This window comes from Anaerolineales bacterium, from assembly GCA_015075725.1.
Classification (GTDB): Bacteria; Chloroflexota; Anaerolineae; order Anaerolineales; family Villigracilaceae; genus Villigracilis.
The window spans coordinates 3456468-3571810 of sequence record JABTTV010000001.1 but is presented as its reverse complement, the minus strand read 5'-3'; the positions used below and the strand labels follow the sequence as shown (position 1 = coordinate 3571810).

98 protein-coding genes and 1 pseudogene (2 of these 99 cut by a window edge) are annotated in these 115343 nt (G+C 50.7%); 75 read left to right on the top strand and 24 right to left on the bottom strand.

Annotated elements, in window-relative coordinates:
* The 10 genes from HS100_17255 to HS100_17210 form a co-directional block, all read left to right on the top strand.
* Window positions 1–2077, top strand: partial view of a GAF domain-containing protein gene (locus HS100_17255; GenBank protein MBE7435667.1) — the 3' portion only. The gene continues 254 nt to the left of window position 1, outside the view; 2077 of the gene's 2331 nt are visible here — the last part of the coding sequence; the start codon falls outside the window, past its left edge; the stop codon is at window positions 2075–2077.
* The gene (locus HS100_17250) at window positions 2070–3782 is read left to right on the top strand and encodes a GAF domain-containing protein (GenBank protein ID MBE7435666.1); all 1713 of its coding nucleotides are present in this window, start codon (window positions 2070–2072) and stop codon (window positions 3780–3782) included. The genes HS100_17255 and HS100_17250 overlap by 8 nt, the downstream gene beginning before the upstream one ends.
* A gap of 16 nt (window positions 3783–3798) precedes the next feature.
* Window positions 3799–6732, top strand: a complete 2934-nt coding sequence (locus HS100_17245; GenBank protein MBE7435665.1) for a GAF domain-containing protein — start codon at window positions 3799–3801, stop codon at window positions 6730–6732.
* Window positions 6733–6751: 19 nt separating this feature from the next.
* Window positions 6752–8476: a GAF domain-containing protein gene (locus HS100_17240; protein ID MBE7435664.1), complete on the top strand. Its 1725-nt coding sequence runs from the start codon at window positions 6752–6754 to the stop codon at window positions 8474–8476.
* Window positions 8477–8498: 22 nt separating this feature from the next.
* Window positions 8499–10799, top strand: a complete 2301-nt coding sequence (locus tag HS100_17235) for a GAF domain-containing protein (protein MBE7435663.1) — start codon at window positions 8499–8501, stop codon at window positions 10797–10799.
* Between the two features lie 9 nt (window positions 10800–10808).
* The gene (locus HS100_17230) at window positions 10809–13286 is read left to right on the top strand and encodes a GAF domain-containing protein (protein MBE7435662.1); all 2478 of its coding nucleotides are present in this window, start codon (window positions 10809–10811) and stop codon (window positions 13284–13286) included.
* A 27-nt stretch (window positions 13287–13313) separates the two neighbouring features.
* Window positions 13314–14102, top strand: a complete 789-nt coding sequence (locus HS100_17225; GenBank protein MBE7435661.1) for a ParA family protein — start codon at window positions 13314–13316, stop codon at window positions 14100–14102.
* A complete protein-coding gene (locus tag HS100_17220; protein ID MBE7435660.1) occupies window positions 14068–17430 on the top strand; it encodes a GAF domain-containing protein in 3363 nt (1120 codons plus the stop codon). The genes HS100_17225 and HS100_17220 overlap by 35 nt, the downstream gene beginning before the upstream one ends.
* A gap of 74 nt (window positions 17431–17504) precedes the next feature.
* Complete coding sequence (locus tag HS100_17215) at window positions 17505–19160, top strand: pyridoxal-phosphate dependent enzyme (GenBank protein MBE7435659.1); 1656 nt, start codon at window positions 17505–17507, stop codon at window positions 19158–19160.
* A 29-nt stretch (window positions 19161–19189) separates the two neighbouring features.
* Window positions 19190–20137 (top strand): DMT family transporter, encoded by a 948-nt coding sequence (locus tag HS100_17210; GenBank protein MBE7435658.1) that lies wholly within the window; start codon window positions 19190–19192, stop codon window positions 20135–20137.
* A gap of 343 nt (window positions 20138–20480) precedes the next feature.
* On the opposite strand, the gene HS100_17205 is transcribed toward HS100_17210, so the two are convergent.
* Window positions 20481–21422, bottom strand: a complete 942-nt coding sequence (locus tag HS100_17205) for a response regulator (GenBank protein ID MBE7435657.1) — start codon at window positions 21420–21422, stop codon at window positions 20481–20483.
* Between the two features lie 56 nt (window positions 21423–21478).
* Here HS100_17205 and yqeC point away from each other — a divergent pair, with 56 nt between their 5' ends.
* From yqeC to HS100_17180, 5 genes and pseudogenes are all read left to right on the top strand, one after another.
* Window positions 21479–22834, top strand: coding sequence for a putative selenium-dependent hydroxylase accessory protein YqeC (gene yqeC / locus HS100_17200; protein MBE7435656.1), 1356 nt, complete (start codon window positions 21479–21481; stop codon window positions 22832–22834).
* Between the two features lie 21 nt (window positions 22835–22855).
* On the top strand, window positions 22856–23428 hold the full coding sequence (locus HS100_17195; GenBank protein MBE7435655.1) for a nucleotidyltransferase family protein: 573 nt from the start codon (window positions 22856–22858) through the stop codon (window positions 23426–23428).
* 73 nt (window positions 23429–23501) lie between these two features.
* Window positions 23502–24422, top strand: a complete 921-nt coding sequence (locus HS100_17190) for a diacylglycerol kinase family lipid kinase (GenBank protein MBE7435654.1) — start codon at window positions 23502–23504, stop codon at window positions 24420–24422.
* Between the two features lie 7 nt (window positions 24423–24429).
* A complete protein-coding gene (locus HS100_17185) occupies window positions 24430–25107 on the top strand; it encodes a 1-acyl-sn-glycerol-3-phosphate acyltransferase (GenBank protein ID MBE7435653.1) in 678 nt (225 codons plus the stop codon).
* 805 nt (window positions 25108–25912) lie between these two features.
* Window positions 25913–26110 (top strand): annotated as a pseudogene (locus HS100_17180) (hypothetical protein).
* A gap of 48 nt (window positions 26111–26158) precedes the next feature.
* Here HS100_17180 and HS100_17175 read toward each other — a convergent pair.
* From HS100_17175 to ftcD, 6 genes are all read right to left on the bottom strand, one after another.
* Entirely contained in the window at window positions 26159–26587 is a 429-nt protein-coding gene (locus HS100_17175) for a GNAT family N-acetyltransferase (GenBank protein MBE7435652.1), read from the bottom strand.
* Window positions 26577–27314 (bottom strand): CDP-alcohol phosphatidyltransferase family protein, encoded by a 738-nt coding sequence (locus tag HS100_17170; GenBank protein ID MBE7435651.1) that lies wholly within the window; start codon window positions 27312–27314, stop codon window positions 26577–26579. The genes HS100_17175 and HS100_17170 overlap by 11 nt, the downstream gene beginning before the upstream one ends.
* 94 nt (window positions 27315–27408) lie before the next feature.
* Window positions 27409–30552 carry an isoleucine--tRNA ligase gene (locus tag HS100_17165; protein MBE7435650.1) on the bottom strand — a complete coding sequence of 1048 codons (3144 nt, stop codon included), beginning with the start codon at window positions 30550–30552 and terminating at the stop codon, window positions 27409–27411.
* A 418-nt stretch (window positions 30553–30970) separates the two neighbouring features.
* Window positions 30971–32125: a diguanylate cyclase gene (locus HS100_17160; GenBank protein MBE7435649.1), complete on the bottom strand. Its 1155-nt coding sequence runs from the start codon at window positions 32123–32125 to the stop codon at window positions 30971–30973.
* 8 nt (window positions 32126–32133) lie between these two features.
* Window positions 32134–32529: a hypothetical protein gene (locus HS100_17155; GenBank protein ID MBE7435648.1), complete on the bottom strand. Its 396-nt coding sequence runs from the start codon at window positions 32527–32529 to the stop codon at window positions 32134–32136.
* 37 nt (window positions 32530–32566) lie between these two features.
* Window positions 32567–34102: a glutamate formimidoyltransferase gene (ftcD, locus tag HS100_17150; GenBank protein ID MBE7435647.1), complete on the bottom strand. Its 1536-nt coding sequence runs from the start codon at window positions 34100–34102 to the stop codon at window positions 32567–32569.
* 101 nt (window positions 34103–34203) lie between these two features.
* Here ftcD and HS100_17145 point away from each other — a divergent pair, with 101 nt between their 5' ends.
* The 8 genes from HS100_17145 to HS100_17110 all read left to right on the top strand — a co-directional run bounded on the left by HS100_17145 (window position 34204) and on the right by HS100_17110 (window position 41218).
* The gene (locus HS100_17145; GenBank protein ID MBE7435646.1) at window positions 34204–35193 is read left to right on the top strand and encodes an aldo/keto reductase; all 990 of its coding nucleotides are present in this window, start codon (window positions 34204–34206) and stop codon (window positions 35191–35193) included.
* A 36-nt stretch (window positions 35194–35229) separates the two neighbouring features.
* The gene (locus tag HS100_17140) at window positions 35230–35808 is read left to right on the top strand and encodes a DUF1211 domain-containing protein (protein MBE7435645.1); all 579 of its coding nucleotides are present in this window, start codon (window positions 35230–35232) and stop codon (window positions 35806–35808) included.
* Between the two features lie 227 nt (window positions 35809–36035).
* Window positions 36036–37439, top strand: coding sequence for a hypothetical protein (locus tag HS100_17135; protein MBE7435644.1), 1404 nt, complete (start codon window positions 36036–36038; stop codon window positions 37437–37439).
* Between the two features lie 243 nt (window positions 37440–37682).
* Window positions 37683–38027, top strand: coding sequence for an RNA-binding protein (locus tag HS100_17130; protein MBE7435643.1), 345 nt, complete (start codon window positions 37683–37685; stop codon window positions 38025–38027).
* Window positions 38028–38265: 238 nt separating this feature from the next.
* Window positions 38266–39939: an aldehyde dehydrogenase family protein gene (locus HS100_17125; protein MBE7435642.1), complete on the top strand. Its 1674-nt coding sequence runs from the start codon at window positions 38266–38268 to the stop codon at window positions 39937–39939.
* Between the two features lie 112 nt (window positions 39940–40051).
* The gene (locus tag HS100_17120) at window positions 40052–40390 is read left to right on the top strand and encodes a hypothetical protein (protein ID MBE7435641.1); all 339 of its coding nucleotides are present in this window, start codon (window positions 40052–40054) and stop codon (window positions 40388–40390) included.
* Window positions 40387–40731 carry a hypothetical protein gene (locus HS100_17115; protein MBE7435640.1) on the top strand — a complete coding sequence of 115 codons (345 nt, stop codon included), beginning with the start codon at window positions 40387–40389 and terminating at the stop codon, window positions 40729–40731. Before HS100_17120 ends, HS100_17115 begins: the two co-directional genes overlap by 4 nt.
* Window positions 40732–41059: 328 nt before the next feature.
* Window positions 41060–41218, top strand: coding sequence for a hypothetical protein (locus HS100_17110; protein ID MBE7435639.1), 159 nt, complete (start codon window positions 41060–41062; stop codon window positions 41216–41218).
* Window positions 41219–41279: 61 nt separating this feature from the next.
* Here the strand turns inward: HS100_17110 and HS100_17105 are convergent, their stop codons facing one another.
* Entirely contained in the window at window positions 41280–41699 is a 420-nt protein-coding gene (locus HS100_17105) for a VTT domain-containing protein (protein MBE7435638.1), read from the bottom strand.
* A gap of 102 nt (window positions 41700–41801) precedes the next feature.
* Window positions 41802–42164: a VanZ family protein gene (vanZ, locus tag HS100_17100; GenBank protein ID MBE7435637.1), complete on the bottom strand. Its 363-nt coding sequence runs from the start codon at window positions 42162–42164 to the stop codon at window positions 41802–41804.
* A 32-nt stretch (window positions 42165–42196) separates the two neighbouring features.
* Here vanZ and pabB point away from each other — a divergent pair, with 32 nt between their 5' ends.
* From pabB to HS100_17075, 5 genes are all read left to right on the top strand, one after another.
* Complete coding sequence (gene pabB / locus HS100_17095; protein ID MBE7435636.1) at window positions 42197–43906, top strand: aminodeoxychorismate synthase component I; 1710 nt, start codon at window positions 42197–42199, stop codon at window positions 43904–43906.
* Window positions 43907–43940: 34 nt separating this feature from the next.
* Window positions 43941–44123, top strand: coding sequence for a hypothetical protein (locus HS100_17090; protein ID MBE7435635.1), 183 nt, complete (start codon window positions 43941–43943; stop codon window positions 44121–44123).
* Between the two features lie 63 nt (window positions 44124–44186).
* On the top strand, window positions 44187–46016 hold the full coding sequence (locus HS100_17085; GenBank protein ID MBE7435634.1) for an alkaline phosphatase family protein: 1830 nt from the start codon (window positions 44187–44189) through the stop codon (window positions 46014–46016).
* Window positions 46003–46575: a hypothetical protein gene (locus HS100_17080; GenBank protein MBE7435633.1), complete on the top strand. Its 573-nt coding sequence runs from the start codon at window positions 46003–46005 to the stop codon at window positions 46573–46575. Before HS100_17085 ends, HS100_17080 begins: the two co-directional genes overlap by 14 nt.
* Before the next feature lie 7 nt (window positions 46576–46582).
* Complete coding sequence (locus tag HS100_17075) at window positions 46583–48106, top strand: sulfatase-like hydrolase/transferase (protein ID MBE7435632.1); 1524 nt, start codon at window positions 46583–46585, stop codon at window positions 48104–48106.
* A 19-nt stretch (window positions 48107–48125) separates the two neighbouring features.
* On the opposite strand, the gene HS100_17070 is transcribed toward HS100_17075, so the two are convergent.
* Window positions 48126–48704, bottom strand: coding sequence for a sulfotransferase domain-containing protein (locus HS100_17070; protein MBE7435631.1), 579 nt, complete (start codon window positions 48702–48704; stop codon window positions 48126–48128).
* A 113-nt stretch (window positions 48705–48817) separates the two neighbouring features.
* Between HS100_17070 and HS100_17065 the strand changes: the two genes are divergently transcribed.
* Window positions 48818–49615 (top strand): thioredoxin domain-containing protein, encoded by a 798-nt coding sequence (locus HS100_17065; GenBank protein ID MBE7435630.1) that lies wholly within the window; start codon window positions 48818–48820, stop codon window positions 49613–49615.
* Here HS100_17065 and HS100_17060 read toward each other — a convergent pair.
* Together HS100_17060 and HS100_17055 are read right to left on the bottom strand one after the other, a co-directional pair.
* The gene (locus HS100_17060) at window positions 49515–51215 is read right to left on the bottom strand and encodes a recombinase family protein (protein ID MBE7435629.1); all 1701 of its coding nucleotides are present in this window, start codon (window positions 51213–51215) and stop codon (window positions 49515–49517) included. The two genes, HS100_17065 and HS100_17060, sit on opposite strands and share 101 nt — an antisense overlap.
* A gap of 76 nt (window positions 51216–51291) precedes the next feature.
* On the bottom strand, window positions 51292–51531 hold the full coding sequence (locus HS100_17055; protein ID MBE7435628.1) for a hypothetical protein: 240 nt from the start codon (window positions 51529–51531) through the stop codon (window positions 51292–51294).
* Between the two features lie 654 nt (window positions 51532–52185).
* Between HS100_17055 and HS100_17050 the strand changes: the two genes are divergently transcribed.
* From HS100_17050 to HS100_17010, 9 genes are all read left to right on the top strand, one after another.
* Complete coding sequence (locus HS100_17050) at window positions 52186–52818, top strand: hypothetical protein (GenBank protein ID MBE7435627.1); 633 nt, start codon at window positions 52186–52188, stop codon at window positions 52816–52818.
* Between the two features lie 703 nt (window positions 52819–53521).
* Window positions 53522–53695 carry a hypothetical protein gene (locus HS100_17045; GenBank protein MBE7435626.1) on the top strand — a complete coding sequence of 58 codons (174 nt, stop codon included), beginning with the start codon at window positions 53522–53524 and terminating at the stop codon, window positions 53693–53695.
* Window positions 53689–53892: a hypothetical protein gene (locus tag HS100_17040; protein ID MBE7435625.1), complete on the top strand. Its 204-nt coding sequence runs from the start codon at window positions 53689–53691 to the stop codon at window positions 53890–53892. The genes HS100_17045 and HS100_17040 overlap by 7 nt, the downstream gene beginning before the upstream one ends.
* 136 nt (window positions 53893–54028) lie before the next feature.
* Window positions 54029–54799, top strand: coding sequence for a ParA family protein (locus HS100_17035; GenBank protein MBE7435624.1), 771 nt, complete (start codon window positions 54029–54031; stop codon window positions 54797–54799).
* 9 nt (window positions 54800–54808) lie between these two features.
* Window positions 54809–55411 carry a hypothetical protein gene (locus HS100_17030; GenBank protein ID MBE7435623.1) on the top strand — a complete coding sequence of 201 codons (603 nt, stop codon included), beginning with the start codon at window positions 54809–54811 and terminating at the stop codon, window positions 55409–55411.
* 220 nt (window positions 55412–55631) lie between these two features.
* The gene (locus tag HS100_17025) at window positions 55632–57596 is read left to right on the top strand and encodes a hypothetical protein (GenBank protein ID MBE7435622.1); all 1965 of its coding nucleotides are present in this window, start codon (window positions 55632–55634) and stop codon (window positions 57594–57596) included.
* 1 nt (window position 57597) lies between these two features.
* A complete protein-coding gene (locus HS100_17020) occupies window positions 57598–58728 on the top strand; it encodes a hypothetical protein (GenBank protein ID MBE7435621.1) in 1131 nt (376 codons plus the stop codon).
* Window positions 58725–59606, top strand: a complete 882-nt coding sequence (locus HS100_17015) for a hypothetical protein (GenBank protein MBE7435620.1) — start codon at window positions 58725–58727, stop codon at window positions 59604–59606. Before HS100_17020 ends, HS100_17015 begins: the two co-directional genes overlap by 4 nt.
* Entirely contained in the window at window positions 59606–61054 is a 1449-nt protein-coding gene (locus HS100_17010) for an LCP family protein (protein ID MBE7435619.1), read from the top strand. The genes HS100_17015 and HS100_17010 overlap by 1 nt, the downstream gene beginning before the upstream one ends.
* A gap of 55 nt (window positions 61055–61109) precedes the next feature.
* Here HS100_17010 and HS100_17005 read toward each other — a convergent pair whose 3' ends face one another.
* The 4 genes from HS100_17005 to HS100_16990 are packed head-to-tail and all read right to left on the bottom strand — an operon-like array spanning window position 61110 to window position 64339.
* Window positions 61110–62555 (bottom strand): HAMP domain-containing protein, encoded by a 1446-nt coding sequence (locus HS100_17005; protein MBE7435618.1) that lies wholly within the window; start codon window positions 62553–62555, stop codon window positions 61110–61112.
* Window positions 62545–63246: a response regulator transcription factor gene (locus HS100_17000; GenBank protein ID MBE7435617.1), complete on the bottom strand. Its 702-nt coding sequence runs from the start codon at window positions 63244–63246 to the stop codon at window positions 62545–62547. The genes HS100_17005 and HS100_17000 overlap by 11 nt, the downstream gene beginning before the upstream one ends.
* Before the next feature lie 33 nt (window positions 63247–63279).
* Window positions 63280–63591: a hypothetical protein gene (locus HS100_16995; protein ID MBE7435616.1), complete on the bottom strand. Its 312-nt coding sequence runs from the start codon at window positions 63589–63591 to the stop codon at window positions 63280–63282.
* Window positions 63592–63616: 25 nt separating this feature from the next.
* Complete coding sequence (locus HS100_16990; GenBank protein ID MBE7435615.1) at window positions 63617–64339, bottom strand: hypothetical protein; 723 nt, start codon at window positions 64337–64339, stop codon at window positions 63617–63619.
* A gap of 149 nt (window positions 64340–64488) precedes the next feature.
* Between HS100_16990 and HS100_16985 the strand changes: the two genes are divergently transcribed.
* The 8 genes from HS100_16985 (at window position 64489) to HS100_16950 (ending at window position 70698) form a co-directional block, all read left to right on the top strand.
* Window positions 64489–64839, top strand: a complete 351-nt coding sequence (locus HS100_16985) for a helix-turn-helix transcriptional regulator (protein MBE7435614.1) — start codon at window positions 64489–64491, stop codon at window positions 64837–64839.
* Window positions 64832–66919 (top strand): cadmium-translocating P-type ATPase, encoded by a 2088-nt coding sequence (gene cadA / locus HS100_16980; GenBank protein MBE7435613.1) that lies wholly within the window; start codon window positions 64832–64834, stop codon window positions 66917–66919. The genes HS100_16985 and cadA overlap by 8 nt, the downstream gene beginning before the upstream one ends.
* Window positions 66920–67056: 137 nt before the next feature.
* On the top strand, window positions 67057–67236 hold the full coding sequence (locus tag HS100_16975) for a Flp family type IVb pilin (GenBank protein ID MBE7435612.1): 180 nt from the start codon (window positions 67057–67059) through the stop codon (window positions 67234–67236).
* Complete coding sequence (locus tag HS100_16970; GenBank protein MBE7435611.1) at window positions 67237–67629, top strand: pilus assembly protein; 393 nt, start codon at window positions 67237–67239, stop codon at window positions 67627–67629.
* Window positions 67626–68054, top strand: a complete 429-nt coding sequence (locus HS100_16965; GenBank protein MBE7435610.1) for a hypothetical protein — start codon at window positions 67626–67628, stop codon at window positions 68052–68054. Before HS100_16970 ends, HS100_16965 begins: the two co-directional genes overlap by 4 nt.
* Window positions 68051–68467, top strand: a complete 417-nt coding sequence (locus HS100_16960; GenBank protein ID MBE7435609.1) for a hypothetical protein — start codon at window positions 68051–68053, stop codon at window positions 68465–68467. Before HS100_16965 ends, HS100_16960 begins: the two co-directional genes overlap by 4 nt.
* Window positions 68468–68482: 15 nt before the next feature.
* A complete protein-coding gene (locus HS100_16955) occupies window positions 68483–69499 on the top strand; it encodes a hypothetical protein (protein MBE7435608.1) in 1017 nt (338 codons plus the stop codon).
* A complete protein-coding gene (locus tag HS100_16950) occupies window positions 69496–70698 on the top strand; it encodes a hypothetical protein (GenBank protein ID MBE7435607.1) in 1203 nt (400 codons plus the stop codon). Before HS100_16955 ends, HS100_16950 begins: the two co-directional genes overlap by 4 nt.
* A 147-nt stretch (window positions 70699–70845) precedes the next feature.
* Here HS100_16950 and HS100_16945 read toward each other — a convergent pair whose 3' ends face one another.
* From HS100_16945 to HS100_16910, 8 genes are all read right to left on the bottom strand, one after another.
* Window positions 70846–71124, bottom strand: a complete 279-nt coding sequence (locus HS100_16945) for a hypothetical protein (protein MBE7435606.1) — start codon at window positions 71122–71124, stop codon at window positions 70846–70848.
* Window positions 71125–71181: 57 nt separating this feature from the next.
* Entirely contained in the window at window positions 71182–71997 is an 816-nt protein-coding gene (locus HS100_16940; protein ID MBE7435605.1) for a hypothetical protein, read from the bottom strand.
* Between the two features lie 119 nt (window positions 71998–72116).
* Complete coding sequence (locus HS100_16935) at window positions 72117–72977, bottom strand: hypothetical protein (GenBank protein ID MBE7435604.1); 861 nt, start codon at window positions 72975–72977, stop codon at window positions 72117–72119.
* Window positions 72978–73151: 174 nt separating this feature from the next.
* Window positions 73152–73724, bottom strand: coding sequence for an HNH endonuclease (locus tag HS100_16930; GenBank protein MBE7435603.1), 573 nt, complete (start codon window positions 73722–73724; stop codon window positions 73152–73154).
* Window positions 73725–73812: 88 nt separating this feature from the next.
* Window positions 73813–75993, bottom strand: coding sequence for a hypothetical protein (locus tag HS100_16925; GenBank protein MBE7435602.1), 2181 nt, complete (start codon window positions 75991–75993; stop codon window positions 73813–73815).
* 21 nt (window positions 75994–76014) lie between these two features.
* Window positions 76015–76281, bottom strand: a complete 267-nt coding sequence (locus HS100_16920; protein ID MBE7435601.1) for a hypothetical protein — start codon at window positions 76279–76281, stop codon at window positions 76015–76017.
* Window positions 76282–76290: 9 nt separating this feature from the next.
* Window positions 76291–76821, bottom strand: a complete 531-nt coding sequence (locus HS100_16915) for a hypothetical protein (protein ID MBE7435600.1) — start codon at window positions 76819–76821, stop codon at window positions 76291–76293.
* A gap of 106 nt (window positions 76822–76927) precedes the next feature.
* Window positions 76928–77347 carry a helix-turn-helix transcriptional regulator gene (locus tag HS100_16910; protein ID MBE7435599.1) on the bottom strand — a complete coding sequence of 140 codons (420 nt, stop codon included), beginning with the start codon at window positions 77345–77347 and terminating at the stop codon, window positions 76928–76930.
* A gap of 378 nt (window positions 77348–77725) precedes the next feature.
* Between HS100_16910 and HS100_16905 the strand changes: the two genes are divergently transcribed.
* The 29 genes from HS100_16905 to HS100_16765 all read left to right on the top strand — a co-directional run.
* On the top strand, window positions 77726–78583 hold the full coding sequence (locus HS100_16905; GenBank protein ID MBE7435598.1) for a hypothetical protein: 858 nt from the start codon (window positions 77726–77728) through the stop codon (window positions 78581–78583).
* Window positions 78580–79095 carry a hypothetical protein gene (locus HS100_16900; protein ID MBE7435597.1) on the top strand — a complete coding sequence of 172 codons (516 nt, stop codon included), beginning with the start codon at window positions 78580–78582 and terminating at the stop codon, window positions 79093–79095. The genes HS100_16905 and HS100_16900 overlap by 4 nt, the downstream gene beginning before the upstream one ends.
* Before the next feature lie 22 nt (window positions 79096–79117).
* Entirely contained in the window at window positions 79118–79978 is an 861-nt protein-coding gene (locus tag HS100_16895; GenBank protein MBE7435596.1) for a carbohydrate kinase family protein, read from the top strand.
* Window positions 79968–81128: a nucleoside 2-deoxyribosyltransferase gene (locus HS100_16890; GenBank protein ID MBE7435595.1), complete on the top strand. Its 1161-nt coding sequence runs from the start codon at window positions 79968–79970 to the stop codon at window positions 81126–81128. Before HS100_16895 ends, HS100_16890 begins: the two co-directional genes overlap by 11 nt.
* A gap of 14 nt (window positions 81129–81142) precedes the next feature.
* Window positions 81143–81946: a basic amino acid ABC transporter substrate-binding protein gene (locus tag HS100_16885; GenBank protein ID MBE7435594.1), complete on the top strand. Its 804-nt coding sequence runs from the start codon at window positions 81143–81145 to the stop codon at window positions 81944–81946.
* A 30-nt stretch (window positions 81947–81976) separates the two neighbouring features.
* Window positions 81977–82642 (top strand): amino acid ABC transporter permease, encoded by a 666-nt coding sequence (locus HS100_16880; protein MBE7435593.1) that lies wholly within the window; start codon window positions 81977–81979, stop codon window positions 82640–82642.
* Between the two features lie 519 nt (window positions 82643–83161).
* Complete coding sequence (locus tag HS100_16875; protein MBE7435592.1) at window positions 83162–83557, top strand: prepilin peptidase; 396 nt, start codon at window positions 83162–83164, stop codon at window positions 83555–83557.
* Window positions 83547–84452: a hypothetical protein gene (locus tag HS100_16870; protein MBE7435591.1), complete on the top strand. Its 906-nt coding sequence runs from the start codon at window positions 83547–83549 to the stop codon at window positions 84450–84452. The genes HS100_16875 and HS100_16870 overlap by 11 nt, the downstream gene beginning before the upstream one ends.
* Window positions 84449–86155 (top strand): hypothetical protein, encoded by a 1707-nt coding sequence (locus HS100_16865; protein ID MBE7435590.1) that lies wholly within the window; start codon window positions 84449–84451, stop codon window positions 86153–86155. Before HS100_16870 ends, HS100_16865 begins: the two co-directional genes overlap by 4 nt.
* The gene (locus tag HS100_16860; GenBank protein MBE7435589.1) at window positions 86152–86622 is read left to right on the top strand and encodes a hypothetical protein; all 471 of its coding nucleotides are present in this window, start codon (window positions 86152–86154) and stop codon (window positions 86620–86622) included. The genes HS100_16865 and HS100_16860 overlap by 4 nt, the downstream gene beginning before the upstream one ends.
* A 46-nt stretch (window positions 86623–86668) precedes the next feature.
* Window positions 86669–87478, top strand: a complete 810-nt coding sequence (locus HS100_16855; GenBank protein ID MBE7435588.1) for a hypothetical protein — start codon at window positions 86669–86671, stop codon at window positions 87476–87478.
* Window positions 87475–87957 carry a hypothetical protein gene (locus HS100_16850; protein ID MBE7435587.1) on the top strand — a complete coding sequence of 161 codons (483 nt, stop codon included), beginning with the start codon at window positions 87475–87477 and terminating at the stop codon, window positions 87955–87957. Before HS100_16855 ends, HS100_16850 begins: the two co-directional genes overlap by 4 nt.
* A gap of 22 nt (window positions 87958–87979) precedes the next feature.
* On the top strand, window positions 87980–88246 hold the full coding sequence (locus HS100_16845; protein MBE7435586.1) for a hypothetical protein: 267 nt from the start codon (window positions 87980–87982) through the stop codon (window positions 88244–88246).
* Window positions 88247–88253: 7 nt separating this feature from the next.
* The gene (locus tag HS100_16840; protein ID MBE7435585.1) at window positions 88254–88745 is read left to right on the top strand and encodes a PrgI family protein; all 492 of its coding nucleotides are present in this window, start codon (window positions 88254–88256) and stop codon (window positions 88743–88745) included.
* Window position 88746: 1 nt separating this feature from the next.
* A complete protein-coding gene (locus tag HS100_16835) occupies window positions 88747–89679 on the top strand; it encodes a hypothetical protein (protein ID MBE7435584.1) in 933 nt (310 codons plus the stop codon).
* Complete coding sequence (locus HS100_16830; protein MBE7435583.1) at window positions 89679–90380, top strand: M23 family metallopeptidase; 702 nt, start codon at window positions 89679–89681, stop codon at window positions 90378–90380. The genes HS100_16835 and HS100_16830 overlap by 1 nt, the downstream gene beginning before the upstream one ends.
* 3 nt (window positions 90381–90383) lie before the next feature.
* Window positions 90384–91493, top strand: a complete 1110-nt coding sequence (locus HS100_16825; protein MBE7435582.1) for a hypothetical protein — start codon at window positions 90384–90386, stop codon at window positions 91491–91493.
* A 134-nt stretch (window positions 91494–91627) separates the two neighbouring features.
* Window positions 91628–94660 (top strand): exodeoxyribonuclease V subunit gamma, encoded by a 3033-nt coding sequence (locus tag HS100_16820; protein ID MBE7435581.1) that lies wholly within the window; start codon window positions 91628–91630, stop codon window positions 94658–94660.
* A complete protein-coding gene (locus HS100_16815) occupies window positions 94660–97947 on the top strand; it encodes a UvrD-helicase domain-containing protein (GenBank protein MBE7435580.1) in 3288 nt (1095 codons plus the stop codon). The genes HS100_16820 and HS100_16815 overlap by 1 nt, the downstream gene beginning before the upstream one ends.
* Before the next feature lie 171 nt (window positions 97948–98118).
* Window positions 98119–99987, top strand: a complete 1869-nt coding sequence (locus tag HS100_16810) for a TerB N-terminal domain-containing protein (protein ID MBE7435579.1) — start codon at window positions 98119–98121, stop codon at window positions 99985–99987.
* 1 nt (window position 99988) lies between these two features.
* A complete protein-coding gene (locus HS100_16805) occupies window positions 99989–101323 on the top strand; it encodes an ATP-binding protein (GenBank protein ID MBE7435578.1) in 1335 nt (444 codons plus the stop codon).
* A 1-nt stretch (window position 101324) separates the two neighbouring features.
* A complete protein-coding gene (locus tag HS100_16800; GenBank protein ID MBE7435577.1) occupies window positions 101325–103544 on the top strand; it encodes a DEAD/DEAH box helicase in 2220 nt (739 codons plus the stop codon).
* Window positions 103545–103597: 53 nt separating this feature from the next.
* Window positions 103598–104482 (top strand): hypothetical protein, encoded by an 885-nt coding sequence (locus HS100_16795; protein ID MBE7435576.1) that lies wholly within the window; start codon window positions 103598–103600, stop codon window positions 104480–104482.
* A 115-nt stretch (window positions 104483–104597) separates the two neighbouring features.
* Entirely contained in the window at window positions 104598–105194 is a 597-nt protein-coding gene (locus HS100_16790) for a winged helix-turn-helix transcriptional regulator (GenBank protein MBE7435575.1), read from the top strand.
* Window positions 105187–106269: a hypothetical protein gene (locus HS100_16785; protein ID MBE7435574.1), complete on the top strand. Its 1083-nt coding sequence runs from the start codon at window positions 105187–105189 to the stop codon at window positions 106267–106269. The genes HS100_16790 and HS100_16785 overlap by 8 nt, the downstream gene beginning before the upstream one ends.
* On the top strand, window positions 106262–109714 hold the full coding sequence (locus HS100_16780) for a hypothetical protein (GenBank protein ID MBE7435573.1): 3453 nt from the start codon (window positions 106262–106264) through the stop codon (window positions 109712–109714). The genes HS100_16785 and HS100_16780 overlap by 8 nt, the downstream gene beginning before the upstream one ends.
* A gap of 8 nt (window positions 109715–109722) precedes the next feature.
* The gene (locus tag HS100_16775) at window positions 109723–112494 is read left to right on the top strand and encodes a DUF3962 domain-containing protein (protein MBE7435572.1); all 2772 of its coding nucleotides are present in this window, start codon (window positions 109723–109725) and stop codon (window positions 112492–112494) included.
* A gap of 252 nt (window positions 112495–112746) precedes the next feature.
* Window positions 112747–112920 carry a hypothetical protein gene (locus HS100_16770; protein ID MBE7435571.1) on the top strand — a complete coding sequence of 58 codons (174 nt, stop codon included), beginning with the start codon at window positions 112747–112749 and terminating at the stop codon, window positions 112918–112920.
* Window positions 112907–115343, top strand: the 5' portion of a protein-coding gene (locus HS100_16765) for an AAA family ATPase (protein ID MBE7435570.1). Its footprint extends 62 nt past the window's final position; 2437 of the gene's 2499 nt are visible here — the first part of the coding sequence; the start codon lies at window positions 112907–112909; the stop codon falls past the right edge of the window. Before HS100_16770 ends, HS100_16765 begins: the two co-directional genes overlap by 14 nt.

The following is a 115343-nucleotide window of genomic DNA, read 5'->3' as shown; positions in this document are numbered from 1 at the left end:
GGCTGTGGCGCTGGAATTGGCTGCCTTTGCCGAATCCGAAACCATCGAAGAGGCTCAGTTGATCCGGATGCTGCGGACCACGCTGGCGCGAAACGAAGACGTCTTTGGTTCGACCATTGCCTACGAACCGGATCAATTCATACCAGGAGTCACCTTTTACGCTCCGTATTTCAACCGCCAACCGGACGATACTCTTGTTTTCTCCGATCTTGGCACGCCGGAAAACAATTACTTCAACAGGGGATGGTACACGATTCCAAAGAAAAACCTGACCACGGTCATTTCGCCGCCTTACTTCAATTACGGGGGTGGCGAGATCTGGATGGTGACATGGAGCGCGCCTTTTTTCAATGAGAATGGCGGTTTCAAAGGTGTTGCCACGGCGGATATTGCATTCGCGCAAACACAAGAGACCGTAAACTCCATTGAGGTTGGCAGACAAGGATATGCATTTCTTATCGATTCGAACGGCATCATTTTAGGGATCGGTTCGAACGGCGGCGAGTACAAAACCATGTCCGATTCGATGATCATCGCCGCTTTTTCTGAAAAGACCAGGGGCTGGATCGAGCTTATTACGCAAATGCGGTCGGGAAACTCAGGCTTCCTAGAGGCAACTGACCCGCGCGGCGAACGAATGTTGGTCGCCTTTGCGCCGATCGGTCTGGAGACAGGCTGGTCTCTTGCGCTTGCCTACTCTAGAAGCGAATTGGTGTCGAGCACAACGCAACTGAGAAACACCCTGATCGGGTACACTTTCGTCGTCGTTCTATTTTTCGGGATCCTCCTGTTTTTATTTACAAGGACCATCACTGAACCGTTACAAAAGCTCAGGGACTTTGCAAACCGGGTTGCTGGCGGTGAGTATGAGGCGGAAGATCGGATCAAGATCCAGACTCGGGACGAATTGGAAGATCTCGGAAATGCCTTCAACCAAATGTCTGCCAATCTAAAGCAGGCTTTCGGGACTCTTGAAGAGAGCGTCGAGACCAGAACAAAAGACCTCTCACGGCTTGCGAATGAGTTACGGACAATCGCAGAGGTCACCCGCGAACTATCCGTTATTCGCGATCAGGGTACGCTTCTAAACGTATCAGCAAATCTTATTCGGGAACGGCTGGAGTACTACCATGTGGGAATTTTTCTGGTGGACGACAAGGGTGAATATGCCATCCTGCGAGCCGCAAGCAGTGTGGCGGCGGAACAAATGCTGGCACGCAATCATAAATTGAAAGTCGGCGAAGCGGGGTTGGTGGGTACGGTTACCCGCACCGGCCAGGCGTATATCGCACAGGATGTCGATCTGGACTCCACCCACATGGATAATCCGTACCTCCCCGATACCCGATCAGAGATTACACTTCCGCTTCGCAGCTACAACGTGACCATCGGCGCGTTGGACATCCAATCCACCTCTCGCAAGGCCTTTGCTGAAAGCGATATCCAGACCTTGCAGATTCTGGCTGACCAGTTGGCGGCTGCCATCGAAAACTCTCTGCTCGTGCAACGTCTCGAAAATGCATTATCCGAACTCTCGAAATCAACCCGAAATCAGACTCGCGAGGTCTGGCAATCCTTCCTGGATGGCATGGGAGCATCGGGCTATGAATATGATGGCTTGCAAATTCGCCCGATTCCAACTGACCTGCCGCCTGATGTTTCCGATTTGCTGCACAAGGGCAGCCCGGTCGTTTTGAACTCAGAGGACGAGGGATCGAAGAACATACTTCTGGTTCCGATAATGATATTTGGGCAGGCCATCGGCGTCATCGGCCTGGAGCAGGATGACCCCTCCAAGGCCTGGGGATCTGAGCAGATCGCGATTGTCCAGGCAGCCGCGAATCGCGCCGCCCTCACATTGGAAAACGCCCGGTTGCTGGAAGTGAGCAACCGTCGCGCTGCAAAGGAGCGAGCCATCCTCGATGCGACAAGTCGAATTGGAGCCGCATACAGCACAGAGAACATTCTCCATACGGCGGCGGAGGAAATCGAAAAGGTGTTGAGCGGGTCTGAGATCGTCATCCAATTTTCGGATGTTCAAGTTCCGGATGCAGAAGGCGGGGAAAGCCATGAATAATTTCCTCCGTGAAGTCTTCGCGCCCCCGTTCTTCGAGGACGGGGAAAAAACCAGAATCGCCGCCTTATTGAACAGCATTCTGTGGGCGATGATCATGATCTGCGCGCTTTACAGCATTTTCGCGTTGATCTCGCTCGGCCAGCCTTTCTCCGCCCTGTTAACGATGGCTCTGGTGATCGCAGGATTTTTCCTCCGTGCGCTGCTTGCGCGCGGATGGATCAAATTTACCTCGATAAGTTTGTTGACGATCATCAACTTGATCTTGATCCTGTCGATCGCAATATCCGGCGGCATTACCGGAGCAAGTTATTTCTCCCTGATCACCACCATCGTCCTTGCAGGATTATTGCTGGGCGGCCGCGGCGCGTTTCTTATGGCGGTAATAAACACCTTGATCGGGCTTGTTTTCCTCTTCTACCAGGATTCTCTCCCCTCCCCCGTCATACCACAAAACCTCATTACATATTTTTCATCACTGGTCGTGTATCTTTTCTTCATCGCAATTCTGCTTCAAGCATCGGCAAACGGCGTATCGAAACTTCTCGAGCGTCTCAACATGACGACGGCGGAACTTACCGCCAAAAACCAGGAAATTCAGATCATTGCCGATACGCTCGAAAGCACAGTCGCAGCGCGCACTTCGGAACTGGATGCGGCAAATCTGCGCAACGACCGCCGCGCGCGTCAGTTCGAGGCGATCACAAAGATTTCCCGGGTCATTACCCAGACTCAAAACCTGGACACGCTTCTTACTCAGGTTACGGAATTGATCAGCGGGCAATTCGGCTACTATCATACAGGCGTCTTTCTTCTGGACTCCAATAATGAATTCGCGGTTCTGATCGCCGCCAACAGCGCAGGCGGAAAAAGGATGCTCCAACGCAACCATAAACTAAAAATTGGCCAGACAGGCATTGTCGGCTATGTGGCGGGAGCCGGACTTCCACGGATTGCGCTAGACACAGGCGCGGATGCGATCTATTTCAATAATCCCGACCTGCCGGAAACCCGTTCGGAGATGGCTCTTCCTCTGATACGAAAAGGGAACGAGATCATCGGCGTCCTCGATGTGCAAAGCCGCGAGCCGAACGCGTTCAGCCAGGAGGATGTCCGCATATTATCCACCCTTGCCGACCAGGTGGCTGTTGCCATCGAAAATTCCCGGTTGTTCGAAGTTCAGGAAAGGATTTTGAATGAAGCCCAGGCGATCTACAGCCGAGATCTCCGCGAAAGCTGGCTGCGCTTCACCAAGTCGAAAAATATTGTAGGTGTCCAACGCCGCAACCTCAAAACCAAAACCCTTCCCGAGCCTGTCGACCTTCCGGGCGCGGATGACGCCCTCAGTTCCGGAAGAGTTGTTCAAAAGACCGAGGCGGATGGAGCGTCGTCATTAACGATTCCCATCAAATTACGTGATCAGACGGTGGGCGTCGTTTACGTGAAAGTCGGTAAAGAGCGGGTTTGGTCTGACGACGAGCTCGATATCATCAACGCCATTGTGGAAAGAGCAGCTCTGTCAATCGAAAATGCGCGCCTGCTGGAGGAAAGCAGGCGGACTGCCGAGAGGGAACATATTATCGGCGAGATATCGACGAAGATCAGTGCTGGAACGCAGATCGATGAAATTTTGAAGACCGCTGTCCGGGAACTGGGAAGCCACATTATCGGCGCACAGGTTACAGTCGAGATCGGAGGCGGCGGGTAATCCCGCAAGGACTGACATGCAAAACACCTCCAAACAATCCCTGGAAACCAGACTCGCCCGTAACGGCTATATCATCACGGTTGTATTGATGATATCCGCCTTCTTTACTTCGGTTTTGTTCTTCATCCTCGGGTATCTCTACGGATCACCGAATTTATTCCTGCCGGCAGGGCTTTTACTCGCAACCGTGTTCTTCGATTTGCTGGTTCCTCTTCGGTTGCTCAGGCTGGACAGGCGCGATCTCGCAATGGCTGTCCTGGGTATCGCCTTCATCATTAATGTGATGGCTGTGTTGCCCATCGTTCAGGGTTTGGGACTCATCGTAGCGAGTTCCATCGCCCTTGTAGTGTTCTTCATTGCCGGACTGGCAATGTCCTCCCAATTCACGACGCTGGGCGTTATCACGGCATCCTTTTTTAGTGTCGCAGCCTTTGTTTTGGATTCGAGATTAGGCGAAACCCGCCTGAGCGTCCCGGGTCTTGAGCAGTACACCTTCTACATCGTTGCATTCATTTCGATTCCAATCGTTTTCGTCTTCATCCGGGAATTCAATCGGTTCAACCTTCAGGCGAAGATCACGCTGGGCATCATCGTAACAGGCGGAGCCGCAGTCATCACCATCTCCTACTTCGCGCTGGACGAAATGAGACAAATCACCAACCTGCTGGCGGGCAGGCTGGAAGGCAGTGTTCGCCGCGCCGCCGAAGAGCAGCTATTAAACACCGCCGCACTGAGCGCGGAAAACGCAAATGAATTCTTTGCCGAATTCGCGTATAAAGTGGAAGACCTTGCAGGCTATCGCGTCACCCTCCAGGATAAATATGGAATTCTCAATCAGGGCAGTTATTGGAATGCTGCTGAAAAGATGGTCCAACTCGAAGGAGGGCAGTACGGGAACTCGGCACAGGACACCTCGTCTGTTTTCATCCCATCCACCCTGCCAATGGATGAATCTGCGATCCTTGGTTTGAATACCTCCGCCTATCTTGATTTTGCCGTTCCATATCATCTTGAAGACAATCCCAGCATCCTCGCCATCTATTCGATCGACTCGCGCGGCATCGTCAGGTATTACCCGAATGTCAATCTGGCCTCCTTGATTCCGCCGGATTTCGATGCGACCCAGCGAAGCTACTACAAGATCACCGCGCCTCTATTCAATCCCGAACGGAAGACTCGTTGGTCGATCCCTTATGTGGATGCAGCGGGAGGCGGGTTGGTGGTGACCGTTGCAGCCCCCGTCTACTATCGAAATATTTTCGATGGAATTGTGGCCGCCGATATCCAAATCGCGGTGATCACGGAACAACTTTCAGCACTTTCCGTGGGCCAGACCGGATACGCCTTCATGGTGGATGACGCCGGCCGTCTCATCTACATGCCCCCCGATGGATATGAAATGTTCGGCATCGATCCGGATCAACTGGTGGCGGACGATTTCTATAAATACACCATACTGGGCGAAGGCTCGCCCGAATTGCAAAATTTTACAAACCGCATGGTTGCAGGCGGAAACGGATTGGGCGTCATCGAAGTGAATGGTGTCGAAACGTATATCGCTTTCGCTCCCGTACCCTCCAATGGGTACAGCGTCGCTCTGGTGGTTCCCACGTCGGAAATGCTGACGTCCATACCGGCCTCACGCCAGGAAACCTCCGCCCAACTCGAGGCAGCCACCCAAACAGCGATCATAATTCTGTTCGCAACATTCATCGGGGCGCTTCTGATCAGTATCATGCTTGGTCAATTGATCTCGTTTCCAATCCAATCGCTTACAAAAATCGCCGATAAAATTTCAGGCGGTGACCTTACTGCGCGCACAGAAGTAACCACGTCAGATGAGACGGGTGTGCTCGCCAGATCTTTCAATACGATGGCAGATAGGCTAACGGACACCCTTCAAGGACTGGAGGACAGGATCGAGGAGCGCACGCGAGAATTGGAAACGGTCAGCAAAAGCAACGCCTATCGCGCCTCCCTTTTCGAATCGATTGCCCGCATCTCCCGTATCATCAGTTCCACCCGCCAAATGGACAGGCTTCTCCCGCAAATCACCGAGACAATCTCGAGTCAGTTGGGTTATTACCATGTCGGCATTTTCCTTGTTGATGCGCACAAGGAGTACGCAGTCCTGGCAGCGGCAAACAGCGAAGGCGGGCAGATCATGCTGGCGAGAAATCACCGCCTGCGGATTGGCGAAACGGGTATTGTCGGTTATGTGACCCAGACAGGAACCCCCCGCATCGCGCTCGATGTAGGGAAAGATGCGGCCTACTTCAACAATCCTGACCTGCCTGAGACCCACTCTGAGATCGCGCTTCCACTGAGAAGCGGTGCGGATATCATGGGCGCCCTCGACGTCCAGAGCAAGGTAATTAATGCCTTCAACGAGGAGGATATCAATATTCTGTCCGTTCTTGCCGACCAGGTTAGTATCGCTATTCAAAATGCGCGTTCCTTCAACGAAAGCCAGGAAGCCAGGGAACAGGCGGAACGCTCAGCCGCCCAATTGAGCGAACAGCAATGGAATCGATTCTTGAAAAAAGATGCGACTCCCGGATTCCATTTTGACGGTGTAACGATCAGACAAGTCGGTCCGGCCTTGAACCCACAACCGGCTCAGATGGCGATTCCCATCATCCTGCGCGGTGTCCAAATTGGAACTCTTAAATTGAGCGCATCTGACCCGAACCGAAAATGGGATGCGCATGAGATCGCCATTGCCGAAGCGACTGCCGACCGTGCCGCCCTGGCCATCGAAGCCGCGCGATTATTGCAAGATGCGCAAAAGCGCGCGGCAAAGGAACGCACCATTGGTAATATTTCCGCGAGGATCGGAAATTTGGTCAATATAGACAATATCGTTCAAACCACGATGCAAGAGCTGGGTGATACACTCCCCGGAACCGACGTGGTCATTCAGTTCATGTCAGGTCAGATCAGGGATTGAACGATTCCCGGGAGCGTTAATGTTAACCAAATTTCTTGATAGTTTCAGAAACAGGGAAGATTCAGACCCCAACTTCATCCGCTTAACACGGAATATTTTGTTCTTCACGATGGCGGCAAACCTGGCAATTCTGCCCATTGTCGGCGGGATTATCGGAGAGGGCACCGAGACGGTCGAAGCATTTCTTGCCCTTGCGGCTACTTTCGCAATCGAAATTCTCGCATTCCTTCGGCTGCGCCGGGGTGATATTCTCATCGCGAAACTTGTGGTCCCGATTGCGCTCGTTATTGCCGTGGCTGCGATCGCCTACAGTATCAATGGCATCCGGGACACGTCGTTGATCGCCATGCCCCTCATTCTGGTCATTTCCGCAATCCTGCTTGGAGAGCGCTCCCTGACACTTATCACACCTCTGGCAGTGATCGCAGCCGTGGCGATTGCGGTTCGGGATCTTTACATTGTGAAGGTTCCGGAACCCATCGAAATCGACGATGCCATTATCGTCCCAATCCTGCTTGCCACCACTGCCATTATCACGCACCTGTTGATCCGAAGGCTGAACGAAAGTATCCTCCGTGCTCAGGCCAGCGAACAAATGCAGCGCCAGGAAAACGCGGAACTCAACCGGCTGCGCGCAGGCCTTGAGGAAAGAGTTCGCGACCGGACTGCGGAATTGGAAAAGGCAAATCAAATCACTGAACAACAGGCACGCCAATTCAAGGCAGTGGCGCAGGTAATGAGCGCAGTATCTTCCGTTCAATCACTTGATGAACTTCTGCCGCTGATCACCAGGGTCATCAGTCAGCAATTCGGCGTCTACCACGTGGGCATTTTCCTTCTGGACGATAAAAAGGAATCGGCGGTGCTGCGCGCCACGAACAGCGATGGCGGACAAAGGATGCTCGCCAGAAAACACAGCCTCCCTGTCGGGCAGGCAGGCCTCGTGGGATTTGTGACCGCCACCGGGCTTCCTCGCATCGCCTCGAATGTCGGGGAGGATTCTGCGTATTTTAACAATCCCGATCTCCCATCCACCCGTTCGGAAATTACCCTTCCGCTTCGATACGGAAATCTGATTATCGGCGCTCTGGATGTGCAAAGCACAGAACCGAACGCCTTCCTGCCAAGTGACGTCGATGTATTGACCACGCTGGCTGACCAGGTTGCGGTCGCGATAAACAATGCGCAAAACCTGGCAGAATCACAGCGTGCCCTGGCAGAGGCGGAAAGTGCGGTCGGCCGATATGCGCAGGAATCCTGGCAGGTGCTTCGCCCGACCGAGCTCGGAATTGGGTTTTCCTATTCTGAATCGGGAATCAAATCCCTTCAACATCCAGTGGAAAATCCTCAAGTAAATGAAGCAATAGCCAGGGGTGAGGCGGTTTTGACGACCGGACCCGGCAATTGGTCTCGGCTTGCGATCCCGATCCGCCTGCGGGGCAAGGTGATTGGCGTGATGCAGTTGACTTCGCGAGGCGACTCCATGCTTACAAGTGACGATGCCGAGATCGCTCAAGGCGTGGCGGAGCGCCTCTCTCTCGCGATCGAGACGGCCACCCTGCTCCAATCCAGCCAGCACCGCGCCGACCTTGAAAAGGTTACCGCAAATATCACCAGCAAAATCAGCTCATCCACCCGGTTCGATACCATCCTCCAGACTGCCGCCCGCGAATTGAGCATTGCGCTCGGCGGGTCGGATGTCATCGTTCAAATCGAGCCGGCTTCATTGAAAATGGATGTTTAGGATCGAGTAGAAGAGTTGCTTCATGGAATTTGACCGCCAACCATCTCAGGAAATATCAGAAAGTCGTCCCATAGAGACAAGCCTCGGTCTCAAATTGACCCTGGTAGCTGTGGGTCTGCTGCTGTTTGGCTTTATTGTCTATTCTGTCATCACAATTCGCATCAGCCAGGGGGATCTTGTGGCGAATCTCGAATCCGATCTTACAAAAGAGACCGCCGATACGGTTGCCCTCATCCAGACGAAGCTTGAACAGGCGCGTTTTGCTGCTCTCAACCTTGCCATCGCGGTTGAATCTGGAGTTTCCGAAGAGGCTGATCTGCAGCAGCTTCTTGAGACTTCGTTGGCGGCAAACAGCCAGATATATGGAATGAGCATCGGGTTCGAGCCGAATCAATTAAAGCCAAACCTATCCTCATGGGCGGTTCGATATCGCCGGACTGCCGATGGCAAGATCGAATCCATAATGCTGGATGATTACTTTGAACGCGAATGGTACCTTCATCCCAAAAGTGTGGTGGATGTCTCACTTTCAGCCCCGTATCAGGATGACAACACCGGCGACGGCAACTGGATCATCACTACCAGCCTCCCGTTCTTTGATGATTCCGGAGGCTTCAGAGGCGTCGTTTCCACTGATCTCGAGATGACCGCCATACAGGATATTTTTATCGATACAAAGGTTGAGTCACTTGGTTATGTATTCCTTCTAGACGACCGGGGAACCATCCTCGGTATCGGTAAACAGGGTCAGGTGTATGAGCCAATGGTGGATTCCATGTTTGCCCTTGCCGAGTCGGAGCCAACCGGCACCTGGACGAACCTCATCGAGAATATGACCGGCGAAAAGTCCGGTTTCCTACTGGCGACCGACTGGGAAGGGAACCGCATGTATGTTGCCTTCGCGCCTGTTGGCATGAATACTGGCTGGTCTCTTGCCTTCGTTTATCCGGAAACTGATATCATCCAAAAGTCAAGGTCACTCCAGACCACGCTTACTGCATACAGCTTTTTGCTCGCTATTTTATTCGGGATCATCATTCTCTATTTTTCGAGGAACATTACCAATCCCTTGAAAAGGCTCACCGAGGTGGCCGAGGAGATATCCAAAGGAAACCTGCAGATCTCGGCGGATGTGGCATCGAACGACGAAGTCGGTTTGTTATCGGAAACCATCAATCGAATGACCGTGCAGTTGAGAGATACGCTTTCAAACCTCGAAAACCGCATCAACGAACGCACACGTGATCTCGAGGCTTCACGCCGCCAATCGGAAATGCGCGCCGCCCAGTATCTCGCCATTGGAGAAATAAGCAAACTGATCAACAGCAAACAGGAATTAAACATCCTGCTTCCATTGATCACGAGATTGGTGAGCGAGCGATTCGATTATTACCATGTGGGCATATTCCTCCTGGATGCAACCAGGCAGTATGCCGTCCTCCAGGCGTCGAACAGCCTCGGCGGGCAGGAAATGTTGAAACGGAGTCACAAGCTTAAAGTCGGAGAGAGCGGCATCGTGGGATTTGCAGCAAAAAGCGGAGTTCCACGCATCGCCCTCGACGTTGGGAATGATGCGGTATTCTTCAACAACCCGGACCTCCCCGCCACACGTTCTGAAGCGGCAATCCCCTTGAAAGCCTACGAGACGATCATTGGCATCCTGGATCTTCAGAGCGATAAGCCGGGCGCGTTCACAGAAAACGACATTAACATGTTCAGCATCCTTGCGGACCAGATCGCCATCGCCATCGAAAACACAAGGCTGTACGAACAGACCCGGCAGGCGCTCGTCGAAGCCAGGCAGGCTTATCAACAAACACTTCAGGAAGGATGGAAAAACCTCGCTCAGGAGGAGGGCACGATCGGATATTACCAGAGCCTTACCGGCAACAGACGGTTGACGAAACCGATCACTACCGAAGAAATCAATCAGGCGATGTTCCGCGGTGAAACGCTCATCTTTCATGCTGACGGTAAGATCGACGATCCCGTGCTTGTAATTCCCATCAAACTGCGCGAACAAATCATCGGCACGCTGCACATAAAATCGCCTTCAAGAGATCGCCAGTGGACTCAAAGTGAGATCGATCTCGCTGAAGCGGTTTCGGAACGCCTCTCGCTTTCTCTCGAAAATGCGCGCCTTATCCACGAGTCGCAGCGGCAGGCGATCAAGGAGCAGACCATCGGTGAAATCACCGGCAAGCTCGGTTCGTCCATTAACTTGTACAACGTGCTTGTGACCGCTGTCGAAGAGCTTGGACGAACGATACCGGGCTCGGAAGTGACGATCAAACTTAAAGATGACAAGAACGGGAATGGCTAGGTAAGATTCATGAAACGGTTCCGACAATCCGCGATTCAGGACTCCACATCGAACTCAACATTGCCGCGCCTCACTCTCCGGAGCAAACTGACGGCGGCAAACATGCTGATCGCATTCCTGATCGTGCTGGTTATGGGCGGTTATGTGTACCTGCGCATCCAGGACGGCAGCCGCCGCTTGATCCTCAGCGTGGAGGAGAATGCCAGGTTACGCGTCGAACAGGATTTTTCGCGATCGAACAGGGAACAGGCAACAAGTCTTAACGGCTTTTTCCAAAGCATGAGCAGCAACACCCGGATTGCGGGTGATTCCATCCAGATCATCCTTGGCGACTCGCGGCTGGCTGAAAACACCTATTGGGATGTCGGATCGAAATTGACGAAAACCTCTGCCGGCAGCTGGGATAATCCCAACTCGGAACCCGCCTCAATCTTTATTCCGGCAGGAGTGGATCTTACCGACTCGCTGCTCCAGGAACTTAACTTGTTGAAACATTCGGAATTGCTCCTCCCTTCGATTTTGGAGCAGAATCCCGAAATCGTTGCCATCTACTTCGGCGGAGAAAGCAAGGAAACCGTTTATTTCCCGAACATCGACCTCGCTAATATCGTCCCGGCAGACTTTAATGTAACGGGCAGGCAATGGTATGTCTCCGCCACCCCGCAAAACAATCCGGATCGGTTCGTTGTCTGGTCGGAACCTTATGAAGACGCCGCGTTAAATGGACTTGTCATCACAACAAGCGTCCCGGTTTACGATGCGTCAGACCGGTTTCGAGGTGTGGCCGCGATGGATGTACAAATCACCCAGGTGATAGATCTGGTTTCCAATGTCCGCGTCGGCGAGACCGGGTATGCCTTCCTCGTGGACAACAAAAACAGGCTGATCTCCCTTCCGGAGTCGGGTTACAACGATTTTGACATTACCGATGATAACGCCAGACTGAGCGAGATCATCGACCCGGCAACTCTTCAGAATGTCTCGCAGGAATTTTCCGGGATTTTGGAGAAAATATCCAATGAAACCTCGGGCATCTTCACCGTAACCCTTGCCGGCAGCGAAAGACATATAACATTCAATGAAATCCCGGAGGTAAACTACAAACTCGTCTTCGTAGCGCCTTCGGATGAATTGCTCCCCAGCCGGACTGCGATCGCGAACCAGATCGCGCAGGAGACAAGAAACACGATCATTTTCAGCATCATTGTGATAGCGGTGGTCTTCGGGGCGGCAGCGGGGCTCTCCTTCATTGCCAGCAATCGCCTCACTGCCCCGCTCCAGTCGTTGAATCATGCATCCACTGAGCTTTCCAGGGGAAACTTCGATGCAAAAGCGGAAATCCGGTCTGGCGATGAACTGGAAACGCTTGCCGCCTCGTTCAATACCATGGCTGATACCGTAAAGGACCTTGTCTTCTCGCTCGAAAAACGAGTCGAGGAAAGAACAGCCGAACTGCGATTGGAAACCGAGCGGGGGCAGAGGCGCGGAAAACAATACGAAGCGATTGCCCGGGTCGCACAGGCGATCACGGTCCAGAAGAATCTCAGCGAATTGCTCCCACAGGTTACTGAACTGATCAGCGAACAGTTCGGCTTCTACCATGTGGGTATTTTCCTCAACGACGCCACGAATCAATATGCCGTACTGGTCGCGGCAAACAGCGAAGGCGGAAAACGGATGCTCAAACGCGGTCATCAACTGCGCGTGGAGACCCAGGGTATCGTAGGGTATGTTGCTGGAACAAAAAAACCGCGTATTGCCTCAAGCGTCGGAGAAGATTCCGTCTATTTCAACAATCCCGATCTCCCCGAAACCCAGTCTGAGATGGCGCTCCCGCTTCTTGAATCAGGTGAGATCCTCGGCGCACTCGACGTTCAAAGCAGGGAATTGAACGCCTTTTCGAATGAAGATCTCGATTCCCTGACCGTTCTGGCGGAATTGGTCAGCATCGCCATTCACAATGCGAAATTATATGAACAGATGCAGAGATCCCTCGCAGAAGCCGAGGCGGCCTCCCGTCAGTTCTTCCGGGAAAATTGGAATCGCCTTGCAGAAGAATACAGGATTGCCGGCTACCGGTATACTGCCAGTGGTGTAACCCCCGTCGATGCACCGGAGAATGGCGACAGTAACCTGATAGAGGATACGAACCGAAAACAGGTTGTCGTCCCCATTGTGATGCGCGGACAGGAAATCGGCGAACTTGCCGTATCGATCCCCAGGGAAGGGACCATTACCTCCGACCAGATGGATATGGTCCGCGCTGTGGCTGACCGGGTCGCGGTCATCGCTGAGAACGCAAGGCTGTTCGACGAGACCACGAGGCGGGCCGAGCGCGAAAAGCTTGTCACCGACATCACCACGAAGATTCGCGGCACCAACGACCCACAGGAGATGATCGACACGGCCATTCGGGAACTGCAGGATGCGTTGAAAGTATCGCGCATCGAGATCATACCGCAGAAGAACAAATCGCTTGACAGGTAAATCGCAAGGAAAGGAACCAGAGGATTTATGACCAAGATCATTGCGGTCTCCAACGAGAAAGGCGGTGTTGCGAAAACGACCACGGCGTTATCGCTCGGCGCCGCACTCGCAGAACTCGGCAACCGGACTCTTTTGATCGACCTAGATGCGCAGGCAAACCTCACGCTAGCCCTCGGTTTCGAGCCGGGCGAAAGCGAGAAGACATCCAGCAATATCATGCTGGACAACGAACCGCTTCTCAATATCCGCCGCCGGACAGAGGTCGAAAATCTCGATCTGATTCCCTCCAGTTCGCGCATCGAAACATCGGAGCAGTTTTTGCCGGTGCGCACAAATTACACCACCATCCTTCAGCGTGCCATCCAGGCTGTGCCGAATATGCCTTACGACTATATCGTTCTGGATTGCCCGCCCGCACTAGGGGCGATCACCCGCAACGCGCTTGCCGCCGCACACCTCCTGCTCATCCCCACCCAGGCGGAATATTTTTCGGCGTATGCGCTTCGGAATATGATGGGTCTCATCCGCCGCACGCGCGAATCCGATAACCCGAGCCTTTCCTATCGCATCCTCGTCACAATGCTGGACAGGCGTAACCGCACCCATCGGAATATTCATGAACAATTGCGCTCCACGTTCGGAGCAGGTGTTTTCAACACCGTGATCGAACTCGATACGAAACTTCGGGAAAGCCCGATTGCCGGTCAGCCCATTACGCAGTACAAGTCCGCCACGCGCGGCTCCACTCAATATCGTGTCCTTGCGCAGGAACTTATGGAATATGCCAAAGAAACAGAAAATCAACAAGCGTCTTGATAACCTATTCAAGGGCATCCAGCCGGAGAAAACTGCCCGGGAACAGCCTCCCAAGCCGAGGGGCGATAAAGAAGCGCCTCATCCCAAACCGGAAGAATCCTCCGCCTCTCCCCAGGTCGAGGTGGTTGCCCGCCAACCTGCTGCTGACTCCTCCCCCATTCCTGCGCCAAACCCCGAAGCTGCCACCACTCCCCGAAGGACGCAGCGCCGTTCCACAGGCGCGTTGACTTTACGCACCGAAGCGCTCCCTCCATTATCAGGATCGGAGACGTCATACTCGACCACCATTCAACTCGGAGAAGACGATTGGGCGCTCTTGCGAATGGTGGATCAAAATCAAAATCGCACATTCACCACCGACGAACAGTTGCTCATCCGACAGGTGACCGATCAACTGTCACTGGCTCTGGAGAACGCACGCCTGTTTCAGGAAACTCAACGGCGCGCCCAGGAATTATCGATCGTCAATAAAGTGGTTTCTGCGGTTGCGAGTTCGCTAGACCTGCAAACCACACTTCAAAGTGTTTCCGATAATCTGGTCAGTCTCCTCGACGCCCAGAACGTGGGTATTGCGATGATGAACGAGGAAAAATCGCACCTGGTCCTCGCCGCGGAAGCCAGCCGATCATTCGAACAAACGAATGATATCGGTCTTCTCCTTCCAATTCACGGCAACATTCCAACCGAAGAGGTGATCCGAACCCGGAAACCGGTTTTCGTCAAAGACGTGGAGAATAACCCCCTGGCTGAGCCTGTCCGCGAACCTTTGTTGAAACGAGGCACGAAGAATCTTTTGATCCTGCCGCTGCTCGATGAAAAGGAAGTGATCGGGACGATCGGTGTCGCATTTTCCGAACCGGCCCGTGTGGTCACCCAGGACGAACTCCGCATCCTCGAAACGATCGTGGCGCAAATCGGGGCTGCGGTGCAAAAGAACCAGTTGTTCACACAGGTCGAACAATCTGAAACGAACTTCCGCGCTCTCTTTTCAGCGATGGAAGATGTGGTGTTGGTCATTAATCGCGATGGACGCTATCTGCAGATCGCACCAACCAATCCATCTCTCCTTATCCGTACGCCTCAGGAATTACTGGGGAAGACGTTTCACGAACTTTTCCCCCAGGATATGGCTGATAATTTCCTGGATAAGGTTCGTAACACCCTTGCGTCGTCCGAAAAAATCACATTCGAATACGAGTTGAATCTTGGAGGCAGGCTGTTCTGGTTCCTTGCCAACCTGACGAAGATGGACGAGTCGAGGGTATTCTGGGTGGCGCGGGATATTACTGAGCGAAAAATGGCAGAGGAAGCCATTCGCCGCCGAAATGAATATCTTGCGGTTTCGGCAGAGATCGGCAAACTTGTCACTTCCACCCTCGACCTTAACACCATTTTTGCCAGGGCGGTAAATCTGCTTACCGACCGTTTCAAGTTTTATTACGCTGCCATCTTCATCGTGGAGGAAACCGGTTTTAATGCAATTTTGAAGGAAGCCACTGGAGATACGGGTGCTGAAAGGAAAAAACGGGGATACCAAGTGTTGCTCGATGATAAATCGATCGTCGGTTCGGTCGCGTCGAGCGGATCTGTGGTCGTGGCAAATAATGTATCCGAAAACCCGCTTTACGTTCATGATCCTCTTCTGCCGGAAACCCGCGCGGAAGCCGCCATCCCTCTTCGCATTGGTCCGCGCATCATCGGTGTGATCGATATTCAATCCCAGGAAGTCAATGCCTTCAATGAGGATGAAATATCCGTTCTGCAAACACTCGCTGACCAGATAGCCGTTGCGATCGACAACGCCCGGTCTTTCGAACTTTCTCAGCATGCGGTCCTTGAGATGAGGGAGGCGGACAGGTTAAAAAGCCAGTTCCTCGCCAACATGAGCCACGAATTGCGCACGCCATTGAATTCGATCATCGGTTTTTCACGTGTGATCCTGAAAGGGATCGATGGTCCCGTGACTGAACTGATGCAGCAGGACCTGACCGCCATTTACAATTCCGGCCAGCATCTGTTGGGCTTGATCAACGACATCCTCGATTCCGCCAAGATCGAAGCCGGTAAGATGGAACTAGCCTTCGACGAAGTCAATATTACCGACCTTGTCCATAGTGTGTTATCCACCATGACCGGCATCGTCAAGGATAAACCGATCGAGCTGAGGCAAAACATCGATCCGTCCACACCTCCCGTCCGCGCCGATGCGATCCGCATCCGCCAGGTCATGATCAACCTTCTTTCCAATGCCGCCAAATTCACCGAGGAAGGCTCCATTTCAGTGGAAGTCGGTCCTTACAAGGAGAAGGGCAGGAACATGGTGAGGATCAGTGTCAGGGATACGGGTCCTGGAATTTCGATCAAGGACCAGGAAAAACTCTTCCAGCCGTTCTCGCAGGTCGATGCTTCACCCACGCGCAAAAGCGGCGGCACAGGCCTGGGCTTGTCGATCTCCAAGCAATTGATAAATATGCACGGAGGTGAGATTTGGGTCGACAGCCTGGAAGGCCATGGCAGCACTTTTTACTTCACCCTGCCCTTGTATCACAGGGATATCGAGGCGGAACTGGATGGCAGCAAGGTAATCATGACCATCGATGACGACATGCAGGTGATCGGGTTGTACGAGCGCTATCTCCAGCCGCAGGGTTATCACGTTGTGCCGTTGACCGACCCGGCGCGCGCTGTCGAGACCGCCAGAAAGGTCAAGCCATTTGCGATCACTCTCGATATCATGATGCCTGGGATCGATGGCTGGGCTGTATTGGATTCGCTCAAATCGAACCGGGACACCCGCAACATCCCGGTCATCATTTGCAGCATCGTGGAAGACGTCGAAAAGGGATACAACCTCGGCGCTTCGGATTATCTCGTCAAACCGATTCTGGAAGAAGACCTTGTCAACTCGCTCGATCGGTTCAACGCCGATGGGACGATACGCGAAGTACTGATCATCGACGATAACCCGAACGATCTACGGCTCATCGGTAAAATGCTCACAGACGACGGGCGTTATAAACCGATCCTGGCGGAAGGTGGTCATAATGGCTGGACGATCCTTTCATCGGGGAACCCGCCCCAGGCCGTGATCCTGGACCTGTTCATGCCTGAAATGGATGGATTCCAGATCCTCGAACTGATGCAATCGGATCGCAAACTTCGAGACATCCCCGCCATCATCATCAGCGGGATGGATGTCACCCCGGAACAAAAAAACCAATTGAAAGAATACGGTCAGAGGCTATTGACCAAAGGTTCATTCAACGAAAAGGAATTGCTCACCTCCATCCAGCGTTCGCTTGAACGGATGCAATCCAAGCTCAAATAGCAGGGTACACAACGCTCTAGCACGCTGTTCGCATTCGCCATTCCACGATCGAAGAATCATCACAGGAGCACCACGTGACGTTTATCATCAAATGCCTGGACTGCGGGCATAATGCGCCGTATTTCCCAACTTCCACCACATGCCCCAAGTGCGGCAGTCAATGGCGCGAAGCGGAATACGATTATGAATTGCTCGGTAAAACCCTTCGGGACAAAGTCAGGACCAGGCAATTCGACCTGTGGCGATATCGCGAACTCCTCCCGGTGCGCAACCCAAATACCAGCCTTTCATTGGGTGAAGGCTACACTCCGTTAATCCGCGCCGGAAACCTCGGTTTGATGCTGGGTTGTCCGAACATTTTCATCAAAGATGAACGTCAAGGTCCGACAGCCTCGTTCAAAGACAGGCAGGCAGCAGTAACAATCGCGGCATTGAAAGAGGCGGGAATTACGGAAATGGTCGCCGCATCAACCGGTAATGTCGCGATTTCATATTCGGCTTACGCATCACGATCCGGGATGAAACTCTGGGCGTTTGTTACAAGTCTCGTCCCGGCGGTCAAGATGCGCGAGATTGCCTTATATGGCAGTCAGGTCATAAAGATAACCGGGTCATACGACCAATGCAAACAGGTCGCGGCAGAATTTGCACGTCAGCGCAAACTTTATCTGGATATGGGTGCCCGAACGATCACTTCGATCGAAGCAATGAAAACAATTGCTTTTGAGATCTCGGACCAGCTGACGGACATCCTCGGACCTGGAGAAAACTCAAAGTTACGTACCCCCGATTGGTACGTCCAGGCAATCAGTGGCGGAATGGGACCGCTTGGCGTGCATAAGGGGTTTCGCGAAATGCAGCAAATGGGTTGGGTCGACCGCATTCCTGCATTCGCACCAATCCAGGCGGATGGATGCGCACCGATGGTTTACAGCTGGAAGAAAGGCCTTGCAAAAGCCGAGCCCGTGGCATCGCCCAAGACACATATCGAAACGCTTGCCACAGGCGATCCGGGACGCGCATATGAATTTCTCAAAGGTCATGTCGATTCTACCGGCGGGGTGTTCGAAAGCGTGACCGACGAAGAGGCATTCCGGGCAATGCACGTACTTGCCAAGATGGAGGGGATCTCAGCGGAACCCGCCGCTGGAGCCGCTTTTGCAGGGTTATTCAAATTGATCCGAGCGGGGGTCATCAAACCGAGCGAGACAGTCGTGATCAACTGCACGGGGCATACCATGCCCGCCGAGCAGCGCATCCTGGGTGAAAATTGGGCTCGCGATGTCAAGTTCCCCTCGGTAACCCAGGCGCCGCAGGAAGAGGGATTGCTCTCCGCACTCACTCAGGTTGCCCCGGAACGTTTCCCCAAAGTTGCCATTATCGAAGACACTCTTGAAGCAAGGCGCTTGATCCGCCGCATTCTGCAATCACAAGGGAACTTTACGATTCTCGAAGCGGAAAATGGGCGTGCCGGCATCGACCTTATCCAACGCGAGCTCCCAGATCTTGTGGTACTTGACCTGATGATGCCGGAAATGGACGGCTACTCTGTTATCGAAGCGCTGCGCGCTCATCCCGAAACGGCAACGATACCCATTATCGTTGCAACCGCAAAGGAATTGACTGCTGACGAAAAGAACAGATTAAGCGGGCATATTCAGGCGCTCCTGCAAAAAGGGGATTTCCTCAACGATGAATTCCTCGAAGAGGTGCGGTCCTTGTTGAAGTAATTCTGCGAATTGCAAAAAGGCTGGCGAGATTGGCAAATAAACAAACAGCCGGGATCATAGCGGCAATCACATCTGCGATCTTTCTCGGAACAACTCCGGTGTTCGGCAAACTCGCCATCCTGCATGGGTATTCCCCATTCACTGTCGTCGCCTTGCGCACAGGATTCGCCGCGACGATTCTACTGCTCTTCATTGCGATATTCGACAGACGATATCTCTATATTTTCCCTGTGGGCTTGATCGGATGCGGACTCGCCGGGATGATCAATGGATTGGGTTCGCTATTCTATTACCTGGCTCTTGAGAGACTTAACGCCAACATGGGACAGTTGTTATATTCGCTTTACCCTTTTTTTGTGGCGATGTGGTTGATCCTCGACCATCAACCGCCGAGCCGATTGACGATCTTCCGCATCTCGCTTGCAACGCTCGCCGTGCTTTTTCTGACGAACGTCCCTGATAAGCCCATGGACCTTGGCGGGGTCGCCATGATGATCTGTGCGGCAATCCTTTATGCGATGCACCTGCCCATCAATCAGCGCGTTTTGTACGAAGTGCCTGCGCCGACTGTTGCGTTGTATACCCTTCTGTCAATGAGCGCGGTTGTGGTCCCGGCCTACCTGATCTTTGACCGGACCCTTCCGCCGCCGGATGCCCCATGGTTTCCAATTGTAGGCTTGACGTTCGTGACCGTCTTTTCACGGGTGGCGTTGTTCCTCGGGGTGAAAAAGATCGGGGGAATGCAAACCGCGCTTCTTGGGCTGGCTGAACTACTGGTTGCCATTCTGTTCAGCCATCTGCTGCTTGGGGAAAAATTGATATTTACCCAATGGCTTGGTGCGACAGGACTGGCTGTAAGCCTTGTGCTTGTCATGTACGAGAAACCGGCGCCAATGGCACCTGCGGTAAAGACCGGCTGGCTCTCGTGGATTCGCCCGCCTGCATTACCCAAGGATACATTCGGACCATATGAATAAAACATAATTAACCCGAATTTAATTTGGGACGCGGACGAGCGCAGATTTATGCGGAAAAGGGATTATAAATCCGCGTTTACCAGCGTCCCATTTGTTCTTAAGAACGAACTCACCCGCGAAACCTTAATTTCGGGGTGAGTCATGTTTAGGAGTGTTTATCATCCGACACATCAGATTATGTCGTTGCGAGGATGGCATCAGCCCGACGCCTATCCTGAATCTGCCGGAGGGAAGCAATCTTCCCCGGGAATCCGGGATTGCTTCGCCCTATCGGGCTCGCAACGACATTTCCTATTTTTGATATTGGACACTATCCGTCTTTTTCATTATATTCACTGCCGAACTACCGCCGTTCACCAAGCATCTCCCTGTCGAAAATGGATGGATTGGTAAATAAACCGGCGCGTAATTGGGAACGAGCCAGGTCGAGGTCATCGAGGATTTGATTGATATCATCGTAATCGGCATCGCATAACAATACTCCTACATTCGCGCGCAGCCCAAGCCCGCGGTCGTTGGTTTCAAGAAATCTCTTCATGCTGTCTCTCAAACGACCGGCGATCTTCAAGGGCGCTTCAGGGGTTGGAATATCTTCGATAAGGGTCAGGAACATGCGCTTCTCGGGAGACCAGGCCATGGTATCCGTCGGGCGAAGCGTGATCCGGAATTGATCAGCAAGTTTCCGCAGGAACTCACGCAACTCGTTCTCGTTGAGGTGGGATTTGAGGTCATCCATCGGCGAAACATCCGCAAAAAGAACGCCGAAGCGGCGGAACGAACTTTGCTTGATCCGCTCGAGCGAGAACGTCATACGGACATTGAAGAACGGGAGCGTGTACAAACCGGTGACAAAATCATGCGTGGGTTCATCGAGCGCGCCTTGTGTGGCTTGCAGCCGCTGGACGAGATTGCTCAATTGATTGATATCCACCGGTTTTAAGAGGAGCAAATCCGGTTCGACGGGCAGGCTGTCGGCGTAGGGAGCATACGCGGTGATGACCACCACCGGCACGCGCATGAGCCGCTCGTCGTCCCGCATCCGCTTCAGGATCTCCACCCCCGACATGCGCGGCAATTGCAAATCCAACAGGACAATATTGGGGCGCATAACACCGAGACGGTCCATGGCATCCTTTCCATCCAGGACAATCTCGGTCTGATAACCGGCGACATCGAGAACATGCCGGAACAGGGCAACGATATCGCGGTCGTCTTCAACGATCAAAGCAACAGGTTTATTCATGGTTACGCCCTTGTTAAGTTGGGGCAGCAAAGACGTTTTCATTATACGACCACCTCCCACCCTCCCTGTCATTTCAGGGGTTTTATCATACAATTACAATGAAGATGAGCCTCCCCCTCAACTTGTTCCGTGCGTTGCGGCTCGACCAGACCGCCCGCGCTCCCATCATTTGTTTTATCGGCTCAGGCGGCAAGACCACCGCGCTCTTTCGGCTTGCCCGCCAGATTACTGAAAACAATGCGAATTCCCCTGTCTTCGTCACGGCGACCTCGCATCTCGGTGTGTGGCAAATCCCACTGGCAGATCATCACATCATGGTCGGCGCAGAAAAGGATATTGTTATTCCGGATACTGGCATCGTTTTATTTACAGGTAAGGTCGAAGATGATAAAACCAAGCCGATTGAACAGGATCCTTTGAACTGGCTGCGCACAGTATCATCGCAAAAAAACATTCCCCTTCTCATCGAAGCAGACGGGTCGCGACAGAAACCGCTCAAGGCTCCCGCAGCTCATGAACCTCCCATCCCTGGGTTCGCCGAGATCGTTGTTCATATCTCAGGATTATCCGCCCTCGGTATGCCCCTTGATGAAGAACATGTCCATCGCGCTGAACTATTCTCCCAGCTTTGCGGTCTTGCGCCCGGCGAAACGATCACAGCGCAGGCGCTTTTAGGAATCCTCACGCATCCGATGGGAGCGTTGAAAAACATCCCCGAAAAAGCAAGGCGGATCGAACTGCTTAACCAGGCAGATACCCCGGAACTCCAATCCATCGGTGGCGGGTTGGCACGCACATTGTTAAATCATTTCGATTCAGTCGTCGTTGGGTCACTCGAACACGGAACATTTCGTCTCATCGAACGCACGGCAGGCATCGTCCTCGCGGCTGGGAAGTCGAGTCGCTACGGCCATTTCAAGCAATTACTGGATTGGAAGGGAAAGCCCTTCGTTCGACAAGTGACAGAAACTGCGCTTCGCGCGGGACTTGAACCGGTGGTTGTCGTTACAGGCTTTCGCCACGCTGAAATCGAATCTCACCTAAGAGACCTCCCCGTGAGCCTCGTCCATAACCCGGATTTCGAACTGGGGCAGAGCACATCTGTTACTAAAGGGATCGACAAATTGCCAGATAATGTGGGTTCAGCCGTATTTCTGCTGGCAGACCAGCCGCAAATGCCGGAGGAAGTCATTCGCGCATTGATCGAATCTCACGCAAGCGAACGCCAATCCATCCTCGCTCCTCTCGTGCTGGAGGAGCGTCGCGCAAACCCCGTGCTCTTCGACCGGGTGACCTTCCCCGATCTTATGCAATTGACCGGTGATATCGGTGGCCGCGCCATCTTCGACAGGCACCAGGTCTCTTACCTGCCCTGGCACGACGACATCCTGATCTTCGATGTGGACAAACCGGAGGACTACGAAAGGCTGAAGAATCTTGAGGGGATGAACTAGGATGATAATGGGTCGCTGAAAATGAACATTTCAGCCATTGTATTAGCCGCCGGGAGATCGGTTCGCATGGGCAGGCAAAAATTACTCCTGCCCTGGGACGATAAGACCGTGTTGGGAAAGGTGTTGGAGACTCTGCAAAACGCCGGGGTCGAAGACATAATTATCGTTACAAATTCGGAAATCGCCAATTCGATCTCCAATCATCAATTCCCGATCGCTCTCAACGATGATGGCGAGATGCTGGCATCCATACAATGTGGATTGAGCGCGGTTAAACCGTCAGCAGAGGCAGCGTTGATTTGTCTCGGCGACCAGCCCCAAATGGAAGCAGGAAGCGTGAGTACGGTTTGCAGCGCGTACTTGAAGAGCAGATCCAGTCTTGTCGTTCCGAGTTACCAGATGAGGCGTGGGCATCCCTGGCTGGCGGCAAGAACGATTTGGGATGAAATTCTGGTAATGGAGGAAGGGCAGTCCATGCGCGAGTTTATGAACGCACATTCAAACGAAATCGAATATGTGAATCTGGACACTCCCACCATTTTCCAGGACCTCGACACGCCCGACGATTACTTGAAATATAAACCAGGCTTGTGATACACTCGCCCCGCTTTAACCATCGGAATAACGGATGTAGAGAACGTCCGCCACGCGGCAATCGGGAGTCTGCATGAAATACTTTGTCATCGTCAATCCAACCTCTGGGCGCGGGCTTGGGGAGAGATCCATTCCGCGGATCGAATCCTTTTTGAAGGAGCACAACTTTAATTATACGATCGCCCAAACGAACGGCGTATGGCACGCTGCTGAACTCGCTGAAGAAGCGGCTCGAAACGGCTACGACGTGGTGGTTTGCGCGAGCGGCGATGGCACCGTGAACGAAGCCATCAATGGCATTATGCGCGCCAAGAAGGCGGGATACAACAGCGTTGCTTTCACTGTACTGGGGGTGGGAACCGGAAACGATTTTGCCGGAGGTACGGGCATCCCAACGACTCTGGATGATGGCTTGAACGCTCTGAAGGCAAATAAACGAAAACGCATCGACCTTGGATGGGTCAAGGGGGGCGATTTTCCCGATGGGCGGTATTTTGGAAACGGCATCGGCGTCGGTTTCGACGCGGCGGTGGGAAACGAAGCGGTCAAAGTGCGTTGGACGCGCGGACTGCTGGCGTATTTGATCGGTGTGATCAAGACCGTCTTCCTTTATTACAATCCCGCCGAGGTGGAAATTGTTCTGGACGACGGGGAAAAAATCAAACAACGTTCTCTGATGATCTCCGTCATGAACGGGCGGCGCATGGGCGGGGGCTTCCAAATGGCGCCTGAATCCCAGGCTGACGATGGCTGGTTCGACCTCTGCATCGCCGAAACCGCCTCGAAGGGACGCATCCTGGCAATGATCCCCTATTTCATCAAAGGCACGCAAAAGGTATTGCCAGAGATCCAGATGAAACGCGCCAGAAAAGTCACGATCAAATCATTGGACGTGACCTTCCCTGCCCATGCCGATGGTGAGTTCATCTGCCTTGACGGAAAACAACTGATCCTTGAATTGCTTCCGCAGGAATTGGAAATCATCCACGGTTGAGTCGCTCATGAAAAAATTCTCTCTTTTGTTCATCACATCTTTACTGCGGGTTTACTTCCGTCTGACGATGCGGCTCGACATATCAGGTTTGGAGAAGGTCCCCATGCAGGGACCGCTAATCGTCATCTCCAACCACACCGGCCAGGTTGAAGTGCCTGTGCTTGCCACCGTCTTACAGCCGCGCAAGATTGGCGGGTGGGGAAAAGCGGAGGCTTTTAAAAATCCGCTACTGCGGTGGGTTTTCTGGGCTTGGGACATCATCCCGATCCATCGCGGCGAGGCGGATATGACCGCCCTTAAAAGCGCGCTGCGCAACCTTCAAGATGGTTATATCTTTGGGATTGCGCCGGAAGGAACCCGCAATAAGACCGGAATTCTGAGGCGGGCCATGCCGGGAACCGCCATCCTCGCGGTTCGTTCCGGCGTGACTGTCCTGCCCATCGTGCATTGGGGCGGGGAAAATTATTTGAAGAATCTAAAACGGTTCAAGCGCACCGATTTTCATCTTCGCGTGGGAGAGCCGTTCAAGGTGCATGTGGAGGACAAAATTACCGCCGAAGTCCGCCAGCGGGTTGTGGACGAAATGATGTATAAGATCGCTGAATTGATGCCTGCTGAATACCGCGGAGAATACAGCGACATGAGCAAAGCCGGATACAAATATCTGCGAGCCAGCGGTCAATAGTACCGATTTCCTATCCCACTTTCAGAGTTGTAAATGCGTTTTGGCGGGGAGTCGTATAGAATAAGCTCAACAAGTGAGTGATATGTAAGGAGATAATATGAAACGAATATTTACCGGCATCGCTCTTCTGGCTGCGCTGCTTGCGTTTTCGACCGGGAGCGCCTTAGCCCAGGAAATAACACCGATCACTGGTACGGTTCAACTGGTCGAATTCGATACAGACCCCGATACGGGTGAGACCTTCGCGATCGTCACGCTTGAAAATGCAGACGGCTCGACCCAAACCGTGAATATGACTCTCGAGACCGCGGAAGCCCACGGGTTGATTAACACTTCCACTGGAGCGCCGGTCGTGAGCGAAACTGCGTACGGCACAGAAGTGACCATCGAACCGACCGACGTCCTTCCTGAGACACCAGGCGAGGAAGGTGAAGATGAAGATCAACATCCAGTCGGAGGCGCGCTGTCCGAGTTTTTCAGTGACCTGCTCGGCGTGGACTATGACACAGTGATGACGGTTCATAGCGACGGAGTTGGCTTCGGCGTGATCGCGCAGGCGCTGTGGATGACCAACCAGATCGGCGGCGACACCGAGACTTTCAATGCGCTGCTGGAAGCCAAGAAGACCGGCGATTACAGCAACATTACCCTCGCCGATGGTTCGACACCTGATAACTGGGGTGATATTGTAAAGGGATTGAAGAAAGGTGAAAATTTGGGCAGTGTAATGTCCGGCAAGGCGGATGCTCCCACTACGAATCCGACATCAACCACCACGGTGGAAGGTACGGCCGGCACCCAAAATGGGAATGGCAACGGTAATGGTATTGGAAACAACGCCAGCAATAACGGTCAAGGCAACGGAAACGTCGGTGGAAATGGGAACGGCAACGGGAGTGGAAACGGCAATGGCAATGGAAACGGTAATGGGAAAGGCAAAGGGAACAATGGCAGTGACGATGAAGGCGGGAACGGCAAGGGAAAAGGGAATGGCAAACCCTGAACCAGACTGAATGAGACCGCCGAAGGTTTGAAACCTTCGGCGGTCTTTTTATAGTTTCATCTGGTAGGCGTTCGTATTGCGTCTATGAAATCCCATCTTCAAATACAAACGATTTGCCGCCGCCCGCATCGGATTCGAGGTTAGCGAGATGTTCTTCGCGCTCTTCTCCTTCGCCATTTCGATCGCGCGCTGCATTAACGCCGCTCCCACTCCCTGTCCGCGGGCGGATTCATCCACAATGACATCTTCGATGATAGAGCGGACTCCCGTCGGGACGCGATACACGATGAGAGTCAACGCGCCGATGATCACGCCATCGTCAGCGCGGGCAAGCAGAAGAGTGGAGTCGGCATCTAGCAGGAGGGCATGCAATTCGCCAAGGGAAGGAGGCGGATTATTATTGGTCATTTGAGGGACAAGGCGTTGAAATGCCTGATAAAGCTCATCATCCGCCCGTGTTGCAATTTCAATTTGCATGGGCGGTCGTGTTCTTGTTTTTGGGGATCAGGCTTAACACAAGATAATATCCGACGTAAATGAGCGACGCCCACGCCACCCAGCCGGGCTGGTTTGGATATTGTAGAAGACCCCAAATGCCGATCGCGCCATACAGATAAGTAAGAACGAGCGTAAGAACGCGAAGGGTGGTGTTACGGCTGGGATAAATATATTTGACAGGTATAAAGACCATGACGTTGAAGAGCATCAGGAAACCGAAATTGATCCAGGGCGGCAGGTTCATTAGAAGCATGTAAAGCGCTGCGACATTCCAATAGGAAGGGAAACCCTTGAAGTGATGGTCCTCGGTCTTGGCGTCGGACTGGGTGAATTGATACGCAGACGTGAGCAGGATGAGACAAGCCGTAAGCCATTTGACTGATTCAGGCAAAAGGTCGGTATGGATCATAAAGATGGCGGGGACAAGGACGTAATTAAGATAATCGAGGATATTATCGAGTAATGCGCCGTCTATCCCGCTGGCGTATTTTTTCACATCCACCCAACGCGCCAACACGCCGTCGAAGCCGTCCACCAGCATGGCGACGATCATCCAAACGATCATCATTTTGTAATTCCCCTCGAAGACGGCAAAAATGCCGAGCAAGCCCCAAATGGCGCCGGTGGCGGTAAAGAGATGCACACCGTACGCGGCAGCGACTCGGAGGAAATTTGGCTTGGATTCAATTCGTGCAGAGCTGTTCATGGTCATTCCTTTGGAAACTTTCAGTCTATAACACCGATTATTATAAAAGGAAACAAAAAGGACGACTCGTCTGAGTCGTCCTTTTTCAAAACTGTCAGGCTTTTTGCAGGCCGATTGTCACCTTTTCGCCCTCAAACTCATCATCAACAACAGACGTACCGGCAGGCGGCGCAGAAAAGGATAACTTCGTACAGAGTGTCTCTGCGGTGATGTAATCTTTATGAGCCTCCACCGCGGACCTCAAACCTGCACTGGCTTCCACGAACAATTCGATGCGGTCGGCGACATCGAGGTTTGCGGTCTTGCGCAGGTCCTGCACTCGGCGAACGAATTCACGTGCCAAGCCCTCAGCAACTAGTTCGGGCGTCAATGTGGTAACGAGCGCGGCAACGTACGCGCCATCTTCTGCCACAGCAAAACCTTCCTTTGCAAGCGCCTTCACTTCCACTTCTTCAGAGATGATTTGGAATACTTCGCCTCCAGCATTGACAACAACCTGATCGCCGCCAAGCAAAGTGCGCGCAACTACCTCAGAATCCATCGCAAGTATCGCCTTTTGGATGGCAGGGAACTTGTTTCCATATTTCTGTCCAAGCTGTTTAGGTAGGGGTTTTACAGAGTGAGACACGGCTTCGGTGGAAGCATTTAATAGTCGTACTTCTTTGACGTTTAACTCATCTTGAATCACTTCAGCATTCTTGAGTAAAGCACCTCGCTCGGTGATATTACTTACTGAGAAAGCAGCTTCCGCCAATGGCTGACGGACTTTGCGGTTCGCCTTCTGCCGCGCCGAGTGACCAAGCGAAACAAGTTTCATAACCAGTTCCATTTCGCGGTTGAGAGACTCGTCGATGAACTCCTCCATCACAACGGGCCACTCCGCGAGATGCACCGATTCAGGCGCGGTCTCATCCACTGAGCGGACGAGGTTTTGATACAACTCCTCAGCGATGAAAGGCATGGCAGGCGCGACAAGTTTGGCAACTGTTACAAGCGCCGTATAAAGAGTTGAATAGGCGGACTGCTTGTCTGCATTGGACTCATTTTTCCAGAAGCGTCGGCGTGACCGTCGCACATACCAGGTCGAGAGCGTCTCGACGAATTTTTCGACAGGGCGCGTGGCATTCGTCACGTCGTAATCGTCGTAGGCGTTGGTCACATCGCGGACCAGCACATTCAACTCGGAGAGCAGCCAGCGGTCGAGTTCGTTCGTCGGCGCGAGGACTTTGAGTCCCTGCGGCTTGTCGAGGTTGGCATAGGTCACGAAGAACGAATACACATTCCACAGCGTAAGCGTAAAGCTGCGGATCACGTCCCCGACCAAATCGGAGGAGAAGCGGCGCTCCTGTCCCGGCGGCGTGGCGGTGAAGAGATACCAGCGCAGCGCATCCGCGCCGTGCAGGTTGATCACATCCCAGGGTTCGACGATGTTGCCCAGCGACTTCGACATCTTGCGTCCTTCGGCGTCTTGAATATGACCGAGGCAGATCACGTTTTTGAACGAGACTTTGTCGTTGAGCAAAGTCGAGATGGCATGCAGCGAATAGAACCAGCCGCGCGTTTGATCGACCGCCTCGCAGATGTAATCGGCCGGATATTGCGCCTCGAACTTTTCCCGATTCTCGAACGGATAATGCCACTGGGCATACGGCATCGCGCCCGAATCAAACCAGACATCGATCAAGTCCTTGACGCGGCTCATTCCGCCCCCGCACTTGACACACTTCCAATGAACGTTGTCCACGTGTGGGCGGTGCAGGTCAAGTTCGGTCAGGTCCTTTCCAGTCTTTTCAGAAAGTTCCTTTACAGAGCCGACACATTCCCGGTGATGGCAACCGTCACATTCCCAGACCGGAAGCGGCGTGCCCCAATAACGCTCGCGCGAGAGCGACCAGTCGATGTTGTTTTCCAGCCAGTTGCCGAAACGTCCGTTACGGATGTGGTCGGGGACCCAGTGAATGGTCTTGTTCAAGTTAACGAGTTGGTCTTTCCTTGCGCTGGTGCGGATGTACCACGACTCGCGCGCGTAATAGAGCAGCGGCGTGCTGCACCGCCAGCAGAACGGATAAGTATGTGTGTAGCTCTCCGAGCGGAACATCAACCCGCGCGCTTCGAGGTCTTTGATGATCTGCGGGTCGGCATCCTTGACGAAGACTCCGCGCCAGGGGGTGACTTCGGGGATGAATGACCCGTCCGGTTGAACGGTGAGCAGGACGGGTAGATCGTATTGCTTCGCCATCTCCATATCTTCCGCGCCGAAGGCTGGAGCCTGATGAACCAAACCCGTGCCGTCCTCGGTGGTAACAAAATCGCCCATCACAACAAAGTGAGCAGGCTTATCGAGCGGTACGAAGGTAAAGAGCGGTTTGTACTTCACGCCTTTCAACTTTTTCCCTTTGAAGGTATCGATGATTTTCACTTCCTCGCCGCGGAAGACCTTCTCCAAAAGCGATTTGGCAAGGATCAGTTTTTCCGTCGAGCCGTTGTGCGCTCTTTCGACAGTCACATAGTCCACTTCGGGATGCGCGGCAACAGCCACATTGGCGGGAAGAGTCCACGGCGTCGTCGTCCACACCAGCATGGAGGTATCCGGCTTATCCACGAGCGGGAAGCGCACGAAGACCGAGGGATCGGTCGCTTCATCGTAGCCAAGCGCCACCTCATGGTCCGAGAGAGGCGTGCCGCAGCGAGGGCAATACGGCACGATCTTGTAGCCCTTGAAGAGCAGATCCTTCTCCCAGAAGTTCTTCAAAATCCACCAGACCGACTCGATGTAGTCGTTGGTGTAGGTCACATAGGCGCTGTCCAGATCCACCCAGAAGGCGATGCGTTCGGTGAGTTTTTCCCATTCCTGGATGTAGGTAAAGACCGATTTCTTGCAAAGCTCGTTGAACTTATCGATGCCGTATTCTTCGATCTGTTGTTTGTTGGTGAAACCGAGTTGTTTCTCCACTTCGATTTCGACCGGCAGGCCATGCGTATCCCAGCCGCCGCGGCGTGAGACGTGATATCCGCGCATGATCTTGTAGCGCGGGAACATATCCTTGAACGCCCGCGCAAGGACGTGATGCACGCCGGGGCGTCCATTGGCGGTGGGCGGTCCTTCATAGAAAACATACTCGGGTCTGCCCTGCCGCTGCTCGACGGTCTTTTTGAAAATTCCCTGCTTTTTCCACATTTTGAGGACGTTGTCCTCCATCGCAGGCACATCGAGTTTTGGATTGACTGCTTTGAACATTCTCACTCCTGGTTGAAGGTCAAAGGTTGAAGATTACAGGTTCACACTTTCAACCTGCAACTTGCAACCTTCCAACCCGAATTAAAAGAAAAACTCTCATCTCACACAGAGACGAGAGCAAGGCTCACGCGGTACCACTCTGGTTTCACGCACTTGGCGTGACACTCAATGGACGACAACCATCGCCCTGTTCCGATAACGAGGGACAAATTCGGCTCACTTACTTTCAGCGACTGATCACTGTTTATTGGTCACTGATTTCTGCTCACAGCTCCGGGAGGATTTTCAACCGTCAGGTCGTATCCGCCTCACACCATTTCACGGACTCGCTGTTCGTTTTGAACGGTCTACTCGTTCCCATCAATGCTTTTGGATGCCGGGATTATACACAAGCCGGGGAGTTTGGGCAAGGAAGTCCTCAAGCCGGGGGTGTAAACCTCTCTTCCGTATCTGTACTCCAGACCACGATCTGATCCCTGCCGGTTCTCTTGGCCTCATACAAGGCATGGTCTGCGCGGCGCAGCATGGATTCAAGTGAATCCCGTCCGCCCATGAATTCGGTCAAACCCAGGCTGAATGTGATCTTTATGGAGTCTGTCCCCAACCCGAACGGGCTTTCTGCCACGACGGCGCGCAATCGTTCGACTGCCTGCAGCGCCGCCTGTTCGTCCGTTTTTGGCATGAGGATCGCGAACTCCTCGCCGCCCAACCTCCCGATGATGTCGAAATCGCGGATGTTCCCTCGAAGGATTGCGGCAAGCCCTGCCAGCGCCCTGTCCCCCGCCTGGTGGCCGTAGCTGTCATTGATTTCTTTGAAGTAGTCGAGGTCGATCATTGCGAAGGCGAGCGGGGTCCCGTACCGTCGTGCGAAGCCGATCTGGCTCTCCGCCAATTCCATGAAATGACGCCGGTTATAAGTTAAAGTCAGTTCGTCCGTAATGGCAAGTTTTTCGAGTTTATCGCGGGTCTGCTTAAGCGCGGTGATATCGCGCCAGACGACCAGCCTGCCCATGGGCCGTCCTTTCGCATCCAGAAGGGTGGAAATGCTTAAATCAAGCGTGATTTCTCCGACGGTAATCTCCGTACGGGCTTGAGCGGTTTTGGAAAATTTTTCGACGAGATCCGGCATGTGTTTAAAGGCGGATTCCACCCGATCGCCGAGCGAAAAATCGGGTGACAGTTCCCTTCTCGCGGCCGGGTTGACATCCACAATACGGTCGTTCGAATCGAGCACAAGCACGCCTTCACCCATGCTTTCGATCAACGCGCTGCGCGCGATCGGCACAATATCAAGCAGGCGGTAACGGATCAGCGCAAAGGCAATGAACAACGCGGTGAACGAAAAAATGAAAGGGGTCATATCCGCATTGGGCAGTAAGCCACCGCCAGACAGGACAAACCCGACGTGTACAAGCCAGGGCACTACAGCGGCCGCCAGGATCATCGCCGCCTGCCGTTGATACACTCCCTTCGAACGACGGAAGGTTACGACAAGGATCAGGAATGCGATCAGGATGAGCAGATAGGAATAATAGATATTCGCCCAATGGACCGGACCCGCGTCGAGAATCATGACCGTGTTCAGCGCGCGCTTCCCGCCAAAAACAGGTCATGCCACGGGTCCGTCCAAAGCAGGATGAAACAGATCACCGGCTCGATCAACAACGCCAGAATGAACGGGCGGTTCAACCAGCGCCGCGCATTGGAATATTCAAGCGCAAATATCAGGAAGGCGGTCGGCACGGTGAACGCGCCTGCCAGGGTAATATCCAGCCAGAAGTAGGGCGTGATCGCGGGTATATCGACCCAGAAGATGGCGTACGTAATATCCCACCAGGCAAGCCCGAGCAGAAAGATCGCCAGCGGTTTCGCGCCGGCCGCCTCGCGCCGAAAGTACCAGATCATGACCGCCACCACGAGGCACGCGACACCGGCGGCGAGCAGGATCGCAGAGTAATAGATATTTGGCGGAAGCATGATAGGTTGACTCTACACTTAAGAAATAAGGCGGGAGTTAAACCCCGCCTCGTTCTTTCATCACAAGCTGGATCTCCTCCTCGAGTTTATCCGCCGCCTTTTCCAGCGCGGCCAAATCCTTCAACATCTTATCGCCCAGCGACTTTTCCGCGAGCGAATTGATATTGATGCGCACATTGAATCCGGCCGCTGTCAGCGAGGCGCGCGCCATGGCAAAGCCGGACATGGCGTCGCTGATGGCGCTTTGCAGTCCGTGCTTGGCGCATTTGAGGGCGAGCTCCATCACTTTGACGGCATGCTGCGCCACATGGAGCGGGATATGCGCGGCATTCAATGTCGCCTGTGTGATCGCCGCATCCCGGGCGGAGTTTTGATCATCCGTCTCCTTTGGCATTTTGAACTTCGCCATTAAAACTTCAAAGGAAGCGGCATCGTCGTCCACGGCTTGGGTCAGCTCGGCGCGGAGATTCTCGGCAACGACTCGAATGGCTTGCATTTCGGCTTCCACATCGGCATATTTCTTTTTGCCGATGGTGACTCCTGAAACCATGGCAACCAGAGCCGCTCCCATCGCTCCGGCATAGGCTCCGGCAGAACCGCCGCCAGGAGTCGGAGTCGGTGCGGCTAACTGTTCGATGAAACTGGATCCGCTACCGGCGGAATCCGAAGCGTCCGCGGTGGGAGGAGAGTAAAGCCGGGATTCGAGAATCTGTTCGGGAGAGAAAGAATCCAATTGGGTGTACCAGACCGCGGCATCCACCAACGCTGCCTGCGGAATCAAGCCGACGAGTTCGCTGTGATGAATTCCCACGCCGTAACGCTCCGCTTCGCGGCGGATGAATTCGACGACGCGGGCGATGGGCGTTTCGGGGAAGTTGGTGAGATTCATCGAGACCTGCGCGCGGCCGTCCACGAGCAGACCGAGACCTTTGACATAACGCAATCCGCCCGAAGACTGACGCACAGCCTTGGCGATCTTTTTGGCGATATTGACATCATCGGTGGTGAGATAAACGTTGAATGCGATCAGCGGGTTGCGCGCGCCGATGACGGTCGCGCCCGCCTTCGGAAGTTTGCTTGGACCGTAATCCGGTTTGCGATTTGAATCGGTCTCAATCTCTTTCTTCAAGCCTTCGTATTGCCCCCTGCGGATGTTTTCGAGATTCGTTCGTTCGGGCTTGGTCGCAGCGGCTTCATAGAGATAAACAGGGATTTTGAGTTCCCTGCCGACGCGCTCGCCGAGTCGTTTGGCGATGGCGATACATTCGTCCATGCTCGCGCCGCTGAGCGGAACGAATGGAACGACATCCGTCGCGCCGATGCGCGGATGCTCTCCGGTATGCGCGTCGAGATCAATTAATTCGGCGGCGGTCTTGATGGCAAGAAAGGCGGCTTCCTCCACACCCGCAGGCGACCCGGCAAAGGTCAACACGGTGCGGTTGTGGTCGAGGTCGGAGGAACGGTCGAGGAGTTTGACCTCGGCGACCGACTGGATGGCGGCGGCGATCTTATCTATCACTTCCGGTCGCCGCGCTTCGGAGAAGTTGGGGATGCATTCGATGAGTTGGGACATTTACGTTTTATTTCAGGCTTTGAGTATGGATTAACACGTCGAAGTATAGCAGAATCGAGAAACACCTGTGGTATGCTTCGGTCATCAAGTAGGAGATGCCCATGAACTACCGACAAATGGGAAAAACCGGTTTGCGGGTCAGCGAACTTTGCCTCGGCGCGATGACCTTCGGGCGCGAGACCGCCGAGAATGAAAGCATCAAACTCCTTGATCGATTCGTCGAAGCGGGCGGGAACTTTATAGACACTGCCGATGTGTATAACGAGGGCAGGTCGGAGGAGATCATCGGGGGATGGCTGAAAGGCAAAAACCGTGATGATTTTGTGATCGCCACAAAGGTCCGCTTTCGCACGGGTCCGGGTGCCAACGACATCGGCTTGAGCCGCAAACATATCCTTGCCGGGGCAGAAAACAGCCTGCGCCGATTAGGCACAGACTACATCGATATTTACCAAATCCACAAATGGGATCCGCTCACCCCCATCGAAGAGACGCTTGCCGCTTTGAATTCTCTCGTGCAGGCGGGCAAAGTCCGCTATTTGGGCGCGAGCAACCTGGCGGGACATGAATTTCAGAAAGCCATCGACATCAGCCGCTTCAACGGATGGGAACCGTTCACCTGCCTCCAGCCCTTATACAACCTGCTCGACCGCGGAACGGAATGGGAATTGCTCCCGGTTTGTTTGAACGAGGGGGCGGGGATGATTCCGTGGAGTCCATTGCGAGGCGGGTGGCTGAGCGGAAAATATCGCCGGGGAATGTCCGCGCCTCCTTCCGGGACGCGCATCGATGATGCCGAGAAACACGGCTGGAGCGAACGCTGGTCCCTTTACGCCAATGAACGCACCTGGGACGTGATCGATGCCTTGTTCGCCGTCGCAGAAGAATCCGGTAAAACCCTTGCACAGGTCGCATTGAATTGGGTGATGAACCGTCCGGGCGTGACCGCTCCGATCATTGGCGTGCGTTCGATGTCAAATCTCGAAGAGAATCTCGGCGCAAGCGGATGGTCGCTTACGGACGATCAAATGCAAAAACTGACGCGCGCCAGCGATGTGCCGCTCCCCTACCCGCACAGTTTCGAGGGCTGAACCCTCCAAGTTAATACATTCCATTAGAGGTTTATTATGAGCAAAGGAAGACTCGAAGCCTTCAGCGACGGCGTGCTCGCCATTATCATCACGATCATGGTTCTCGAACTGGCTCCGCCGCATGAGCCGAATCTTTCCGCATTGACGTCGTTGATTCCAAAATTCCTGAGTTATGTGTTGAGTTTTATCTTTATAGCCATTTACTGGAACAACCATCATCATCTCTGGCAGGCGGTGGAGAAGGTCAACGGCTCGATCCTTTGGGCGAATATTCACCTGCTCTTCTGGCTGTCCCTTGTTCCCTTCGTAACCGGCTGGATGGGCGAGAATCCATTCACCGCATTGCCCGTTGCGTTGTATGGGGTTGTAATGTGGATGTCCGGATTGGCATATTACATCATGGTCCGCGCATTGACGGCGCATCATGACAGGGGCTCACTCCTCGCCGCCGCGCTTGGTAATAAAACCAAGGAATACATCTCCCTCTCCCTCTATACGATCTCCATTCCGCTTGCATTTCTGTTTCCCTGGGTTTCCCTTGTCTTATTCGTGATCGTCGCCATCATCTGGTTGATCCCCGACCGCCGCATCGAAGACCTTTTGAAGGACAAGTAAAACATTCGATCTGAATACATTACACTATTAAAAATAGGACGTAGACAAGCGCGGAAAACGCGGATTCAATGCGTTTTTTCGGACATTTCGTCAAAAAATCTGCATCCATCCGAGTTAATTCGCGTCCTAATACCAGTGTAAGGTAATCAAACCTTCGATGGTTCCAACCCGGTGATTCCGGGGTTATACTCGAGACCTGAAAGTAAATTTATCCGTGTGAGGCAACCATGCCAGACAGCCAATCCCTCAGCCTGTTCAAGTGTTCATCCTGCGGCGCCCCGCTCGACCCGGCGCCGGGAATGGCAACGATGAAATGTCCGTACTGCGGCGCGACTGTCATCATCCCGGAGACGTTGAGGGCATCCGCTTCTTCGCCCTCGCAAACCGGCAAATCGGGCGGATATACCAGCCTTTCCGACGTGACCGAATTGGCGAAACAGGGCAAATTCGACGAAGCCGCCAGGATCTACAGCAAAATCACCGGGCTGAAGCACGAATATGCGCTATTGAGCGTAAAGTCCATGGCGGGGGTTCGGGATGATGAGCCCGCGCAGTCAGTTCCCCCACCATCGAGAAACCCAACTTATTCGACGGGTCCCGTCATCGTCAACAGGCCTCAAACCGGTTCGAGACCCGGTGAGCCCTTTGTCGTCGATTCGATTCCTTCCACGCCGCGCGCCCGACCGCGAAATCGTTCGTGTCTCGGCGGATTGATCAACCTGATCGTGCTTATCTTCATACTGGTCAGCGTCTTTCCAAGCATCCTGGAAGCCCTTCCGTTCGAATTCCCATCGGAAATCCCCGGTCTTCCCTCGGGCGATTCCCTGGTCCCGGCTCCGTTCGCCGATCAAGTCTTTGCCTTCAGTCCCCAGGGAATGAACGATCCACGCGCCATCGGAGTGGATGGGAATGGAAATATTGTAGTAGGCGATTTCAGCAGCGATGAGATCCGCGTCTTCGATTCCGCCGGAAACCTAACCGCCAACTTCACACCGGAAGGCGACCCCTACCTGACGACCATCGCCGTCACCCGCAAAGGGATGATCTACGTCCCTGGAGATACCATTCAAATGTACAACCTGAATGGTGAAAAATTTGGCGAAATCGGCGAACCCATTTTCTTTGGGTATCGACACATCGCCCTCGGCCCGAACGATACGGTCCACGCAATGACGCACGATGCCATTGTCCGCTTCGACCAAAACGGGCGGATCGATCTCTCGATTCCAGTCGAATCGCTGGAAGAACTCTCGGGCGAAACGATCGGTACCGGGCAGATCGCGGTCGATGCGCAGGGGAATATCTATTTTTGGGGAAACTTCGATGCAACCATCTATAAGTTCTCCCCGCAGGGACGATACCTGATTCGATTTGGGGGAGAGGAAGGGAATGACGGATTCGAGCCCGGCAAATTCGTAAGCCCGCACCAGATCGCCGTCGACAATTTTGGGCGATTGTATGTCGTCGATTTCTTCAACATCCAGGTCCTCGACGCGGACGGGAATTACATCGACAGGATCGAAAGCGGACATTATGGAGCGGCGTTCGATTCGCAGAACAACCTTTATGCGACCACTGCCGTGGATCATTCAATCGTCAAATACGAGGTTAAAAGTCCCGGCGACCAGTGACGTGCCGAAGAAAATTGAACCGAATTACTCCACTATGTTTTGGGTCGCCGCGTGATACAATTCCCGCCGGATGCATGAATCAAGGCGGGTCATCAAACGGAAGGACGCCTCACGAACCAAGGCCTGGATGTTTGCCGATCGACTCATCATGCACCGACTATCCACCCGCCCGGCTTGATTGGGCGGTGCTTTTGTGCAGTGACGCAATCCTTCCGGCAGCGCCGCGCACCCAGGAGATACGCAATGGAATACAAACTTTACGTCGGGAACCTGGCTTACTCGGTCACCGAAGCCGACCTTCAGACGCTGTTCGCGCAGGCAGGGGCGGTCAAATCGGTGGCGCTGATCAAGGACAAGTTCACGGGTCAATCCAAGGGTTTTGCCTTCGTCGAGATGGAAAACCAACAGGGCATGGATACCGCCATCAACATGTTCAACGGCAAGGACTTTCAGGATCGCGCCCTGACCGTCAGCATCGCCCGCCCGCGAGAGGAACGCCCGAGGTTCGGCGGCGGGTACGATAGCCGCGGCGGCGGAAAAGACCGCAAGCGAAAACCCCGGGGCGGAGACAATAAACAACGTTGGTAATCAGAAATGGATCCCCCGCATTGGGGGATTTTTCATTCTGCTGCCATGGAAGTACAAAAAAGTGTTTTCGCCATGTGGGTTTTGAATTAAGAGGGAAGTCACTTCAAAAAACCGCAGCTATACTTTGACGGAGGTCAATTCCCCTGCTATACTCCGATTAAGGCGTCAGCCCGCAATTTGAAGGCTGGCAGCAGAAACGAAATCCACACACTGGAAACCAAATTCAAGGAGAATTCCTATGGCTTTCAAACTCACGTACGCCACCATGTTCAACCCGCCTGAGACCCTGCACAAAGGCTTCGACAAAGCCGTCGCCCACCTCAAGGCGAACCTCGGCAGGGAATACGGGATGATCATCGATGGCAAGGATGTATTTGCCGACGAAAAATTGGACGACTTCTCCCCCGTCAACACCGAATGGAAACTGGCGGTGATGCAAAAGGGCAACGCCTCTCACGCCAAAATGGCGATCGACGCGGCGCGGCGCGCCTTCCCCAAATGGAGTCGCACCCCCTGGCAGACCCGCGTCAAACTGGTGCGCAAGGCTTCGGCCCTGATCGAGAAGCGCATTTTCGAACTCGGCGCGGCAATGGCATTGGAGGTCGGCAAGAACCGCATGGAATCGCTCGGCGACGTGCAGGAGACTGCCGACCTTATGTATTATTCGGCTTTGATGATGGAGCAGAACAACGGCTTCATCAAACCGATGGGCAAGGATCCGCTTGTCGGCTTCGACTCGACGAATGTTTCCGTTCTCCGCCCTTACGGCGTCTGGCTGATCGTCTCCCCGTTCAACTTCCCCTTCGCTCTCACGGGCGGACCGACAGGCGCGGCGCTCGTGGCTGGCAATACCGTCGTCATCAAACCTGCCACCGATACCGCATGGATCGTGCGTTTGTATGCGGAATGCCTGCGCGATGCGGGATTCCCGAACGGTGTGGTGAACTTTGTGACCGGACCCGGCTCGTCCCTTGGCCAGGCTTTGGTCGAAAATCCAGAAATTGATGGTGTGACCTTTACCGGGTCCTTCGATGTCGGCATGAAAATGTACCGCGATTTCGCGAACCGTAACTACGTCCGCCCGATCGTGCTCGAGCTCGGCGGGAAGAATCCCGCCATCGTGTCGCGCAATGCCAATTTGGAAGATGCAGCCACCGGCATCGTCCGATCCGCATTCGGCTTGCAGGGACAGAAATGCTCCGCCGCCTCCCGCATCATCGTGGAAGAGCCCGTCTACGATGAACTCGTCGCCAAACTCAAAGCCAAGGTCGACGCCTTCGTCATCGGCGACCCGACCGAACGCAGTACCTACATCGGTCCCGTCGTCAACAAAAGCTCCTATAACGACTTCAAGAATTTCTGCGAAGAGATTCACGGCGCAGGAGGAAAGTTCCTCACCGGCGGCAAGGTCAAGACCGGCGGCATGTACGACAAAGGCTACTTCTGCGAACCGACCCTCGTCACCGACCTGCCCTTCGAACATCGTTTGTGGCAGTACGAGATGTTCCTGCCCATCAGCACAATCGGCAAGGTCAGCAATCTCGACGAAGCCATGAAGATCGCCAATAACGTCAACTACGGGCTCACTGCAGGATTCTACGGCTCGCTTAAGGAAACTGACTGGTTCTTCGACAACATCGAAGCCGGTGTGACCTACGCCAATCGCCCGCAAGGCGCGACCACCGGCGCATGGCCCGGCTTCCAACCCTTCGGCGGCTGGAAAGGCTCCGGCGCCAGCGGCAAGAACGGCGGCGGTTACTACTACGTCCAGCTTTACATGCATGAACAGATTCGAACATTGGTCAAACCCGCCAAGCCTGCACCTGCAAAGAAGGCTGTGAAGAAGGTGATTAAGAAAAAGATTGCCACAAAGTCCCTGAAAGGGAAGAAAGCGGCGAAGAAAAAGAAGTAATGAGTAACGAGTGACTAGAGAGCCTCCCGGAGTTTGTTCGGGAGGCTTTTTTGATTCAAAACCGGGGAAGTGGAATAAAATAAGCTCATCACCTAAAAATCAAGGAAACCAGATGATCCATACTTTACGCGAAAAAGCTTTTCTTGCCCAAGTAAGAGAGATGCTCCAGGAACACAAAACCATGATCAAGATCGTGGTGGATATACGCCAACGTATTCTTTCGGGAGGCGGCGAGATGCACGCGGATTGCGAATCAGTTTTGCTTGAGAATGGGAGTGAACAAGACGACCTTTGGGGTGCGAACTGGTACCCGTCTGAGCAACGCATCGAATTTGAATCGCTGATCAACATCCGCCCCCGCCTGGGAAATCGGAGTATCATTTTGCAGGATGAAAATCTCCGCAAACAGGTCGAAGATGTGACCCGTGCCATCCTTGGAGGTGTGCAATGACGGATAAAGAAAAGAAGAGACAACGCTTCCTGCGCGACCCGCTCGAAAAACGGCTCGGCGGACTCGCCGCCACTCTCGCGCGGATTTCGTCCAGCGCGCGAAATTCGGAGTCGCCGGTTGTTGTGGAAAATCTATTGGATGAAGCCAAGCATTACATCGAGTGGACCGCCGCCGATGCCGAGATCGAAACTGCTGCAGAGTTAGTGCAAATGCAAAGACTGATCACCCTTTGGCAAAAATCATGGAAGAATGCTTTTCAAGATTCAACTCAGCGGATTGTGCTTTCCACACAGGCAAAGGAATGGTCTGATAAAGCATTAGAGAGTTCAGGGTTGGTATAAACCTCCTCCCGTGGAGACTCGTACCCTTCCTCGACCACTGCGTTGACCTGATCTTCCTGCGCCGTGTCGGTGGCGGATGCATCTTTATCCACCGCCTGTTGATGGAACACTTCGCTGAAATGTACGTGGAAACAAAAAAGACCTGACAGGTTTCCACAGAGCCTCGATAAACCAACATGACTTTGATTCACAGAACCCGAATCGACTCGATACTCATTAAAACTTGTCAGGTCTGCCTCATCTTCCTGCGCCGCGTCGGTGGCGGATACATCTTCGTCCACCGTCCGTTAATGGAACACTTCGCCGAAATGTACGTGGAAACAAAAAAATGAAATTCGCAGACAACCATCCACGAATAAAAACCTTCACGAATTCCTATAGACTCGCCCACCGGATCGTTTATTCGTGGATGGAATATCCATGCTGCGCAAACTCCACGCCCTCCTCAAAGGCAAAGACCCTGGCTTCGGCGGTCTCGTCCGCGTAATGAATAAACGCCAGGAGTTCTCTGGGTCCACGCGAAATTTGCGAGCGAGTATTAGGATGTTCTAAAGAATCGTCAACTTGAATCCCAACATATAACTGACCCCCACCAAAAGCGTATTCCACATATACGCCCCGCTGAAGGATGCGCCGAAGAACAAGGCGAAGTTCATGCGCGTGATTCCCGCGGGCAAACTGACCATGGTCCGCACACCGGGCAGGATGCGCCCGAACATGACCAACATCACCCCCCAGCGCTTGAATACATTCTCCGTCCAGTCGATGTGACGGGTGTTCATACGGAAGCGGCTCGCCACCCGCCACGCCAGCGGACGTCCGCCCAGGCGCGCCGCCCAATACATCAAGATTTCGCCCAAAACCGAGATCACAGCGGGGATCAATCCGCTGACCAATACGAACAAGACCGGCTGCCCTTCAACGAACGCGCGGGCGATGTAATACAGACTTTCCAACTGACCGAACAATGCTTCCTCTACGACTCGAGAATTGAGCGCGCATTCTAAGAGGAATCAATAAGTATGGGATGAGAGGAAGTAACCCCGCCGATTCGAATGAGGCAATCGCGATCAATCCGATTTGCGAGCGGAAAAATAATACCGATGGATGATCAACGCGATCATCGCCCCTAAGTTATCGAAAACGAATACATCGATCAAAGATGCCCTGCGGCCTGGCACAAAGGATTGATGGAATTCATCCGTGGCGGAGTAGAGGATGGCAAAAAACCAGGCGAGGAAGTAATTCCGCTTCGGTAGTGCGCGCAGGTAGGACAGAGCAAGCAATCCATACCCAAAAGCATGAGCGCTTTTCTTGAGGAAATAATCCCAGCCGCCGAAGTTCGGCAGTTCATCGGATGAGCGCGAAGAAACCGCGAAGATGACGATCATCAATACCAGGGCGGGAAGCCAGCGCGGTACAATATCAAGGATTTTGTTCATCAGAGGCTCCTTTGATCGGCGATGTGATTCTCAAACAGAATGACGCGTGGTTAAAATTTTCCCGTCCGCGCCAGGTGATTGTAACCGGTAAGTTGGAGGATGTCCGCAAGGGATTGAGGGAGGTGGAGAGGCTGGTCGACGAAAAAGGCTGGACTGCCGCAGGCTTCGTCAGTTATGATGCCGCGCCCGCTTTCGATCCCGCCCTGAAGGTAATCCCCTCGCAGGGTTTTCCGCTTTTGTGGTTTGGATTGTATGACGAATTACAAGAGCTTCAGAATTTCGAAGTTTTTCAAGACTTCGGAATTCTCTCTCCGACCACCTGGCATCCCGATACTGAAAAGGAAGCCTACAATACTGCCATCCAGAACATCAAAGGACACATTGCAGAAGGCAGAACCTACCAGGTCAATTACAGCATGCGGCTCAGCGCCGATTTCCATGACGATCCCCTCCGCCTCTTCGCTCACCTCGCCCATTCTCAAAATAAATATGCAGCTTTTTTGGATATTGGAGACTGGGCGATTTGTTCCGCATCGCATGAGCTATTCTTCGATTTGGATGGTGAAGACATAACCGGACGACCCATGAAAGGAACCGCGGTTCGGGGACGAACCAATGAGGAAGATAAAAATATCTCGAATTGGCTACGCGCATCTATCAAGAATCGCGCCGAAAATGTGATGATCGTCGATATGATCCGCAATGATATCGGGCGGATCGCAAAGATAGGCAGTGTGCATGTTCCAGAGTTATTCACCATTGAGAAATATCCCACCCTATTTCAAATGACGTCGACAGTAAAGGCAAAGATCCACGCCTCGGTGACGGAAATATTCTCCGCACTCTTTCCTTGCGCCTCCATCACTGGAGCGCCAAAGGTCAGCACAATGGAAATCATCGCCGACTTGGAGACCAGTTCGCGAAAGATCTATTGCGGCAGCATCGGTTATATCGCCCCAAACCGCAAAGCGCGATTCAATGTCGCGATCCGCACGGCGCTGGTCGATAAGCAAGAGAGCAAAGCCGAGTACGGGGTCGGCGGCGGCATTGTTTGGGACTCCACGCCTGCCGATGAGTATGACGAAGCCCTGCTCAAAGCCCGCGTACTCACCGACCCACCGCAAAAGGAATTTTGCCTTTTTGAAACAATGCTTTGGACGCCGGAAGATGGATATTATCTCCTTGATCGTCATATCGCGCGGATATTGGACTCAGCGGAATATTTCAGTTTCGCCGCAGAGGATCCAGGGAAAAAAATCAGGCAGTTTTTGATCGGATTAAGCTCTGGATTGGATGCGCCCCAAAGGGTAAAAGTCTTTTTGAACTCGAAAGGAGAAGTCTCTGGCGAAGCCAGAGGTTTCCAACCGAGCGACAAAATATTCAAAGTTTGCCTGGCGGGTGGACCCGTCAACTCAAACGACCGTTTCTTATTCCACAAAACCACCAATCGGGAACCTTATGAACGAGCGGCGGTCGCAGGATTTGACGATGTCCTGCTTTTCAACGAAAAAGGCGAGCTGACGGAATTTACCATTGGCAATCTGGTCGTGCAGATGGCTGGAAACCTTTTTACTCCACCCGTTGAATGCGGGCTACTGGGGGGCACGTTTCGGGCGGAGCTGATCGCTCGCGGCGAGGTGAAGGAACGGGTGCTCAGGGTCCAAGACCTGGCCGGGTGCGAAGCGGTGTTCCTCGTCAATTCTTTGAGAAAATGGGTGCGGGTTTTGTTATAATCCAAGCCGAGCAAGATAAAGAAAAGAGGAATATATGTATATCGACCCAAGTTCAGGCGGAATGCTGGCACAAATTCTCGCGGTTGCGTTCGGCGTGGTCTCCGGCGCGGTGCTGATGTTCTCCGGCAAGATCAAAATGACCATCGCCAAATGGCGCCGGTCCATGCGCAAGGAAGAAAACGAGACAGGCGCGGATAACACTTCAGAACAGAAATAACTGCTGCAAAACAAAGGAGGCGGTCATCTATGCAGCCGACAGTCGCCTCCTTGTTATAAAATCATGCGAACTCTCATCATCGGGTTGGATGCATTCGACCCGGCTTTTTTTGAAAGACTCCATTCGCAAGGCAAAACGCCAAACTTAAGCAAACTGCTCGAGGCTGGTGGCTATTCGCGTTTCCGCGTATCGGACCCGCCGCAAAGCGAAGTTTCATGGACGAGCATCGCCACCGGCATGAATCCCGGCGGTCATGGCATGTTCGACTTCGTGCATCGCAACCCCGCCAACTACAGTTTGCAGGTCTCATTGCTGCCGACCCAAAAAGGCTTGCTGGGTCGGCAATTCATCCCCCCTCACGGCGCGCGGACGATCTTCGATGAGATGGTCGAGGAGGGTTATCCCGCCACTTCGATGTGGTGGCCCGCAACATTTCCCGCCAGGCAAGCCTCGCCGGTTCAAACCATCCCCGGTTTGGGCACGCCGGATATATTGGGGCGTCTTGGTGTGGGAACTTTTTTTTCGGTCGAAGAACTTCCAACCGACCCGGAAAGAAAAACCGCTGTCCGTAAGTTGGTTGTAAAAGGGTCGAGATATACCGGCACGCTTGAAGGTCCGGCTAAAAAGACCGGCACAGTAAATATCGATTTTGAGTTTGAAGTCAATGACGGCGCCGCAACTCTGTATGTCGCAAAGCAAAAAGTAATTTTGAAACCCGGCGAATGGAGCGGTTTCCTTGAATTACCCTTCGCGTTGGGTCTCGGCATGACTGTTAAAGCCATCAGCCGCGCCATTCTTATCGATCTCGATCCCGTTTCCATTTATTTCCTCCCGCTGCAACTTCACCCCCTCGCCTCGCCCTGGCCCTATGCCACACCGAAAAACTTCATCCAGGATCAATGGATCAAGAACGGACCGTTCCTCACGCTTGGCTGGCCCCAGGATACGACGGCGCTTAATGAAAATATCATCGACGACGAACAATTCCTCAAACTTTGCGAAATGATCGACGAGGAACGCGAGCGCGTGCTAATCCATGCGCTTGATTCGTTCAATGAGGGTTTGCTCGCCTGCGTATTCGACAGTCTTGACCGCGTCCAGCATATGTTCTTCAAGCGCCGCGAGGATGTCATCGAAGCCTGGTATAAACGCCTCGACCTGATGGTTGGACGAATAATGGAAAAAGCCTCTCGAAACAAAAAAACCCGCATCATCATCGTCTCCGATCATGGATTCGGTCACTTCGATTACAAAGTCCACTTGAATGGATGGCTGGCAGAGCGCGGTTATTTGAAGACGGAAAACCCCGCTCTTCGACAAGCTCAGGACAGCGCCTCCTCCGACCTTCGGTCTGTGGACTGGTCTCAGACTCAAGCCTACGCTCTGGGTTTGAACAGTCTTTATGTCAACCTCGCCGGGCGCGAAGGCAGAGGCATCGTCAATGAAAACGATGCGGCGCAACTTCTCGCCAAACTGAAGGATGAACTCCTTGGATGGAATGGCCCGAATGGGGAGTCTGTGATTCAATCAGCCTTGATTCGCCGGGAAGCTTTCGATGGTCCGCTTGCAGAACACGGTCCCGACATCTTCGTCGGCTATCGCCCGCCTTATCGCGGCTCGGCAGAGACAGGCCTGGGTCAATGGCGGGGCGAAGCGATCCAAAAGAATGAAGAACACTGGGAGGCGGATCACTGTTTCGATTCGAGAGCCGTTCCCGGTGTGATATTCTCGAACGAAGGGCTTGCAGATTTTTCTTCACCCTCCTACAGAGACATCCCTGCGCTCACGATCGGAAAAGACCTAAAGACTCAGTCGTCCGCGCCGCCGCCCAAATACAGCGATGAAGACCAGGATGAGATCGAAAAGAGGTTAAAGGACCTTGGCTATCTCTAAATATTATTCCCGGCAGGGATTGTGGACCCTGTTCCTGATGTGCGCCCTGCCGCTTCATATCTGGACGTTCATCCTCGCCTTTCGCGATTTCGACTGGGTCGCTGCGCGCACCAACTCGTGGGATGCCGTCGGCGTGATCGCTTATGGCTTGCTCTTTGCATTCATCGAAAGCGCGATTGTCTTCTTCGTGGTGGTGCTGCTTGGGTTTTTCGTGTCGAACAAATGGGGGGAAAAGAGGCGCGTCGGGTTGATGAGCGCACTGATCATCATCCTCTCGCTCTGGTCGATCTTCAATCAATACTATTTCCTGAATGAACTGGATACTCCCGCCTGGTTGGTCAGCCTCGCGGCCGCAACCGGACGACCTCTCGTGACCTTGTACGCGGTTGCGCTGGCGGCATCGGCGATATCGATTCTTTTTCCGGTATGGTTCATTTTGAAATCCGACAAGGTGTTGGGATTCGTCCATGAATCCATCGACCGGCTCTCCATCCTGATGTTGCTTTATCTGTTCTTCGACGCGGCAGCGCTCGTCGTTGTGCTGATTCGCAATCTGTGAGGATTTGATGAACGGCGGAATAAACAGGCGCGATTTTCTGAAACTCGCAGGGCTTGCTTCACTCGGGTTGGTCATCCCGCCCTCCATTCAACTTGCCGGGAGTCGCTTGCAGGGTGATAAGAAGAACGTTGTGATCGTCGTCTTCGACGCATTGAGCGCATATAACATTTCATTGTATGGATACGAGCGCGACACCATGCCCAATCTTTCGCGGCTGGCGAAACGCGCAACGGTCTTTCACAATCATTACGCCGGCGGAAATTACACCACGCCTGGAACGGCGTCTCTCCTGACCGGGACCCTTCCTTGGACCCATCGCGCCATCCGATTCAATGACGGCATGAAAGATGATTTCGCCGGGAAGAGCATCTTCCGCGCCTTCGACGATTATTACTGCATCGGCTACTCCCACAACACACTCGTCAACACGCTCTTTAGTCAGTTTTTAAGCGACATGGACGAGCGCATCCCGCAGGATAAGTTCTTTATCTTCAACGATGGTTTCATCCAATCCGCCTTCAGGAACGATCAAGACGCCGCCACTGTCGCCTGGGCGCGGACCATTAAACGCACCGAGGGATATTCCTATTCATTGTTCCTTTCGTCGTTCTACGAACAATACCGCAACAGCAAAGTTAAGGACGTCGCTGACCGGTATCCGTACGGATTACCCAACGTCAACAAGGACAATTACTTCATGCTCGACCAGAGCATTGACGCTCTTGGGGCTCGAATGTCTGAAATCCCCCAACCCTTCATGGGGTACTTCCACTTCCTGCCGCCGCATTACCCCTACAAGCCGAACAGAGATTTCGCCGGGGTCTTTTCATACGATTCGTTCAAACCATTAAGCAAACCCCAAGACCTGTTCACCGAAGGCAGGTCGGACGATTTCCTGAACAAATGGCGGGTTCCCTACGACGAATTCATTCTCGATCTCGATAACGAATTCGCCAGATTTTTCGACAAACTCGAATCCTCGGGCTTGCTGGATGATACCTGGCTTGTCTTCACCTCCGATCACGGCGAACTCTTCGAGCGCGGCATTTGGACCCATTCCACTGCGGCGTTGTACCAGCCCGTCGTGCGCGTGCCGCTTTTGATCTTCGAGCCGGGAAATCAGACCGGGCGGGATGTCTACGCTCCCACCTCAGCCATCGACCTGATGCCCACGCTTCTTCATCTCACCGGGCACGAGATTCCCGCCTGGGCAGAGGGATCGATCCTGCCGCCATACGCCTCCGCCTCTGGTTCAGGGACAAGCGGTGTGATGGCTGTGCAGGCAAGATATAACGACCCGGCCTTGCCTCTTACCGAAGCCAGCGTGATGCTCGTGCAGGACAATTACAAACTCGTCTACTACACCGGTTATAAGGAAATCGACGCGGATAAGGAACGATTCATACTATACGATGTAAAGTCAGACCCGGAAGAACTCAGCGAATTGTCCCAAACGAAAAGGGAAACCGCTGCCGAAATGGTTGACATGGTCAAGACCCGGTTGGACGAGTCGAACGAACCGTATTTGTGAGCCGGATTGCAACTCCGTTTTACTTCCGTTGGCGGTAAAACTGCTCCTGAGGGACAGCGATCATGGCCGGGGTATCCAACGGGATTCCCAAGAAGTCCGCAGACTTTGCTGCAAATTCAGCAGGCGCCTTCAAAAGATCGTTATACCGGACGAATAATACATCCATATTGAGCTGCGCCCCCAGCCAGGCTTTGACCTTGTCCAGGTGTTTCCCATACAATTCGGCAAACTTTCCATCCTCCGCGGGATTCCCTGTCTTTCCACGCCGCTCGAGCATCTTGCGCTGGGAGGCGAGGATCTCCATCATCTCACGCTCCATAAAGATGACCTTATAGGAATATTCCGAAGGCAGGTGTTCCAGTAATGCGGAGATGACCTTGACGACCTTCCCCCGTGCATCGCCCACCCAGGCGATATCCCCTTCCTTCAATTGCTTCACCCGCTCGAATTCATAATAGCCCTGCAAATTATCGTCGTCCGCCGTGCGGATGTTATCGGTGAGGATTTCCAACCCGCCCGCTTCGAGCATCTTCATCATCATCGATGTCCCCGAGCGCGGCAAGCCGGAGACGATATAGATCGGTTTGTTTTTTTCCATCATTTCAGTTGACCAGTCCTTGTTTCATTGTGCGGGCATGATACCCGTAAATCCAGGAATTGAAAATACGTGCTATCCGATATAATTCGTAGACCACTCCTTTCAAAGGCAATATGTCCAACCGTCTTGCAACTGCAACCTCCCCCTACCTTCTCCAGCATGCAGAAAACCCGGTGAATTGGCTTCCCTGGGGGGATGAAGCATTGAATAAAGCCAAAATCGAAAACAAACCGATCTTTCTATCCATAGGGTACGCCGCATGTCACTGGTGTCACGTCATGGCACATGAGTCATTCGAAAACCCCGAAACCGCGGCGTTCATGAACGAGCATTTCGTCAACATCAAAGTGGACCGCGAGGAGCGCCCCGACCTCGACAACATCTACATGCAGGCGACCATTGCAATGACTGGCTCGGGCGGCTGGCCCATGTCCGTGTTCCTGACGCCGGACCTCAAGCCGTTTTACGCAGGCACGTACTTCCCGCCGACCCGCAGATACAACATGCCATCATTTCGGGAGGTGCTGGAAGGGCTTGCAAATGCCTGGGAAAATCAACGCAATGAAATAGAAGATACCGGCGTCAAGGTCTATCAGCATCTACATTCTCAAGTAAAACTCGACGGGGATGAACGACTGACGTCAGAACATCTCGACGCCATCGCAAAAGCCATTCAGGCGGCGTATTACTGGGGCACGGGCGGTTGGGGTGACGCGCCGAAATTCCCCCAGCCCATGGCGCTCGAATTTTTACTTCATCATGCGATTGCGCGCAAACAGGATGAATATCTCAAACTCATCGAACACTGTCTCAAAACCATGGCGCGCGGCGGGATGTACGATGTGGTCGGCGGCGGCTTCTCTCGCTACAGCACCGACGATCATTGGCGCGTTCCGCATTTCGAGAAGTAGGGTCCCCAATCGATAACTTGTTTCTACCCAAGAAACACCATACATCTACATATTTTTGATTGTCTTCCACTATAAAAGATGCTCTCACATCCAACAGTTCAATAATTCTCCTGCGATCTTCAAACGATTCGTCGCCCGGCTCCAACCCCTCTGCAATCTGAGCAGCGAATTCCACAATTTGACGAATCTCATTATCTGTTAAAGCTTCCGATTCCAGGTTCAAATTCAATTCATCACGTTCCTTCTCAAAAGCTGCAAGGGTCGATTCCAATTGTTGTTTTTTATCAATCAGCAACTCCCTTTGAACCTGTCCAGATATATATAGATCGAGAACACGATCCAGTTGAGATTTTGAACCCTGCCATAGATCCTCCAAAACAATCAAGCGATCGCGAATCGGAGCGCAGAACTGCTCTCTTCCTTCCTGATACTCAGCAAGTCCATGCTCCAACACCCCGGGTTTCGTGAGGAGATCTTTTACCCAGTTCCAAACCAATGGGTCAACAATATCGACTCGAAAACTCGGAAGGTTGCACTCGACATTGGCAATGTTCCCCATATAACCATTACAACGATAGTAAAGATAATATCGAAGCTCCTTACCAGTTGGTCGAGTAGCATAGCAATTGACACTGCTTTTGCACAAACCACACCTAACCCGACTCCGAAGTAAATACTCTCTCTTTATATGGCGAAGTGATTCACTGGTGTTCAACTTTCGTTGAATTTGTGCGCGTTTCCATGTTTCCTCAGAGACAATCGCCGGTACATCAAAGGACAGCCACCATTCACGGGCGTTGTTCGGGTGGTAACCTCCGAAAGTGTTTCGCTTTCCGTAATGCCAATGGCCTGCATATGTTTCTGAACCCAAAATCCGCATGACCAACCTCCCGGACCATTCTCCTTTTCCGCGCTTTTTGAACATCCCGCGAATATCCGCCCAGGTGGGAACTTTCATTGCGGTCAATCTTTTGGCAATATCACGTGCAGACAGACGTTTTCCACGTTCGTCGCCCTCAACATAAAACCTGTAAACCATTCGTACGACTGCTGCCTCCTCTTCATGAATTACCAAATTTTTTCCATCCTCTGATAAGCGATAACCAAATGGGGGCTTATTTCCGTGAAGCATAATCTTCCCGTTTTTGACCACCTGCCGCCTTCCGCGCACCATGCGCTCGGCAATTTTCTCACGTTCGTATTCAGCGATAGTCGCACGAATATGTTTGTTCAAACGCCCTTCCGGCGAGTTCTCGTAACTGGCAAGTACATAAACAACTTCGACACCGGCCCGGTTCAATTGTTCTTCAACGATAAGTTGCTTCGCAAGCTTACGACTGAGGCGGTCAATCTCGCGAACCACCAATACATCAAACTCCCCTTTTTGCGCCATATCACGTGCGTGATTAAGTTCAGGTAATTCAAATGAAGCGCCGGATGCACCACGATCATCCTCGGCTAATTCTGCAATGACTTGCCATCCATTGTCGAGTGCAAAATCCCGGCACATTTCCAATTGTCCTGCCAGATTACGTCCTTCCTTGCCGCGGTCATCGCTGGAAACTCTTGCATATAGTACAGCACGTTTAATTGTATTCATAATCTTCCTTCAGGGGTAATATTATTTTTGGGGGAATGGTATAGGATTAGCAGTGCCAGACCGGGCTGGCTGTCGCTTAGTTGCGGGACGGCTGGTAAAGGATTTCCCGCATTTCCTCAAAGAGCTGTGGTCCCAACACAAGGGATTGTTCATGGGAGGCAAGTTCAAAGGAATTCACAAGATCGGCTAATACCATGCCGATATTTCCTTCAACCTCCAACAGGCTCTTTCCGCTTGCTGCCTCCTGCCACTCCTGGCGGAATTTGGAAAGGATCGAAATAGCTTTTGTTCGTGGACTTGGATTCATGTTTAGCATCAGATGGCTCCTTTTGATTATTGGAGCGACCTCATTCTGCCCGGTCAGAAAAGAAATCGCCCCGGTGAATCCCACCAGGGCGTGAAAACTGGGCTGATATAATGAAGTCAGCCCGTCCCTCCGCTTCTATCGGTGGGTTGGGTCAGGGTCGTGCGTGTGTTCCACCACATTCACGGCCCGTTTCAACAGATATAATTATCGTACTGATACGATAATTATACTACACAGAAATCAAAAGTCAATAATCCCCCGCCCCATCGATTTATCGTCTTTTTGAACCAGGCTTTGGCTTTGCTCCGCGACGTTCCCCCAGTTTCTCTGCATGCTTTATATAAGTTTCCAGGGAACGCCGGCTGACCTGCCATGACGGTCCCCACTTTCGCCCCACCACTTTGTTAGATCGAATCAATTGACGGATGTAATCCGGGTTATAGCCGCTTACACGCGCAGCATCATAGGTAGTCAACCAATCGTCCATAAAACAATTCTCCCAAAATTAATTATAACTTGGATGGCAGTAAGTTTGCTTGTCGCAAGGAGTATGTATTCGATACGACGGCCATTGGCTTGGGGAATTTCATGAATTCGTAGTTAGGTGATTGTAAGTTTTTTCACATTCATTTTTTCGGGCTTCTCAATTAAAATTTTAGCCTTATGTCTAAATACACCAAACGTAGTCATATTCATCCTAAATTACGGATGGTGCTGTATTTGATTTTGTCCATATTCGGTGGATTATTGTTTGGTTCGATCCTCTGGGTCTTCCATCGAATTCAAACAAGATTTGGGGAGGAACTCGCCGAAGTTGCGGCAGCACTCATGTCCATTCTTATCCTGGCGTTAATAATGGTTGGAATGCGCGCCGGCTGGAGCCTGGACCGTTTCATTCGACATCGCAGAATCGACCTTTGGCAAATTCACCGATCCATCAGAAAGACCGGATATTTCCTTTCGTTGCTGGGATATGAGGAAGTTCAACCTCAGACGAGCCTGCTCGAATCAGGGATTTCAAACACAACCCAAATGCTGGCAAGCATGGATAGACGGAAACGGCGCGGCAGACCTCCCACCCACTCGCTTGATCGCTGGATGCGGGTCGTATTAGCCTGGGAAAATCGCGATCCATTCCGAAACCCCATGACCTTGACCGAATTCCTTTCCCAGGAATTTGGTACGTATGCTGACGGTACTCCCTGCATGTCTGAGAACAGTTTCTACGAGAATCGAAAAAAGGTATTTGAGGAACTTCGCAAAAACGCTGCCCTACAACAGGAAACTGGAACATAAAATCAAGAGAGAGTAATCCCCAATAAAAGCCGCTGCTCATGCGGCTTTTATTTTTTTTCAACGAGATCTGTAAATCCAAGTTGATAACAACGCCTAAAAAACATTACATTTAGCATAGGATTTATGTGATTTGCGTCTATGGCGGTTTCTACTTGGCATTAATCTTTTTGAAATACAATTATTTTTCACGCAAATGGGGTCCATTACACTAACGATAGAGGCGTTTACCATCCCGATTTCAATTCATACTGCATGAAATGGTACTTAACGTAGTGTTTTTTTGACCCAGTATCATACCTAACGGGTAAAAAATGAATTCATTATTTATCGGTCTCCTCGTGGGCATTGTATTCTTCCTTTTCCCCATTGTGATTGGAATAGTGTTGTTCTTTATCCTGATTGTACGCATCAGATGGATATTCAGGAAAAGAGACGATGATATTCAATCATATCCAACCCGCCCATATAAGACTCATCTTTAATTCACTCCACTACATTTTCCAAAAATACTCTCAGGGGCTACATGAGTATCGAGAATACCCATCAAATAATGCCGCCGGAATTTCCGTAGAATTCCTGTGACTCATAATGGGGAATTAATTGACTCCCGCCGTGTAAAAGAGCCGCTGTACGTGGCTCTTTTATCTTAACCCAAGCGAGGTTGAACATGGCCAGAGTTGTCATATACCTTCTCGAACCAGAAATGAACGCACTCAATCAATTAGCCCAACAGGAATATCGACCCGTGAAGTCACAGGCAGCATTGATCATCAGAAATGAACTCAAGCGTCTTGGACTGATCGAGGGACAACTGGCAGGCGGAGACAAACAAACCGAGTTATCTGCCGAAACCGATGACAGGGGTGCAGCATGTTAGAACAGCCCACCCAGGAAATCGAACTGACCGCCGAACAACGCCGCAATCTGGGGCATGTATATCGCATGATCCTTGGCTGGCGAAGGGATCGTAAAAATAAAACAGCATCCCCACCTGTATCCGAATCGATGTCCGGAGAACACCAATCACCACAGACTGAATCGGGTTCCGCCGAACAGACAGAAAGCGAGTCCTGAGATGTTCACAGGAATTTTCGTCGGACTCGCCATATTTGGCGGAAGCATCCTTATCGGGGTGATCGTTTTCTTTCTTTTGTTCTGATCCCCTCAGAGCCTGATCCATCTTCATCGTTTTCAAAAATAGGAACATATCATGTCCACCAAAGTCATCTGTATTGCCAATCAAAAAGGCGGGGTCGGCAAGACCACGACTGCCGTATCCCTCGCCCACTGCCTGTCTCAAAAAGGCCGGCGCGTATTACTGATCGATCTTGACCCACAAGGTCAATCCGCCACGGCACAGGGACTCAACCCCGAACCCGGCGCGTTTTATCTGCTCACAATGGGAAGCACACCGCAGGAGACCACCTTTGTGCAGTCATGGGTGCGTTTCTCCGGTCGGGAAGGACTATACCTCCTGCCCGGCAACCAACAGACGATGGCTGCCCAGACCGTGCTCAACGCGCAGGACAAACCCATCTCCGCCATTCGCCAATCGATCCAGCGCTTCTTCAAGGACGGACTCCACTACATACTCTTCGACACCGCGCCCAGTGTCGGCGGCATCCAGGAACGCGCGGTCTGGGCCTCCGACCTCGTGATCGTGCCGACTGCCACCGAGTTCCTTTCCGCCGACGGCGTCTCGAAGGTGCTGCTCATGATGAGCGTGCTTCAGGAAAAGAAAAACTGGCGCGGAAATCTATTGGGCATCCTGCCGACCTTCTTTGATGAACAAACCCGCGAGAGCAAAGCCACGATGGAAAACCTGAAGGAACGGTTTGATGCAAGTGTTCTGCCACCCATCCATCGCTCCACGTTGTTACGGGAATGCGCCGCCGAGGGAAAAACCATTTTTGAGTTTGATCCTGTGTGCCGGGCTGCCAAGGAATATCAAACATTGACCCAGCACGTGCTGAAATTTTAGGAGATGGATATGACCGGACGACGCGACCCTTTTGACAAGACCGAAACGCCCATCCCTGTTCAACCACCCAGCCTCTATGACTCCCTGCGTGTGGCAGCGCCGCGCAAACGCAGCCGCCAGTGGGAAAAACAGCAACAGAGCCGCAAGGTGGTCTATCGCGGCATCGATCCCAAACTGGCATTGAAGGTGAAGGCAATTGCGGATGATCTACAAGTCCCCGCAGGAGAGGTGGCATGTGCGGTGCTCGAATACGCGCTGCGGTCCTATGAACGCGGTGATTATGATCTCCACCCGCGTCCCAATCCGGAACGCATGCGCATGACCCTCTTCCCACGAAGCGACTCCGCACATTCGATCAACAGACCTCAACGTACTGCCAAACATAAACGACCGGAAGCCTTGTGGCGGGTCATCACCACCTGGCGCGGCTTCTCTCCTGAACTCAAACAGGAACTGGCAGCGCTTGCCTCCGATGATGGCTTGCATGTACCCATTGGGGAATTGATCACGGCTCTGCTACGCTTTGGTCTGAAAGCGTATGAAACCGGATTGCTGGTGCTTGAACCCAAACCGAAATCCACCACATTTACTTTAGCGCACAAAGGCAAATGATGACGTTCCGCCAAAAATTACTTTATCAATGGAATGAGATGAAGAACGTGGGCGGCAGAGACAACGTGCCGCCTGCGCCCTGTCCACGTTCCGCCCACGCATCCGCCTGCGTTGCCGCCTACGTTGAACGCACAGGAAGGGCTGAGGCGAAAGAAATCCTGCGCGAACGGTCTGTGAGACCTGTGAAAAAAAACAGGCTTGTTTTGCGAGGAGGTTATGCATGAGCGATCTTCAACAAGCCTGGAGTTCCGTGTTGACTCAACTACAGATGGACATGCCGCGCGCCTCCTTCGAAACCTGGGTGCTGGGCACGGTTGCGTTGGGATTGGAAAACGATGTACTGCTTGTTTCCACGCGCAATGCCTATGCCCGTGACTGGCTGGAGTCCCGCCTGACCAGCACGGTGCAGCGATTGCTGGTTGGCATTCTGAATCGTTCCGTCTCTGTGAAGTTCGTTGTCGGTGATGAGTCGCAGGAAGAAATGGAAACAGAAGCGGAGGAAACGGACGAACCTGAATTGAACATTGAGCCGGTGCAATGGCTGGATTATGACCGCATCGTCCAGCCGCACAAGCAGGTCGTGGTGAAGGGCTACTTGCGAAGACTGGGAATGGAGATCGGACCCAAGGCGGTCTGGTTGTATGTTGGATTTCATCAAACAGCATGGCGGGTGCAGGATCAGCACCAGACATCTGGAAAACCATTGCACAGCCGCGAGGTGATGCGTTTCAGCGCACTGAGCAATGGCGCCTTCTGGCGGTTGTTGAAACATGCCGGCATCCAGGATCAGTTGAATGGGTTGGTTCAGCGCGTGGATCCACAGGATGCACGCCGTTTCCGGCGTGGACGGGACGGACGCCCTCATCGCGCACCGATCCGCTATCAGGTCTTCATGACTCCGCGCCTGACACGCGCCGACGCCATTGCGGTTCATCTGCGGTTGAAAGCATGGATCGAAAAACATAACTCCGTCTCCAATGCCCTGCAGGAGCTGCTCGCCGTGGAGGATGTCATGGATCTGCTTACTCCGCTGGATATGAAACTGCCTCATGCACCCACACCTGCACTTGCGCCAGGTGCAAGTGTGAACACGGTGATGGATATGGCGCGTTTGGAAACAGGTGAAAACTTTTCACCTGAAATCGAGCGTCTCGCGCAGGAACTGCATCGCAGGATCATCAACTGCCTGGGTGACATTCACATCCCACATTACTTCATCACAGAGACCATCCACCGCTATAACCTGACGCCCGCGCAGGCCTGGTTGATCACGGTCGCGCGCGATATGGCGTTCATCAATGCCCGCACTGGCGAGCGGCGGGATGTGGTGACCTTCAAGCATGGATATCAGGAGATGGCAGAACTGATCGGTTCCAACCGCTACAAAACCGTACAAGCCTGGCTCCATCTGCATTGGACTTCGCAACAACGCGGGGGCAACCTCTCCCGCTTTCTGCAAGAAATCGATCTGCCCGATTCAAAGACCTACGCCGACCTGCGCGTGGAGTCGATGCCGCGCGCCTTTCGGGTGTTGCTGGACGAACCGCTGGACGCAGATGGGAGTAATAAGGTGGACGCAAATGGGAGTCATATGGCAGACGCAGATGGGAGTATTAGCTGGACGCAAATGGGAGTATTAGCAGACGCAAATGGGAGTCATATGGTGGACGCAAATGGGAGTGATTTAAACTCTTTTAAACACCCCTTAAACACCTACAAGAAAAACACTTCCACCACCCAGCACACGCAAAGCCGCTGCGCGAAAGCGGCGGAGGCGGTCGCTCCTGATTTTTGGGAACTCGAAACCCTGCTTGCACAAAACGATGTGCATCCCAAAGTCCAAAAAGAACTACTCGAAATCCAGGCCTCTGTGCATGCCTTTGTCTCGTGGGTGCTGTACGTTGCCAGCCCGCAAAGTGGAAATCTTTCCGATCCCTTGGGCTATGCCATCAGCCGCTTGCGCGAACATCCCCTGCGTGAAGCACGCGGAGTCTTCCGGCAATTTGCCGACCTGCCACCGGAAGAGTTGCTGGCCTTGATCGACTCCACCCCCACCCGGGCATATGAACTGCCCGCGAAAATTGAACACCCACTCGCGCACGCCTGGAAGAAGGCAATGGGTTCCAATAACCCCAGGCTGCCCGTTGTGCGCGAAATCCTCTTTGGCGAAGGAGCCAGTGAATAACATGCAATTACAGTTTCTGATCACCTCCGAACAACGCGCCTCCGGCGCCATGTTCATGGAGTCTTTGAACGATACCGTGCTGGCGTTTATCTATCCGACAGATGGAACGCGCACCTTCCACACCTTCTTCTGCCCGCCCATGCGGATCCTTGCACTCACCGCAGATGGACAGGTGATATTCGATGAAGTCATCACCAAATGGCGCTGGGTGAAATTGCCCGTTTGTAAGTACGTGATCGAGACCGGCCCCAAGGTGGACTATCGCCCATATCTCCAAACAGTTTTATCCGTTGCGCCGGACCTGCCTCAACAAGGTTCAATCGACCCGAGCCTGCGCATGGACAGTTTGTTGTTCGCACTGTTGGCAGAAGCGGTTGCCGACATCCGACGCATCCGCGATGCCCATCGCGGCGAGGTTCGTCCCGAGGTCCAACGGCGCAGATTCGAAGCCTGGGAACGCGGGCAAATCGTGAGTTCTGCCGGGTTCATCCTGGATCTTTCGCATGCCTGGCATCTGCCGGATGGCGCGGTGAAGTTATCGTATTCCGTCTTGAAAGCCGAGGAACCCTATCTGGATGAGATCGTGGCGGCGTCCGTGGCTGGCATCCCCTGGCGACACGAATTTCCCAATCACTGCATTCGCTGCGGCAAGTCCGCTTCCTGGCGACCGATCCTCAACCCTGCCCCGAATGCCCCGGTGGAAATTCTGTGGCGGTATCAGCGACCGGAGAATGCCATCCCGATCTGCCATCACTGCACGGAAACCTTGAACTTGCTGCGGGATGAGTCATTGCAACTTGACCTGGTCTGGGGCCTATGGGGTCCGCGCTTCGAAGCCTTTTGGGGATGGCATCGCGCAAAGAAGAATAACCGTTTGTCCAAGGAGTGGGATATGTATACCCACCCGCTTTGGCCGGCAGATTTTGGCGGAGAACAGTGGGAGACGGGCAGCGGCGCTTTGAAGTTCGCCGAACCGCGTCCGCCTCATCAGGTTATCCGGGATGAAAAACACATGCAAGCCTTGCGCCGTGGGTTGTACAGCAAAAAGTTTCGCGGGCGACAGCCGGGGGAGACCCCCTTGCAGAAGTTATTAGACTTCCGTCTCGATATTTCACAAGGAGAACCTCGATGACTTTTTTTGCCTTTCTCGGCGCGCTTAGTTTGAGCGTGCTCGCATTTGAACTGCTGAACGTTTTTCAGAATGCCTTCAGCACCTTTGGTGGGAACCGCCTGAGCAACTTCACTTCACAACCCCAAACCAAACGCCGTTCCACATGGGAAGCGTTATTGATCGCTATCCTGCCGGGACGCTTCGATCCGGATCAGGCGAAGAACATGGGGGATGTGATCAGCCTCTTGAGACGTGCTGGCTATCCCTACGATACCCCCGGTGAATTCTATGCCGTGGCGATCCGCGATTTCTCGACCTTTCTGCTGGTGGGCGGGATGTTGGCAGGAGCGTTAGCCGCCATGAACATCATCGCTGTTGCGCCAGTGATTGCCGGCATCTTCGTCTTACTGGGATTACGCCGACCCTATGTGCGCCTGAAGACACTCGCAAAGAAACGCGCCGAGTCGCTGCGCAATAACATGTTGATCGGTCTCTCTGTATTGAGTTCATTACTTTCTTCCGGCGTTGGGGTGCAGGAAGCCCTGCGCCGCGCTTCGACCGTGGGTGGACCATTCTGTAATTTACTTGGTTTGCTTGTTGCGCGCATGGAAGTGGAGGACTTCACCAAAGCCATTGATGTGACCCGCGCTCATTTGCCAGATCCAAAGGATGTGGAGGCGAATCTATTCCTGCGTGACATCTATGACTTCTTCGCCAACAATCGTCCAGTCCTGTCGAGCGTGCAGGGGCTGCAGGAGTCTGTTCACCGTTCCGTGGTGGAATCAACTGAGGAACGTGCAGCTCTCGTGCGTCAGCGCGCCGGCTTATTCGGGGTGATGGCGGTGCTGGGTCTGGTGCTGGCGATCATCGCGCCGTTCATGGGGTCGGGGTTGATGTAATGCCAGGTTCACGAACTCCGAATATTTATCATCCCTTTTGGCGTTCGCTTGCCTATTGGATCTTTGTTACGGCGGCTATGCTTGCTGCGTTTTTCATCGTCCGCAAACTGACTCTCTGCTGGACCCTGACTGCCCTGCCAGGTGTGCCATCCGCAGAGTGCACTTTACAAAACCAACCATCTTCCGATCTGCCGACATCTCCCGATCCGGCAACTGCAAACGATCTTCCAATTGAAATATCCGCGCCGAAAATGGAGCTGCCTCAATGGGACGGCGCCAGTCGGATCAACATCGCCTTCTTTGGCTTGCGCGGCGACGATGGACACGGAGAAGGTTGCCCGACCTGCACCGATACGATCATGGTTCTGACTGTGGATCCGGTCACAAAAACTGCGGGCATGTTGTCCATCCCGCGTGATATGTGGGTCAACATCCCCGGTGCAGGATACAGTCGCATCAATACCGCCTGGGCAATTGGCGAGAATGCCAAATTGCCGGGCGGCGGACCTGCCTTGGCAATGCAGACCGTTTCGCAATTCATCGGGGTTCCGATTCATTATTATGTGCAGGTGGATTTTGGGACCTTTGTTTCGTTCATCAATCTGATTGGCGGCATCGATGTGTATGTCGAGGAACGCATGGTGCTTGATCCGCTCGGCGAGGGACCAGATCATTTTGTGTTGAAGCCGGGAGATTACCGCCACCTGACCGGACCGCGCGCCCTGGCGTATGCACGCTGCCGGCATGAATCACAAGGCTGTTCGGGCGGAGACGTGGGACGCGCCAAACGCCAACAACAGGTCATCCTTGCGATCCGCGACAAGGTGCTGGAAGGGGAAACCTTTGCCACCTTGATTACCCAGGCGCCGCAGTTGTATGCAGAATTTTCCTCTGGGATCCACACCAACATGTCGTTGGAAGATGCGATCCAACTGGCAGTGTTGGGGAAAGACATTCGGGTGGAGGACATCAAGCGAGGCGTGATCGATACCACAATGGCGATCCCGGCGGATACAACCATCAACGGTGTGCCTGCCAATGTCCTGCGCCCGGTCCCCGATCTCATTCGCATCCTGCGCGATGAGATCTTCGTTCCCGGCGGACCTCTCAGTCCATTGGCGCAAGGTGATCCAATGGCGCTGATGCAATCTGATCAGGCGCGGATCAGGATTATCAATAACACTTATACTGCCGGATTGGAGCAAAGCACAGCCTCTTTTCTATCCACCCAGGGTATGCAGGTGGTGGAATTTGGTCCACCGACTGATGCGTCCAACACCACCAAAATAATTCTGTACACCTCAAAGTTATATGCCCTGCGGTATTTGACGGAACTCTTTGGGGTGGGGAGTCAACAGGTAATCATCCAGCCTGATCCTGCATCAACGGTGGATATTGAGATTCGCATTGGAGAGGATTGGGTCGGCAGATTGCCAGCAGGGTATTAGAACGCACACTGATGATTTCGTACTACTTAGTTGTATGTGCCGTAACTCCATTAAATCAATTCAGCAGTGTAAATCCGAATGTTGCTCCCTGCCCAGGTTTACTGTCCACCCACACTCTGCCGCCATGCGCTTCCACCAGTTGCTTGACGATAGCCAACCCGATCCCTGACCCACCGCTGGCGCGCGAACGGGATTTGTCGGCGCGGTAGAAGCGGTCAAAGATATAAGGCAGATCATCAGGCGGAATCCCCTCGCCCGTATCGGATACGGTGACGGACAACTCCTGAGGTTTATGGCTTTGGCAGGCAACAGTCACACACCCACCTGCGGGAGTGTGACGCAGGGCGTTGCCAAGCAAGTTCCGCATGACCTGTGTCATGCGATCAACATCCACTTCAATTGGTGGAAGGTTGGAAGCGAGGTCGAGATTGAGCTGCACTTCGCTGGATTGCGCCTGAAGGCGGAATGGTTCAACCGCGCGGGTTATTAGTTCAACCACATTGATTTTGGCGCGTTCGAGTTTCAGTTGTCCCGATTCAGCCAGTGAGAGCAATCGCAAGTCCGTGACCAGGCGTGTCAGCATTGCCGCCTCGTCCCGAAGGGTTGCAATTTCCTCCGGGCTGGTCGGCAGGATGCCGTCCAGCATGGCTTCGAGATTTCCCTGGATGATCGTAAGGGGAGTCCGCAGTTCGTGGGCGACATCAGCGATCAAGTTGCGGCGTAGTTCCTCGTGTTGTGCGAGCGAGTCCGCCATTTGATTGAACGCGGTTGCCAGTGTCCCTATCTCATCTTGTGACTGGGTGGGAATGCGCTGTCCCAAATCTCCAGCCGCGATTTTCTGGGCGGCATTGGTCAACTTCTGCACAGGGGAAACAATTTGAAAGAATAAGATCGAGCCAAGGACTAATGCTACAACAGCCGCTATCACTCCCGCCAGCCAGGTGGAATGATTGACCGATGAAATAAAATCCCCTGCTGGATTGGATACATTCGTCCCTGCATAAACTGGCAGGAGCGTTCCCACCTGCTGATTTCCTACCAGAATGGGCACACCCGCCGCGAGGTCCGCCGAGGAAATGGTCTTCCCTCTATCCAGCGCGGCACCGTCTGCAACGATGGTTCCCTGCGCGTCGGCAAGCAGAAGGCGTATTCCCATCATGTTCCACGGATTGGAGTCCCCCATGCCCATTTCGCCGTTCATCGCCATGCCGTCCCATATGCCCCAACTTCCCTCATCCATCATCCCCATGCCATCCCCCATCATGGAATTGCCCCAGGGGTTATTGAGAAGACCTTCCACACCCTGCCAGTTTCCCTGTCGGCTGTAATACTGAGCAAGCGTCGGCGCAAGTTGTTGCGCAAACGCTCTTCCATTTTGATCAATGTATTGGCTGAATTGAGTCCGCGTTGAATGGCTAACCAGGTACGTGTCAATCCCGCCGCCGATTAATACGATCAGCAGAAAAGCGCCCATCAACTTAAGCCACAGACTACGCATCATGTCGGAACTCCGCGGAGAATCGATATCCCACGCCAAAGACAGTTTGAATAAAGCGTGGAGCACGGGCATCGTCATCCAGTTTGGCGCGCAGATTTTTGATGTGTTGATCGATCACGCGCTCGTACCCTTCATAAGCCACACCTTGAGAGGCTTCCACCAATTGCAATCGGGTAAATGCCTGACCTGGATGGCGCATCAAGGCAGTCAGGATTTCGAACTCAGTGGGAGTCAGTTCGAGAGTTTGATTCGCTTGCGTTACAGTATGACCGTCGAGGTCCAGAATGAGCGTATCCGCGTGCAGGATCGGAGGTGGCTGTACCTGTCCACGACTTCGGCGTAGCACCACCCTGACACGGGCTGTCACCTCACGCGGGCTGAACGGCTTGGTGACGTAGTCATCTGCGCCCAGTTCCAATCCGATCAATTTGTCACTCTCTTCGCTGCGGGCGGTGAGCATGATGATAGGTGTATCCCTCTCGCGGCGGATCTGGCGACAAATCTCCCAGCCATCCACGTGCGGTAGGTGTAAGTCAAGAATCACAAGGTCGGGCTTCTCATGCCGAAAGGCTGGCAGAGCCAATGCGCCATCGGCGATGATGACGACCTGATAGCCAGCCTGTTCGAGATACAGACGCAGGGTCCGCGTGATATGCGCCTCATCTTCTACAACCAAGATTTTATCTGCCACGATCTATCTCCTGCTATTCGCACCCGACTGTGAAGCTCATGCCTGTTTTTGCGTCAGAGTACGAACGATCCAGAAAATGCCACCAACGACCAGTGCGAGAACGCCGAGCGGAATGAACCACATGAACAGCATGCCGAAAAATCCAAAGGGCATCATACCCCAGCTGCCCATCATGGGTGTGAAGCCGCGATAACCGCCCATCATATTTCCATAACCGTTCCAGCCGTTTGCGCAACCATACCCATAGGCGGAGCTGTTTCCTCCGAAGGGCAGGAACATGCCGCCGAACAGTCCAAGAACGAAGAGGGTGATTGCGCCAATTACGATCCAGAGTGCAATGTTTTTCATTTTATCATCTCCTTAATTTGAGCAGTTAGTTATTTGGAGCGCCCAAGGCGATCCAATCCAGGATGGTTTGAATTTCTGTTGAAGTAAGCGGTGTGCTGCGGAAGGGCATGTAACCGCTGTACACGTAATAAGCAAGGCGGCTGTTATTGACATCACTGGGGAATACGACTGCACCGTTTACACCACCCTTCATAACATTCTCATATGTGTCGAGAAACAATCCATTCGTCCCGCCGTGACAGGCAATACAACGCGCGGCAAAGATGGGCTGAACGTCATCCTTGAAAGAAACGGGAGTGGAAGGAGTGGAATATGTGGTTGAGTCGTTGGAAACATTGGGAGTGGCATTCCAATTGGGATTGGACTGCCAGCCGTTCATCATGCCGCCGTGCATACCATTCCAATTTTCATAATCCCCGTCGTGCATTCCCCAACCTGACTGTCCCTGAGGATTCATCATCCAGCCATGTTCCCATTCTCCCTGGGGATTCATCATCCACCCGCCGCGTCCCCACTGTCCCTGTGACGGAATGACAGGCGACGTAGTCTGCGGGACGGGCGTTACCTGGGGCTGTTGTGGAACTATCGTGGGTTGAAATTGCTGTTGCGGAATAAATGTCGGCTGAAAAAATTGTTGAGCAGGGATGTTGGCATTTCGTGTCTGCGTGATGAATGTCCCAGCCACAAAGCCGCCCACTAGCAATACTCCTGCCGCGACCAGTCCGAGAATAATTTTTACGAATTTCATGGGTATCTCCTGTTTGTGAAGTTATACACAGGATACCCGTCAGATATATAGAAGTTGTGTAGAAAAAGTAAAAGTCTGATATATGCCTTGACAATTCATCTTGATTGAGTAAAATATCATTACATACTGATACGATGATATGAGGAAATATGCTAATCACTTCCACCACCTCCAGCATTGACCTGCAAGCCAAACTGTTTCGTGGCTTCGCCGACCCCTCGCGCTTGGGAATCCTGGATGCGTTGCGCAATGGACCGTTAACCGTAAGCGAAATCGTCGAGGCTACCAGTCTCTCTCAGCCTAATGTTTCAAATCACCTGGGTTGTTTGCGTGATTGTGGATTGGTCACGGCTGAACAGCAGGGACGATATGTCACCTACTATTTGAGCGATGACCGGGTAGGTGAACTGATTGCGCTTGCCGAGTCGTTGCTCGCTGATGTCGCGCGCGGTGTCTATGAATGCACACGTTACAACATAAAGGTTTCTAAAAATGGCTAACACACAAACCCTTGAAATCCCCATCTCCGGCATGGATTGCGCTGAATGCACCCAGCACGTTCAACATGCCATTGAGAAACTGCCCGGCGTGCAATCGGTGAATGTATTTCTCGGCACGGAAAAGGCAGTCGTAAAACTCGACCCGGCTCAGGTGGATATTCCGATCATACGCGCGGCAGTTCAAGGTGCCGGATATGACGTTCCTGCTTCAGATGCCCCGAAAGCTGATCCCGTTTCAATGGGCGATTTCAACCGCCGATTAACTGTCATGCTGGTCGGCGTGTTCACGATCATTATCAGCGTGGTCATCTTTGGTGAAGTCCTCGGATTGTTCGACTTCCTGAATGAACGCGTCCCCTTCCTGTTTGGTTTTGCGTTAGTGATCGCGGGCGGTTATCCTGTCTTCAAGAATGTCATCCGAGCCACTCTCAAACGCCAGATCATCTCTCACACCTTGATGACGCTCGGTGTCATCGCCGCGCTGGTTGTTGGTCAATGGGTCACTGCGGCATTGGTCGTGGTATTCATGCGCATTGGTGATTACGTGGAAAACTTCACCACCGAGAGCGCACGACGCGCAGTCAAGGAATTGACCGCCCTCTCCCCGCAAACCGCCCGCGTGGAACGCGACGGTACGGAAGTGGAAATCCCAGTCAGCGAAGTAAAAGTCGGCGAGACCATCATCGTGCGTCCTGGAGAAAAGATCGCCGTGGACGGTGAAGTGGTCAGCGGGCAGGCAACCATTGACCAATCCGCCATCACAGGCGAGTCCATGCCCGTCGAAGCGGCGAATGGAACGCATGTCTACGCCGCGACCATTGCCAAACTGGGCAGTCTGCGCATCCGCGCTGAAAGAATTGGATCGGACACCACCTTTGGGCGCGTGGTCAAAATGGTGGAGGAAGCCGAAGCCCATCGCGCTGATGTACAACAACTCGCAGATAAGTTCAGCGCCTGGTATCTTCCTGTAGTCGCTGTCATTGCTGGGTTAACATTCCTGTTCACACGCAATCCGTTATCAACTGCGGCGGTATTGCTGGTCGCCTGTTCGTGCTCCTTTGCACTGGCGACGCCCGTTGCCATGCTTGCGTCAGTGGGCGCAAGCGCCAAACGCGGATTGCTCATCAAGGGCGGCAAATATCTTGAATTGCTCGCGCGTGCTGATGTATTACTCGTAGATAAGACAGGCACACTCACCCTCGGTCAGCCGCAGGTGACGGATGTTGTTCCTTTGAATGGACTCTCACGCTCTGAAATCCTCTCCCTTGCCGCCTCTGTCGAACGCTATTCCGAACATCCATTGGCGGAAGCGGTTCGGACGCTTGCCCGTGAAGAGAATGTCTCGTTGGTCGAACCCCAGAATTTTGAATCCGTGCCTGGGTATGGAGTGCGCGCCGTCATCGACTCTCGTCGTGTTGCTGTAGGCAATCGTCGTTTGATCCCCGCCGCTGTCGCATTGTCCATTGCTGGTGAACTCGAAGCGCAGGGTAAAACTCTCCTTTTCATGGAAAGAGATAACGAACTTGTTGGCGTGTTTGCCGCCGCGGACACCTTGCGCTCTGAAGTTCCCGCCGCACTGAAAGAAGCGCGTTCCTTGGGCATCCGTCATATCGAGTTGCTCACTGGGGATAATGAACGCACTGCCTCGGCCCTTGCCGATAAACTGGGTGTGTCCTATCGCGCCAATTTGTTGCCCGAAAACAAGATTGACATCGTGAAGGAATATCAGGCAAAGGGACATGTGGTTGTGATGGTCGGTGACGGCGTGAACGACGCGCCCGCGCTTGCCCAGGCGGATATTGGCATGGCAATGGGTGCGGCAGGCACGGATGTCGCCATCGAAGCGGCGCATATCGCCCTCATGCGCGAGGATTGGAATTTGGTGCCCGATATCTTGAAGATCGCGCAACGCACCATGCGGGTCGTAAAAACAAATCTCTTGTTTACGACTGCCTATAATGTCATTGGGCTGACACTTGCCGCCCTGGGTTTTCTTCCCCCTGTCCTTGCCGCCGCCGCGCAGTCCCTGCCCGATATCGGCATCATGGGAAATTCAGCGAGATTGCTGAAACAAAAATAACCATCCCCATTCCCATCATCGGATAAATACCTTGCAACTATAAGCGACACGGATCAACCTCCCCAATACTCAACTCTATATGATGTCGGCTGGCAGAAAAACTGTCAGCCGATTTTTTATTTCAAAAAGGAGATTCCATGTTCACTTTGTTCAAACGTTTCATCCGCGAAGAGGATGGTCAGGACTTTGCCGAATACGCCCTGATCCTGGGCGCCATCGGCGTGGTCGCGATTGCCGTGATCGCCCGCTATCGTAATGAACTGATCGCCGCCTTCGAAGCCGGCATCGAAGCCCTGCGCATGGCGCGAGGCGGATAAATGATTCGCCGCAGGGAAAAGGGGCAGACGATGGCAGAGTTCGCCCTGGTCATGCCGATTCTGATTCTGCTTATGTTCGGCATGACCTTCGCCGCGTTCTATGCCTTCCGATCCGCTGCCACGGACTGGGGCGTGTTCATCACGGGCGTTGCTTCAGGTTCATACAACACACCTGCCACCGAGCACGCTCGTGACAATGTCTTATGGCCCGACCTGGCGGATCGAATCAATGCCGGGCAGACCGGTCCGCGTCAGGTGCGCTCGTTGATCAGTGTGGAGGACTCGCGCAATTGGATCTTTGGTATTCGCCTGATTGAGGCGCAACGTGCCGAAACAAATTTCCGTCTTTGGCGGTTCTACCCCGGTCCGCCTCCTGCTGGAGGGTTCGAATGAAGGCCCATCATCGAATGGGCGAACGCGGACAGGCACTGGCAGAGACTGCCTTATTCGCAATGCTTGCAGTCATTATGGCATTCGGTTTGTTGGCATGGATTCCGACCCATCGCGCCCGTACTGCCGCGACTGCCGCTGCGTATGCCTGCTCACAGTTCCTGTCACAATCGCCGGATCCGGCACGCGCCCGAAATAATGCGGTGAATGTCGCCTGGCAAACCCTGAATGCGGATTGGTCCGCCACCGCAGGCGTGCAATATCGCGTGCGGGTCTCACCCCCCAGTGGGCCGGGAGAGCCGGGTCAGTGTCTGGTCTCGTTTCAAGCACCAACCTTGTTCGATGGGCTACTTGGTTTGAGTCAAAGCGGATGGAACAGCGAGTGGTTCATCTCGCGCTCGGAGACCTGGAAGGCAAAGTGGCGATGAAGATCAAACTCAAAGAGCGCGGACAATCTGTTGCCTTGTTCGCCATCCTGATGCCGATCATGTCGCTCTTTCTGTTAGGCATCCTCGATTACATGGTGACCAACGCGCGCGTGATGGAGACCGTGGCTGCCGCCGACCTTGCCGCTCATGCCGGCGCACAGGAGATCGCAGTCTTGCCGGATGGGACCATCACCGCCACCACTGCTGGCAACGGGATTGCCGCTGCCTACTTCAATTCACAGAGACCGGGGTCCGCGCACCTTACCTCGGTCTCTTGTGGACGACATCAAGGGCGCCCTGCCTGTTATGTCACGGCGCAAGTTCAATCGGCGGGGTACTTGTTCCCCGCACGCTGGGTGACCGTGCGCGCCATTGGATATCTGGCGCATGGCGTGACCCGCGAAGATCAATAATTTTTTTGGAGAAGAATGAAATCCCTTTGGAAAACAATCCTGGATGGATTGACCTATAAAGACCTTGCCGGGAAACGGCAACCCCGCATTTACACCGTTGTCACCGGGCTGATCCTGCTCCTGCTTTTTATGGCTGGAGGGATGGCAGGATTGAATCGGTATCTGTTGATGAGCCGTGTACAAGCAACTCCGGAAGCAGTCACCCTCCCGACACAGACGGTGGAGCCGGTGGCAACGGAAACCATTGTGACCAGCCCATCGGGAGGTGTTGATTCGTTTGGTTGTCCAACCGATTCATCGGAGTGGTCATTCACGCCGACCATGATCAGCGAGAATTACCAAATCATCCAGCCGGCTTGTGTATATCAAGGCTTGGAGAAAACCATTGCATGGGCACTAGCAATCCGTGAAGGATATAGTCGCGCTGAAGCCACAGAACTACTTGGGTTTAGCGAAATGCCCATGCGACAGATGGAAACCGTCACCCTTCCAAAGGATACAAATGATCTTGTGGATGTGCCGGTTAGTTTCATCCCACCCAATCCCGATTTCAAGGAATGGCGTCTGAATGCCAATGGCAAAGCGGCAGTAGCATATGGACTGCGCGGCTGTTTCGAGACATCCTCAGTGAAAGGCAATCGTGTGGAGATTTGGGGCGGTGAATATCCGGTAATCTGTCTGGTGGTGGAGGATGCCGAGAATACGCACATCCTCTACGCGTTGAATGATCACATATACACATCGACCGCAACGCCGATCCGTTCGTTTCTGCTCTTTGGGTATCTGGGTGATGGGCAGTGGGTCTGGCTGGGAACACAGACGGAACCCAAGTTGGAAATCACCGATGCAAAGGAAAATGCCAGCGACCGTCTAACCGTGGCAACCCTATACGACTCCCAGCCCTGGGATGCGAAGTGGCTGAGCAACACTTATCATCTTGACATGCAACCGCTGCCGGAAAACTGGCAGTCTTTCACGGATGAAAACGAAAAGCAGTACATCCTTTCCGTCTTATCGGGAGCCGCACCATGAAACGGGCGAGTCTATTTCTTCTTCTGATCGTCCTGATCTCCGTTCAACCTTTATCCGTCCTAGCACAGTCTGCCCCATCCTGTTCCTTTCAACCGGATGGAAGCATCATTTGCACCACAGGTGGAGGAAATGAAGGAGGCGGAGAGGAAGGCGGTGGAAATAACAATAACAACAATGGCGGTGGCGCTTGCACACCCGGCAATCATCTAGCATTCCAAGTCGTTGAATATTATTCGGAAAGCAGTTCCTGCAAGGTGTTTCCCATCCGGGTGGATAACTGTACCGGGCAGGTTCTGCATATCATCGAGCAGCCGGCAGTCATGCCTTGTGAACTGCCCAATACCACGCCGCCTCAACATCCCTGTACATCGTTCTCTGTGACGGCTGGCGGTATCACCTGTGCCAACAACGGCTGGAACGTAAGTGCGCGTGTCACATTTCCCGAGATCTATCTGGATGTGCGCCCATATCCTGCGACTCTTGTTCGTTGGCCGACCGTTGTCCGCAATGGCGGTATGCCTGAATCCTCCGGATCAGGTGGCGTGAACTATATTCCCAATGGCGGCGGATCGCCCAGTCATCCACAGGTGGGCGACTGGCAAAATCTTCGCCTGATCCTGACCTTGCGACCTGCTGGTCCCATGTTTGTGACTCTGCCTCTAGTTGGAGACCTGATGTTATCCAATGGCGCAAGCCAAACCATTCAATGGGAAGTACCATCCCATCCGGCTGTGGGAGCGACCACTCTCGCAGGGAGTGTCAGTGGGCTGGATGAACTGCCTGGGGACATGCCCCTGTTCGTTGGCAACGGACGCGCTCCGTACAAGTTGTTCTGGGAGTTGCGTTATCAGGAGTATGAAGCCATCGAGGGCTGTCTTGCCGGTCCGAATGGCAACGGAAATTACAACTGCGGCGGCGGAACCGGACATCGGGGCATCACAGGCTATGAATGGAAGAGTCATTCAAGCGGTGGCGAGATTCCCCCGTCCGCCGTGGCAAATCTACCTGCGGCAAGAATGGCGGATATCAACAATGATGGTACGCCAGACGCCTATTGGGATACCAGCCTAACCCTGCGACGCATGGATGATGCCGGCAGTATCAGCAATCCTCAATATCAGCGTTCCTGGAATTGGGGCGGGATCATCTATTGGGCAGTGCGTGAAGGGCAGGGACAGATCGGCTGGCCGGGACAATAATTACATCAATTGTGATGATCATTGGGATAATTGATATCGGGTTACTGGAGAACAAAATAGATCTGAGGCAATAAGAGTATCTCGTTTTGTTGGGAGCATCTTGTATATGAAATTTTATCCAACAAAACGAGATACTTCCACATTTGATTATTCTTTGTTAAAAGAATTGCTCGCATCGATTGCCCGTTGAGCCGCCTCTGGATACAGGCGAGCATAGTATTTGAACAGTAAAAATATTTCTTCCGTATTTTCCGCCAATTCCAGATTCATAAAACATAGTTTTGCAATCGCACTATACATACTCTTAAATTGACCTTCCAGAGGCGATGATCGCCATACATCTCCGTCGTTTACCGGTTTGATTTCCCGGGCGGTATATGGATCCCTTTCGTCATCAGTCAGCGTTATTTCGAATGTTATGTTCATGTTTGCCTCTCAAATAAAATTTTAGTAGTTTCAAATATATGTTGTTGGTAAGCCCTGTCAATTGATGGGAATATCCACTCTTTCGATTTCTACTATCCAATTTGAGGGAATTGCATTCCAAAAAATCATACCGCAATCGAGCTTTAATTGTCCTGATTGAAATTTGGGATGGGATAACTTAAAACTCCATGCCTCCAAAAACTCTTTAACAATATTGGGAATATCGCCCCTGGCTCGAATATCATCCATGCTGATAAATGGATGCGCGGCTTTTAATGCCGCCTCGCCAGGGACGGCGACCTTGACCACTTTGGGCTCACCGTCAAGCGAAAGAAGTTTCATGCCATCTTGCCCCAAAAGCTTTCGGGCTACATGTTGATCGAATTCAGAGCCGTAAGACAAATAATGATTGAATCCATAAACCAACCCGGTCATTGAAAGTGTAAGATGCACCTGGCCTTCCCGTTTTCCTTCACGATTACCTGGTCCGTGGGATTGCAGTAATTCACCAAGTCGCTGTGATACCTCGTGCCATCCTGGATGGGATGTTAGCGCCCTGCTGATCCTTATATGCCGGGCAGATGCACTTAGTGGAAGCAATCCATTTTCCCAAATTGAAATATCTTCAGGCTCAATCGTTCGAGTACCATGATAGGCCATCAACCTTTTTGAACGAAGCCAATCCAAAACAGCGTCTATGGTCGCATCGCGATTTGTTAGTTCAAGCATTAAGTCCCGAGTATCTTCTATATACTGCAACTTTGATTCTGCAAGCTCCCTTCTTGCTGTATCCGTCATTAAAGGATATAGGATGCTCTCAAGACTCCCGAACCATTCATCAATACTATCAAAGTCAATAATTTCCACTGCCATCATTTGTCTCATTCACCGGATACACCAGAATCTATGGACAAGCAAAACGCTTCTTCATCAAAGCAGAAAATTTCAGTTACGAAATCTTCAATATCATGCGCATTTTGCTAGTATTGTTTTCAATAGAGCAAATCTGCACCTTCATTCCATCTAAATGCAAAGCGGACATGGTCCGCAATTTCAGTGGATTTTACAAAAAGATTAACACTGATACCCATTGCTTTATCCTCCTTGCCGAGGGCGATAAAATGAAGATGAGATTGAAGATGATTACGGAAATAATTATCTAATGCAGTCGCAGGCACCTTAATTCCCAGAAACAGTATAACTCCTTGGGTGTATTCAGTTTCATGCAAGGGAAGGAATTTGCCTGTCGTGCTTCTGAAGAGAGCGGGGAAATCCGTAATGGGATCGCTTGGCATTGACGGAGAAGTTGCTTTTTTTCTCGTCATTTCCCGCGCCATCTGCCCCGGTCTATTCTTGACTTCGAGCAAAAATCCACCTTTTTCCTTGGTTTTCAGTAACCAGTCGATTTTTTGGGAACCAATTCCCAACCCTGCTTGCTCATATGCAAGATCGTGGTCAAGGGCAACGTTGGAAATAGACAGCATTTCCACTATTGCATCGAGGTGCTTTGCTGGTATGTCGAGTTGTTGCCACCAACGCCGGAACTGCGAAGCAGTAAGAACACGATCTGCCAGGGCGGACGCGCGTACAAGATTTGCGACTAGCGGTGCCTGATGAGGAACTCCAAAACCACGGGAATTTCCATCAAAATGGAATTGCTTACCAAAAATGTAACGCCATTCTTGATCGAACACAAACTTTATAGCTTTTGTAGACCTAACTGATGCGGGTATTTTTTTCAACAATTGTTCTGAATCAAATCTGCCAATGCCAAGACCGGCAGCCTCATCATGGAAAACATCTACAAGGCGTGACTCAGCGGTAATGAATGATGGAGGAAATGGATGGTTCATATGTATTCGCTACACCTGATTATCTGACACACAAATACCGGAACTGATGATGTTATTCATCTGACGGGAATGATTCCGAAACTGGAAAACCGATCCACATGTCAATACCTTTCATAATGTTTTGTCACCGACTTCGTGACCATATGCTGGCCAACGAGAACAATTTTACCCATATTACCCACCCCCATTTAAAACCTGATTCCAAAACTCCATGAAATCAATGTTGCTTTCTGGGTCGAGATGCGGATCAAATTCGAGCCCATATTCTTCACAATACTTTTTATACAGGAATTTAATAAATTCTATTTCGACTTCTTCGTGGTCCTTTTCATACCACCACATATCACCATAGATCCGGGTCGCAAATCCATGCAGCCTTGCTTGATAATATGAGGCTGTTCGCCGTTCATCCGTTTCTCTATCTCTTTGTTTATCTGCCTTTCTATGACAGGGAAAGCAGAGAACCATTAAATCATCAAGCCGCTCATTCCCACCCGCCCTGTCATAGGTCAGGTGATGCACGTCGGGGTCCAACAAAATTACCCCGCACTTTTCACATTTGCCATTTGCGCGATCCAAGACCTGCCTGCGCTTTTCTTTCCAAACATCAGATTGCAAATAGGCGCGATAGACATTTTGCCATTCCCGGCTATTCCCATCGGCTTTTTCAAATCGCGATGTCCATTCTCCAATCCTTTGCTCCCGAAGTTTATTTTCCTGCCACCTTTTCCAATCATTGTTAACCATATTCGTATCCTTCAAATAAAATGTGTAAGTGAATACATATCATGTACAGCGCCAATTTAATAACTTTATACAATTTAGATAGCGCATATTATTTTGGAAGTCTTGAATGGAGCACCTTTGGAAAATCCCATAACAATAGTTGTTCGTGGATACCAGGCGATTCACATGATGATACAACAGACTGTATGGCTCGATCCAACAACCTAAAATACCGTTTGAAGTTTATGCTTTGATGATCAGTCGGTATCCCCAATTCCACGGCATGCACCCCGGATAGATTACGAGCAAACAAGAATTCCATCGATTGACCGGGGAAAAGCTGCCTGCCGTGTGACTGCAACTGCCGGGCGGCGCGTGCAGCTGGAGATGGAGTCTTGTATGCTTCAATTGCCCGACTTAATCTTTGACGGACAATCAACTCATCCAATGGGACACGTCCAATTCTAAGGTCTCGTTTTGCATCTTCCACCAACTTCATCACATCTGGAACACGGTCGGCAAATTCACGCGGGGTGTCTGCATGTGCCAAGATTTTCAGCGCCTTCAATTGAATCTTTCTCACCCACAGGGTTGTATCCTTTCGGCGCAACTCAATGCCGCGATACTTGAGCGTTCCATCCTGAAACACACCAAAGTATTGGTTGGGCACGGGAACACGTGAATCCCGCTTCGAAGCCAGGAATGCGACCCACTTGAATACTCCCTCCAATGCAATGGGAATGCCTGTTTTCTCTTCGATGGCATTCATAAGTGGCGTAAATTCTGATGGCTTGTGAAACCCATCCTGCTGGACGAACAAACAATCCACATACATATGTAAAATCGTGAATCCCATATCCTCTGCCACCTCCTTGGCTTGCAGCATCAGTTCGCGGCTCATGGCAGTCACGGCTTCATGGGATTCGATCTTCCCAAAACGGGCATTCTTGTATCCCAAATACCCAAAGCACACGACCAACAACCACTTGAGCGCCACAGCACGGGCCTTGAGGATTTCGACTCTACAATCGCGCGGGTCGAGATCGGAGAGGATGTTCTTGAGCATTAGGCGTTTTTCCAACAGAGGTCGCAAAGTTTTTGGTATCAATCCCTCTGGAGCACTTTCCAGCCCAACGGTTTCCGGGGAGATATTGTGTTTCACCATGATCGCAGGATACATGGAAGAGAAATCGATCTGTGCTACATTCCCGTGTAATCCAATGAGGGGTTGATAGATCAAGCCGCCATGATCAGCACGGATCAATTCGGACAGCGTCTTCGTCCCTTCAACCTGCTGCTTTTGAACAGGAACCATGACTGCGTTGCATAACGCAGTCAGCATCTGCATGGCAGTGATGCCTGCGCCAGGAGATTTACGCGCCATCTCCTGCACACCAATGCCTGTGACACGTGCCTGTTCCATCGCGCCTTCCAGCCCATATTCCCCAAAAGACATGGCATTTTTGCGGTCAATGTGCCAGCGTCCGAACAGATGGGATTGTGCGCCGCGATAAGTGACTTGACCATAGGCAAAATAGCTATCGGCTTTGCGCGTCATGATCTGTCTGTTCTCAACACGATTCGGATTCAACTCAATGCCGGTTTCCTCAGACCATGCACCAAGTTGCGGGAACAACCAGGTATCACCGTAATCGGTCAGGATCAGATCGGGATCAAGTCGCTGCAGGTCGGCTTTCAAGCCGATCAGGAAGGGTCTGGGTGAATCAAGGGACAGACTGTATTCCCTCTGCCCGTATTTCACATGCAATTGTTTGGGTTTCCGGATCGCAGGATTACAGTCCGGTGCGAGAGTCAGAATGCGCAGGGGAATGGGCGCAGGGTCGATCTCCCAAGGCGAGGACAAAGGCTCGATGGATTGAATCCATTCCTCATCAAACCTGACATGGCAGCGCCCCAACAAATAGGTATTTGTCCGGGCAATAAAACGCAGGGTGACGGGAATATCCGCATCGTAGTAATCGAGGGAAGGGAATTGCCTTTGTAGTTCCCCGAACATTTTTTGAAGACCGGCTGGATTGGATGTAGTAACTGCCATTACATCCCGTTCGCCGAGAAAGAGATCGCGACGAACGGTTCGTTCCAATTTAACATCTTTTTCTTTCAGGTATTTCCACGCCTGCCGTAATAAATTGAAGTCCCCCGCTGCATAAAACGTGATGTCAAATTCCATACGCAGGTGCAGGCGTTTGTCATCATCCGTCAGCAACCATAGGGTGATTCCATCCTCCTCCGCATATACATCCAGGAGCCAGCCAATTGCCTCAGCCATATTTCGACACGGCTCCGCCAGTCAACCCAGATTTTTCTTTTTCAGTTCATCAAGTTCCTGCTGAAGCACCGCGATTTCCTTGGATTGCTCCAATAACATGGCAAGCAAGGCGGTTTCAAAAGGCAATAGAGACTCCGCCTGCCCGATGGCAGCGATGTGCCGACGCGCAGCAGCAAAGAGACCATCGAAGATATACTGATCACTGCGACGCAAGGTACGCCGAAATGCCGAAAGGTTGGCTTCGGTTTCTGTCAGAAGTTGGGTGATGGTGACGAGAGTGCGACCCATATGGTTCGATCAGAAAAGCGCTGGTTGGGTGGGTTGGCAAATAGGCACTTCTTTGATGATGACCTCATCTGCTTGTCGGCAGACCTGCTCAAGCAGAAAACCGCGTTCCTCTGCCAGAGGTGGAGCAAGAGTCACAACGACTGGTCCGGATAGCCCGAGGCGTTGAATCTGAGACAGGCAGGATTTCAACAGTCGATCCGCTTCATAGGCTGGTACATGATCGTCATAGAATGTGTTCAACAAGTCCAGGATCAAATAGGGCTGGTTCAGGGATGGTGTGGAACTCAACAAGGTATTCATCTCATAGCAGGTAAAGGCGCGCCGGCTGAACAAGCGGTTTGCTGCCGTTGAAATATCCACCGTTTTCGTGCGCAGTAATTTAGCAACCTGATACGGACGATACCGGTTACCACCATCCATGATGGTGACTGCGCCGCGCAAGCCAAGTTCAGCGATCAAGACCATGCTTTCGGTGCGTGCAGCGTCCGGGGTGTAGAGGACGATCAGCTTGCCTATTTTAAGAACAGGGAGGATTTCCATTCTGTGAGATTAATATCTTTCACTATTAAACAACAGCCCCCACCTGGGTATCAGATGGGGGGAAAATGGGGGTACTAGATTTAGGGGATGAACACGGGGTAACCCCCTATTGCTGGCGATCCCACTCACTAAAATCCCAGTGGGACATAAGAACGCGCAGATCATTCCGCTTGTGTACTTTGAATTTTCGAAACGCTGTTTCCAGACGATCCTTGACCGTTTCACGCGAGATATGCAATCTTGCCCCGATCTCGCGGTTGGTATAACCCAGACACACCAGCGCGGTGACATCCTTTTCGCGTTGAGAGAGAGACTCCCAAGTATTCCAGAGTCTTTCATTGGCGGTGTATTGTGTCAGGCCGGCGACCAGGATATCGGGGATCAAATCGTATTCAGGACGGCCTTCGTCAGAAGAAAGTGTGGAAAGCGTGACTTGCAGGCTTTCACTCGCATCAAAGTGGTAGGTTCGAGGACCGGGCGTAGGGCGCAAGCCTATCAGGTACAGAAGACGATCCCAGATAGACATAAAAAGGATTATAGTAGAACAAATGTTCTTTAGTCAAGGAGTGGGCTATTCTCCTTGTAAAGGCTAATTTACAAAACCAATCTATCCAATATAACTATAAATAAATAGAAGCGAAATAGCGATTTATTGAAAATCAAAGCTAAGAAATTAAGTAAACCCTCAGGTTGTATCTATATTGGATAAATGTAATTGCAATATGGGAAAATTGAGACTATACTACCTACTTGGATTGAGCCACTTGATAAGTGACCCAGAAAACGCAGGCAAATAAGTACTTTTAGTGGGGATTAGTGTAAGCAGAATAATAAGTGTATACCAAAAGACCATTTTCTAGACAGAAATCACATGTTCGAAATTTGAAAAAAGTGTCGAGGTAAAATGCCTAAGACAGGAAATACACATAGAACCAATCTAAGTGACATAGCACCTCTTCAGATATCAGAGCTTTCTCGGATACTTACCATTGCTGGTAGCATGCCCAACGTACATACCGATGTCAGGGACAATTACTGGAATAATCGATGGTGGCCAACAGAGATTACAGATTGGAGATTAAAGATACTTTTTGCGGGTTTAAGCACACGAGTCAATTACAATGCCATTTCTAAATTCCAGAATGTTCGAGATAATCTGGCACATCGCGGTTTTGATGGTCTTATGAAACTTAGTAGTAAGGAGTTTATGAGCATTGTGACCCCACTCGGGTTGGCGGAAAGTCGTTGGAAGTTCTGGGAGTCATTAAGGATATTTGCAAATTCGTTCCCGAACACTTCTGAAGTTCCACCACAACTTCAGAATCTATCCAATGATGAGCATATAGAATTTCTTCAAAAACATATTAGGGGCGTTGGTTATAAAGTTGCCGAAGGAAGCACGTTATACATTCGAGGATACCAATGTGGAATTATCCCAGTGGACTCAGGCATGAAAGATTTACTTGGGCCTTGTCTGGGGTTTGAAACGGAACAGAATGCACGCGGGCACGAGCGAATGCGTAAACACATAGAAGCTCTTGCATCAAAACTAGACTTTTCAACATTGCTTTCTGCAACTGGCTTTCAAGATATACTCTCAGAAATGAGGGAAGGTCAAATAAACACATGGTGGGTACATCTTACATTAATCTATTTCAAAAGAAGATATTGTAACTTGCACGATGCTTCGAAATGTCCACTAGCTAAAGATGCATCACTTTCTCGTCGAATGAAATACACCTGTATGCAGTCAAAAACATGATAGTAATCGTGGAGGGATGCGATAAAGCCGGCAAAACTACACTAGCGCAAACACTTGCGGCACGTGTCGATCTTATCTACTATCATGCAACTATATCTGTCGAGACTAATCTTTTCGAAAAGTATGTAGATATAATCCGCTCAATAAATCGTCCCACGATAGCAGATCGCTTCTACCCAAGCGAATTAGTGTATGGCCCTTTAATTCGCGGGCACTCAAGGCTGAGCATTTCGCAATTCCGCAATCTGAACAAAATGATTCAGATTCAAGGCGGATGTTTTATTTATTGTTTTGCAAATCGCAGCATAATTACTGATCGCTTTACAAGCGAAAAAGAGAATTATTTACCCATTTCGCTAATTCCAGAAACATTAAGGAATTATAAAAGGATAATTGCCGTCGCCAGGGAAAATCTTCCAGTTTTCACTTATAACAGTGGCCTTTCTCAAAATGCATCATCCTTGAGAATAGAAGAACTTGTTTCGTTGTTACAAAAGAAAATAGCCACCTAAAAACACAACACCATGAGGTAGCATGGATCTTCTAGTCATAGGAAATGTCTCTTTAGACACCATAGAGATAGGCAGCCAAAAAGTGGAAACCATAGGCGGAACGGGATACTATATGGCCTATGCAGCAAGCCTTACAGGCTGCACAGTTTTCCTTGCTGCAATTGTAGGGACTGATTTTCCTTTTGAATCGATGCCGAAGATGAAGCAACTAAATCTTAAATACCTAAAATCCACAACAGGGTCCACTACACGTTTTACTCTTCGATATGATGATACAAAGGCACTAAAAAATATAATAAGCAATTTCAACACCAAAATAATTGACCCAAGAGATACCCCCTCTTTGGCTGAAGGCACATATGTTGTGCATTTAACCTCTAAAGATCCAATACTCCCGGAAAATTTTATAACGACTTTTAATTCATCTGTTTTTTCTACAGACGTCTCATTGTCGAGCCTTGAGAAAAAACGCGCATCCATTCAACTGCTTTTGCCATACATCAAATACATTTTCTTGAATTTGGAAGAATATCACCAGTGCAGTAATTGGCTAAAATTCTCTGACCATCCTAATTTAACTGTTATTGTTACGAATGACAAAAGTGGGGTACAGGTTTATAGAAACAACAACGTAATCCTTGATGTTCCCGCATATAAGGCTCACTTAGTTGACCCAACAGGGGCAGGAGATGTACTGGCAGGTGGTTGCGTAGGAATGCTTTGTCAAAACAAAGATCTTGTTGCCGCTCTTTCAGTTGGATCTGCCTTGGCATCTATCTGCGTGGAGGGTTGGGGAGCTTCTCGGATTACAAATGCATCCAGCGAAGAAATTTACAAAAGAACAACATGGATCCAGTCGAGAGTGAAGAGATATGCAGAATAATTACACAGAACAACATCCGTTTACAGATTTGGCGTCAGGTAGAAAGATTTTATATATAGCCACACGCTTATATGATTACACAGAAAAACTGGCAACCATAAAACTGGAAGAAGCGATTCTAGCAGGACTTTCAGACGCCTCCGAATATCTCCAAATACCACTAACCTGTTTTCCGGCATTTATGCCTTTTCGCGACACCGTCGAAAATAACGAAAAAATAGCAAATACGATAAAAAGGGAAGATAGAGCAAGAGAGATTTATTTGGATGACATAAAGCGGCTAGAACGCCTTTTTGCCCTTGTGTCTTATCTTAATGATCCTTGCAAAGATGACGGAATTTGCATGGAAATTGGATTTGCTTTTGCCAAAAAAGTCCCCGTCTTAGCAATTGTTACAGACTTCATTCATTATTCATCAATCTCGAATTCAGAAATCGAGTTTATTCTTGATCCCATATTAGTTCGTATGTGCAATCAGGTATTACACTACAAAGATCTTCCTGGAACCAAAATGACCTTCCCAAAAGATAACAATTATGATGCAATGAGAAGAGTAACGATTGATTTTGAGGAAAGACTCAATGCTGCAAACAAGCAATTATATAGTTTGGTTCGAGACCGTGTAAAAAGGATGGCAATAGAGCCGAACGATTTTATAAACCCATTGTCAATTGAAAGTAATAGCCCCAAAAAGCCAAAAAATGGGCGGACAATCTTTGTTGATTTCGCTGGTGGGATGTACGAGTGGAGTAGAGATTACACTAAACGACTATCTGGAATGTTAACCAAAAAAGGGTTCATTGTGCAGACTGGTAAACGACATGACCCTAACCATCAATCGAACCTACATAGCGTTGAGAGGACTCCCCTAAATCCGTATCGTCTTGGCGAAATTGATCTTCACGCGGCACTAACATCTGATGTTCTTGTACTATCTGCAGATGCAGTTGAAACTGACAGTGGAACTGCTGCTATCCAGGGAGCTGCAAAAGCCTTGAACAAGGAAGTGGTTCTTTATTACTCTGGAAATATTCAAACAAATGCGCGTGATCGTGCCCCTACCATGCGTAATTTGATGCTTCTCTACTCAGCAAGCAGGATTGCCACTAAGATAGATGAAATTCCTGGGATAATTGAAGCCACAATGTAAATTGGAGGTGCCTCATGAATAGAAAACTGTCCTCTTGTATTGGTTATTTTTTATTAGTATTTGTATTTTTAATCACTGCCTGTTCGTCAATGGCGGAGACCAAACAGGCTCCCCTTTCGGAGTTCGATTTGGTCGAGCCAGGTGTATTAACTATTGGTGCTGATGCTGCCTATCCGCCTCATACATACTTAGATGCCGATACCAAACAGTTAGTTGGGTTAGATGTTGATTTGGCGAACGAGATTGGAGAAAGATTGGGGCTGGAGGTCAAATTCGTCACAATTGAATGGAAAGGCATAATCCCAGCTTTACAAGCAAAAAGGTTCGACATTATCACAGCAGAAATGAACATCACGGAAGAAAGGAAAAGCACCGTTGATTTTTCGGACGTTGTCTTTACCAGCGGTCATGTGTTGGTAGTTCGTTCAGACAACACAGATATACATAAACCTGAGGATCTGACTGGGAGGATAGTACTTGTTCCAATTGGAACGACTGAAGAGCAAGAGGCCAAGAAATATACCGAGAACGTAAAAACATACTCGCTCCTCTCGGAATGTTTTCGCGAATTACAGTTAGGGCGCGGAGATGCGATTATCGTTGAATTATCTGTCGCATCTGAATATATAAAAAAAAGCGGTGGTGCCTTAAAAGTTGTATCTGGGCCGTGGACAGAAACCCAAAGTGCATTTGCTTTCAGGAAAGATACAGCCAGCATTAAACTCCGGGAGGCAATAAACAAAACGCTTTCAGAAATGCGCAGTGATGGGACTTACGACCTGATACTTTCACACTGGATTGTAAAAGTAGAACAATAGTTATATTCAAGCAGCTTGCAAATTATTATTATGCCGTTTGATTTTAGTGTTTTTCTGCGATGGGATTTCTATGTCTTCCTTGGACAGGGAGCGCTAATTACCTTTTTTATTTCAACCATTTCCCAATTTATTGGTGTTTTTTTGGGTCTTATTCTTGCACTGTTACAATCGTCTCGAATTTCCATCCTGAAAAATTTTGCCAAAGCCTATATTTGGATTTTTCGCGGTACGCCACTTCTTGTCCAACTTATCATAATCTATAGTGGACTCCCGCAATTAGGAATTAGGTTTACTGAAATACAATCAGCAATAATTGGATTGGGATTAAACAGTGCGGCCTACATTTCGGAAATATTTCGCGCTAGTATCGATGCTATTGACATAAGTCAAATTGAAGCTGCAAGGATTGATGGGGCAAACGACCTTAAAGCTATGCAACATATCATATTGCCTCAATCTTTGCGCATTGCGGTTCCGCCTTTGGGAAATGAATTTATTGCTATGCTGAAAAACTCATCACTAGTATCAGCAATCAGCCTCTCGGAACTTCTACATCGTACAACATTGTTAATTAGTTCCACATATAAGTCTCTGGAGCTTTTTATCATGGCGGCAATGTTCTATCTCATTATGACAACAGTCCTGACCTATTTTCAATCAAAATTGGAACACTACCTCCAAGAGAATGTCAAATAAAATCTGATCCAGGATTGCACCATACGGTTGTTGTCAATTTTCCCGACAATAATTGTTTGAAAATATAAGTTTGTCAAAATGCCAAGCTTATAAGTTGCTAATACAGCTGTGGCGTAACCCATAGTTTTGCCAGAATTTATTTAGTGTTTTCGCCACAAATTGCAGTCAATTACCGCAAATGTAGTCAAATCTTTGAATCTGCCTAATGGACAGATCGTCGATGAAGAGCTTTTTCAATATTCGCGCTGAGGAGATAGCTTTTTCACCTATGTGCCATTTGCAAAACTAGGATTCTGGAAGCATAGTTTTGCCAAAACGGCGAAACTATGGGTTAAGTTACATGTCAAGCATCACGCATTAAAAATGCAACGCCCAGGGTGAGGGGGGCACCCTAGACGTTGCAAAGATATTTTACCAAATATTTCATCAAGTATAAAACTTCTGTCGCCAATTCCGATCATGGGCAAAAGCGACACATCCACCATACCCTTTCAAATTCTTCAATATCATGAGCAACCAATGACCTGGTTGCTTTTTTATCTTCTGGCTGTGAGTCTGTATGACCTGCGTACCCATCGCATTCCGAACTGGTGTACGTATCCATTGATTCTTGCGGGCATGATCGCGCATTTCCCCGGACATATTGATTTGTGGCTGGCATGTTTTCTGCTGCTTTCCGTCTGGGCAAGTGGATGGATGGGTGCCGGGGATGTCAAACTCTGGATGGCAGTTCTTTGGGCTTTACCCAATTCCAATATCCCATCCCTGATCCTGCTTGTATTCCTCTCCTTCCTGATCACCAGCATCATTCAGTTCTTCTGGAGATTCTTTCAGAAGCAATCCCTCACTGGCATGAAATCCCCCGCCGCCTGGCGAACGATTCTCTTTCTTCTGATGGTCTGGCATGTACACTGATCTCTTCCTTGCCATGCTCAACCCCAAAAACGCGCGCGGGAATCCCATTCTCTCCGCGCTGGTTTATACCTTCTGCCCCGCTGCCGCACGTTGGTGGCTGGTGGGCGCCGACCCTACCCCGCCCTTCGATCCCGTCTGGAAATCCCTCGAAGATCTATCATCCGGTGGGACTCTGCTCGAATTCTTGATTAAGTATGACTTTGACTCTTTGATTGAGGAAATTCGAACCTACATCCGCGAAGTGGAGGAATATAGAAGGCAACATAATAATCTTCGCGCCCCGGAACTTATGCCCCTCTTTCGCGGCGGGAATATCTCCATGAGTCGCCGGTATGGTTCCCAGAATGCGATCAATCATCTCGGCGGCGATTGGCGCAACCTGTTTATTTACGTTCGCACATGGGCGTTCCTCTCCCAGGATTGGCGCGCCGCGATGCTGATCGGACGTGACGCTGGCTACAGCCTGAATGCGGAGAAAGTCTGCCTGACCCTGCCTGGGGTACGTCTGCCTGTCCAATTCGATACCTGGGTCTGGCAGATCCCTGTGGGACATGTCACGGAAACCAAGATTGGTTCACTCGTCTCCAATGGCGAACAGGATCAACTGCGCTTTTCCTTGCTAAGCCGCTGCACCACGTTGGGAAAACAACCCTGGTCCAACACGCCTGCCATCGTTGCCCTGGATCGGGAGACCGGCGAAGCGAAGCATTTCGATCAACTCCTTGCCAATAGGGATCTGGAAAAAACGGTGGAGTCCCTGTCCAACCTTGCGAAGAAGGGTCCGCACCCACCCATGAATGCCCTGCGGCAGCCATCGATCTGCAAACAATGCGGATACCAGCAATTGTGTTTTACAAGGAACTATATCTCCCAACACGCCTTGAAGGACTTATGAAAAAACTTCGCATCCTTATCATCCTGACAATCTTCCTTGCCGTCCTGTTCCTGAGTGGATTGACAATGTCTGCCACGCCAGTGTATGCCTCCAACGCAAACCTGCTCCTGACTCCCACACCCACTGTGACGGTCACAGTCACGCCGACTCCACCCACGGGAGGTGGAGGAAATACCACAACCACTATCTCGCAGATCTTCAATCACCTGATCTTCCCTGCCGAAACCATCTCCGAAGCCCTGGCGGGCATCTTCGATAAAGCCGCCGACAAGGAAGTGCGCGCCATGAGCGAGGAAGTGGCACGCTGGACAAGCGTGATCGGCGAGATCGTACAGGCTCCCAGTCAGGGCGACTACAGCACAGTGGCACAATCCAGTTTGCCGGTTGCCGCCGCGTTAGCGCCCGCTTTGTTCCTATTACGACTGGCGCTGTATCACTGGGGAAGGCTACTCGGTGATGATGACAGTGGCTTGCGTGTGGTTGGGGATTGGGTGACTGCTGGTGTATTGGCGGTTGCATCCGGTCCATTTTTGGATCTGATCGTTCGTCTTGGATGGTGGATGGTTGGGAAAGTAATTGGTGAAACGGGAGGACTGGCGATCAGCTTCGTCGAGAACACGACAGCAACTTCCATTCTATTGGGTCTTGCCAACCAGACCTTCCTTGGCAGTTTGCTCAATATTGGTCTATCCATCGGTTCGTTACTCGCCATCGGCGGGATGTTGTTTGCGTTTGCGTCCGCCAATGCCGTTCTTTTCATCCTCGCTGTTCTTGCTCCACCACTGGCTATTGCAAGTGTTCTGCCTCAAGCAACCTGGTTGCGTTCGTTATGGATGAAGGCAGTGATCCTGATCGCGCTTCTTCCCATTGTTGCGGGTGGAGTCTTCAAAGCAGGCATGGCAGCCAGCACCTGGATGGGTCAGCAGGGATTATTGTCTGCCATTCTACGTGTGGTCTGGTTATGGGGGGCGACCGGATTGTTGCTGTCACTGGCAGGCATCCTGGGCAAAATGACCATCTCCACCACAGCAGATGCCTTTGGCGGGATGATCAAGGCAGCGCAACAGATCGTTTCCATCGGGATGCTGGCTGCCAGCGGCGTGGGAGCGGCGGGAGCTGGTGCGGTTGGCGCGGCAGGAGCCACGACAGGTGCTGGCGCATCTGCAACATCTACTGCCACGAGTGGACTTACCGGCGCGGAAGCCGCAATGAGTCATTTGAATGCAGCACAACAATTGACACAACAAGCCGGAAATTTGGAAGCAATGGGATTGCGTGCCCCGGCTGCCTATAATCGTTCTCTGGCACATGGGCACGAACTGGCGGCGCGACAGGCGGAATTGGGAGAACGGATGCAACGCTTCAATGGCGCGCCACCCACATCACCTTCGGATGACTTTGGTTTCTCGACATCGGTGAATGCCTCCATTCAATCCAACTTCAACGGCTCCCCTCAAGAATTCCAGCAGGGCTTTCAAGCCATGTCCGCAGACATCTCTCAACATGGGATGGACCCGAATGTTTTCGCCGCTCAATACCCGCAGGAAACGGCGCAGATGACACGTGCTTATCTGGATCATTCGGAAGAGATCATGACAGCGCGCGATCCATTGATGCGCGCTTCTGAAATCGGCAACGCAACACGGGTGAAGGAGATACTTACATTCATGCCAAACTCCAGGGATGAAGAGGATCGCTCATGACCCTCGCAGAAACCTTTGCACTGGTCTCCTTTTCCATATTCAGCTATGCCGACCTGCGTTATCGCCTGGTTCCAGGAATCGAAGTCTTTCTGTTAGGAACGATCCTTTTGACATTTCCCGCCACACCCATTCAGACCGGGATCGTATTGCTGGCATGTTTGTGGAGCATCTTCCGTAATCTATCCGGTTGGTTCGCCATACCCATGTTGTTTTACCCACCTGTCTGGCCGGTGTTGTTCACCGGATATGGGTATCGCAAGAGCATTATTGGCAGGGCAGATTTGCTTGCGATTAGCGGGCTTGCCTGTCTTTTTCCTTTACCTGCCGTATTGCTGTCTCTTCTGGGATTGGAACTCTGGCGCAGGCTTTGGATACGTAGACAACAAGGGAACATCCCAGCCCTGCCAGGTCTGTTGCTTGGATTGATCGTCTATCTCTTATTGCGTTTATTCCTACCGACTCCATAGCGACACGGGCACACATCCCCCTTCCACAATTGAATAAGATGACCCCATGCCACGCTCTGGAACTTTGGGCAATCCCCAACCATACACTCCCTTTGGTGTCTTCGCTGGCCTGCCTTTCTGGGGCGGCGGCTTGACTCTACTCGTCGCAGCGCCAGGAATCGGAAAGACTTCCTGGCTGCTGCGGATGATCTTCGAGTCTGCCTGTCTGCATATTCCATCTGCCATTGGCTGTTATGAACACACCCCGGAAGAATTGCGTTTTCGCCTGTTTCTGCAAACAGAGGCAATGACTGGTGGACCTCATACGCAACCATCACAACCCGTTGTGGAAGCAGCCCTGGCACGCGCCAGTGAAGCGGTATTGCTGTCGCTCAACTCACGTGAGGATACAGTGCGCGCGTTGGAAGACATGCTAATCCATGATTACGCCTTCCCTGTCAAAGGACCAGCGCTGATCGCCGTGGATTACCTCAACCGCGTGCCTGTCATTGGCTTGACCGGCATGATGAACGAAGAAGGTCGCAGTGGCGAAGCCGCCGCCACGTTGCGTGAGATGGCGCGGCATCATGGTTGGGCGATCATCGCGGCAGCCGCCTTGAAATCCGAACGCTTCAATGACGGTGATGATCTATCTGCTCTCCTGGGCGATGAACGTGTCCCTTATGAAGCAGATCGTGTGTTGGTGGTCAACCGCACCGGGGATGTCCGCGATTGCGGCTGCGCTCCACTGGAAGTCCTGACCCTCAAAGATCGCACTGGTCCTGCGCGCCGCTTCCCGATGCAGTTCTGGGGTGAACGTTTCTATCCCGCGCTCGAAGCGGAATTCCATAAACATAATCCGATGGCATTGTCATGAGTGAAGTCACATCCCTTTTATTGACCTTCCTGCGCGAAGCCTGGGTTGCCCTGGCAGGCGCATTTGTCGCCTTCGCGTTGCTGGCGGGTATTGCCCAGATGTTGCGCGTGAGTTCCGCCTCTGTATTAGGCGCGAATCTTTGGGTGTGGGAATCCATATCTGCGCTGATTTCCATTCTGGTGTTGGGCTTGTTTGCCTTCCTTGGAATTCCGCAGATCGTAAGCGCTTTGCAGTCCACCCTGCCAGGTGGAGGCAGTTGTGGACCGATCAGTGAATTGGGCACACTTGCCTCTGGATTGATCGGTGGACTGGCAGCCTTGCGTATGTTGAAAGCGGCATTTACGACGATGTTGTCCGCTTCGATTGGCGGTGCATCCTCATTTGCCAATGCACTCATTGAATCTGGTGAAGCGCTCTTTGGCATGATCCTTGCCAGCGCCGCCATTCCTCTAGCTGCCTGGTTTCTCGGTACTTGTTGAAAATTCAAAGGAGAAGATATTTATGTTCGATCCCATCATGGAACAAATTCTGGCGATTGCCCGCGACGCCTGGGCATTCATGGCAGGACTCTTAATTGTCGTGGCTTTACTCGGCGGTCTCTATTTCATTCTGCAGGGCACAGCAGGCATGGCCTTCGGCGGCAGCCGCATGACCTCGATGGCGATCATCGGTGTGGTCGGTCTGGTCATTATCGTGTTGTTTGCCTTCCTCTTCCTTCCCCAACTGGGTGAGATGTTGAAGAACTTCCAACCCAAGCCCCCATTCTAGGAGTGTCATGTTCAACGACCGTGATCTTGGCATCCTAGGCGCTGGCGCATTGCTGGCTGTCTTATGTTTATTCCTTCCGCTATCTTTCACCGGAAAGGTGGTGATCGGTTTTCTGGTATTGGTCGGGTTCATGGCGCTGGCTCTCCTGCGACTTGGACCCGACCGCGTCCCGCCCGAAGTCTGGTTGATGCGTCGTTTTCGCTATTCGATGCAGACCCGGCAGTATGTCAACCAACAAGCAGCCACCCGCAGAACCGAAGGCGATCCACCTCCATCCAAACAAAAGGCACAGCGTCCGACAGTGGAGCGTGAACGTCCTGCTCCTTCATACCAACCACAGATGCCGCAAGCAAACATGCGCCCCATTGACCTCGCATGGAACGAAGTCGGAGTCTATCCGCTGTTGACTGTCCTGCTGGGAGTCGTGGGAATTTACTTTGCCGTCTGGCTTGCAAATGGTGGAGCGCAGGAACTCGCATTCTGGTTTACGTGGAGATAAGATGATTACGTTGATTTCAATACTTGGCGCCCTGGCGCTGGCAACCATCCCCATCGCCTTTGGCTGGCGCCGTACCGTGGATGAAGCGGGCATGGCACGCGCGATGGGCATCGCCCAACCAAAGAAAAAATTCGATCCTGAAAAGTTCGCTCGACAGACCGGAACGGGACTGGCATTCAACCAGATTGCGTATGGGTTTCTGGCGTGGGTCGGTGGTGGACTGGCAGGAGGGATATTCTTCGGAGTCTTTCCTGCGATCCTGTTTGCGATTGCGGGTGGTCTGTTATATGCAGGCACGCTCTCCGACAAACGTCAGGAATTCCGCTTGAAGCAAGCCAAGGACATTTTGCGTGGCTTGGGTGTGGTGGAGACGTTGTTATCACAAGGTAAGCCTTTGGGCGATGCCCTGGATGATGCGGCACAGGCCGTGGGACCGGATGGCAGGATGGTGCTGGGTGATTTAGTTGTGCGTTTACGGACTGCACCCGCCGATGAAGCGGCATTAGCTGTACGCGAATGGACCACCGCCTGGGACAACCCCGCCGTGGACATTGTAGCCACTTCATTATTAGCATCCATCGAAGGACGTATCGAGATCGGACCGTTGGTTGCATCCTTGCGAAAGACTCTTGGAACAGTGGTTGAAGTCTTATCCCGCGCGCGTGCTGCCGCCAAAGGCGTGGAATGGCAGGCGCGTTTTCTTGCTCTTTTCCCTCCTGCCGTTTTGGTATTGATTGCCATCACCACTCCCGAAGTCGGGAAGTTGTATTCTGGTAATCCATTATTTCTTTCTCCCGTTATTCTCGGCTCAGGAGTTTCCTACTGGCTCTCGATGCGCATGATCCGTAATGGCTTATCCATTGAAGCCTCGATGGGCTTACAAGCTGGACAACAAGGCGAAATTCGCCTGGATCGGCTGGGACGAGTCCTGTAATGAAAGGTTTCTTCCGATTTTCCATTGTCTTGATGACCGCCCCGTTGTTATGCGGGGCGGCTTTGGTGGTGGGTTATGTCATGCTGGTGGTTCTGACCATTCCGCAACTCCCGGCATGGGCGCAGCCCGGTGTGGAGCAATGGTTGTTCGATATCCCCCAATATGCAGAGACCAGCGACAACGGTTCGTATGGCAATTCGCTTCCATCTGGAATGAGCGCTGTTCCCTTCGATGGCTATGTTGGACCCGGTTCTGATATCTATGGTTTGCCCTTGATCGGCCCCATTCCACATTGGGGTGATATCTATGACAAGCCATTATTAGGATGTAAGTTCCAAGACCCACATTACCAGACGCATACTGGTAGTGACTTTCCCGTGAATGAAGGCACGCCTATTCATACAACCATCGCAGGCAAAGTCGTGTGGGCTGGCTCGAACGGTCCGTGGGGTAATCTGGTGGTGATTGAGAACAATAGTTATCAGGTCTGGTTGGCTCATCTGAGCAGCATCCAGGTAGTGGAGGGGCAAATCGTAAACTACGGCGATATCGTTGGATTGAGCGGCAACACCGGTAACAGCACCGGTGCGCATTTACATTACGGCATTCGCCAGAAGACAGGGGAACAAAGCGCTGTCTGGCTGAACCCTCAAAACTATTTTACGGTTGATGAGTACATCAACATTGGATGTTCGGATTAACCCATGACCGTACGACTGGGTGATGTAACCTTCTCCGATTGGATCAGCCTAAAATTTGAAGGCGGCTATACCGATACCTTCATATTCGATATTGACGCCTTGAATGGATTGCCACCATTTGACTTTCATCCCCTCTTGCAGCGCCTGGTTGCCGAGTTGGATAAAAAAAGACCCGGTGCGTCTCTTTGGATCCGTGTGACATCTCCTGGGGAATGGTATCTGATGGAGGTCAAACGATCCATGACAGCCGGGTTTTCCATTCCATATGTTGTCACTTCAAAAGACAAGACACCGGATTATCGCAGTTTCTCTTTTGGTCCAAGATTATTTTCTTCTTCACTTCTTCGTCCTCCCAAGGTGGACGATGAGTTCTCGCGTTTCTCTCGTGAAGAGTTGAAATGTCTCCAGGTTTTGGCAAGAAACCGGAAAGGAATTGAGGAGGAGATCGCTTCTTTGACAGGCCTTCCTGAAACAACGACCTATGATGTTTTGCAAAGGCTTCAAAAGAAAAAAATGGTGGTATTCAAACTTGGCGAGCAGTTCCAAAAAGATAAGTCGAAGTCAAAGAAAATGGATCCGTACTGGATGTGGCATCCAACCCGCAAAGGAGTATCCGTTGCCTTACGCAGTTGGGGGGCATCAAATGGAGTGGATTTTAGCGGCGTGAAGGAATTGAACCCGCACTTAATTGGAACATCACATAGGACGAATTCCCGAAGGTGGCCGGCATGGTTACGATCCGCCTATCCACAAGTTGAAATATGGACGGGATGGAGCGAAGTACAACTTCCTGTAACATCAGTGCGCCCTGACGGGCTTGCCTGGGGTCGGATTCAGGGTTTCGAGACCTTGTTCTGGTTAGAAATTGGGGATGAGCACAAAAAGAAGGAAGAAATAGAAGATATTACACGAAGGAGATGGACAGAAGCCTTGGCATTCTGTCGGGAAACTGGTGTCCGGCTTGTTTATGCACAGGTAAGCCCGGATTGGGTCAAGAAGGCTGCTCTCTGGGCATTTAAAAATTTACCTGAAGACATTGCAGTGTTGATGGGGAATAGGCGAAAGTATGGAAAACTTCCAAATGTTGAGTGGGGAAAAGTGACGATTATCTAAAATATAGTATTGACCATATAGCAGATTATCAAGTGGTGAAGATGTTGTTTTGATTGCAAACAAATTTAAAACCATAAACAGAATTTCATCTGCTATACTTTACAATCTCGGACCGGAAAGATAAGGGAGATACCATGCCGACACGTTTGATTGTTTCAGCCCCTGCCACAGGCAAAACAAATGCCTGTATCGACGATATTCGCGTCGTACTTGAAAAATACCCGCTTGCCAAAATCCGTGTGATCGTCCCGGATCGTTTGCAGGCTGCCTATTTCCGCCGTCGCTTGTCGGCCAGCGGCGGATCAATCGGTGTATACGTTGGAACATTCAACGACCTGTATAAGAATATCCTGGAAAAATCTGGCGGATATGTTCCTGTTGCCTCGAATGCGCTCCTGCACCGCATTGTTCAGGATGTTGTGGATACAACCCCATTGGTTCATTATGCAACCCTGCGGACCCAGCCGGGGTTCATTCTTGCCTTGCAAGATGTCTTTGCTGAACTCAAACGCGCCCTGATCTACCCAGAAACTTTCATCAATTCTTCAAAAGGTACATCACTCGCCCAACAGGAATTGGCACAGCTGTATGTCGCCTATCAGACAAAGTTGCGAAATATGGGATGGGCGGATTTTGAAGGGCTGAGCTGGCTGGCTGTCGCCGCCCTGGAAGAGTCCCCAAACCTGATGGAAAATTCAATGCAACTCCTGGTAGTGGACGGCTTTGACTCCTTCATCGGAACACAAAGAAGGATATTACAGCTTCTGGAGAAATTCACCAACCTGCTGATCACCCTACCTGGTGATGTCACATTTTCCCGAACTGCACATAGACGATTTGCTCGCACCTTTTCCTCTTTGCAAAAAGAATTTTCACTGGAACTCTTAATAGATAGTTCAACAAACTTTCTTCCCGCCGATATTGCCCATGTGGAAAGCCATCTTTTTACGTCCATCCCCACTTCCATCATAAAACCCATTCAACCCTTCCTGCGGGAACTACGCTCGCCTGCTGAAGAGTCCAGGGAAGCTCTGCGTTGGATCAAGTCCCTTGTCATACGAACTGCCATTCCTTTACAGGAGTGTGCGATCTTTGCGCCAAACCTTGATCAATATCGATCCTATCTGCACAGCGCGGCACTTGAGTTCGGAATGCCAGTTCATTTCACTCAAAGCGACTCTCTCACTACGTCTCCGGCCATCACAGCACTTCTCCATCTATTGAGCCTGCCAACACAAAACTTCCGAACTAATGCATTATTCAAAGTGCTGCGATCCCCCTACTTTTCCTTTGGTCTGCCCTTGGAAACAATCGACTCGCTGGAACAAATCAGTCACATCGGGATGGTTGTTGAAGGGCGGGAACAATGGAATGAAATATGGGAGAGACTCTCCCCATCCGGCACAAGCAGCCCTTTTGATCTCGACGATGAACGCACACTAAAAAAGCTTCCGCATGGGATAGCTATCCAAGCGCTCCAAACCCATCTCGATGATTTCTTCCAAATGATCGCACCACCGGAAGACGTTCGTTCGCAGACGGAATGGACACGTTGGCTGGAAGACCTGCTGACCAATCTTCATTTTCATGAAAATAGCAACGGTGAACAAGATGAAATTGCTTTGGAAGGATTCCGAGAAGCGCTTCGTGCCCTGGTAATGAGCGAATCCATTGTGGGTGCTCGTGTGGTGGACTATCAACAATATCTCTCCGACCTGCAAAACACGCTGGCGGGCAGTGCACTCTCCGAACCATCTGCTCCGGGCACTTCCATCCTGATCGGAAATATTCGTGAAGCACGCGGCTTGCGCTTCAAGGCAGTAGCGATCCTTGGTCTATCAGAGGGGCTCTTTCCATCTGTAGAACGCCCTGATCCTTTCCTGCCTGAATCATTGCGGGAGGAATTGGGACTGGACTCGCGTTTGGAACGTGAACAGGGTAGTTTGTTCTATCAATCAGTCACCCGCGCCGATGCCCATCTCCTGCTGACACGCCCCTATCTTTCAGAAGATGGTGAACTGTGGGAAGCCTCACCGTATTGGAACGCGGTGGAATCATTGTTTGAAAAAAACACCACCGTACAAAAAATCCGTCCGGACGATTCGCGCCCTCTTACGGATGCTGCCTCATCTCAGGAATTGTTGTTCTGGGCGGTCCGGCGCAAAGGCTTGCCTCAACATTATGCCGACCTTGAAACACGCTGGCATCAACTGCAACACGCACGCGATGTGATCCAATCCCGCCGTGCCAAACTTGCCGATGGAACCTACGAAGGCGCAACTCATGATTTGCAAACGGAACTTACCAAACGGTTTGCGTCCGAGAAGGTTTGGTCCGCTTCGCGACTGGAAACCTATGGCACTTGCCCGCAGATGTTCTACGTTAAAACCGTACTTGACCTAGAGGTAACTGCACTCCCATCCCTGGGATTGGACATTGCCCAGGTGGGTTCGATCCTGCACAAGGTCCTGGAAGAGGTATACCGAACTGCCAATAATCCAGAGGAAGTCGATTCAGTGCTGAAGCGTCTCCCCGAAGTCGCCAAATCGGTCTTTGCCACAGCGCCACAGGATTTTGGCTTTCGTCCCTCCGAGTTGTGGGAACTCGAACAGGACCAATTCATTGCGATGTTGGAAACCACAATTGTTGCACTTGCTAAAGCCTCGGACGGCTGGACACCAATGGCATACGAACAAGCCTTTGGGATCCAGGACACTCCTCCCTTGGAGATCGAGTTGGATGGAGAAAAGGTGCTATTGCGAGGCTTGATCGACCGCATTGACCAGGATGCAGGCGGGAATCTGCGCGTTGTTGATTACAAGACTGGCAGTTCTCACTTATCCAAAGAAGATCTGATGCACGGCAGGCGTTTGCAACTGCCGTTGTATGCCCTCGCTGCAAAAGAAGCTTTGAAGTTGGGTGAACCTATTGAGGGAATGTATTGGAAAATTCGAGCTGCAGAATCCGGTTCTTTGAAGCTTTCCACCTTCAAGTCTGAAACGGGCGAAGGCGTTGAAACTGCGATTCAAACCTCAAAAGAGCACCTCACCCGCATCCTGAAAGGCATCCGCGCCGGCGACTTTCCTCCCGTCCCACCCAAAGGCGGCTGTCCCGAGTATTGCCCCGCCGCGCAATGGTGTTGGCGTTATCAAAAGGGAGGCTGGTAATGGCTGAGACTCTAGCACAACGGGTAGTCAACACCTTTGGTTTGACGAAGGATCAGCGTACATCCGCATTAGAGCGCGGAAAAAATATTATCGTAACCGCCGGAGCTGGCAGTGGTAAGACCCGCACCCTAGTCGCAAGGTACGCGTCCTTGTTGGCAGATGGGCTTTCCCCACGTCTGGTGGTGGCAATCACGTTCACGGAAAAGGCTGCCCGGGAAATGCGATCGCGTTTGCGCGGGGCATTGCTGGACCTGGTATCCAAGGCGGATACCTTGGATGAACGTGCCAATTGGACATCCCTGAACAACCAAATGGATTCCGCCCGGATCGGCACCATCCACAGTCTGTGCGCCGAGATCCTGCGCGCCCATCCCGCCGAAGCCGGGGTCGATCCACGTTTTGATGTGATCGACGAGGGATTGGCAAAGACCCTCAAGAAGCAATTGGTGGAAACGGCTGTGATCGGTATGGTTTCCCAGACAGAATACAGATACTTGTTTCAAGCGTTGGGAACTCAGGGAGTACAAGACCTGCTTGCCACCCTGCTGGACAAGCGACTGGAAGCAAGTGAGATATTCGCATCTGCCCTGGATGGCGACACCATCGTGCGATCTCATCTTGAAGACCGGTTTCATGCTCCAGCGGTCATGGATTGCATCAAGAAATTACGTGGTTTCACAGAACGACAGGTATTCGATGACGCGGGCGATAAACTCGCCCCACAGATCATCAATCTATTGAAGGAATGGGAAAGTGCAGAAGAAGCCTTTGCAAAAGGAGACATCATTGCCTGCACCCAACACCTATATAAAGCCCGCCGTGACTATCTGAAAAAAGGCGCGGGCAAAAAAGGCAGGGTAAAGGAAATCCATGCCGACCTGCAGACGTTGTATGATGAATTTCTTGACCCCTTGATCGGCGGCGCCAACTCCAAGGATGAACCGCCTAGCGCTGAATCCGAAGCGACCTTCAAGACAATCCTGCCCCTGGTCGAAAAAAGTTTTGAAGCCTTGCATCAGGCTTACCGATCCGAATTACAACTGCGCCACGCGCTCGACTTCGATGACCTTGAATATGGTGCAATGTCCCTGCTCCAACAAGATGCGATTCGTGCTGTCTGGCAGAATGAAGTGCAGGCCCTGTTGGTGGATGAATTTCAGGATACCAACCCGCGCCAGCGAAACATTGTGGATGCACTGGCAGGCACAGGTGGTCGGCTTTTTGTGGTGGGCGATGACCGTCAAAGTATCTATCGGTTCCGTCGTGCCGATGTCACTGTCTTTCGTGAAGTGCAGTCGCGGGCTCGCGCCCAGGGTGATCTGGTCCTTGATCTGGATATCACCTACCGCGCCCATGAGTCCCTGTTGGATGCCACCGGCAACCTGCTCGCAGGTGTGATGGGAACAGAAGATCGTCCAGGGCAACCCTTTTATGTTCCATTCCGTCCGTTGAACGCGCATCGCAAGGCAAAACCAGATCATATCTCCGATCCGCATATCGAGTTCATCCTGGGCGCCGGGGAGGATGCCGAAGATGCCCGTCCCATAGCGGCGCAAGCCCTTGCCCAGCGCCTACTCAAACTCCGTGAAGAGGGACAGATCCAAAGTTGGGATGATGTTGCCCTGCTCTTTCGCGCCTCGACCGGATATACCTGGTATGAAGATGCCTTCGAAGATGCCGGCATTCCTTTCGTTACGGTGGCAGGACGGGGATTTTACGAACGTCCTGAGATCCGCGATATCCTGAACATCCTGCGCGCCCTGGCGGACCCTGCCGATGACCTCGCAATGGCAGGTTTGCTGCGATCCCCCGCGTTCGGTTTGAGCGATTCCGCGCTGTATCTCTTGCGTCATCACGGAGAGAAGAAGTCATCTTTTTGGAACGCCCTGCGTGAAGATAATTCGTACCTAAACGAATCAGATCAAGCCTGCACCAGACGAGCGGTATCCATCTTGAATGATCTCCTCCCGCGTGTGGATCGCGAATCTGTGGCAGACCTGCTCAAGGAACTGGTTAATGCAGTTGATTACCGCGCCGTTCTTGCCATTGAGGGTGAAAGCGGTTCAAGTGGACGACTGTGGCGCAATCTCGACAAACTGCTCGCTGATGCTCAGAGTAGCAGCTTGGTCAGTGTGCGTGATTTTCTGGAATATCTCATCACCCTCAACGATGCCGGCGCCCGCGAGGGAGAAGCCCCTGCTGATGCGCAAGGCGCCGTGCGTCTGATGACCATCCACAAATCCAAAGGGCTGGAGTTCCCCGTTGTAATTCTGGCGGATGCCACCCGCACCACCATGAATAGAAGTGACCCAGTTTATCTTCTGCCGGAGATGGGCTTGTCCATCCAGATAAAACCGGAGCCGATGCTGTATCGTCTCTCCAAACAATTGGATGACCTGCAAAACGAAGCTGAGTCTGGACGCCTTTTGTATGTCGCCATGACTCGTGCCAGGGATAAGTTGATCGTCAGTGGGCATGTCAGCCAGGGCAGAAGCAAGATTGCCGGCTGGATGAAGGAGCTATGTGGGATTTTGGAAATCTCTCCTGATGAACTTCTTGACGAAACAGGACTCTACTCTCAACCCAAGACTGCCCAAAAACATCCCGTCCTGGTATGGTGTTCACATGGGCAGGGTGCGCAGTCCCAAACGGAGGCGCTTACTCCATCTGCATTACCAGCAGAACCACAGGCACCGCCGCTGTATAAGCCCATAATCGATCCTGTACAAATTTCCATTGAAGCGGATGAGGAAACCGTTCGACGCGTCTGGCGTGTGACCGAGCCGACATTACATGTACCACCCAGTGTGATCGGACAGATGACACATAAAGCCCTGGAACTCTGGCTGCATGTGGACGACTCTCTCCTAATTCCCCTGATGGAATCTCTGGCTCTGGACGCCGGGCTTGCGACCGAAGAGCAGCGCGTCGAGGCGGTGCGGCGTGTGCGTGAGTTGATCGAGCGCTTCTGTGCCCACCCGTTGCGTGAAGAGATCGAACAGGCTGATGAACGTCACCATGAGGTGCCGTATACCCGCATGAATGGAGACCATACCGAGACGGGATATATCGATCTGCTCTACCGCAAGGGAGACGAGTGGTTCGTGTTGGACTTCAAGACCGATGCGATCCACTCAGAAGAACAGTATAAGGAATTGGTAGCGACGTATTCCAGGCAACTGGAACGATATGCCAGTGCCATCAAGCAACTATTTGGGCAGGATGTGAAGTTATCGCTTTGTTTCCTGGACAACAACGGGCGAACGCATATCGCGAATCAATCCTAATCATTAGCGGAAATATTCATTAGACAAATCAGCCTCCCTAGCCTACAATAACAGACAATCAAGAAACCCTGTTTAGGCACGCCTTTCTTCATTGTGGAGATAACAACCATTTTATTTTTTGAGATTGGAACCGCCCTGCGGGGAGTTCAGAAACAAATTGAGTAGTAGTGTATGCCAAAACGAAAAAGAAAATCCAATCAAGGTTGCTGTCTGGTTTCGTTGGTGCTTTGGCCGTTCCAATTGTTGGAGAGTCTTGTTAATTCCCTCAGTTCTCCGAATACCACCCCACGACCTCAGACAACACAGAGGAAGAAGATCGCGCCTGCCAATACCAAAAGGATAACAAGCGCGGATCGGTTTGTAGATGTTACGCCTGCCGGGAGGCAAGGCTATACGCCTTCCATAGGCGTCACCATCACCTATGAAAACAGGGGGACGAGCTTTGTAAAAGAAGCGCAAAAATTGAAGGGTAAGAAGGAAAATTTTGCCAATCATGTGCCTTTCAAATGTTACTGGCCAACCTACAGTGACATGAATGGCTCGCAGCAACAATGGTACTTTTATTGGAGATCCCAGACCCGACAGAATACATTCCATCCCTGTGACCTAAGTTACATCTTCATCCATGTATATGAGATCTTGAACCTGGTCGAAACGCCCGATCCAATTCAGGCGGCTGAAAGAATTCGTATCCTTTGGCTGGCATATCGCGAAAAATATCCAAACCTGGACCGCTACCTGCCAGATTGGGGAGGCGATCTTCTGGCTGTAAAAGTTGGTGGCGCCCAGGCATTGGCATGGTGGGAGTCCATCCTGAACGTGGATGGGGTGGATATTCCCGATTCCATTGTCAATATCATTGTGGAAAAAGCAATCCGCGCCAATGGCGTCGATGCGCTTCCTTATAAGATCTGGTCCCTATTGTCCGACTACCAGCCACGAAACAAGTTTTATCAAAAGTACAACACAGATCACTTCGTCGATCTTTCCTATGAGAAAGCCATCAAAGTCGCCAACGCTCACTACCTCAAAACAACCGGAAAATCTTTAATCGACCAGTTCGTATCAGAACGTGTTCTCAATTATGAGAAACCTGTCTTTGCCTCCGCCTTAATCGGTTTTTCCCATCCGGCTTCCGCACGTCTGGCGACCGGGAGGGAATATGCCGGTTCAACACGGTTGGCAAATAACATCACATCCATCATGAAGTATGCCGAAAACATCCTGAGAAAACAGTTGAAGTTCTCGGCAAAATTATCCGGCATTGAACTACCCGCCGACCTTGCCCAACAGCTGGATCTGGCGTTCCAACAGGAAAAGACCCGTCCCAGAAAACCTGAACCCATCAAGATCACCATCGATCACGAGCGAGTCGCCTCGCTGCATGAAGAGAGTCGGGTGGTAAGCGAGATGCTGGCTACAGAACAGGTCGGTGCAGAAAAGGAATTGCTGACCGATCTTGAAGAAACCCGTACCTTATGGAAATCTCTGCAATCCTCTGAGCGGATGGTGCTTGCCGGATTGCTTGCGAAGGAATGGAACACATTCGAACAGATCAAAATCGTCCTGGGCATGGAACTGGAACAAGTTTTCGTGCTTCTGGAATCGATCAACAAGAAATCGTTGAGTGTGCTTGGCGATAAAATGGTATATCAAACCGCCGATGCCATCCACCTGGCAGAGGATTTTATGGACGAATTGGAAGTTGTCGTAAAGGAGATGCCTCCCAGCCAGGATGACGCCTCTCAGGAAGGCATGGATGAACCCTTCAATCCGTGGGTGCAATTCTTTGACGCACTCGACCCCGTGGAAGTGGAGATCACGAAACTTCTTGGAACAGGCGGACAATTGGAGGAAACAGAACTTGATGTCATTGCCAGGACTCACAATGCAATGGGAAACGCGGTCATGGATTCATTGAATGAAAAGGCGCAGGTACACATTGGGCAACTCCCCTTTTACCTGGATGGGACAACCTGGTTTGTGGAGGAGGAATATCTCCCGCTCCTGCGCGGACATCTTGGACTTGAGGTGAAATAATATGTCGATCACAAAACGCGAAGCAAAAACAATCCTGACTTCATTAAGCGCCGGTGTGGTTCCCCGAACGGGTCTTCGGCACATCTCCGTCGGACGCCTGTCGGAAGTGGCTGCCCTCAAAAGCGACCTGGATCATAACCGGGAGGGCGGCGCGACCGTTCGTTTTGTCATTGGCAGATTTGGCAGTGGTAAAAGTTTTCTACTACAGCTGATGCGCACCTATGCCCTGGAAAGCAAGTTTGTGGTGGCGGATGCGGATTTCTCTCCCGAACGCAGGCTCTTTGGTTCCGGGGATGAAGCCATTGCCACCTATCGGGAATTGATGAAAAATCTCTCGACCCAGACACGCCCGGATGGCAATGCGTTGCCAACGATCATCGAACGCTGGATCTCCGGCATCCAAACCAGTGTCGCCACAGAGAGTGGTCTGGATCACGGCTCCCCAGAGTTCGTCAGTCAAGTGAAAAGCCGGATCCTCAGCACGCTCAACGACATGCAGGAACTGATCCACGGTTTTGATTTTGGTTCCGTCCTGGCTGCCTACTATCAGGGATATGCAGAAAACAATGAAGAATTGAAATCCAGCGCCCTGCGCTGGATGCGCGGGGAATATGGCACCAAGACAGAAGCCTACGCCGCCTTGAAGATCCGAACGATCATTGACAGCGATAACTTCTATGATTATCTAAAGGTGTTTGCCATCTTTTTCCGGAAGATCGGCTACAGCGGCTTCACGGTCTGTTTGGATGAAGCGGCTTATCTTTACACGATCACCAACAGTGTTTCCCGAAAAAATAATTACGAGGCTATCCTCTCGATCATCAATGATTGTTTGCAGGGCAAGGCGGCACATATTGGCTTTATCTTTGGCGGAACACCCGAATTTCTGGAAGATCAACGTCGCGGGTTATTCAGCTATGAGGCATTACGCTCCCGTCTGGCAGGTAATCGTTTTCTCGGGGAGGGATTGCAGGATTTCACCGGACCAGTTATCAAGTTATCTTCCCTAACCGCGGAAGAGATTTTCGTCCTGCTCCAAAAGATCCGCGAGATCCACCTAAGCCAGGCTGCAGCTCCGGTGAAAATGACAGACCAGGATATCCATGCCTACATGGAGGAAACGCTGCGCAGGATGGGCGCCAGGGAATTTACCACGCCGCGTGAACTGGTGCGTGAGTTTGTCAATCTATCGAATTTGCTGGACCAGTATCCGGAGAAGACCTGGCAGGAAATTGTCATGGGCTTGCCGGCACCGAAGGAAGACCAGCCGCAAGATGTTTCAATCCCAAAGGATGAAGATCCATTAGATCGTTTCAGCGATTTCAAAGTGAGCTGATATGTCTTCCCCAAATGCATTTGATCGGCTCGCTCCCTTTGTACAGGAATTTGTCTATCGTCTTGGTTGGCAGGAGCTTCGGGAACTTCAAGCCCAGGCGATTAACGCGATCTTTGACAGCGAGAACGATGTCCTGATCACAACCGGCACCGCCAGCGGCAAGACCGAAGCGGCATTCCTTCCCATTCTGAGCCTGATCGCCCAGGAGCCAATGGGATCGATCAAAGCGTTGTATATCGGTCCGCTCAAGGCGTTGATCAACGATCAATTCCGCAGGCTCGATCTATTGTGTGAAGCAGGCGATATTCCTATCCACCGCTGGCATGGCGATGTGGGCAGCAGTCAAAAAGCCGACCTCATCAAGCAGCCGGGCGGGGTCCTGCAAATTACCCCCGAATCCATTGAGAGTCTATTTGTCAACAAAACCAATCACCTGCATCGTTTATTTGGCGGTTTGCAGTTCATCGTAGTAGATGAAGTCCATTCCTTTATGGAATCGGATCGCGGTGTGCAACTCCGTAGCCAGTTGCAACGCATCGAGAAGTATGCAAAATCCAACCGTCCGAGACGGATTGGTTTGTCCGCCACCGTGGGTGATACGGAGGCGGCAAAGAGGTGGTTAAATCCAACCGACCCCTCGAAGGTGCAGGTCATCGACCCAGATGTCAGCCTGCCCCCAACGAAGTTAAGCCATTTGCATTTTTCTCTTACAAAAGAGGATATCCCTTCCGAACTGCTTGACGATCTCTATGCTCTTACCAAGAACAAACGGTCGCTGATCTTTTGCAACAGCCGTAGGCATGTGGAGGTTCTGACGGCAGAATTGAACCGCCGCAATCAACGCGAACGCCTGCCTGAACATTTCCTTCCCCATCATGGATCGATCAGCAAGGAAATCCGCGAGGACGCGGAAGTCCGCATGCGGGATGATGACCGACCTTCCTCCGTGGTTTGTACGAACACGCTGGAATTGGGGATCGACATTGGTCAGTTGGATCTTGCCGTGCAAATGGACAGCACTCACACAGTGATGTCCTTTGTACAACGCTTGGGACGAACCGGACGGCGGCAGGATGCCAGCCGCATTATGCAGATTTACACATCAGAGATCGAGTCCGAAGCAGGTGATGAATTCTATGAAAGAATTCCCTTCTCCTTGTTGAAGTCATTGGCAATCGTGGATCTCTTCCTCGAAGGCTGGCTTGAGCCGCCCCTTGAGAGAACCGTTGCCTACAATGTTCTCTATCACCAAATGCTTTCCAGATTAGTGGAGACACATGGCAGTTCCCCCAAGGATTTGGTGGGGCATTTCTTAGGCTCGAATGTTTTCCCTGGTGTGACATCGCAGGAATATGCCGATCTACTCAAACATTTGGGAGCTACAGATCATATTGAACAGTTGGAAACAGGCGAGATCATTCTGGGGCTGGCTGGTGAAAAAGTGGTTCGTTCCAGGGATTTCTATGCTGTTTTTACCACTCCGCCGGAATGGGATGTTTTCCATAAGGAACGCATTCTTGGACGGATCAGTCCTCGTCCAGATTTGGCTCCCGGTACTTGCCTCCTCTTGGTGGGCAGGATATGGGAGGTAAAGCAGATATTTGAAGACAAGCAGCAAGTCCTGGTGGAGCCGGCGAAAGACTCCCGCGATGTTATGTTCCTTGGGGCAGGCATCCCTGAAATGCATCCGCGTATTGCTCAGCGTGTTCTGGAAATTCTATTATCTGACAAGACCTTTTCATATTTGGATGCAAATGGGCAACGTGCTTTGGCAGATACGCGCCGGCTCAGTTTAGACTGGGGTATTGGACAAAAGCAGATATTTGAACTTCCTGGAAGTTGGGTGATCTTCCCCTGGACAGGCACACGTTCTGCCCGGACGCTTCAATATTGGTTCCAAGCTTGTGGACTAAAAGCCGACTTCCCCATGATGATGTTTCCCTGGGTTATGACCATTGCCAAGGCAGAAGGTGAAACCAGAGAGCAGTTTACGTCCAGATTGCAGGATGTTGCCAATTCGGGATATGGTTTGGAAGATATTGTCAACATGATCCCGGTCGAGATCCAACGCATCCAAAAATTCGATGAATTTATTCCTGATCATTTGATTGCGAGACGCACCGGACAGGAATGGCTGGATTGGGAACAGGCAAGAAAAGATTTACAAGGTATTATCGTTTCTAATTTATACAAGGATCAAATATACCAAAATGAGAAATAGTCAAGGCAAAATGCTCTGTAGCAATTTTTCTTGCTCAATAGGATTTGAACTTCATGAACATTAATCATGAAATACAAATTAATTACTCGACTTCAACGTCGGAAGATAATTTTTCCGATTTAAATTTGTTATTCGATCTTGCTAATAAAACTACTTCAACATCAACTATTTCTATAAACATGGAGAGAGCAGGATTTATCACACCATCTCGCGCTCTTGGATTAATTCTTGTTTGCCGGCATATATACGGGATTACAAAAAAAAAGGTGTTGCTGAGAAATGTTTCCCGAGAAGTGCAAAAATATTTACAAAGAATGGATATTCCTGTTGGAGCACAAGATTGGTTGGAAATAGAGAATTTAGGTGCAGATGAGTGGGCACGAAATTCACACACCAGTCAATTATTGGAAATGACCAGGATTAGTACAAATTCAGATGTTGAAAAAACTATTGAAAGAGCCGAGAATATTTTTAGTCATTGGCTAAACAAGAGTGCATTAAATAGCTTGTTGGGTTCTTTAAGCGAACTGTGCTCAAATGTCTACCAACATAGCGCTGACAAAAATGGGATTGTCCTAATACAAAAATACGAGAAACAAGCACTAAACGTGGTCAATGTGCAAGTGGCAGTTGGGGATCTTGGATGCGGGATAAGGGGAAGTTTAGAATCGCGCTATGGCCTCATAGCTGGCTCTGCAATTGATTACCTCAAATTGGCTATGGAAGGACAATCAGCCAGAGACACAGGACGCGGTGGACTTGGTTTAAGACGGGTTGAGCAAATCCTGCAAGATAATAACGGTTCGCTTTATTTGCGGTCTCATGACGCTACGGTACTAAGCCACTTTAAGGCGGGTAGGGTATTTACATCTGAGACAGTTTTTTTTCCAGGAACACAAATCGCGCTGGGGCTCAATTTCTCTTTACTGCAAAGCTAATAACACATTTTTCAAGCTTGACTCAACTCAACAGAAGTTGTAAAATAGCCCTATGTGTTCAAGTAAATTACTTGAACGGTCAATACAAACACTTGAATACATGTAGGAGAAAACTATGTTGGACATAAATCTTGGAACGATTTGTAGTGAAGTTGGTATTGGAAACTCTGCTCTCCTGATTACTCGGGAAAAAGGGCAAAAAGTGTATATAGAATTGGTAAAACACATACAGGCTTCTGATCCTGCAAATTGTCCAATCAGGATTATCTTTCCAGAAAATCAACTTATGGATGTGTCCTTTGCAGATGAAGTGGTCATTCGTCTCCAGGAAGGATTAAATAAAGATGCGTTCGGCGAAGGGCAAGGAATTATTTTGTATGGGCTGGGGGACGACTCCATCGAGAATCTGACCGCAGCAGTAAAATTACAGAAGCTCAAAATCGCTTTCATGGTGATAAAACAGACAGGCCAATGGGATTGCATTGGACAATTAGAACAAAACCTGCGGGAAACTCTGGATTTACTTTTCAAACAAGGACAGCTTACGGCGCCAGATTTAGCGAGACAATTGGGGCTGGCGGTGAATACAGCAAGCACGCGACTCAAACGCCTTTATGATATGCATCTCATCCGTAGAGATTTTGAAATTACCGAAAATGGGCTGCAATATATATATATGTTTTGGCCCTTGGAGGAATCGAAACATGATTGAAGCAGACGATGTTCTTGCTAAGATTGCGACAGGGTTATCATTTTTAGGACGACCTGCAATTGAGTTCCCGGAAATCTTGGAACTAGGGATTCGGGATTTGCAAGCACGAAATCTTTTATATGGGGAAAAGCCGTTGCCTGTCAGTCGTTTTGATTTACTTTCTGAGTTTGAATTCCCTATAAAGCAATGGTGGCCGGGCTCGTTACCAAATTGTGTAGAAAACGATGTACTGTTACGGTTTGGGGAGCCCTCAACATTCTGCATGGAATGGGCTTATTCACTACGAGGACTAAACGCTCAAATTGATGAAATTGACGAAAGCGTTATGAAAAAAATACTGGACATCTGCCGGTCAGACCGGTCAAGTTATTATCCACTTTATTTGAAAAGCCGGCGTTTTATAATCGAGAATCCAATTGTTAGGCTCAAGGAAATTATTGATCAGATTTCCCGAGGTAACATTTTGAACGAAGTACAGGATGCCTATGAATCTATTCCTACGGAATGCGTTGAAAACAGTAGAGTCTTCTTATGCCATCATTGCCACGACGCACTGCTTTTGAAAGATGGGCACTTGTATTGCAGAAATTGGGTCATCTGTGAAAAGCACGGGGATTTTTCAAAGGCTAAATCCATCGAGTTCACTACTGACTTGAAACGTCTCAAGCGAGGCATAAAAGCGTATGTCTGTCTCCCCGGTCTACCAGAAATTGAACTGAATAATAAGCTATCTAAGATGAAACTCACAACTAAGTTATGGCCAGGAATTGATGAATATGATTTGCAAATTATCCTGCCTGACGGCAAGGTGTGGGCGGTGGACGTCAAAGCCAGCAAGTCACCGTGGATATTGGGTCGAAGGGAAGCCGAAAAAGGTTTTATCCAGAACTATGCCTTGCAGGATCTGCATTGGGATCGGTCATTCTATGTGATTGAAGATGATTTTTTCTTACCAAACTATGAAAAATTATTCTGGGAAGGTGCATTGTTGACGGGCGCAAGAAAAAGCAGAGTGAACCTTTTATCTATGAAGCAGTTTCTACGCCTAATAAAAAGGGAAGTGAATTATGCGTGATACAAACCAGTGGTGGCGTCCTCTATACAATGACTTGAAGGACTTCTATGAAAAAGGGAATTTGCCGGAGAATTTACCTACACTCTTCCAAACGGAATTTGGCATTTGGCTTGCGTTCACACTAAATTTACTGCCTAAAGACATTTGGGCTGTGTTTGGCATGGCAAATTTCATAGATGGCGATTGGACAGATGACGAAAAAAAGATTATCGCCATTTCCAGTTTTTATATTAGCAATGATCGAAGAAGTTGGAATGAAGACATTCAACGCTACCAAACTTTCGATGCAAAGATCAGGCTTTTTGACTTGGACAACGAAGAAAAGTGTATCAAGCAAATTCCGCCCAATGTTTTGACAAAGAGGCGATTGGAATTTTTTCAAAAACTTGCCACGACACCTCCCCCACTAACCAGATCGGGCAAGGAATTTGCTGAACCCGGCAAAAAATATTTTTATAAAATTAGGACTGCTGATAACCGTAGAGTTATTCGAGAAGTAGTCTTGCCTAATGAATGGGGGCAGTTGACACAAAAACCGGAAAATTTTCTGAATATAAATTTACCTAATCCAGAAAAGATAATGGTTAAGTTTGCAGAACTAAGGGAAATCGCCAGATTCCTTGATGAACTCGAGGCAGTATCCAAGCTTCACCCCCCTCTGATCCCACTTGGTCATTGGCGTGAGAGGCTCGACAATATTGGGTTAAAGATATTTTCACACAGAGGACATCTTAAAGACTCATCTGAGTTACTGCTGGAAAATACTGTACATCTTCCAGGAACATTATCGGTCGGGAAATCTACGCTTGCCTTTTTACTAGCTGTGTGGAGTGTATACAAAGGTTACAGAATAACCTTGATATTGAATGATGTTTCTTCAATCCTCCGGTTTGTCAACGAAATCAATCAGCGTTTATTACACCCAGTTTTACGCCAAAAAACGCACTTGTTTCCCATGATTGAAAAGGCAAATTACGCTCGTTACCAAAACACAATCCGAGGGTCCTCTTTTGCCGTTCCTATTTTGGGCAGGAGCAGTAAAGCGAAACATATCGAGCAGCTTTACCAGGATTCTTATGAGGAAGCGAAACGAAAGAATGTCTCACATATAAATCATTACGGGTGGCATTATCTGAATACAGCTTGCGCCATCGAATCTCATAGCCTTGTCTCTGATGATTATGCTGGCCCTATTCCAGCTGGCGAATTTCCTTGTGAAAAATTAGGGGAGGCGTCCAGTGATGGGAGGCAAATCGCCCAGGATAAATTATGTCCATTGGTCAATATATGTCCTGTCCACCAAAGTTCGCGAGATATTCCAACTGCGCCAATATGGGTATGCAGTCCGGCATCATTGGTTTCATCAAAAATTCCCAGCAACCTGTTGCCGTACAAGATGTCTTACTACGAGCTCGTTTATCGGGCAAGTGATATTGTAGTTATCGATGAATGTGACCAGGCACAATCAACGTTTGATGATATCTTCCTGCCTGATAGCATCCTTGCAGGACCAGGTCAAGGACATCTTCTCAATGACCTAGCACAACGGGTTGCTCATATGAGAAATGATCAACGCAGTCTACCAGACCTAGCTAGTCGAAAATGGGTACGTGCTGTTGAAATTGCAAATTCTGTCACCGATCAAATCTATGATGTTTTAACCGGCCCATCTTCTGGGCAAATTCGCAAATGGATAGGTGAAGGTGTTTTTTGGAACATGAATTTGTTTTCTATGATTACCTGGGAATTGATGGGCATCAGGCCAGAAGATTGCACACACCAGCAAAAACATCAACACGAAGAATGGCTCAATATTCTGGGACAATTTGCATCGGCACCTTTAGATTTTGAGAATTTAGAAAAAGAAGAACTTCTACGCGAGTTGAACCAGATTGCGTCAACGTTGATCGCTACAGGACATACTAAGCAAATTCAAGTCCGGTGTGCTGAATGGGTGCAACTCGCCAGAAAAAATATGCGGGCAAACACCAAAGAGGACCCTCGGCTTGTGTCATTGAATAATGATAATTATTGGTCATCTACCGCCGGGAAGATTGAGTTTGCAATTTTGGTCTGCCTCCTTGATGATCAATTGACTCTGGTTGAGCTTAATTGGTCTGCTGCGCCTCAAGATCTCAACTTGGATGATTACACTTCACTTCAAGACCGCGATCGAGAGCTACGTCCGTTTATCCCAGGGCCACCCACTGGCAGGATTTTTGGATTTCAATACAAGCATGAAAAGTACCGTCCCGTCATTGATGGAATATTGCGGCGTATCCGTTTTGCCGGGATGGGACGCTGGGCAATCATGCATTTCCACGATCTGTTTCTTAGTGTGGATGGAATAAAAGGACCCCAAACCCTCTTGCTCTCAGGGACATCCTGGTCTCCATCATCGCCATTTTTCCATGTACATGTTACCCCAACAGGAATTTTGGAGACAAGGCACGATGAAAAACATGTTACGGATTGGCTCTTCAAGCCTGTTACAACATCAAAGGGTACATATGTTTCCATATCAGGTGCGTTCGGCGATCAACGCCAGGAGCAATTACAAACTGCTGCCCGGCTGATTTCCAGACCGAATCAAACTATCTCACAAGTTCTAGCCGAAATTTCCCATCGTCAACAAAATGGAGTAGTAGAAGTATGGCGAGATAGGCAGCGTATACTTATCCTAACTGGTAGCTATGATGAAGCTTTTACGGTTACTTCAATTATTCAGCAGACTCAACCAAGTTTACATGCTGCCTGCATGAGTCGAGGTGATGAATTACTGGAGTCGGCCCATTCTGGATTTCTAAAAATAGGCACAGGTGAAGTAAACCGCTTTGCTTTGCTTTATCCGGAAAGTAAGGTTCTCGTCGCCCCTATTGATGCAATTGGGCGCGGGCGAAATATCTTAAACCAAGCGGGAAAAGCAGCCTTTGGAAGCATATTCTTTCTGATTCGTTCTCTTCTTCCACCTAACGATCCTTCTGCCGATGCACGTCATCTTATGCATTGGGTTCTCAGCAAGAGAGCTGTCATGGTATCGCGAGAGTTATTTGGTGTGGCCGCGGAAGACTTTCGCAGACAGGCTCGACTGGAATGGTATCGGCTCATGTCCACAAAACAAACCTGGCGGAACATGGAAGACGATGACCGAAATAAGCTTGCTTCAACACTATTCACCAGAGTATGGCAAGCAGTAGGACGTGGTATTCGCGGAAATGTGCCTGTAATCGTTGTCTTTGTCGATTCAAAATGGGCACCTGAGAGCACAAAAGAAAAGTCCGACTCAGCCCGCACAAGTTTATTAATAGCCATGCGTGAGTGCTACGAACAGTTTATACATATTGGACAGACACCAACTACTGCCAACCAAATTGCAACTGCCCTGTATGGTGAGCCCATTCATGGGCTGCAGCAAATACATGGTCTAGGACACGACACTAATTAGGAGGTTTCATGGAAAGCAAACGCACTGCTCGCCCAAGAGGAAATTATTCCACCTATCGTCGCTTTGCATATCACCTGGTTGATGGCAGTATGCCTAGCCAGATTTTGTGGCAGGCAAGGTTTCCTTCGGAATGGGAGAGTGAGTTGAATTCAATCGCTCAGTACATTTCTTCCAAATCCCAAAAATGGTATTTACCGTACCGTTCTCTTGGGAATGTACTTCTCCTCACCATCCCATCCGGCATTACCCCTGGTTTTGATTCCTTATGGATTAACAAAACATCGCTTCGCGCGTTCATTACTGCTGGCGATAATGCACCAGACGCTGCACCTGTCACTACGATTGTACGAGGCTGGGCAAATTTTGAGATGGAACAACTCGCCAACCTGGGAGGTTCTACTTATGCGGAAATTCACAGCCGTCTGAACAATCTATTAAACGGAATGTCACCGTCTCACCTGAAATTTCAAGATTTAAAAATAGACTTGCCCCTTGATCCAAGTGGGCCTGGTGTATCTCCGGAAAACGAAGGTTATTTCTATAAGGCTTTACCTGCCTGGATTGTTAAGCAATTACAAGAAAAAGTGTTTTATATCAGAGATATACCATTTAAGATGATACGAGCCCAACGTCCTGATGGAAAAGGTTTGGAACTGGTGTCTTGGCCTCCGCAACCATTTGGGAATGGCTATCTGTCTTTGGTGCTAACCATCGATGTCCAAACCATACCTGGAAGTACCAATCACCCACTTATCTATCCCAAACTTCATATTCGCAGGTGGGTTCATAAGCCATTGTTGACCAAAACTGCATCCATTCTTCCGGCCAATCAGTCTACAACTGTCATGGTGCGAACAGATATACCTTGGCTTCCTGATTTAGTAGTTGAAAAGCAAGCGTTGGCAGCTACCAGGATTCTCTCGCAAAGGAATTCTGATGGCATCTATTTGCCAGCATGGGATGACAACCTTCCTGATCTATTAAAATTTATTGGCGCTCAGCCTCTCATTTCACCCGAAGAGTTTGCCGAGTCTCCCAATCGTTTTAATACTTCTCCAGAGATGTCGTGCGTTTTGAACAATAAAATAATTGGATGGCTAGGGAAAAGCCCGATTGGAGATGGTTTATTCCCCGGCGATTTGATGATTCTCCACGAACAGGTTGATGCAGAATTAAGGCGCATCGGCCTTGCCCGTGTGCCTGACCAAAATTTGGACAAGCTCAGTCTCGCACGAACCAATAGAAACAAAAACAAGACCATTGTCGCTTGGGAAGAGATTTGGCATTCGGTCCAAGTGGCTCTTAGTTCAAGAAAAAATATTGTGTTTGAAGTCTTTTATCAGTATCGACAGACTGCCGAAGCGATTTGGGCGGAGTTTGTTGACGCATTTGGTATTGCCAACATTGAAAATATCGACCCATTCGAGCCCAAGGGCATTACCGTCCAATCCAGCGGTGGTTATTCAATAACTTTCCGGGCTGTATTGAATAACTACTTATCTGTAGAAATTGGAGTTGGACAGGCCCTAAAAGGCGCGCAATCGGAACTCGTAAATAAAGTAAAAGCAGAACAGGCAGAAATCCCCTTCGATACCGTAGGTTTATCAATAATTGAATTGAAGAATTATTATTCATCAAAAAAACGAAATGAACAAATGCGAGACGCAAAACGAACTTTGCGATTTGCGTTTGCTCAAACTGGTCGTTTGACACAATTTTTTATCCCGGAGGACACAAGCGGAAGTGAAAAGGAAAAGCAAAAAGCTGAAGCGCTTATCAAAACAAAAGCACATGCCGCTGTCTTGGATATTCGTCGTCAACTAGGCTACATGGGCAATGATCTTTCAGAGATGTTGGAAGAAGTGGGATTACAACCTGGGACCCAATTAATTGGATTAAACCTCGAGGTGGAGAATGTTTCCTTGCGATCAAAAAGACTTAGAGAAGAGGCTATATTCTTTCCATCTGCAGTAAAAATAACTGTTGGACAGAAACAAATACTAGCAGCAACGCCTGATGCAAAAGGTGATTCTAGCGCTCTTTCTTGGGAGTCCTATTTCCAAGCCGGATTGAGGCTTGGAACCTACTCTGGTTCTCAATTACATATGGGCATCGGCAATCGTTCTGAGGGTGGGCAAGTGTTAGAACGCTTTATTGAGCAGATAATAGAAATAGAAAAAGATCGACCAACATTGATTTTTGTCCCTTCAAACGGGTGGCGCATCTATTGGGGATGGTTACAGGATAAACTTATAAGTTTCGACCGCATGAAACTTAACAACACTATTTATTTGCCAGCTTCACATGGTTTGGTTGGAGGAAACACACGGAAGATCGAGAATATCCGTGTTATCCGATATCGATTTGGCGAGGTTCCTGCATATTTGACGCTCGACCCAACAAAGGGCTCGGAGAGCCAAGCTGGGTATGGTCATGGTGTTTGCAAAATCGCTGATCGGACTTATTACAGCATCGCCCAAAAGCCTGATTCTTACCAACCATCCTATAACTGGAGCAGATTTTCAGAGACTGCTTCGGGAGGATATAAACACAACGCTCGGATGTCTGCCCTTATTGAGGTCGTTCCAGCTTTTTTGCAGCCAGAGGACGATCCAGATATATATGCACGGGCATTCCACCTCTTGCGCGCTGCCGCATCACATTGGGTAAATGGCTTTACAAGGCACCCCTTACCATCGCATCTCGCGAATAATTTAACGGAAGATTATATTTCAATGAGATCCTCAGTAAATACGGATATTGATGTTGAAGAAGAATGAATCCATACGGTTATTAGGAGCAGTTTCGTCGAATGCGTTGACATGAAAACGAAAAATAAACCCACTGAAACAAAAATCATTCTCTGGTCTATACTTATCACACAAGTCGACTATTATAATTGTTTCATGAGACTTTTTTAGACCGGCGACTAGGCATATAGTGGATGGGAGATATCCACCGACTGCACATATTGGTTGGATGAATAATCAACGCTCATTTAGTTTTGACAACACATCAGCAGGAGTGGCTCAATGACGAATTCTCAAATAATTGAAAAATTTATTCAAGATGTAGAAGACGAAATACTTCGCGAATTGCTGGATATTTACAACCAGTCTCTTGAAATGTCAGACGATGAAAAAGTACAAAGCTTGACAGATAAGTTAGCATCGCTTTTCGAGGAGCGGAACAATGCACCTCAATGAGCTTACTCCACATTTTTTCAGAGCATTTGGAAATAGCGCTCCAATTGTATTTTCAGAAAAAATCACCATCTTTTATGGCGGCAATGGTTCCGGCAAAAGCAGCTTCGCTGAGGCACTGGAATGGCTTTTTTATGGATATACCAAGCGTCGTCGTAAGGGAGATAACTTCAGCAAGAATGAATACAAGGATAGTTATATAAACAAAGGTTGTCCAACAGGTGATGCGCCGTATGTTGAGGCAAATGTTACTTTTCGAGATGGCACTGCTCATATCCTGAAGAGAATAATGAATATTGATGATCGTGGACGCATAATTGAAACCGACATGAAACTTTTCGTTGACGAAAATGAGGTTTCTGATTTCCTCTCATTGGATGTTTCGTCGGATGCTCAATGCCCTGTAGTAGTTCAACATGGTATTCAAGACTTTATTCATGCGCGCCCCATTGATCGCTATCGTACGATTTCCGAAGCGCTTGGACTGGCTGACTTAACAAAATTCAAAGATGTTCTTGAGAAGGCTAAAAATCAATTTAAAAACAACCCTCCTCAAAAAGTGATTGAAGCAAAACAGAAATTAAAACAAGCATCCAAGGATTTGGAAGAAATTCAACTAAATGATATCGCCAAACGCTGGCAAAAGAAAGAAATAGAAGTAGATGAGAATGTTGATTTACAAACCATTATCAGTAAAGCTAAGCAACTTACCGATAGCTTGACAGACAGTGCTGGTGATTTGTTGAAAGACGTTAAGGAACACCAATTGCTCGAGATGAGCAAGCTATTTGACGTGACTCCGTATCGTCCATTGACTAATCAAGATACGATATTACAAGAGATGTCGAAGAAGGTCATTGATCTAGCCCAAAGAAATGACGATTTGTATGCCACAGCAAGCGAATTAGCAAATGTAATGGTTGCAACATATTCCGAAAAACATCTTGAATTCTGGCGACAAGGCCTGGCATTGGTAAATCCGTCAGCCGAGATTAGCGATTCACAGAACGAAGTTGTCGAATGTCCATTCTGTGGAGAAAACACCTTGTCAGCGAGTAAATTGGCTGAGATTCATAGCCGCTCTACGAGTGGTCAAGAATTGGATGAAAAACGGCAGAAATTGAGAGGGGCTTTAACTTTTCTACAGAACGTGGTTATAGCAATTCATGAATTATTGCCCAGGGTTGGGTTTGATGTCATTCCGACTGAAAAAGTTCAGACCCTGAAAAAGATGTTTTCTCGAGGAGAGAAACAGCTTGATGAGTTTGTAAAATATAACAAAGAATGCGTTGAAACACTTGCGGAGATAAAAAGCAGAGTTACGGAGCTTATACAAGTAGTGAAAACATTGCAAAGTCAAGATTTTTCGCCTGAAGAATCGTTAACATCAGTGGAATCTGTCGTTATTCTTGTACGAGAATTGACAAATCTTTTCCCCAAAACAGATATTAGTTTACGAAAATATTCAAAGACCTTCACTGAATTTCAGCCAATTCTGCAAGGGGAACTTTCAGACGAAAAGACAGTCGCAATATTTACTAGTTTGATTAACCTTCTTTCAGTGAAACCACACTTTGATTTAGTGATTCGAGCAAGAAACTTTGATGCAGATATATTAAAATCACAGCAACAGGCTGATGGATATATTTTAGAACGTCAAAGAGAAATGGTTCAAAAAAGAGAACAGGATATCCTTGTCTGGTATGGGTTGCTTTCGCCAAATCCCGATGTGAAATTCACTGGGTTAATACCGGGTAAGGATGAATATAATCTTAAAGCCACTGCTTTTGGTAGAGAATTAAACGCCGCAGCATCTTTGAGTCAATCGCAATTGAATTGCCTTGGCTTGAGCGTTTATATTCCAAGTATCGTAGCGCCTGAGGCGCCATTCGAATTCATTGTTTTTGACGATCCAGTTCAGGCAATGGATGACGAGCACCACGAGTCGTTCCTGATGAAAGTCGTTCCAGAGCTGCTTAGAAATCGAAATCGTCAGGTTATCGTCTTGACGCACTTAAAACCTACCGCAGATCGTTTAAGAAGCCTTAACTACGAACGATCTCCAATTTATTACAAGTTTGATAAACTAACATCTTCTGGACCTAGAATCAAAGAACATATTGTGTTCAAAGATGAAATTGACCAGATTCGTGATTTGTCTGGTGGCGATGAGGAAAACAGAAAATTAGCAGTAGATCGAATAAGGGTTTTATGCGAAATTATCATGCGGGAAGCCCATATAAAAATTAATAATAATTCGATGCCGGACAATCTTCAGAATCCCCGACAAATGTTTCAAGCTTTTCGTAAATTGAATGGTGTAACCGTAGGACATGCAAAAAACTTGGAAGACACGATTGGTTGGTCGGACAAATCACACCATACGGATACCACTTGGCAAGTACCAAATGGTGTGGATATTGAAT

What these genes read in the sequence shown, in the direction of transcription:
- HS100_17250 (MBE7435666.1), top strand. Translation starts at nt 2,070, where the DNA reads ATGAATAATTTCCTCCGTGAAGTCTTCGCGCCCCCGTTCTTCGAGGAC.
- HS100_17245 (MBE7435665.1), top strand. Translation starts at nt 3,799, where the DNA reads ATGCAAAACACCTCCAAACAATCCCTGGAAACCAGACTCGCCCGTAAC.
- HS100_17240 (MBE7435664.1), top strand. Translation starts at nt 6,752, where the DNA reads ATGTTAACCAAATTTCTTGATAGTTTCAGAAACAGGGAAGATTCAGAC.
- HS100_17235 (MBE7435663.1), top strand. Translation starts at nt 8,499, where the DNA reads ATGGAATTTGACCGCCAACCATCTCAGGAAATATCAGAAAGTCGTCCC.
- HS100_17230 (MBE7435662.1), top strand. Translation starts at nt 10,809, where the DNA reads ATGAAACGGTTCCGACAATCCGCGATTCAGGACTCCACATCGAACTCA.
- HS100_17225 (MBE7435661.1), top strand. Translation starts at nt 13,314, where the DNA reads ATGACCAAGATCATTGCGGTCTCCAACGAGAAAGGCGGTGTTGCGAAA.
- HS100_17220 (MBE7435660.1), top strand. Translation starts at nt 14,068, where the DNA reads ATGCCAAAGAAACAGAAAATCAACAAGCGTCTTGATAACCTATTCAAG.
- HS100_17205 (MBE7435657.1), bottom strand. Translation starts at nt 21,422, where the DNA reads ATGAAAACGTCTTTGCTGCCCCAACTTAACAAGGGCGTAACCATGAAT.
- yqeC (MBE7435656.1), top strand. Translation starts at nt 21,479, where the DNA reads ATGAAGATGAGCCTCCCCCTCAACTTGTTCCGTGCGTTGCGGCTCGAC.
- HS100_17195 (MBE7435655.1), top strand. Translation starts at nt 22,856, where the DNA reads ATGAACATTTCAGCCATTGTATTAGCCGCCGGGAGATCGGTTCGCATG.
- HS100_17190 (MBE7435654.1), top strand. Translation starts at nt 23,502, where the DNA reads ATGAAATACTTTGTCATCGTCAATCCAACCTCTGGGCGCGGGCTTGGG.
- HS100_17185 (MBE7435653.1), top strand. Translation starts at nt 24,430, where the DNA reads ATGAAAAAATTCTCTCTTTTGTTCATCACATCTTTACTGCGGGTTTAC.
- HS100_17175 (MBE7435652.1), bottom strand. Translation starts at nt 26,587, where the DNA reads ATGCAAATTGAAATTGCAACACGGGCGGATGATGAGCTTTATCAGGCA.
- HS100_17170 (MBE7435651.1), bottom strand. Translation starts at nt 27,314, where the DNA reads ATGAACAGCTCTGCACGAATTGAATCCAAGCCAAATTTCCTCCGAGTC.
- HS100_17165 (MBE7435650.1), bottom strand. Translation starts at nt 30,552, where the DNA reads ATGTTCAAAGCAGTCAATCCAAAACTCGATGTGCCTGCGATGGAGGAC.
- HS100_17160 (MBE7435649.1), bottom strand. Translation starts at nt 32,125, where the DNA reads ATGATTCTCGACGCGGGTCCGGTCCATTGGGCGAATATCTATTATTCC.
- HS100_17155 (MBE7435648.1), bottom strand. Translation starts at nt 32,529, where the DNA reads ATGCTTCCGCCAAATATCTATTACTCTGCGATCCTGCTCGCCGCCGGT.
- ftcD (MBE7435647.1), bottom strand. Translation starts at nt 34,102, where the DNA reads ATGTCCCAACTCATCGAATGCATCCCCAACTTCTCCGAAGCGCGGCGA.
- HS100_17145 (MBE7435646.1), top strand. Translation starts at nt 34,204, where the DNA reads ATGAACTACCGACAAATGGGAAAAACCGGTTTGCGGGTCAGCGAACTT.
- HS100_17140 (MBE7435645.1), top strand. Translation starts at nt 35,230, where the DNA reads ATGAGCAAAGGAAGACTCGAAGCCTTCAGCGACGGCGTGCTCGCCATT.
- HS100_17135 (MBE7435644.1), top strand. Translation starts at nt 36,036, where the DNA reads ATGCCAGACAGCCAATCCCTCAGCCTGTTCAAGTGTTCATCCTGCGGC.
- HS100_17130 (MBE7435643.1), top strand. Translation starts at nt 37,683, where the DNA reads ATGGAATACAAACTTTACGTCGGGAACCTGGCTTACTCGGTCACCGAA.
- HS100_17125 (MBE7435642.1), top strand. Translation starts at nt 38,266, where the DNA reads ATGGCTTTCAAACTCACGTACGCCACCATGTTCAACCCGCCTGAGACC.
- HS100_17120 (MBE7435641.1), top strand. Translation starts at nt 40,052, where the DNA reads ATGATCCATACTTTACGCGAAAAAGCTTTTCTTGCCCAAGTAAGAGAG.
- HS100_17115 (MBE7435640.1), top strand. Translation starts at nt 40,387, where the DNA reads ATGACGGATAAAGAAAAGAAGAGACAACGCTTCCTGCGCGACCCGCTC.
- HS100_17110 (MBE7435639.1), top strand. Translation starts at nt 41,060, where the DNA reads ATGAAATTCGCAGACAACCATCCACGAATAAAAACCTTCACGAATTCC.
- HS100_17090 (MBE7435635.1), top strand. Translation starts at nt 43,941, where the DNA reads ATGTATATCGACCCAAGTTCAGGCGGAATGCTGGCACAAATTCTCGCG.
- HS100_17085 (MBE7435634.1), top strand. Translation starts at nt 44,187, where the DNA reads ATGCGAACTCTCATCATCGGGTTGGATGCATTCGACCCGGCTTTTTTT.
- HS100_17075 (MBE7435632.1), top strand. Translation starts at nt 46,583, where the DNA reads ATGAACGGCGGAATAAACAGGCGCGATTTTCTGAAACTCGCAGGGCTT.
- HS100_17070 (MBE7435631.1), bottom strand. Translation starts at nt 48,704, where the DNA reads ATGGAAAAAAACAAACCGATCTATATCGTCTCCGGCTTGCCGCGCTCG.
- HS100_17065 (MBE7435630.1), top strand. Translation starts at nt 48,818, where the DNA reads ATGTCCAACCGTCTTGCAACTGCAACCTCCCCCTACCTTCTCCAGCAT.
- HS100_17060 (MBE7435629.1), bottom strand. Translation starts at nt 51,215, where the DNA reads ATGAATACAATTAAACGTGCTGTACTATATGCAAGAGTTTCCAGCGAT.
- HS100_17055 (MBE7435628.1), bottom strand. Translation starts at nt 51,531, where the DNA reads ATGCTAAACATGAATCCAAGTCCACGAACAAAAGCTATTTCGATCCTT.
- HS100_17050 (MBE7435627.1), top strand. Translation starts at nt 52,186, where the DNA reads ATGTCTAAATACACCAAACGTAGTCATATTCATCCTAAATTACGGATG.
- HS100_17045 (MBE7435626.1), top strand. Translation starts at nt 53,522, where the DNA reads ATGAACGCACTCAATCAATTAGCCCAACAGGAATATCGACCCGTGAAG.
- HS100_17040 (MBE7435625.1), top strand. Translation starts at nt 53,689, where the DNA reads ATGTTAGAACAGCCCACCCAGGAAATCGAACTGACCGCCGAACAACGC.
- HS100_17035 (MBE7435624.1), top strand. Translation starts at nt 54,029, where the DNA reads ATGTCCACCAAAGTCATCTGTATTGCCAATCAAAAAGGCGGGGTCGGC.
- HS100_17030 (MBE7435623.1), top strand. Translation starts at nt 54,809, where the DNA reads ATGACCGGACGACGCGACCCTTTTGACAAGACCGAAACGCCCATCCCT.
- HS100_17025 (MBE7435622.1), top strand. Translation starts at nt 55,632, where the DNA reads ATGAGCGATCTTCAACAAGCCTGGAGTTCCGTGTTGACTCAACTACAG.
- HS100_17020 (MBE7435621.1), top strand. Translation starts at nt 57,598, where the DNA reads ATGCAATTACAGTTTCTGATCACCTCCGAACAACGCGCCTCCGGCGCC.
- HS100_17015 (MBE7435620.1), top strand. Translation starts at nt 58,725, where the DNA reads ATGACTTTTTTTGCCTTTCTCGGCGCGCTTAGTTTGAGCGTGCTCGCA.
- HS100_17010 (MBE7435619.1), top strand. Translation starts at nt 59,606, where the DNA reads ATGCCAGGTTCACGAACTCCGAATATTTATCATCCCTTTTGGCGTTCG.
- HS100_17005 (MBE7435618.1), bottom strand. Translation starts at nt 62,555, where the DNA reads ATGATGCGTAGTCTGTGGCTTAAGTTGATGGGCGCTTTTCTGCTGATC.
- HS100_16995 (MBE7435616.1), bottom strand. Translation starts at nt 63,591, where the DNA reads ATGAAAAACATTGCACTCTGGATCGTAATTGGCGCAATCACCCTCTTC.
- HS100_16990 (MBE7435615.1), bottom strand. Translation starts at nt 64,339, where the DNA reads ATGAAATTCGTAAAAATTATTCTCGGACTGGTCGCGGCAGGAGTATTG.
- HS100_16985 (MBE7435614.1), top strand. Translation starts at nt 64,489, where the DNA reads ATGCTAATCACTTCCACCACCTCCAGCATTGACCTGCAAGCCAAACTG.
- cadA (MBE7435613.1), top strand. Translation starts at nt 64,832, where the DNA reads ATGGCTAACACACAAACCCTTGAAATCCCCATCTCCGGCATGGATTGC.
- HS100_16975 (MBE7435612.1), top strand. Translation starts at nt 67,057, where the DNA reads ATGTTCACTTTGTTCAAACGTTTCATCCGCGAAGAGGATGGTCAGGAC.
- HS100_16970 (MBE7435611.1), top strand. Translation starts at nt 67,237, where the DNA reads ATGATTCGCCGCAGGGAAAAGGGGCAGACGATGGCAGAGTTCGCCCTG.
- HS100_16965 (MBE7435610.1), top strand. Translation starts at nt 67,626, where the DNA reads ATGAAGGCCCATCATCGAATGGGCGAACGCGGACAGGCACTGGCAGAG.
- HS100_16960 (MBE7435609.1), top strand. Translation starts at nt 68,051, where the DNA reads ATGAAGATCAAACTCAAAGAGCGCGGACAATCTGTTGCCTTGTTCGCC.
- HS100_16955 (MBE7435608.1), top strand. Translation starts at nt 68,483, where the DNA reads ATGAAATCCCTTTGGAAAACAATCCTGGATGGATTGACCTATAAAGAC.
- HS100_16950 (MBE7435607.1), top strand. Translation starts at nt 69,496, where the DNA reads ATGAAACGGGCGAGTCTATTTCTTCTTCTGATCGTCCTGATCTCCGTT.
- HS100_16945 (MBE7435606.1), bottom strand. Translation starts at nt 71,124, where the DNA reads ATGAACATAACATTCGAAATAACGCTGACTGATGACGAAAGGGATCCA.
- HS100_16940 (MBE7435605.1), bottom strand. Translation starts at nt 71,997, where the DNA reads ATGGCAGTGGAAATTATTGACTTTGATAGTATTGATGAATGGTTCGGG.
- HS100_16935 (MBE7435604.1), bottom strand. Translation starts at nt 72,977, where the DNA reads ATGAACCATCCATTTCCTCCATCATTCATTACCGCTGAGTCACGCCTT.
- HS100_16930 (MBE7435603.1), bottom strand. Translation starts at nt 73,724, where the DNA reads ATGGTTAACAATGATTGGAAAAGGTGGCAGGAAAATAAACTTCGGGAG.
- HS100_16925 (MBE7435602.1), bottom strand. Translation starts at nt 75,993, where the DNA reads ATGGCTGAGGCAATTGGCTGGCTCCTGGATGTATATGCGGAGGAGGAT.
- HS100_16920 (MBE7435601.1), bottom strand. Translation starts at nt 76,281, where the DNA reads ATGGGTCGCACTCTCGTCACCATCACCCAACTTCTGACAGAAACCGAA.
- HS100_16915 (MBE7435600.1), bottom strand. Translation starts at nt 76,821, where the DNA reads ATGGAAATCCTCCCTGTTCTTAAAATAGGCAAGCTGATCGTCCTCTAC.
- HS100_16910 (MBE7435599.1), bottom strand. Translation starts at nt 77,347, where the DNA reads ATGTCTATCTGGGATCGTCTTCTGTACCTGATAGGCTTGCGCCCTACG.
- HS100_16905 (MBE7435598.1), top strand. Translation starts at nt 77,726, where the DNA reads ATGCCTAAGACAGGAAATACACATAGAACCAATCTAAGTGACATAGCA.
- HS100_16900 (MBE7435597.1), top strand. Translation starts at nt 78,580, where the DNA reads ATGATAGTAATCGTGGAGGGATGCGATAAAGCCGGCAAAACTACACTA.
- HS100_16895 (MBE7435596.1), top strand. Translation starts at nt 79,118, where the DNA reads ATGGATCTTCTAGTCATAGGAAATGTCTCTTTAGACACCATAGAGATA.
- HS100_16890 (MBE7435595.1), top strand. Translation starts at nt 79,968, where the DNA reads ATGCAGAATAATTACACAGAACAACATCCGTTTACAGATTTGGCGTCA.
- HS100_16885 (MBE7435594.1), top strand. Translation starts at nt 81,143, where the DNA reads ATGAATAGAAAACTGTCCTCTTGTATTGGTTATTTTTTATTAGTATTT.
- HS100_16880 (MBE7435593.1), top strand. Translation starts at nt 81,977, where the DNA reads ATGCCGTTTGATTTTAGTGTTTTTCTGCGATGGGATTTCTATGTCTTC.
- HS100_16875 (MBE7435592.1), top strand. Translation starts at nt 83,162, where the DNA reads ATGACCTGGTTGCTTTTTTATCTTCTGGCTGTGAGTCTGTATGACCTG.
- HS100_16870 (MBE7435591.1), top strand. Translation starts at nt 83,547, where the DNA reads ATGTACACTGATCTCTTCCTTGCCATGCTCAACCCCAAAAACGCGCGC.
- HS100_16865 (MBE7435590.1), top strand. Translation starts at nt 84,449, where the DNA reads ATGAAAAAACTTCGCATCCTTATCATCCTGACAATCTTCCTTGCCGTC.
- HS100_16860 (MBE7435589.1), top strand. Translation starts at nt 86,152, where the DNA reads ATGACCCTCGCAGAAACCTTTGCACTGGTCTCCTTTTCCATATTCAGC.
- HS100_16855 (MBE7435588.1), top strand. Translation starts at nt 86,669, where the DNA reads ATGCCACGCTCTGGAACTTTGGGCAATCCCCAACCATACACTCCCTTT.
- HS100_16850 (MBE7435587.1), top strand. Translation starts at nt 87,475, where the DNA reads ATGAGTGAAGTCACATCCCTTTTATTGACCTTCCTGCGCGAAGCCTGG.
- HS100_16845 (MBE7435586.1), top strand. Translation starts at nt 87,980, where the DNA reads ATGTTCGATCCCATCATGGAACAAATTCTGGCGATTGCCCGCGACGCC.
- HS100_16840 (MBE7435585.1), top strand. Translation starts at nt 88,254, where the DNA reads ATGTTCAACGACCGTGATCTTGGCATCCTAGGCGCTGGCGCATTGCTG.
- HS100_16835 (MBE7435584.1), top strand. Translation starts at nt 88,747, where the DNA reads ATGATTACGTTGATTTCAATACTTGGCGCCCTGGCGCTGGCAACCATC.
- HS100_16830 (MBE7435583.1), top strand. Translation starts at nt 89,679, where the DNA reads ATGAAAGGTTTCTTCCGATTTTCCATTGTCTTGATGACCGCCCCGTTG.
- HS100_16825 (MBE7435582.1), top strand. Translation starts at nt 90,384, where the DNA reads ATGACCGTACGACTGGGTGATGTAACCTTCTCCGATTGGATCAGCCTA.
- HS100_16820 (MBE7435581.1), top strand. Translation starts at nt 91,628, where the DNA reads ATGCCGACACGTTTGATTGTTTCAGCCCCTGCCACAGGCAAAACAAAT.
- HS100_16815 (MBE7435580.1), top strand. Translation starts at nt 94,660, where the DNA reads ATGGCTGAGACTCTAGCACAACGGGTAGTCAACACCTTTGGTTTGACG.
- HS100_16810 (MBE7435579.1), top strand. Translation starts at nt 98,119, where the DNA reads ATGCCAAAACGAAAAAGAAAATCCAATCAAGGTTGCTGTCTGGTTTCG.
- HS100_16805 (MBE7435578.1), top strand. Translation starts at nt 99,989, where the DNA reads ATGTCGATCACAAAACGCGAAGCAAAAACAATCCTGACTTCATTAAGC.
- HS100_16800 (MBE7435577.1), top strand. Translation starts at nt 101,325, where the DNA reads ATGTCTTCCCCAAATGCATTTGATCGGCTCGCTCCCTTTGTACAGGAA.
- HS100_16795 (MBE7435576.1), top strand. Translation starts at nt 103,598, where the DNA reads ATGAACATTAATCATGAAATACAAATTAATTACTCGACTTCAACGTCG.
- HS100_16790 (MBE7435575.1), top strand. Translation starts at nt 104,598, where the DNA reads ATGTTGGACATAAATCTTGGAACGATTTGTAGTGAAGTTGGTATTGGA.
- HS100_16785 (MBE7435574.1), top strand. Translation starts at nt 105,187, where the DNA reads ATGATTGAAGCAGACGATGTTCTTGCTAAGATTGCGACAGGGTTATCA.
- HS100_16780 (MBE7435573.1), top strand. Translation starts at nt 106,262, where the DNA reads ATGCGTGATACAAACCAGTGGTGGCGTCCTCTATACAATGACTTGAAG.
- HS100_16775 (MBE7435572.1), top strand. Translation starts at nt 109,723, where the DNA reads ATGGAAAGCAAACGCACTGCTCGCCCAAGAGGAAATTATTCCACCTAT.
- HS100_16770 (MBE7435571.1), top strand. Translation starts at nt 112,747, where the DNA reads ATGACGAATTCTCAAATAATTGAAAAATTTATTCAAGATGTAGAAGAC.